108 protein-coding genes and 2 tRNA genes (2 of these 110 only partly in view) are annotated in these 111,017 nt (G+C 67.4%); 49 read left to right on the forward strand and 61 right to left on the reverse strand.

Translation table 11 applies throughout. The features are described 5' to 3' along the window. The 5 genes from gltB to ACJASC_RS02640 all read right to left on the reverse strand — a co-directional run. Nucleotides 1-1,127, reverse strand: the 5' portion of a protein-coding gene (gltB, locus tag ACJASC_RS02620) for a glutamate synthase large subunit (protein ID WP_415143310.1). The gene continues 3,421 nt to the left of window position 1, outside the view; 1,127 of the gene's 4,548 nt are visible here — the first part of the coding sequence; the start codon lies at nt 1,125-1,127; the stop codon falls past the left edge of the window. After that, nucleotides 1,114-1,833 (reverse strand): hypothetical protein, encoded by a 720-nt coding sequence (locus tag ACJASC_RS02625; RefSeq protein ID WP_415143312.1) that lies wholly within the window; start codon nt 1,831-1,833, stop codon nt 1,114-1,116. Before ACJASC_RS02625 ends, gltB begins: the two co-directional genes overlap by 14 nt. A gap of 140 nt (nt 1,834-1,973) precedes the next feature. Beyond that, nucleotides 1,974-3,413, reverse strand: a complete 1,440-nt coding sequence (locus ACJASC_RS02630) for an NAD(P)-dependent oxidoreductase (RefSeq protein ID WP_415143314.1) — start codon at nt 3,411-3,413, stop codon at nt 1,974-1,976. Nucleotides 3,414-3,570: 157 nt separating this feature from the next. Then, a complete protein-coding gene (locus tag ACJASC_RS02635) occupies nt 3,571-4,377 on the reverse strand; it encodes an undecaprenyl-diphosphate phosphatase (RefSeq protein ID WP_021692875.1) in 807 nt (268 codons plus the stop codon). 18 nt (nt 4,378-4,395) lie between these two features. After that, entirely contained in the window at nt 4,396-5,379 is a 984-nt protein-coding gene (locus ACJASC_RS02640; RefSeq protein ID WP_415143316.1) for a complex I NDUFA9 subunit family protein, read from the reverse strand. 215 nt (nt 5,380-5,594) lie between these two features. On the opposite strand from ACJASC_RS02640, the gene ACJASC_RS02645 reads away from it, so the two are divergent. From ACJASC_RS02645 to ACJASC_RS02680, 8 genes are all read left to right on the forward strand, one after another. Beyond that, a tRNA-Leu gene (locus tag ACJASC_RS02645) sits at nt 5,595-5,681 on the forward strand. A gap of 31 nt (nt 5,682-5,712) precedes the next feature. Next, nucleotides 5,713-6,324 carry a ribonuclease D gene (locus ACJASC_RS02650; RefSeq protein ID WP_415143318.1) on the forward strand — a complete coding sequence of 204 codons (612 nt, stop codon included), beginning with the start codon at nt 5,713-5,715 and terminating at the stop codon, nt 6,322-6,324. Further along, the gene (locus tag ACJASC_RS02655; RefSeq protein ID WP_415143320.1) at nt 6,302-7,306 is read left to right on the forward strand and encodes a KpsF/GutQ family sugar-phosphate isomerase; all 1,005 of its coding nucleotides are present in this window, start codon (nt 6,302-6,304) and stop codon (nt 7,304-7,306) included. The genes ACJASC_RS02650 and ACJASC_RS02655 overlap by 23 nt, the downstream gene beginning before the upstream one ends. Further along, nucleotides 7,306-7,911 (forward strand): LPS export ABC transporter periplasmic protein LptC, encoded by a 606-nt coding sequence (gene lptC, locus ACJASC_RS02660; protein WP_415143322.1) that lies wholly within the window; start codon nt 7,306-7,308, stop codon nt 7,909-7,911. Before ACJASC_RS02655 ends, lptC begins: the two co-directional genes overlap by 1 nt. After that, the gene (locus ACJASC_RS02665) at nt 7,908-8,393 is read left to right on the forward strand and encodes an LptA/OstA family protein (RefSeq protein ID WP_415143324.1); all 486 of its coding nucleotides are present in this window, start codon (nt 7,908-7,910) and stop codon (nt 8,391-8,393) included. The genes lptC and ACJASC_RS02665 overlap by 4 nt, the downstream gene beginning before the upstream one ends. Then, complete coding sequence (gene lptB / locus ACJASC_RS02670; protein WP_021692869.1) at nt 8,390-9,151, forward strand: LPS export ABC transporter ATP-binding protein; 762 nt, start codon at nt 8,390-8,392, stop codon at nt 9,149-9,151. The genes ACJASC_RS02665 and lptB overlap by 4 nt, the downstream gene beginning before the upstream one ends. A 224-nt stretch (nt 9,152-9,375) precedes the next feature. After that, nucleotides 9,376-9,951, forward strand: coding sequence for a ribosome hibernation-promoting factor, HPF/YfiA family (gene hpf / locus ACJASC_RS02675; RefSeq protein WP_021692868.1), 576 nt, complete (start codon nt 9,376-9,378; stop codon nt 9,949-9,951). Nucleotides 9,952-10,004: 53 nt separating this feature from the next. Continuing rightward, complete coding sequence (locus tag ACJASC_RS02680; RefSeq protein ID WP_021692867.1) at nt 10,005-10,469, forward strand: PTS sugar transporter subunit IIA; 465 nt, start codon at nt 10,005-10,007, stop codon at nt 10,467-10,469. Between the two features lie 34 nt (nt 10,470-10,503). Here ACJASC_RS02680 and ACJASC_RS02685 read toward each other — a convergent pair whose 3' ends face one another. From ACJASC_RS02685 to cysQ, 8 genes are all read right to left on the reverse strand, one after another. Further along, the gene (locus ACJASC_RS02685; RefSeq protein WP_415143327.1) at nt 10,504-11,925 is read right to left on the reverse strand and encodes a nodulation protein NodH; all 1,422 of its coding nucleotides are present in this window, start codon (nt 11,923-11,925) and stop codon (nt 10,504-10,506) included. Beyond that, on the reverse strand, nt 11,918-13,624 hold the full coding sequence (locus tag ACJASC_RS02690; RefSeq protein WP_415143329.1) for a DUF5927 domain-containing protein: 1,707 nt from the start codon (nt 13,622-13,624) through the stop codon (nt 11,918-11,920). The genes ACJASC_RS02685 and ACJASC_RS02690 overlap by 8 nt, the downstream gene beginning before the upstream one ends. Next, nucleotides 13,621-14,631, reverse strand: a complete 1,011-nt coding sequence (locus tag ACJASC_RS02695) for a glycosyltransferase family 2 protein (RefSeq protein ID WP_415143331.1) — start codon at nt 14,629-14,631, stop codon at nt 13,621-13,623. The genes ACJASC_RS02690 and ACJASC_RS02695 overlap by 4 nt, the downstream gene beginning before the upstream one ends. A gap of 28 nt (nt 14,632-14,659) precedes the next feature. Beyond that, on the reverse strand, nt 14,660-15,847 hold the full coding sequence (locus ACJASC_RS02700) for a glycosyltransferase (protein WP_415143333.1): 1,188 nt from the start codon (nt 15,845-15,847) through the stop codon (nt 14,660-14,662). 7 nt (nt 15,848-15,854) lie between these two features. Further along, nucleotides 15,855-16,748: a UTP--glucose-1-phosphate uridylyltransferase GalU gene (gene galU, locus ACJASC_RS02705; protein ID WP_415143335.1), complete on the reverse strand. Its 894-nt coding sequence runs from the start codon at nt 16,746-16,748 to the stop codon at nt 15,855-15,857. Nucleotides 16,749-16,851: 103 nt separating this feature from the next. Further along, nucleotides 16,852-18,111, reverse strand: coding sequence for a glycosyltransferase family 2 protein (locus ACJASC_RS02710; RefSeq protein ID WP_415143337.1), 1,260 nt, complete (start codon nt 18,109-18,111; stop codon nt 16,852-16,854). After that, nucleotides 18,108-18,911, reverse strand: coding sequence for a 3-deoxy-manno-octulosonate cytidylyltransferase (locus ACJASC_RS02715; RefSeq protein WP_021692860.1), 804 nt, complete (start codon nt 18,909-18,911; stop codon nt 18,108-18,110). The genes ACJASC_RS02710 and ACJASC_RS02715 overlap by 4 nt, the downstream gene beginning before the upstream one ends. Then, a complete protein-coding gene (gene cysQ, locus ACJASC_RS02720) occupies nt 18,911-19,705 on the reverse strand; it encodes a 3'(2'),5'-bisphosphate nucleotidase CysQ (RefSeq protein WP_415143340.1) in 795 nt (264 codons plus the stop codon). Before cysQ ends, ACJASC_RS02715 begins: the two co-directional genes overlap by 1 nt. A 162-nt stretch (nt 19,706-19,867) precedes the next feature. Here cysQ and ACJASC_RS02725 point away from each other — a divergent pair, with 162 nt between their 5' ends. Next, on the forward strand, nt 19,868-20,689 hold the full coding sequence (locus tag ACJASC_RS02725) for an ABC transporter permease (protein ID WP_021692858.1): 822 nt from the start codon (nt 19,868-19,870) through the stop codon (nt 20,687-20,689). Here the strand turns inward: ACJASC_RS02725 and ACJASC_RS02730 are convergent. Continuing rightward, on the reverse strand, nt 20,686-21,294 hold the full coding sequence (locus ACJASC_RS02730) for an alpha-ketoglutarate-dependent dioxygenase AlkB family protein (RefSeq protein WP_415143343.1): 609 nt from the start codon (nt 21,292-21,294) through the stop codon (nt 20,686-20,688). The two genes, ACJASC_RS02725 and ACJASC_RS02730, sit on opposite strands and share 4 nt — an antisense overlap. A 199-nt stretch (nt 21,295-21,493) precedes the next feature. Here ACJASC_RS02730 and dnaK point away from each other — a divergent pair, with 199 nt between their 5' ends. The 3 genes from dnaK to radC all read left to right on the forward strand — a co-directional run bounded on the left by dnaK (nt 21,494) and on the right by radC (nt 25,463). Beyond that, nucleotides 21,494-23,416 carry a molecular chaperone DnaK gene (gene dnaK / locus ACJASC_RS02735; RefSeq protein ID WP_415143346.1) on the forward strand — a complete coding sequence of 641 codons (1,923 nt, stop codon included), beginning with the start codon at nt 21,494-21,496 and terminating at the stop codon, nt 23,414-23,416. An 82-nt stretch (nt 23,417-23,498) separates the two neighbouring features. Then, complete coding sequence (gene dnaJ / locus ACJASC_RS02740; RefSeq protein WP_415143348.1) at nt 23,499-24,656, forward strand: molecular chaperone DnaJ; 1,158 nt, start codon at nt 23,499-23,501, stop codon at nt 24,654-24,656. A 45-nt stretch (nt 24,657-24,701) separates the two neighbouring features. After that, nucleotides 24,702-25,463: a RadC family protein gene (gene radC / locus ACJASC_RS02745; RefSeq protein ID WP_415143350.1), complete on the forward strand. Its 762-nt coding sequence runs from the start codon at nt 24,702-24,704 to the stop codon at nt 25,461-25,463. A 21-nt stretch (nt 25,464-25,484) separates the two neighbouring features. Here the strand turns inward: radC and ACJASC_RS02750 are convergent, their stop codons facing one another. The 3 genes from ACJASC_RS02750 to secA form a co-directional block, all read right to left on the reverse strand. Then, entirely contained in the window at nt 25,485-27,104 is a 1,620-nt protein-coding gene (locus ACJASC_RS02750) for a phosphate ABC transporter substrate-binding/OmpA family protein (RefSeq protein ID WP_415143352.1), read from the reverse strand. Continuing rightward, nucleotides 27,101-28,012: a hypothetical protein gene (locus ACJASC_RS02755; RefSeq protein WP_415143354.1), complete on the reverse strand. Its 912-nt coding sequence runs from the start codon at nt 28,010-28,012 to the stop codon at nt 27,101-27,103. The genes ACJASC_RS02750 and ACJASC_RS02755 overlap by 4 nt, the downstream gene beginning before the upstream one ends. A gap of 128 nt (nt 28,013-28,140) precedes the next feature. Beyond that, on the reverse strand, nt 28,141-30,954 hold the full coding sequence (gene secA, locus ACJASC_RS02760; RefSeq protein WP_415143356.1) for a preprotein translocase subunit SecA: 2,814 nt from the start codon (nt 30,952-30,954) through the stop codon (nt 28,141-28,143). Nucleotides 30,955-31,139: 185 nt separating this feature from the next. On the opposite strand from secA, the gene ACJASC_RS02765 reads away from it, so the two are divergent. The 4 genes from ACJASC_RS02765 (at nt 31,140) to ACJASC_RS02780 (ending at nt 33,883) form a co-directional block, all read left to right on the forward strand. Then, nucleotides 31,140-31,982, forward strand: a complete 843-nt coding sequence (locus tag ACJASC_RS02765; protein WP_415143358.1) for a peptidylprolyl isomerase — start codon at nt 31,140-31,142, stop codon at nt 31,980-31,982. Nucleotides 31,983-31,984: 2 nt separating this feature from the next. Next, a complete protein-coding gene (argJ, locus tag ACJASC_RS02770) occupies nt 31,985-33,202 on the forward strand; it encodes a bifunctional glutamate N-acetyltransferase/amino-acid acetyltransferase ArgJ (protein WP_415143360.1) in 1,218 nt (405 codons plus the stop codon). Beyond that, entirely contained in the window at nt 33,199-33,597 is a 399-nt protein-coding gene (gene mutT, locus ACJASC_RS02775; protein ID WP_415143362.1) for an 8-oxo-dGTP diphosphatase MutT, read from the forward strand. The genes argJ and mutT overlap by 4 nt, the downstream gene beginning before the upstream one ends. Before the next feature lie 142 nt (nt 33,598-33,739). Further along, the gene (locus ACJASC_RS02780) at nt 33,740-33,883 is read left to right on the forward strand and encodes a hypothetical protein (RefSeq protein WP_021692846.1); all 144 of its coding nucleotides are present in this window, start codon (nt 33,740-33,742) and stop codon (nt 33,881-33,883) included. Between the two features lie 83 nt (nt 33,884-33,966). Here the strand turns inward: ACJASC_RS02780 and ACJASC_RS02785 are convergent, their stop codons facing one another. The 7 genes from ACJASC_RS02785 to dps all read right to left on the reverse strand — a co-directional run bounded on the left by ACJASC_RS02785 (nt 33,967) and on the right by dps (nt 41,331). Continuing rightward, the gene (locus ACJASC_RS02785; RefSeq protein WP_415143364.1) at nt 33,967-34,512 is read right to left on the reverse strand and encodes a P-loop NTPase family protein; all 546 of its coding nucleotides are present in this window, start codon (nt 34,510-34,512) and stop codon (nt 33,967-33,969) included. Nucleotides 34,513-34,615: 103 nt separating this feature from the next. Continuing rightward, nucleotides 34,616-37,126, reverse strand: a complete 2,511-nt coding sequence (infB, locus tag ACJASC_RS02790) for a translation initiation factor IF-2 (RefSeq protein WP_021692844.1) — start codon at nt 37,124-37,126, stop codon at nt 34,616-34,618. Nucleotides 37,127-37,131: 5 nt separating this feature from the next. Continuing rightward, a complete protein-coding gene (locus ACJASC_RS02795) occupies nt 37,132-37,755 on the reverse strand; it encodes an RNA-binding protein (RefSeq protein ID WP_415143366.1) in 624 nt (207 codons plus the stop codon). A gap of 8 nt (nt 37,756-37,763) precedes the next feature. After that, entirely contained in the window at nt 37,764-39,377 is a 1,614-nt protein-coding gene (nusA, locus tag ACJASC_RS02800) for a transcription termination factor NusA (RefSeq protein ID WP_021692842.1), read from the reverse strand. Beyond that, nucleotides 39,377-39,967 (reverse strand): ribosome maturation factor RimP, encoded by a 591-nt coding sequence (gene rimP / locus ACJASC_RS02805; protein ID WP_021692841.1) that lies wholly within the window; start codon nt 39,965-39,967, stop codon nt 39,377-39,379. Before rimP ends, nusA begins: the two co-directional genes overlap by 1 nt. 156 nt (nt 39,968-40,123) lie before the next feature. Beyond that, nucleotides 40,124-40,618 (reverse strand): DUF2165 family protein, encoded by a 495-nt coding sequence (locus ACJASC_RS02810; protein ID WP_415143369.1) that lies wholly within the window; start codon nt 40,616-40,618, stop codon nt 40,124-40,126. Nucleotides 40,619-40,857: 239 nt separating this feature from the next. Further along, nucleotides 40,858-41,331 (reverse strand): DNA starvation/stationary phase protection protein Dps, encoded by a 474-nt coding sequence (gene dps, locus ACJASC_RS02815; RefSeq protein ID WP_415143371.1) that lies wholly within the window; start codon nt 41,329-41,331, stop codon nt 40,858-40,860. Nucleotides 41,332-41,740: 409 nt separating this feature from the next. On the opposite strand from dps, the gene ACJASC_RS02820 reads away from it, so the two are divergent. Continuing rightward, nucleotides 41,741-41,989 carry a hypothetical protein gene (locus ACJASC_RS02820; protein WP_415143373.1) on the forward strand — a complete coding sequence of 83 codons (249 nt, stop codon included), beginning with the start codon at nt 41,741-41,743 and terminating at the stop codon, nt 41,987-41,989. A gap of 182 nt (nt 41,990-42,171) precedes the next feature. On the opposite strand, the gene ACJASC_RS02825 is transcribed toward ACJASC_RS02820, so the two are convergent. The 5 genes from ACJASC_RS02825 to pip all read right to left on the reverse strand — a co-directional run bounded on the left by ACJASC_RS02825 (nt 42,172) and on the right by pip (nt 48,684). Beyond that, nucleotides 42,172-43,716 carry an ABC transporter substrate-binding protein gene (locus tag ACJASC_RS02825; protein WP_415143375.1) on the reverse strand — a complete coding sequence of 515 codons (1,545 nt, stop codon included), beginning with the start codon at nt 43,714-43,716 and terminating at the stop codon, nt 42,172-42,174. 46 nt (nt 43,717-43,762) lie between these two features. Next, nucleotides 43,763-45,406 (reverse strand): ABC transporter ATP-binding protein, encoded by a 1,644-nt coding sequence (locus tag ACJASC_RS02830; protein ID WP_415143377.1) that lies wholly within the window; start codon nt 45,404-45,406, stop codon nt 43,763-43,765. Continuing rightward, a complete protein-coding gene (locus ACJASC_RS02835; protein ID WP_415143379.1) occupies nt 45,403-46,575 on the reverse strand; it encodes an ABC transporter permease in 1,173 nt (390 codons plus the stop codon). Before ACJASC_RS02835 ends, ACJASC_RS02830 begins: the two co-directional genes overlap by 4 nt. Beyond that, on the reverse strand, nt 46,572-47,564 hold the full coding sequence (locus tag ACJASC_RS02840; protein WP_415143381.1) for an ABC transporter permease: 993 nt from the start codon (nt 47,562-47,564) through the stop codon (nt 46,572-46,574). The genes ACJASC_RS02835 and ACJASC_RS02840 overlap by 4 nt, the downstream gene beginning before the upstream one ends. Nucleotides 47,565-47,691: 127 nt before the next feature. Continuing rightward, a complete protein-coding gene (gene pip, locus ACJASC_RS02845; protein ID WP_415143383.1) occupies nt 47,692-48,684 on the reverse strand; it encodes a prolyl aminopeptidase in 993 nt (330 codons plus the stop codon). 64 nt (nt 48,685-48,748) lie between these two features. Between pip and ubiG the strand changes: the two genes are divergently transcribed. After that, nucleotides 48,749-49,516, forward strand: a complete 768-nt coding sequence (gene ubiG / locus ACJASC_RS02850; protein ID WP_415143387.1) for a bifunctional 2-polyprenyl-6-hydroxyphenol methylase/3-demethylubiquinol 3-O-methyltransferase UbiG — start codon at nt 48,749-48,751, stop codon at nt 49,514-49,516. A 22-nt stretch (nt 49,517-49,538) separates the two neighbouring features. On the opposite strand, the gene ACJASC_RS02855 is transcribed toward ubiG, so the two are convergent. The 4 genes from ACJASC_RS02855 to ACJASC_RS02870 are packed head-to-tail and all read right to left on the reverse strand — an operon-like array spanning nt 49,539 to nt 51,835. Continuing rightward, a complete protein-coding gene (locus ACJASC_RS02855; RefSeq protein ID WP_415143389.1) occupies nt 49,539-49,982 on the reverse strand; it encodes a MarR family winged helix-turn-helix transcriptional regulator in 444 nt (147 codons plus the stop codon). Then, the gene (locus ACJASC_RS02860) at nt 49,979-50,812 is read right to left on the reverse strand and encodes a carbon-nitrogen hydrolase family protein (protein WP_415143508.1); all 834 of its coding nucleotides are present in this window, start codon (nt 50,810-50,812) and stop codon (nt 49,979-49,981) included. Before ACJASC_RS02860 ends, ACJASC_RS02855 begins: the two co-directional genes overlap by 4 nt. After that, nucleotides 50,812-51,081 (reverse strand): glutaredoxin 3, encoded by a 270-nt coding sequence (gene grxC / locus ACJASC_RS02865; protein WP_415143391.1) that lies wholly within the window; start codon nt 51,079-51,081, stop codon nt 50,812-50,814. The genes ACJASC_RS02860 and grxC overlap by 1 nt, the downstream gene beginning before the upstream one ends. A gap of 34 nt (nt 51,082-51,115) precedes the next feature. Beyond that, a complete protein-coding gene (locus ACJASC_RS02870) occupies nt 51,116-51,835 on the reverse strand; it encodes a ComF family protein (RefSeq protein WP_415143393.1) in 720 nt (239 codons plus the stop codon). Nucleotides 51,836-51,857: 22 nt separating this feature from the next. On the opposite strand from ACJASC_RS02870, the gene ACJASC_RS02875 reads away from it, so the two are divergent. Continuing rightward, nucleotides 51,858-52,697: a class I SAM-dependent methyltransferase gene (locus ACJASC_RS02875; protein WP_415143395.1), complete on the forward strand. Its 840-nt coding sequence runs from the start codon at nt 51,858-51,860 to the stop codon at nt 52,695-52,697. A 115-nt stretch (nt 52,698-52,812) separates the two neighbouring features. Further along, nucleotides 52,813-53,862, forward strand: a complete 1,050-nt coding sequence (hemH, locus tag ACJASC_RS02880) for a ferrochelatase (protein WP_415143397.1) — start codon at nt 52,813-52,815, stop codon at nt 53,860-53,862. Nucleotides 53,863-53,917: 55 nt separating this feature from the next. Here hemH and ACJASC_RS02885 read toward each other — a convergent pair whose 3' ends face one another. After that, nucleotides 53,918-54,517, reverse strand: a complete 600-nt coding sequence (locus ACJASC_RS02885; protein ID WP_021692825.1) for a L,D-transpeptidase — start codon at nt 54,515-54,517, stop codon at nt 53,918-53,920. Between the two features lie 163 nt (nt 54,518-54,680). Between ACJASC_RS02885 and dalA the strand changes: the two genes are divergently transcribed. Next, nucleotides 54,681-55,190: a divisome-associated lipoprotein DalA gene (gene dalA / locus ACJASC_RS02890; protein WP_021692824.1), complete on the forward strand. Its 510-nt coding sequence runs from the start codon at nt 54,681-54,683 to the stop codon at nt 55,188-55,190. Nucleotides 55,191-55,296: 106 nt separating this feature from the next. Here the strand turns inward: dalA and ACJASC_RS02895 are convergent, their stop codons facing one another. The 7 genes from ACJASC_RS02895 to hslO form a co-directional block, all read right to left on the reverse strand. After that, entirely contained in the window at nt 55,297-55,791 is a 495-nt protein-coding gene (locus ACJASC_RS02895; protein WP_021692823.1) for a L,D-transpeptidase family protein, read from the reverse strand. Between the two features lie 85 nt (nt 55,792-55,876). Further along, nucleotides 55,877-57,127 carry a class I SAM-dependent RNA methyltransferase gene (locus ACJASC_RS02900; RefSeq protein ID WP_415143400.1) on the reverse strand — a complete coding sequence of 417 codons (1,251 nt, stop codon included), beginning with the start codon at nt 57,125-57,127 and terminating at the stop codon, nt 55,877-55,879. Between the two features lie 11 nt (nt 57,128-57,138). Then, nucleotides 57,139-58,971, reverse strand: a complete 1,833-nt coding sequence (locus ACJASC_RS02905) for an ABC transporter ATP-binding protein (RefSeq protein WP_021692821.1) — start codon at nt 58,969-58,971, stop codon at nt 57,139-57,141. Further along, nucleotides 58,968-60,818: an ABC transporter ATP-binding protein gene (locus ACJASC_RS02910; protein ID WP_415143402.1), complete on the reverse strand. Its 1,851-nt coding sequence runs from the start codon at nt 60,816-60,818 to the stop codon at nt 58,968-58,970. The genes ACJASC_RS02905 and ACJASC_RS02910 overlap by 4 nt, the downstream gene beginning before the upstream one ends. A gap of 81 nt (nt 60,819-60,899) precedes the next feature. Next, on the reverse strand, nt 60,900-62,057 hold the full coding sequence (locus ACJASC_RS02915; protein WP_415143404.1) for a CCA tRNA nucleotidyltransferase: 1,158 nt from the start codon (nt 62,055-62,057) through the stop codon (nt 60,900-60,902). Continuing rightward, a complete protein-coding gene (locus ACJASC_RS02920) occupies nt 62,054-62,677 on the reverse strand; it encodes a CoA pyrophosphatase (RefSeq protein ID WP_415143406.1) in 624 nt (207 codons plus the stop codon). The genes ACJASC_RS02915 and ACJASC_RS02920 overlap by 4 nt, the downstream gene beginning before the upstream one ends. After that, the gene (gene hslO / locus ACJASC_RS02925; protein WP_415143408.1) at nt 62,652-63,707 is read right to left on the reverse strand and encodes an Hsp33 family molecular chaperone HslO; all 1,056 of its coding nucleotides are present in this window, start codon (nt 63,705-63,707) and stop codon (nt 62,652-62,654) included. Before hslO ends, ACJASC_RS02920 begins: the two co-directional genes overlap by 26 nt. Before the next feature lie 70 nt (nt 63,708-63,777). On the opposite strand from hslO, the gene ACJASC_RS02930 reads away from it, so the two are divergent. From ACJASC_RS02930 to msrA, 3 genes are all read left to right on the forward strand, one after another. Beyond that, nucleotides 63,778-64,266 (forward strand): NUDIX domain-containing protein, encoded by a 489-nt coding sequence (locus ACJASC_RS02930; RefSeq protein WP_021692816.1) that lies wholly within the window; start codon nt 63,778-63,780, stop codon nt 64,264-64,266. 34 nt (nt 64,267-64,300) lie between these two features. Further along, nucleotides 64,301-65,527, forward strand: a complete 1,227-nt coding sequence (locus tag ACJASC_RS02935; protein ID WP_415143410.1) for an argininosuccinate synthase — start codon at nt 64,301-64,303, stop codon at nt 65,525-65,527. Between the two features lie 163 nt (nt 65,528-65,690). Continuing rightward, on the forward strand, nt 65,691-66,329 hold the full coding sequence (msrA, locus tag ACJASC_RS02940; protein WP_415143412.1) for a peptide-methionine (S)-S-oxide reductase MsrA: 639 nt from the start codon (nt 65,691-65,693) through the stop codon (nt 66,327-66,329). A 2-nt stretch (nt 66,330-66,331) separates the two neighbouring features. On the opposite strand, the gene ACJASC_RS02945 is transcribed toward msrA, so the two are convergent. Then, entirely contained in the window at nt 66,332-66,925 is a 594-nt protein-coding gene (locus ACJASC_RS02945) for a hypothetical protein (protein WP_415143414.1), read from the reverse strand. Next, complete coding sequence (locus ACJASC_RS02950; RefSeq protein WP_415143416.1) at nt 66,922-67,872, reverse strand: glycosyltransferase family 8 protein; 951 nt, start codon at nt 67,870-67,872, stop codon at nt 66,922-66,924. The genes ACJASC_RS02945 and ACJASC_RS02950 overlap by 4 nt, the downstream gene beginning before the upstream one ends. Before the next feature lie 144 nt (nt 67,873-68,016). On the opposite strand from ACJASC_RS02950, the gene ahcY reads away from it, so the two are divergent. Beyond that, nucleotides 68,017-69,408: an adenosylhomocysteinase gene (gene ahcY / locus ACJASC_RS02955; protein ID WP_415143418.1), complete on the forward strand. Its 1,392-nt coding sequence runs from the start codon at nt 68,017-68,019 to the stop codon at nt 69,406-69,408. 215 nt (nt 69,409-69,623) lie between these two features. Here the strand turns inward: ahcY and ACJASC_RS02960 are convergent, their stop codons facing one another. From ACJASC_RS02960 to tsaD, 5 genes are read right to left on the reverse strand one after another with little or no spacing between them, the layout of a single operon-like run. Beyond that, nucleotides 69,624-70,019, reverse strand: coding sequence for a DUF1761 domain-containing protein (locus ACJASC_RS02960; RefSeq protein WP_021692810.1), 396 nt, complete (start codon nt 70,017-70,019; stop codon nt 69,624-69,626). Between the two features lie 51 nt (nt 70,020-70,070). Continuing rightward, nucleotides 70,071-70,496, reverse strand: a complete 426-nt coding sequence (locus tag ACJASC_RS02965; RefSeq protein WP_021692809.1) for an EVE domain-containing protein — start codon at nt 70,494-70,496, stop codon at nt 70,071-70,073. Next, nucleotides 70,496-70,768 (reverse strand): YciI family protein, encoded by a 273-nt coding sequence (locus tag ACJASC_RS02970; RefSeq protein ID WP_021692808.1) that lies wholly within the window; start codon nt 70,766-70,768, stop codon nt 70,496-70,498. Before ACJASC_RS02970 ends, ACJASC_RS02965 begins: the two co-directional genes overlap by 1 nt. Then, nucleotides 70,765-71,733, reverse strand: a complete 969-nt coding sequence (locus tag ACJASC_RS02975) for an NAD(P)H-dependent glycerol-3-phosphate dehydrogenase (protein WP_415143421.1) — start codon at nt 71,731-71,733, stop codon at nt 70,765-70,767. Before ACJASC_RS02975 ends, ACJASC_RS02970 begins: the two co-directional genes overlap by 4 nt. After that, nucleotides 71,730-72,821 carry a tRNA (adenosine(37)-N6)-threonylcarbamoyltransferase complex transferase subunit TsaD gene (gene tsaD / locus ACJASC_RS02980; RefSeq protein WP_415143423.1) on the reverse strand — a complete coding sequence of 364 codons (1,092 nt, stop codon included), beginning with the start codon at nt 72,819-72,821 and terminating at the stop codon, nt 71,730-71,732. The genes ACJASC_RS02975 and tsaD overlap by 4 nt, the downstream gene beginning before the upstream one ends. Before the next feature lie 165 nt (nt 72,822-72,986). Between tsaD and ACJASC_RS02985 the strand changes: the two genes are divergently transcribed. The 4 genes from ACJASC_RS02985 to ACJASC_RS03000 all read left to right on the forward strand — a co-directional run bounded on the left by ACJASC_RS02985 (nt 72,987) and on the right by ACJASC_RS03000 (nt 77,070). Continuing rightward, the gene (locus ACJASC_RS02985; protein WP_415143425.1) at nt 72,987-73,718 is read left to right on the forward strand and encodes a uroporphyrinogen-III synthase; all 732 of its coding nucleotides are present in this window, start codon (nt 72,987-72,989) and stop codon (nt 73,716-73,718) included. Between the two features lie 86 nt (nt 73,719-73,804). Continuing rightward, entirely contained in the window at nt 73,805-75,373 is a 1,569-nt protein-coding gene (locus ACJASC_RS02990) for a COG4223 family protein (RefSeq protein ID WP_415143427.1), read from the forward strand. A gap of 10 nt (nt 75,374-75,383) precedes the next feature. After that, on the forward strand, nt 75,384-76,952 hold the full coding sequence (locus tag ACJASC_RS02995; protein WP_415143429.1) for a heme biosynthesis protein HemY: 1,569 nt from the start codon (nt 75,384-75,386) through the stop codon (nt 76,950-76,952). Nucleotides 76,953-76,994: 42 nt separating this feature from the next. Further along, nucleotides 76,995-77,070, forward strand: a tRNA-Thr gene (locus ACJASC_RS03000). A 68-nt stretch (nt 77,071-77,138) separates the two neighbouring features. Here ACJASC_RS03000 and ACJASC_RS03005 read toward each other — a convergent pair. Both ACJASC_RS03005 and ACJASC_RS03010 read right to left on the reverse strand, forming a co-directional pair. Next, nucleotides 77,139-77,690, reverse strand: coding sequence for an ActR/PrrA/RegA family redox response regulator transcription factor (locus tag ACJASC_RS03005; RefSeq protein WP_021695191.1), 552 nt, complete (start codon nt 77,688-77,690; stop codon nt 77,139-77,141). Between the two features lie 52 nt (nt 77,691-77,742). Next, complete coding sequence (locus ACJASC_RS03010; protein WP_021695190.1) at nt 77,743-78,369, reverse strand: SCO family protein; 627 nt, start codon at nt 78,367-78,369, stop codon at nt 77,743-77,745. A gap of 142 nt (nt 78,370-78,511) precedes the next feature. Between ACJASC_RS03010 and regB the strand changes: the two genes are divergently transcribed. The 10 genes from regB (at nt 78,512) to hslU (ending at nt 92,513) form a co-directional block, all read left to right on the forward strand. Next, nucleotides 78,512-79,858, forward strand: a complete 1,347-nt coding sequence (gene regB / locus ACJASC_RS03015; protein WP_415143509.1) for a sensor histidine kinase RegB — start codon at nt 78,512-78,514, stop codon at nt 79,856-79,858. Nucleotides 79,859-79,956: 98 nt separating this feature from the next. After that, nucleotides 79,957-81,555, forward strand: a complete 1,599-nt coding sequence (locus ACJASC_RS03020; protein WP_415143431.1) for a PAS-domain containing protein — start codon at nt 79,957-79,959, stop codon at nt 81,553-81,555. Between the two features lie 48 nt (nt 81,556-81,603). Beyond that, nucleotides 81,604-82,071, forward strand: a complete 468-nt coding sequence (tsaE, locus tag ACJASC_RS03025) for a tRNA (adenosine(37)-N6)-threonylcarbamoyltransferase complex ATPase subunit type 1 TsaE (RefSeq protein WP_415143433.1) — start codon at nt 81,604-81,606, stop codon at nt 82,069-82,071. Beyond that, the gene (locus ACJASC_RS03030) at nt 82,064-83,011 is read left to right on the forward strand and encodes an aminoglycoside phosphotransferase family protein (protein ID WP_415143435.1); all 948 of its coding nucleotides are present in this window, start codon (nt 82,064-82,066) and stop codon (nt 83,009-83,011) included. Before tsaE ends, ACJASC_RS03030 begins: the two co-directional genes overlap by 8 nt. Beyond that, on the forward strand, nt 83,008-83,709 hold the full coding sequence (locus ACJASC_RS03035) for a nucleotidyltransferase family protein (RefSeq protein ID WP_415143437.1): 702 nt from the start codon (nt 83,008-83,010) through the stop codon (nt 83,707-83,709). Before ACJASC_RS03030 ends, ACJASC_RS03035 begins: the two co-directional genes overlap by 4 nt. After that, a complete protein-coding gene (gene addB, locus ACJASC_RS03040; RefSeq protein WP_415143511.1) occupies nt 83,699-86,686 on the forward strand; it encodes a double-strand break repair protein AddB in 2,988 nt (995 codons plus the stop codon). Before ACJASC_RS03035 ends, addB begins: the two co-directional genes overlap by 11 nt. Further along, a complete protein-coding gene (gene addA, locus ACJASC_RS03045) occupies nt 86,683-90,057 on the forward strand; it encodes a double-strand break repair helicase AddA (RefSeq protein WP_415143439.1) in 3,375 nt (1,124 codons plus the stop codon). The genes addB and addA overlap by 4 nt, the downstream gene beginning before the upstream one ends. A gap of 57 nt (nt 90,058-90,114) precedes the next feature. After that, nucleotides 90,115-90,435, forward strand: coding sequence for a thioredoxin (gene trxA / locus ACJASC_RS03050; protein WP_415143441.1), 321 nt, complete (start codon nt 90,115-90,117; stop codon nt 90,433-90,435). Nucleotides 90,436-90,627: 192 nt separating this feature from the next. Continuing rightward, entirely contained in the window at nt 90,628-91,182 is a 555-nt protein-coding gene (hslV, locus tag ACJASC_RS03055; RefSeq protein ID WP_021695181.1) for an ATP-dependent protease subunit HslV, read from the forward strand. Nucleotides 91,183-91,214: 32 nt separating this feature from the next. Then, entirely contained in the window at nt 91,215-92,513 is a 1,299-nt protein-coding gene (gene hslU / locus ACJASC_RS03060; RefSeq protein ID WP_415143443.1) for an ATP-dependent protease ATPase subunit HslU, read from the forward strand. Here the strand turns inward: hslU and ACJASC_RS03065 are convergent. Together ACJASC_RS03065 and ACJASC_RS03070 are read right to left on the reverse strand one after the other, a co-directional pair. After that, complete coding sequence (locus tag ACJASC_RS03065) at nt 92,510-93,298, reverse strand: metallophosphoesterase family protein (RefSeq protein WP_415143445.1); 789 nt, start codon at nt 93,296-93,298, stop codon at nt 92,510-92,512. The genes hslU and ACJASC_RS03065 overlap by 4 nt on opposite strands. Continuing rightward, nucleotides 93,295-94,233, reverse strand: a complete 939-nt coding sequence (locus ACJASC_RS03070; protein WP_415143447.1) for a diacylglycerol/lipid kinase family protein — start codon at nt 94,231-94,233, stop codon at nt 93,295-93,297. The genes ACJASC_RS03065 and ACJASC_RS03070 overlap by 4 nt, the downstream gene beginning before the upstream one ends. A gap of 121 nt (nt 94,234-94,354) precedes the next feature. Here ACJASC_RS03070 and ACJASC_RS03075 point away from each other — a divergent pair, with 121 nt between their 5' ends. After that, nucleotides 94,355-95,602, forward strand: coding sequence for an MFS transporter (locus ACJASC_RS03075; protein ID WP_415143449.1), 1,248 nt, complete (start codon nt 94,355-94,357; stop codon nt 95,600-95,602). On the opposite strand, the gene ACJASC_RS03080 is transcribed toward ACJASC_RS03075, so the two are convergent. Genes ACJASC_RS03080 through ACJASC_RS03090 form a run of 3 tightly spaced genes read right to left on the reverse strand, consistent with a single transcriptional unit; the run spans nt 95,599 to nt 97,888 of the window. Then, a complete protein-coding gene (locus ACJASC_RS03080) occupies nt 95,599-96,201 on the reverse strand; it encodes a Smr/MutS family protein (RefSeq protein ID WP_045320052.1) in 603 nt (200 codons plus the stop codon). The genes ACJASC_RS03075 and ACJASC_RS03080 overlap by 4 nt on opposite strands. Beyond that, nucleotides 96,201-97,232, reverse strand: a complete 1,032-nt coding sequence (mltA, locus tag ACJASC_RS03085) for a murein transglycosylase A (RefSeq protein WP_415143451.1) — start codon at nt 97,230-97,232, stop codon at nt 96,201-96,203. Before mltA ends, ACJASC_RS03080 begins: the two co-directional genes overlap by 1 nt. Beyond that, nucleotides 97,229-97,888 carry a Tim44/TimA family putative adaptor protein gene (locus ACJASC_RS03090; RefSeq protein ID WP_021694340.1) on the reverse strand — a complete coding sequence of 220 codons (660 nt, stop codon included), beginning with the start codon at nt 97,886-97,888 and terminating at the stop codon, nt 97,229-97,231. Before ACJASC_RS03090 ends, mltA begins: the two co-directional genes overlap by 4 nt. A gap of 136 nt (nt 97,889-98,024) precedes the next feature. Here ACJASC_RS03090 and ACJASC_RS03095 point away from each other — a divergent pair, with 136 nt between their 5' ends. After that, a complete protein-coding gene (locus tag ACJASC_RS03095) occupies nt 98,025-98,504 on the forward strand; it encodes an FxsA family protein (protein WP_021694341.1) in 480 nt (159 codons plus the stop codon). A gap of 53 nt (nt 98,505-98,557) precedes the next feature. Beyond that, complete coding sequence (secB, locus tag ACJASC_RS03100; protein ID WP_021694342.1) at nt 98,558-99,103, forward strand: protein-export chaperone SecB; 546 nt, start codon at nt 98,558-98,560, stop codon at nt 99,101-99,103. Between the two features lie 3 nt (nt 99,104-99,106). Here the strand turns inward: secB and dnaQ are convergent, their stop codons facing one another. From dnaQ to ACJASC_RS03120, 4 genes are read right to left on the reverse strand one after another with little or no spacing between them, the layout of a single operon-like run. Continuing rightward, nucleotides 99,107-99,793 carry a DNA polymerase III subunit epsilon gene (dnaQ, locus tag ACJASC_RS03105; RefSeq protein ID WP_415143454.1) on the reverse strand — a complete coding sequence of 229 codons (687 nt, stop codon included), beginning with the start codon at nt 99,791-99,793 and terminating at the stop codon, nt 99,107-99,109. Then, nucleotides 99,786-100,379, reverse strand: coding sequence for a dephospho-CoA kinase (coaE, locus tag ACJASC_RS03110; protein ID WP_415143456.1), 594 nt, complete (start codon nt 100,377-100,379; stop codon nt 99,786-99,788). The genes dnaQ and coaE overlap by 8 nt, the downstream gene beginning before the upstream one ends. Next, complete coding sequence (locus ACJASC_RS03115; protein WP_415143458.1) at nt 100,376-101,206, reverse strand: shikimate dehydrogenase; 831 nt, start codon at nt 101,204-101,206, stop codon at nt 100,376-100,378. Before ACJASC_RS03115 ends, coaE begins: the two co-directional genes overlap by 4 nt. After that, entirely contained in the window at nt 101,203-101,802 is a 600-nt protein-coding gene (locus tag ACJASC_RS03120) for a Maf family protein (protein ID WP_415143460.1), read from the reverse strand. The genes ACJASC_RS03115 and ACJASC_RS03120 overlap by 4 nt, the downstream gene beginning before the upstream one ends. 418 nt (nt 101,803-102,220) lie before the next feature. Between ACJASC_RS03120 and hemJ the strand changes: the two genes are divergently transcribed. The 7 genes from hemJ (at nt 102,221) to ACJASC_RS03155 (ending at nt 109,546) form a co-directional block, all read left to right on the forward strand. Continuing rightward, nucleotides 102,221-102,670 (forward strand): protoporphyrinogen oxidase HemJ, encoded by a 450-nt coding sequence (hemJ, locus tag ACJASC_RS03125; RefSeq protein WP_021694347.1) that lies wholly within the window; start codon nt 102,221-102,223, stop codon nt 102,668-102,670. A gap of 135 nt (nt 102,671-102,805) precedes the next feature. Next, complete coding sequence (gene rho, locus ACJASC_RS03130; RefSeq protein ID WP_021694348.1) at nt 102,806-104,080, forward strand: transcription termination factor Rho; 1,275 nt, start codon at nt 102,806-102,808, stop codon at nt 104,078-104,080. A gap of 22 nt (nt 104,081-104,102) precedes the next feature. Further along, entirely contained in the window at nt 104,103-105,386 is a 1,284-nt protein-coding gene (mnmE, locus tag ACJASC_RS03135; RefSeq protein WP_415143513.1) for a tRNA uridine-5-carboxymethylaminomethyl(34) synthesis GTPase MnmE, read from the forward strand. 3 nt (nt 105,387-105,389) lie between these two features. Then, nucleotides 105,390-107,255, forward strand: coding sequence for a tRNA uridine-5-carboxymethylaminomethyl(34) synthesis enzyme MnmG (gene mnmG, locus ACJASC_RS03140; RefSeq protein ID WP_415143463.1), 1,866 nt, complete (start codon nt 105,390-105,392; stop codon nt 107,253-107,255). Then, on the forward strand, nt 107,255-107,881 hold the full coding sequence (rsmG, locus tag ACJASC_RS03145; RefSeq protein WP_415143465.1) for a 16S rRNA (guanine(527)-N(7))-methyltransferase RsmG: 627 nt from the start codon (nt 107,255-107,257) through the stop codon (nt 107,879-107,881). Before mnmG ends, rsmG begins: the two co-directional genes overlap by 1 nt. After that, a complete protein-coding gene (locus tag ACJASC_RS03150) occupies nt 107,874-108,656 on the forward strand; it encodes a ParA family protein (RefSeq protein ID WP_415143467.1) in 783 nt (260 codons plus the stop codon). Before rsmG ends, ACJASC_RS03150 begins: the two co-directional genes overlap by 8 nt. An 8-nt stretch (nt 108,657-108,664) precedes the next feature. Beyond that, complete coding sequence (locus ACJASC_RS03155; RefSeq protein WP_045320062.1) at nt 108,665-109,546, forward strand: ParB/RepB/Spo0J family partition protein; 882 nt, start codon at nt 108,665-108,667, stop codon at nt 109,544-109,546. A gap of 9 nt (nt 109,547-109,555) precedes the next feature. On the opposite strand, the gene hemW is transcribed toward ACJASC_RS03155, so the two are convergent. Together hemW and rdgB are read right to left on the reverse strand one after the other, a co-directional pair. Beyond that, the gene (gene hemW, locus ACJASC_RS03160) at nt 109,556-110,719 is read right to left on the reverse strand and encodes a radical SAM family heme chaperone HemW (protein ID WP_415143469.1); all 1,164 of its coding nucleotides are present in this window, start codon (nt 110,717-110,719) and stop codon (nt 109,556-109,558) included. Next, a protein-coding gene (gene rdgB, locus ACJASC_RS03165; protein ID WP_415143515.1) for an RdgB/HAM1 family non-canonical purine NTP pyrophosphatase crosses the window boundary here: on the reverse strand, nt 110,712-111,017 show its 3' portion. The gene runs 300 nt beyond the window's last position; only the last 306 of its 606 coding nucleotides appear in the window; its start codon lies off the right edge, out of view; its stop codon occupies nt 110,712-110,714. The genes hemW and rdgB overlap by 8 nt, the downstream gene beginning before the upstream one ends.

Consider the following 111,017-nt stretch of genomic DNA (forward strand, 5'->3'; position numbering starts at 1 on the left):
ACCCAGCGGCCATCGGTCATCGCCAGAGCGGCGGGGCCGTCCCACGGCTCCATCACGGCGTTGCAGTAGGAATACATGTCCTGCCACGCCTGCGGCATCTCGACCCGGCTCTTGGACCAGGCCTCGGGCACCAGCATGGTCTTGGCCATCGGCGCGTTGCGCCCGGCGCGCACCAGCACCTCGAACACCGAATCGAGCGCGGCCGAGTCCGAACTGCCCTGCGGCACGATCGGCTTGATGTCCTCGGCCATCTCTCCGAAGGTCGAGGAGGCCATGCGGATCTCGTGGCTCTTCATCCAGTTGGTGTTGCCCTTGAGCGTGTTGATCTCGCCGTTATGGGCGAGCATGCGGAAGGGTTGGGCCAGCCACCATTGCGGGAAGGTGTTGGTCGAATAGCGCTGGTGATAGAGCGCGAAGGCGCTTTCGAAGCGCGGGTCCATCAGGTCGGGGTAGAACACGGCGACCTGCTCGGCCAGCATCATGCCCTTGTAGATTACCGAGCGGCAGGACAGCGAGGCGAGGTAAAGCTCGCGCACGCCCGCGGCGACCGAGGCGCGCTCGATCCGGCGGCGGATGATGTAGAGTTCGCGTTCGAACTGCTCCTCGTCGATGTCCTTCTCGCAACGGATCAGGATCTGCTCGATCTCGGGGCGCGTAGCGTTGGCCTTCTCACCGAGGCAGGTGATGTCGACCGGCACGTGGCGCCAGCCATAGATGTAGTGCCCCATGCGCAGCACTTCGGTCTCGACGATGGTCCGGCAGGTCTCCTGCGCGCCGAAGTCGTTGCGCGGCAGGAACACCTGCCCGACCGCGATACGGCGCTCGGCCATCGGCTCGTGCCCGGTGCGGCGGATCTGGTCCTCGAAGAAGGCGCGCGGGATCTGCACGTGGATGCCCGCGCCGTCGCCGGTCTTGCCGTCGGCGTCGACGGCGCCGCGGTGCCAGACCGCCTTGAGCGCGGCGATGCCCTTTTCGACCACCGCGCGCGATGGGGTGCCGTCGATCGCGACGACGAGACCGACGCCGCAGGAGGCGTGCTCGTCATCCTCGCGGTAGAGGCCGTGCTCGGCCATGTGCTTGCGCTTGGCCTCTTCCGAGGCGACCCAGGCGTCATCATAGGTGGTCATGGAAGATCTCCTTGGCGATGGGGGCGGGTGCCGACGACATGGTCGCGCCGCAGCCGTGTTTGGGGTTGGACGAGAGGAAACCCGGCTCGCCCGGAAGGATGAATTCGATCGGCGTGTCGTTCGAGGTGAAGCTGCCCTCCGGCCCGGTCACTTCGCTCGTGCCCGACAGGAAGATGCGTCGGGCGCGGTCGATGAACTCGGTGCCGCGGCTGACCCAGAGGACCTCGCCATCCTCGCCGGTGGCGCGTACCTCGTAATCGGTCTGCTCAAGCTCGACGCCGTCGATGGTGACGGTCTCGCCGGTCAGGCTGTCGAAGCCGACATAGCGGGTTTCGCCGACCTGATCCGAGAGTGTCGTGAAATCGAAGCTGTCGGCCCCGGTTTCCGACAGTTCGGTGAAGGAGGCCGGATCAGCGGGATCGGGAGCGAGCGCCTCGCGCCGGTCGGCGCGCGGATAGACGCTCTCGACCCATTGGGTCTCGGCGTCGATGGCACCGAAGTAGCTCACCCCGTCGAGGTCGAGATCGACCCTGCGGCGCCAGCCCTCGGGGTCGCCCTCGCAGGTGAAATGATGCGACACGGTGCAATTCGCGGTCTGCACGGTCAGCGCGGCGGCGCAGCCCTCGGGCAGCGCCACCTCGCGTGGGGCCTGCGCACTGGCCATAGCGGGCCACGCGCAAAGCAGGAGGGCGATCGGCGTCTTCATGGCGGTCTCCGAAACGGGGTCGGCGGGACATGGGTCGTCGGGAACTGACGGGATCGGGCGACCCCGGCCCGAAGGCCGGGGCATCAGCCCCCGATAACCGGCCCCCCGGGGCGGCACGGGCCCAAAGCCCGCGCATGGGCTCACTCGGCGGCGACGCCGGCGCTGGCGGACTGGTCGAGATAATTCACGATCGCGGTGGCGCTGTCACGCCCGTCGCGGATCGCCCAGACAACGAGCGAAGCGCCGCGCACGATGTCGCCCACGGCATAGACGCCGTCGAGCGAGGTGGCGCCGGTGCCGAATTCGGCCCGCACGGTGCCCCAGCGGGTCACTTCCAGCCCTTCGACGCCCCAGAGCGTCGGCAGGTCCTCGGGCTCGAAGCCCAGCGCCTTGACCACCAGATCGGCCTCTTCGAGGTAATCGGCGCCCTCGATCTTCTCGGGCATGCGGCGGCCGGTGGCGTCGGGGGTGCCGAGGCGCATCTTGTGGACATGCACGCCCTTCACGCCCTCGGGGCCGCACTCGAAGCCCTTGGGGGCCGAAAGCCAGACCAGATCGACGCCCTCCTCCTCGGCATTGGCGACCTCGCGCTGGCTTCCGGGCATGTTGGCCCGGTCGCGGCGATAGAGGCACTTCACGCTTTCGGCGCCCTGACGGATCGCCGTGCGCACGCAGTCCATGGCGGTATCGCCGCCGCCGATCACCACGACCTTCTTGCCTTCGGCGTTCAGCTCGCCGCTGTCGTATTCGGGCACGTCGTCGCCGAAATTCTTGCGGTTCGAGGCGGTGAGGTAGTCGATGGCACGCACAACGCCGCCATGCTCGCTGTCGGGCAGGTCGCGCGATTTGTAGACCCCCGTGGCGATCAGCACGGCATCGTGCTTGCCGCGGATGGCGTCGAAGGAGATGTCCTCGCCGACCTTGCAGTTCAGCACGAACTCGACGCCTGATTCCTCGAACTGCTTCGTGCGGCGGTCCACGATCTCCTTCTCGAGCTTGAAGCCCGGAATGCCATAGGTCATCAGCCCACCGACGCGGTCGTAGCGGTCATAGACCGTGACCTGCACACCTGCGCGGCGCAGGTAGTCGGCCGCCGCCAAGCCGCCGGGACCGGCACCGATGATGCCGACGCTCTCGGTGCGCTCGCGGGCGGGATGGATCGGCTGGACCCAGCCTTCGTCCCACGCAGTGTCGGTGATGAACTTCTCGACCGAGCCGATGGTGACGGTGCCGTGGCCCGACTGCTCGATCACGCAGTTGCCTTCGCAAAGCCGGTCCTGCGGGCAGATGCGGCCGCAGATCTCGGGGAAGGTGTTGGTGGCCTGAGAGACCTCGTAGGCCTCCTGCAGGCGGCCTTCGGCGGTCAGGCGCAGCCAGTCGGGGATGTTGTTGTGAAGCGGGCAATGCGTCTGGCAATAGGGCACGCCGCACTGGCTGCAGCGGCTCGACTGCTCGGCCGCCTTGTCACGGGCGAACTCGGCGTAGATTTCCTGGAAATCCTCGCGCCGCGCTGTGGCCAGACGCTTTTCCGGCATGTCCCGCGGCACGGACACGAATTTCAGCATCTTGTTCTCGGCCATGGCTGGTCTCCCTCTGGCTGGGCTCGGGAGTGAGATACAGAAAGGCCGTGCCGATGAAAAGTCAGCAATACTGACCCATTTATCGCTTTAGCGCGCCTGTCGAGAAATTATTCGGTGCCGTGAGGGATTTTTAGGTCAGTATGAAATACCTATGCGCTCATCCAACCAGAAACAGACCGATGAGGGCCGCGACCCCGACGATGATTCGCCACCAACCGAACAGCGCGTAGCCATGACGCGAGACATAGCCGAGCAGCCATTTGACCACGATCGCCCCCGACACGAAGGCCATGGCAAAACCGATGGCGATCTCGTTGAGCGCGCTCCAGTCGAGCACGTCACGGTTCTTGAACAGATCGTAGGCCACCGCCCCGGCCATGGTCGGCATCGACAGAAAGAACGAGAACTCCGCCGCCGCGCGCTTGTTCACACCCATGAGCAGCCCGCCGACGATGGTCGCCCCCGACCGCGAGACGCCCGGCACCATGGCCAGCACCTGAAAGAAGCCGATGGCCAGCGCCGTGCGCACCGGCAACTTCATCGCGTCGTCATGGCGCGGGTTGAGCGCCATGCGGTCGACGAAGAGCAGCACGATGCCGCCCAGCACCAGCATCACCGCGATCAGCGCAGGCGTCTCGAACAGCACCGTCTTGATGATGTCATGCGCCAGCACCCCGATCACCGCCGCCGGCAGGAACGCGATCAGCACCGCGGCGATGAAGCGCCGCGCCTGGGGGTCGTGCGGCGCGTCGCGCAGCACCCGCCAAAGCTGCCCGAAATAGAGCGTGAGCAGCGCCAGCACCGCGCCGAGCTGGATCACCACCTCAAAGGTCTTGCCGTTGCTCTCGAAGCCGAGAAAATGCCCCGCGAGCAGCAGATGGCCGGTCGAGGACACCGGAATGAACTCCGTCAGCCCCTCCAGAAGCCCGAGGAGGAGCGGCAGGAGAATCGTCTCTCCGGTCATGATACTATTGTCCGTTCGTTAGTGCGGGCGCAGGTTACGCGCCGATTCCTTGATGGCCAGATACTGCCCCGAGGGACGGAAGCGCCACAGGTAGTCAGGCAGCACAGCCTCCATCGCGATCGGCTCGATGCCTAGATCGCTGAAACCCTTGGCGCCTGTGCCCACGACGTTGTCATGGCGCAGATTGGCGACCTGGTCTGCGGTGATCGGCGCGCGCACCAGCCCGAGGGACAGCATCTGCACCACACCACCAGCGGTGGCCATCAGACGGCCCACGCCGAAGGGCAGCGCCAGCACGAGGCGACGGCGGCGGATGATCCGCAGCATCTGCACAATCAGCTCGCGGAAGCTATGCACGTCGGGCCCGCCCAGCTCGTAGACACCGGGGGCGGCATGGCCGGTCACCGCGAGGGCGGCGGCATTGGCCACGTCGTCCGCATGAACCGGCTGGAACTTCGTGTTGGCCCCGACCACCGGGATCACCGGCGATATCTGCGCCATCGAAGCAAAGCGGTTGAAAAACTCGTCCTCGGAGCCGAACAGGATCGAGGGGCGCAGGACCACCGCCTGCGGCATGTGGCGCAGCACGCCCGCCTCGCCCGCGGCCTTGCTGCGGGCGTATTCGCTCTCGCTCTCGGCGTCGGCGCCGATCGCCGAGACATGCACCATCCGCGCCACCCCCAGCTCGGCGGCGAGGCGGGCGATCCGCTCGGGGCCCTCCTCCTGCACCGCCTTGAAGGTATTGCGGCCTTTTTCGGCCAGAACGCCCACGCAGTTCACCACCGCGTCGGCGCCGGTCATCACGCTGCGCACGCTGTCGTCGTCGCGGATGTTGCAAAACACCGGCTCGACCTGACCTACGACGCCGTAGGTGCGCACGAACAGCGCCTCTTCGGGGCGGCGGCAGGCGACGCGGACGCGCCAGCCCTGCTGCGCCAGACGACGCGTGATATAGCGTCCCAGGAAGCCCGATCCGCCGTAGATGGTCACAAGTCCGGTCATCTGCCCCGCCCTGATAAGGTGAATTGACGCCTCGCGGTTTACCCCCCGGGAGCCACGCGGACAAGCGCCGATCCGGCACCGCTCGCCACGGGCCCTCCGCGCCGCGCCGCCCTCGGTCCCGTCCATCGTCGCCTTCCGCAGGGACAGCAAAATTTCCCGCGGATTGCCCGTTGACACCCCCCGCGCCATTCCGTAGATCGCCCCTCACACGACCTGCCCAGGTGGTGGAATTGGTAGACGCGCTGGCTTCAGGTGCCAGTGTCCGAAAGGACGTGGAGGTTCGAGTCCTCTCCTGGGCACCATCCCTCCTCGTAGATCAACAGCGAGGACATCGTGGCGAACCACCTTTACCAGCAGGATATTCCCGACGATCTCGATCTCGGTCCCGTCGTGGCCATCGATTGCGAGACCATGGGCCTCAACCCGATCCGCGACAGGCTCTGCCTTGTGCAGATGTCGGGCGGCGACGGGCATTGCCACATGATCCAGATCCGGCCCGGCCAGAACGAAGCACCCAACCTCGTGCGGCTGCTCAAGGATCCGCAGGTGCTCAAGCTGTTCCATTTCGGCCGATTCGACATCGCCGCGATGCGGCACGCCTTCGGCGCCACCGCCGCACCGGTCTACTGCACCAAGATCGCCTCCAAGCTGGTGCGCACCTTCACCGAGCGGCACGGGCTGAAATACCTGCTGCAGGAGTTGGTCGGCGTCGATATTTCCAAGCAGCAGCAGCAATCGGACTGGGGCGCCGAAGAGCTGACCAATGCGCAGCTCGACTACGCCGCCTCGGACGTGCTTCACCTGCACCGCCTCAAGGCCGCGCTCGACGCCAAGCTCGAACGCGAGGGGCGCCGCGAACTGGCGCAGAGCTGCTTCGACTTCCTGCCCACCCGCGCCGCCCTCGACCTCGCGGGCTGGCCCGATGCCGACATCTTCGCGCACTGAGATGGGCGACGCGGATCAGCCCGCGAGGGATCTGGAGATCGCGCGGCAGGTGATCGCCGAGGAGGCCGCCGGTCTCGCGGCGCTCGCGCGCGGGCTCGATGGCGGCTTCACGGCCGCCGTCGCGGCGATCCGCGCCGCCACCGGGCGGGTGGTCGTCTCGGGCATGGGCAAATCGGGCCATGTCGCGCGCAAGATCGCCGCCACCCTCGCCTCGACCGGCACCCCCGCGTCCTTCGTGCACCCCGCCGAGGCGAGCCATGGCGATCTGGGCATGATCTCCAAGGGCGACGTGGTGCTGGTGCTGTCGAACTCGGGCGAGACGCCCGAACTGGCGGATCTCGTGGCTCATACGCGGCGATTCGGCATTCTGCTGATCGGCGTGGCGGCGCGGCCCCAGAGCACACTGATGACACAGGCCGACATCGCGATCGCGCTCCCCGCCCTGCCGGAGGCCTGCGGCATCGGCGTTGTACCCACCACCTCGACCACGATGACGCTGGCGCTGGGCGACGCGATCGCAATCGCCCTGATGCGCGGCCGCGGCTTCACGGCGGCCGATTTCCACGCCTTTCATCCCGGCGGCAAGCTCGGCGCACGGCTGGCGCGGGTGCGCGATCTGATGCATGGCGCATCCGAACTGCCGCTGGTGACGCTCGACGCGCCGATGTCCGACACGCTCTTGACGATCACCGGCGCGGGCTTCGGCGTCGTGGGGGTCGTCGATGAGGATGGCGGGCTCGCGGGAATCGTCACCGATGGCGACCTGCGGCGGCACATGTCGGGGCTTCTCGACCATCGCGCCGGCGAGGTCATGACGCCGCGCCCGCGCACCATCCGGCCCGACGCGCTCGCCGCCGAGGCGCTGGCACATATGAACGCGGGCAAGATCACCTGCCTGTTCGTGGTTGACGAAGAGGATGCCGCGCGCCGCCCTCTCGGCATCCTGCACATCCATGACTGCCTGCGGGCCGGCGTGGCCTGATGCACGCGCGCGACAATGCCTATTCGCGGTTCATCGGCCGCGCCAAGGTGCTGCTGCCGGTGCTTGGGCTGGTGCTGCTCTCGACGCTGTTTTTGATCGCGCGCGCCCCACAGGGACCCAGCGAGATCCCCTTTGCCGAAATCGAGGCCATAGCCAAAGAGCAAAGGGTCAGCGCGCCGCGATTTGCGGGCACCGCCGAAAACGGCGCGTCGATCTCGGTCGAGGCGGCGACGGTGCGGCCGCAGGCCGAAGGGATCTATGCGATCGACACCCCGCGCGGCGTGGTCGAGACCCCGGACGGGGCCCGGATCGAAATGCGCGCCGCGACCGGCGGGATCGACGCCGAGGCACGGCGGCTGCGGTTCGACGGGCCGGTCTCGATCGCAACCTCGATGGGCTACGATGTCGAAACGCCGATGCTCGAAGCCGATCTGGGCACCGGCCGCGTCGTCTCCACCGGCGCGATCACGGTCGACGGCCCCTTCGGCCGCCTCACCGCCGGGGCGATGCGCACCGAGATGCCGCAGGGGACCGCGCCGCGCATGGTGTTCTCCGATGGCGTGCGGCTGCTATATGATCCCGCAAGCCGAGGAGAGAGCCGATGATCCGCACCACCGCCCTTGCCGCCCTGTTCACGGGGCTGCTGTTGCCCGGCCTCGCCATGGCCCAGACGCAGATGGCCTTGGGCGGCCTCGCGGCCGACCCCTCGGCCCCGGTCGAGGTCACCGCCGAAAGCCTGAGTGTCGATCAGGCCACGGGGCGCGCCACCTTCGAGGGCGACGTGCTGATCGGTCAGGGCGAGATGAAGATCTCGGCCGCCACGGTCGAGGTGGTCTATGACGAGGCCACCGGCGAGATCGCCCGGCTCGAGGCGGAGGGCGGCGTCACCTTCGTCACCGCGACCGAGGCCGCCGAAGCCGAGAGCGCGGTCTACGACATCTCCGGCGGTACGCTGACCCTCATCGGCGACGTGTTGCTCACCCAAGGGCGCACGGCGTTGTCGTCGCAGCGCATGGAGATCGACCTCGCGGCAGGCACCGCGCAGCTCACGGGCGGCGTGCGCAGCGTCATCGAGCCCGCGCAATGAGCGACCGCCCCGCCCTCGACCTGACGCCCGGATCGGGGGGGCTGCGGGTCACCGGCCTGCGCAAGAGCTACCGCAAGCGCCCGGTGATCCGCGACGTGTCGCTGCATCTCGACCGCGGCGAGGTGGTGGCGCTTCTAGGGCCCAACGGCTCGGGCAAGACCACCTGTTTCTACTCCATTGCCGGTCTGGTGAGCCCCGAGGGCGGGCAGGTGACGATCGACGGGCGCGACGCGACGCTTCTGCCGATGTATCGCCGAGCGCGCCTGGGCATCGGCTACCTGCCGCAGGAGATGTCGGTGTTTCGCGGCCTCAACGTCGAGGACAATATCCTCGCCGTGCTCGAGATCGCCGAGCCCGACCGCACCTCGCGGCGCGAACGGCTCGAGGAACTGCTGTCGGACTTCTCGATCGGACACCTGCGCCGCGCGCCGGCGCTGGCGCTGTCTGGGGGCGAACGCCGCCGGGTCGAGATCGCGCGCTGCCTCGCCGCGAATCCGCGCTACGTGCTGCTCGACGAGCCCTTCGCCGGCGTCGATCCGATCGCGGTGGGCGACATTCGCGATCTCGTGGCCGCACTCAAGACCCGCGGATTGGGCGTGCTGATCACCGATCACAACGTGCGCGAGACTCTCGGAATCGTTGATCGCGCCTATATCCTGCATGACGGCCGCGTGCTGATGTCGGGCACCACCGACGAGGTGGTCCGCGACGAGAACGTGCGCCGCGTCTATCTTGGTCAGGGCTTCCGGATCAGTTGAATGCGGCGCAACGGCGGCGTTGACAAGCGGGGCCGCGATCGGGCGAGATGGGACTCGATGACGCAGACCGACCACTCTTGTCCACAGGTACGGACGGCTCCGACGCGACGGGCCGGACGACACTTGGAGGGCGGGGCCGCTGCCCATCCCCACCCCCTGCCGGCCCGGACCCCTTGCCCGCCTCGCGCGCGCAGGGCCGAGCCGCGCCCCTGAAGGAGATGTCCATGCGCTACCAGATCACCGGCAAACAGATCGAGATCGGCGAGGCGCTGCAGACCCATGTGCAGACCGAGCTTGGCGTGACGCTGGGCAAATACGCCGGTCGTCCGACCGACGCCAATGTCGTGTTCTCGCGTTCGGGCCATGAACATGTCTGCGAAGCCGTGGTGCATCTGTCGACCGGCCTCACCGCGCAGGCCTCGGGCCGCGCCAACGAGATCTATGCCGCCTTCGACGCCTGCTGCGAGAAGATGGACAAACAGCTGCGCCGCTACAAGCGTCGGCTGAAGGACCACCACAAGGCCCGCGCAAACCCGGTTGAACAATCCCTCGCGGGCTCCTATATCCTCGCCGCGTCAGGAGACAGTGACGAAACCGAGCAGGACAGCCTCGCCCCGATGATCGTCGCCGAGATGGAATCGAAGATTCCCGAACTCTCGGTCGGTGAAGCCGTGATGCAACTCGAACTGACGGATTCCCCTGTGCTGGTGTTCCGCAACGAGAAGCACAGCGGGATCAACGTCGTCTACAAGCGCGACGATGGCAATTTCGGGTGGATCGACCCGCGTAACATCGGCTAGGAGGGCGCCAGATCCTGGCTCTCCGAGCCCGCCTCGCAGACAGGGGACTCCATATGCAGATTTCCGAGATCCTTCCGGTGGACGGCGTCAAGATGCTGGCTTCGACCAGCTCCAAGAAACGGCTGTTTCAGGACCTCGGGGATCTCGCGGAGACCTGCTATGATCTGACGCCCGCGCGCGTGGTCGAGGCGCTGCTCGAACGCGAGGGTCTCGGCCCCACCGGCGTCGGCCATGGCGTGGCGCTGCCGCATGCGCGACTCGGCGGTCTCGACCGGGTGCAAGGCCTGTTCATCCGCCTCGACAAGCCGCTCGAATTCGATTCGATCGACCGTCAGCCCGTGGATCTCGTGTTCTGCCTGCTCGCCCCCGATGGCAGCGGCGTCGAGCATCTCAAGGCCTTGGCACTGGTGTCGCGCACGCTGCGCGACACCGCCACCTGCCAGAAGCTGCGCTCCAACGCCGAGGCTGGCACGCTGCATGCGATCCTGACCGAAGGCCCCGCGATTCAGGCCGCTTGACGCCTCGGACGCCACTCCTGCCCGATAGCCCGGCTCAGCTGCGCAGCGGCCGCCAATCCGCAAATCCGAACCGCGCGTAATCGCGCGCATGGACCGCCCGCACCGCCGCTTCGATATCCGCGTCATAGATCGCGACGAGGGCGTCTTCGTGCGGGTCGCTCGCATTCGTCCATGGCGGCGCCTCACGCCCCGCATGCGCGGCCAGCCTTGGTAGCGCCTGCCCAAGCTCGTCTTCGCGCAAGATCGCGTCGGGACATTCGAACTCGGCGATCCCCTGCAACAGCATCCTCTGGCTGGCCCAGGCTGCATCGACCCGGACCGCGGTCTGCCCGGCCAGATTGGCCTTCACGAAACCGATGAAGGCGGCGAAGGCGGCGCGGTGATGCGCGGGATCGGGGTCGGGGCCCGCCGCCTCGGACGCAATCGGCAGGTCGTAGCGGCGGCGCAGCGTCTCGCGGATCTCGTGGAAACCGCCCGCCCCCCGGTCGAGGATCCGGTCGCAAAAGGCGGCGTGCAGCCGCGCCACCGGGTGGCGCAGCACCGCGAAGCTGCGGTGACCGGGATGCGCGCCCTGCCACGTGCGCAGCGTCTTTTGCGTGAAGTCCCGGCGCAGCGGCGCGCCATCGAGCGCCTCGAGCCAGCCGCGCAGCGCCGCCTCCGGCCCGGATTTGAGCGGCAGGCACAACAGGCCGCTCTGCGCGGGCGCGATGTAGCTGGGCACCATCGGGCCGCGCCGCGGCTCGAAATTGGGGGTGCGACCCAGATCGAACCGGTCGATCCGCGCCAGCGCCGCCCGCATCTCGTCGAAATTCTCCACCTTCTCGGCGAGGCTTTGGGGGTTTTGCTTCTTGAGGCTGCGATCGAGCCCCTCCAGCCGCGCCGGCACGCCGAGCCAAGCGGCCAGACCGTTGAGCACGGCCAGATCCTGAAGGTCGTCGTAATCGATATAGAAGGCGCTCTGCCCACCGCGCTGCAACGCGCCCATGATACGTAGCTGCGCCTGCCGCAGGCGCTCCAGATGCCGCTCGAAGCCGGTGGCGTCGAAGGCCACGCGTTCGGCCCGCGCATGGCGCGCATCGGTGAGCTTCCACTGCCCCGTCGCCGCCGCGATGCGGTGCGAAACGTAGGATTCGGCCGGGTTGCGGGTCAGCACGATCTTGGCGATGCGCGGCGCCTCCATCAGCGGTGCGAAGAGGCGCGGGTCGTGATCGCTGAAGTAGCGAAACCCGTGCAGCCCCGGCGCCGCGCGCAGCCGGGCCAGCAGGTCGAGCGGCGCCGCGTCGCGCACGGCCCGGTCCACCCCGAGGATCGGCGCGTCTTTGGGCGATCCGATGAAATGCGGGTTGAAGGCCTCGCCGTGGCAGGTCACGCCGTCGAGCGCGTTGAGATTGCTTTCGAGGAAGTTCGAACCGGTGCGCATCTCGGCGAGCACCACGAAGCTGTCGAAGTCAGGCATTGGGGCGGCTCACCAGATAGGGCTTGGGGGCGGAACGACGGGGACGGGGCGCGGGCCCGGCAGGGATGTCGCCGGTCAGGTAGGGATGCATGCCCAAGTTGCGCATCTCCTGCAGGAACCCGCCGAACCCGTCGAGCGGCAGCATCGGCGGCGGGTCGGGCAGCGCGCCGATGTGGTGCGGCGCGATATCGGCGAGCATCTGCGCCAGCGCCTCGGCGGGGGCCTCCAGAAGCTCGGCCAGCGTCCAGATCCTGATCCGCGCCTTGGCATAGGGTGAGCGCAGCGCGCCCAGATGATCGGCCTCGGTCTTTTGCAGTCGCGCCGCCGTATCGCGCAGTTCGGCCAGGGGCCGCCCCGAGCGAAACAGCGGCACCGCCCAGGCCCCGGAGATGACGCCGATCCGCGCATTGGGGTCCTTGGCGATGTCCCAGCTTACATGCTGGCTGTCGCGCGGGCCGAACTGGAACACCTGACGCGCGCCGCGCCCGTTCCAGATCAGGTTGGTGAGAAACCGCCGTGCGTCGTGATCGCGCAGCGCCGCGCTGTCGGACAGCACCCCGCGCCACGGCGCGCCGCCGCCTTCGAAGGCCACGACCTCGGGGGCAAAGAGATGACCATGCACGGTGGCGCCGCTCGCGCGGGCGAACCAGCCCTCGAAGCCCTCGAACAGCTCGGCAAAGCCCTGCAGCACGCCGTAGGGCGCAGCGGTAAAGCCATTCTCCCACCCCTCGTTGGGCAAGCGGCTTTGCATGTAGAGACCGGCACGGCCATGCACCCGCCGCTCCGTCGCTTGGGCAAAGACCCGGTCGATCCGCGCAGGCGCGGGTTCGGCCATGCCCGCCGGATGCCCGCCCGCCGCCATCTCGTCATAGATCGCCTGCGCCCGGGGCCAGATCTTGCGCGCGACGAAGCACTCCGAACGGCGCAGCAGCGGCAGGTGATCGTCGTAGAACAGGTGCGGCTTGCCCTGAAAATCGAACTTGGCCATGGTCAGCGACCGGCTTTCGATCCGCGTGGACCAGCGGCGCGCGAGGCTTTGGAAATAGCTTTCGTCGGGGATCCAGACCCGGGCGAAGTAGAGGTCGAGCGCCGGGCGCTGCGGGTCCGACAGGATCGCCTCCAGCGTCGCGCGCGTCAGGCACCACCATTGCGATCCCATATGCGGCACCAGCCCCTCCGGCAGGCGCCGCCGCACCGCCAGACGCCGCTGCAGCGCCACGTAGCGGTCGAAGGCCCAGCGCTGCCGCTTCCACGAAAACGGAAAGCGCAGGGTGAACCGCTCCTCCGAGAGGCCGCCCACGGTCCATGGCACGTCGGCGACACAGGCGCTCTCGATGAAGTCGGTGTCGCGGCGCGCGGCGAGATAGGCGGTAAGCTCGGCCACCGGGCGCAGTGGCACGCAGGAGCCGGAAGCGAGATAGACATGCTCGACCGAGGCGAAGCTGTCGAGCATCAGCCGCGCGCCCGACTGCGTCGCCGCCACCATGCCCCAGCCGCCCCATTCGCAGCGGTGCCGGTCGCAAAACAGCACCCGGTCGGAGATGTCGTCGAAACCCGCCCGCAACCGCTCGAACCGCGACCGGCGCATGGCGCTGTCGACATGCACCACCACCGGGCAGCCTGACAGTGCCCAGTGCCGGATCACCTCCTCCGCGCGGCCCAGCGCGTTGTGCACGAGGATCACGACGCCGAGGCTCACGCCCAGTTGCCTCGCGACATCAGGCCCAGCACCTCGAGTTGCCGCCAGTTGATGTATCTTTCGCTCCATCGGCACCACAGTTCGGGGTCCGCCTCCAGACCGGCGGCATAGGCCTTGTACTCGGCGCTTGCGGCGTAATGTTGACCCCGTTGCAGCTCCTCGCGGGCCTTGTCGCCAAAGCCGTCGAGGAACTTGGTATGGAGCAGCATGCCGCAGGTCTTCTCGCCGCCCCACTCGTCATAGACGAGGTTGAGCCCGCGCGGCAGCAGCATGTGGGTCGAGCTGACATAGGCGTAGCGGCGGTCCCATTTCACCAGCGGGATCTTGTTGAGCGCGGGCGCACGCTCGGGCATGTCGGCAAAGAACATCCGTGCGCGCGGCCCGCCCTGAATCCATAAATTGCCGTAGAGCGCATTGCGCGAGATGCTGTAATTGCCCGGATCGAACCAGCAGGCGGTCTCGAGCGGGTCGTCGCCCGCCGCAAAGGGCTGTGCGCCGATCGGCCCCTTGGGGTAGAGATCGAGCAGCATCGCCCCGAAGCTGCGGATCGAGGAAGCGTCGAGCCAGTCGGTCAGCGCCGCGAGCGGCCGCGTGTCGCAGAAGGGATAGATCAGCAGCTCATCGGGATCGACGGTCAGACACCAGTGGCCGTGGCCGTGGCAGCGCATCAGCCAGTTGAGCCAATCGACCCCGAATCGGGCGCGCTTGTAGCTCGCGTCGCTGCGCCACAGAGACACGTCGGGCTGTTCGGCCAGAAACGCCACGCCGCCATCATCGCTGCCGTTGTCGACCATGAAGAAATGCGAAACGCCCATGCCCCGGTAATGGTCGAGGAAATGCGGCAGCCGGGCGGCCTCGTTGCGCAGCGTGGTGAAGACGAGGATGTCCGAGGGGCGGATCTGCGTGCTTCGATCGACGACACAGGACAACTCGCGCCGCTTGCGCAGCGCCCGAAGGCGCCATCTCTTGCGCTGCAATCTCAGCCGGTAGGTCTGCCAGGCCTTCAAGCGTCCGTCTCCCCGGCCCGGTGGCCGATCAAAGCCCCCCGAGCGCGCGCTCCACATGTGCCGCCCAGCTTGGCGACAGGACGCGCGGTGGCGGCAGGCGGGGCGGCGCGGCATGCGCCCGGATCACCTGTTCCCACTGGTAGCGGTCTGCCGGGTCGCAGTAAACGGCGGCGTCGCCCAGCAATTCGCGGCAGATGGCAAGATCGCCACAGATCACGCGGCATCCCAAGGCCTGCGCTTCGAGCGGCGGCAGGCCGTAGCCCTCGGCCAGCGAGGGAAACAACAGCGCCCGCGCGCCGCCCAGCAACGCCGCGACCGCCCCGTCCGAGAGGCCCGGCATCTCGGACACCCCCGGCACGCCCCGGTCGAGCCGCGCAAAGACCTCCGTATTGTTCCAGCCGCGCGCACCGCAGATGAAGAGGCGCGGCGCGTCATCGCCCAGCCGCTCCCAGACATCGAGCAGCAGCGCGTGATTCTTGCGCGGCTCGATGGTGCCCAGCACCACCATGTAGGGGCGGACGAGGTCGATATCGGGCGGCAGCGCGGCAGGATCGGGTCGGGCCGGAGCGACCCCGAGCGGCGCCACCACCATCGGCGGCACCCGCCCCCGTTCGGCCAGCCGCGCCTCGATCCGCGAGGCGGTCACCCGCGCGGTGGCCACGACCCGGTCGGCGTGGCGCGCCACCACATCGAGCCGCCGCCCAAAGCGCGCGACGCTGCCCGGTCCCGCCGCCTGCGGCAGATCGAGCGGGATCGTGTCATGGACCAGCACGACGACGCGCGCCCCCGCGCCGTGCAAGGCGCGCATCACCCGGTTGTCGAGATTGGCGTGGCCGGTGTTGAGATAGACGGCCCCCGGCGGCAGCCATCGGCGCAGCATCCCCGTCAGACCGCGCCGCGAAACGCGTGCCACGGCGAGCGCGCGCACCCGCCCCTGCGCCGCGCGTCGGGCCGGGTCGAGCCGCCGGAACAGCATCGCCACCGGCCCTGCACGGCCCCAATCATGATGATCGAACGCCCGCGCGAACCTCTGCATGCCGGCCCGGTCGAGCAGCGCGAAACCCACAGGCGTTCGCAGCAGGCCGAGAACAGGCCGGGGATCCGCGAGGCAGGCGCTGAGCCAAGCCCTCTCGACCCGGTCGACGCCGGTGGCCATGCGCCCGGCGCGGCTGGCCAGCCGCGTCAGGTCGAGGATCAGCGAGGTCGGTGGGGTCAAGCGCCGGTCATTGCGCGGCGTTGCGGATCGCCATCATCTCGTGGAGATACTGGCCGAACTCGTCGCGCAGCTCATCGCGCGCGAGGCCGAAGGCCACGGTCGCCTGCAAGAAGCCCGCCTTGGAGCCGCAATCGTAGCGCTCGCCCGAGAAGCGATGCCCAAAAACGCCGCGCTCGGTGCCGATCTCCTTGGCGATCGCGTCGGTGAGCTGGATCTCACCACCCGCGCCACGCTCGTTCGCGTTCAAATGCTGCATCACCTGCGGCGACAGGATGTAGCGCCCGATCACCGCGAGGTTCGAGGGCGCGTCGGCGGGCTTGGGCTTCTCGACCATGCCGCGCACCTTCATCGTGTCGCCCTGCCCGGCCTCGACATCGAGCACGCCGTAGGAAGAGGTGCGCTCATTGGGCACCTCCATCGCCGCGACCATGCAGCCACCGGTCTCGCGATGTGCTTCGACCATCTGCTGCAGGCAAGGCTTCTCGGCGGCGATCACGTCATCGGGCAGGATCACCGCAAAGGGCTCGTCGCCGATCAGGTTGCGCGCGCACCAGACCGCGTGGCCGAGGCCCATCGCCTGATGCTGCCGGATATAGGCGATGGCACCCGACGGCATGTAGGTCGACTTGAGCACGTCGAGCAGTTGGTCCTTGCCGTCCTCGGCCAAGCGCGTTTCCAGTTCGGGCGCATGGTCGAAGTAATCCTCAAGCGCCGACTTGCCGCGCGCGGTCACGAAGATGAACTCCTCGATACCGGCGGCGCGCGCCTCGTCGATCGCGTATTGGATCAACGGCTTGTCGACGAGCGTCATGATTTCCTTGGGAACGGATTTGGTGGCCGGTAGGAACCGCGTCCCAAGTCCTGCCACGGGAAATACGGCCTTGGTCACACGTGTCGTCATCTACCTGAATCCTTTGTTCGCGGCGCATCGGGGAGAAGGCGCCCGCTTGAAAACCTTTGCGATCTGCTTCGCAACAACCGTGAACAACCGCAAGACGTTCCTATCATGATGGCGTCATCTCATCAATTCTCGCCCCCTCAGGGTCGCGATGCGTACGTTGCCGCGCCTCCTCGAAGGCGGCGCGCTCGGCAAAACGCCAGCGCCGGAACGCCGGATCGCCGGGCAGCGACGGGCCGAACAGCCCGCCCGACTGCACCCAGACGCCGCGCGGGTCGAACCGGATACGGTGGCGGCGCGCATCGGGCCACAGCACCAGCAGCGTCACGACATGGCCGCGCCCGGCGATCTGCACCGCCTCGGCCATCTGCGCGCGCGCGGTGAAGGGCCGCGCCGAGAGCCAGACCGAGGGCAGCGCGGAGCCGATGTCGCGCAACGGCGAGAAGGCGGGCGGCGGCTCGTCGAGCGGCACCAGCCGCTCCAGCGGTCTGAGCCGTCCCTCGGATACGCCTGCCTCGAAGCTTGCCATGAGGCGTCCCACATCCCCCGGCGCGATCCGGCCCCATTGCATATGGTGCAAAAGCCGCTGCTTCTGGGCCATGCGCTCGGCTTCGATCCGGGCATTGCCGTCGAGCCGCGCGCCGTGGCGCCGCAGGAACACCGCGAGGCTTGCTCCGATGTCGGACAGGTCGCGTGGCACCCGGTCGTCGCGGCGGCGGGGCGAGGCGAGATAGCCGTGATGCACCTGCGCTTGCGGCACGATCGCGGTGCGCGCGCCCATGGCCGCGAGCCGCAGGTTCAGGTCGGTCTCGTCGAGATAGAAGCGATAGGCCGGATCGAAGCCGCCCATCGCGGTCAGCACGCCGCGCCGCACCGCCATGTTGGTGCCCTCGGTCTTGATGCCACGCCCGAGCCTGCCGCGCAGCACGATCGGCGCATCGCTCTCGAGCACCAGATCGCGACAGCTGCCGTCGGCGAAGGCCGCGCGCGCCCGCCATTGCCAGCCGAAGTGGCCGGGGCCGCGCACGAAACCGCCCGCCGCGGCCACCGTTTCGTCCTCGAACGGAGCAGTCAGCGCCGCGAGCCAGCCCGGCTCGGGCAGCGCGTCGTCGTCAAGAAAGGCCACCACCTCGCCCGCCGCCGCCTCAATGCCGATGTTGCGCGCGCGGCCGATATTGGCCTCGTCGCAGCGGCGCACCCGAATCCGGTCGCCCCAGGACGCCAGCGCCGCCTGCCCCTCGGCATCGGTGACGACGACGACCTCGAAGGCGGGGTGGCGGCTTTGCGACAGCGCCGTCAGGCACAGCCGCAGCGCATCGGGGCGCCCGCGGCTGGCGATGACGACGCTGACGCGGATCGGCGTCACGCCACCTGCATCTCGGCGAGCATCGCCTCGATGCGCGGCACGTCGGAGGGGTTGTTCAGCTCCCAGAACTGCCGCCCGCGCGCCTCGACCTCGACGCAGAGCATCGGCACCCGGCGTTCGAGAAAGCGCAGCTGCTCCAGCCCTTCGAGCGTCTCCAGCGGCCCCTGCTGCCAGCGGCCATAGGCGGCCAGCGCCGAGGGGCGGTAGGCATAGACCCCGACATGGTGGAACACCGGCGTCGCCTCCTCGTCGGCATAATCGTCGCGCCCGGTGTAGGGGATCACCTCCTTGGAGAAGTAGAGCGCGGTATTGTCGGTGCCGAACACCGCCGTGGTGCCCCCGACCCGGCCCGCGCGGCGATCCTCGCGAAAGCCCTTGAGCGCCGCGGCATCGGCGCGCAGAACCGGCGTCGCCACTTCGGCCACCGGGTGATCGCGCAGATCCTCGATCAGACGCTCCACGAACCATGGCGGGGTCAGCGGCGCGTCGCCTTGCAGATTCACCACGATCTCGAAGCCGCCGCCCAGCGCGTCATAGGCCTCGGCGCAGCGTTCGGTGCCGTTGCGACAGGCCTCGGAGGTCATCACCACCTCCGCGCCGAAGGCCTCGGCGGCGGTGCGGATCCGGTCGTCGTCGGTGGCGACGACGACGCGCGGGTTGCCGGAAACCTGCATCGCCGCCTCCCAGGAGCGGCGGATCAGGCTGCGCGCCTCCCCCGTCGCCCCGGTCAGCTCGACCAGCGGCTTGCCCGGATAGCGGGATGAGGCGTAGCGCGCGGGGATGACGATCAGCACCGACATCAGGGCTTGGCCAGATCCACGCCGGGGGCGTAAGCGATGAAGAACGGGTTCTCGAAGCCCGGCTTGCCATAGCCCAGCACCGTGTGATCGTCGAAGCGCACGACCTTGCCGCCAGCGCCGCCGAGCACCGCGTGACCGGCCGCCGTGTCCCACTCCATGGTGCGCCCGAGGCGCGGATAGATGTCGGCCTCGCCCGTCGCCACGAGACAGAACTTGAGCGAGGAGCCCGCGCTCTTCATGTCGGCGACCTCGTATTTGCCGATGTAGTCGTCGGTGGCGGCGTCGCGGTGGCTCTTGGAGGCGACGACGCGGAGCGCCGCGTCGGGGGTCGAGACATTGATCGGCGCGGTGGCGCCGGGCGTGTCCGCGTCGAACGGGCCCTGCTCCTCGACCGAAACCCCCGAGGCGTCGGTGTAGAACAGGCGCCCCTTGGCGGGGGCATAGACCACGCCGCGCGTCGGCTGGCCGTCCTCGACGAGGGCGATGTTGACGGTGAAGTCGCCGCGGCGCTGCACGAACTCCTTGGTGCCATCGAGCGGATCGACGATCAGGAAGGTCGAAACGCTCTGGCCGTGGCTGTCGGACTGCTCCTCGGTGACGAGCGGCATCTCGGGGAAGGCGGCGCGCAGCCCGTCCGAGATCAGCGCGTCGGCGGCCTCGTCGGCAGCGGTGACGGGGCTGTCGTCGCTCTTGGCACGCACGTCGAAATCGGGACCGTCATAGATCTCCATGATCTTTTCGCCCGCCTCGATCGCGAGTTTGCGCATCACCTGCGTCAGCCTGTCGAAATCCATATCACCAACCGTCCTTTGACCTTGTACCGCCCCGAAATCGCCATCCGCTTCATGCGATGTTGATAGGTCGGAGCGATCTCCTTATGGTATCCCGTCCGGAGATCGGCAAGAAATTCGTCACCCGTCCGCCGGTCGCGGAACCCGGTCGCAGAGCGAGGTCAGATGTTCCAAGGCGAGCGCCCCCGCGGCACGGGCCGACGCGCGGCCGGATTGGCCGAACTGATCTATCACTCCACCGTGCGCGAGATCCGCAAGGATCACCGCAATGCGCTTGCGGGGCTGTTGATGAACATCGTCCAGACGGTGATCTTCGTGCTCGCCTTCTATCTGATGTTCACGCTGATCGGCGCGCGCGGCGCCGGGCTTCGGGGCGACTTCCTGCTTTATCTGATGTCGGGCATCTTCCTGTTTCTGATCCACACCAAGGCCGTGGGCGCGGTGGTCAAGGCCGACGGCCCCGCCTCCTCGATGATGAAGCATGCGCCGCTCAACACCGCCGTGACCATTTCGGCGGCGGCGCTGGGCTCGCTCTACATCCAGCTGTTGTCGCTTCTGGTGATCCTGTTCTTCTACCACGTGCTGGTGACGCCGGTGGTGATCGAGGACCCGGTGGGCGCGATGGGGATGCTGCTGGTGGCGTGGTTCTCGGGTGTCGGCGTCGGCATGATCTTCATGGCGATCAAGCCATGGCTGCCCGAGTTCACCACCATCGGCGTCTCGGTCTATTCGCGCGTCAACATGATCGCGAGCGGCAAGATGTTCGTGGCCAACACGCTTCCGGGCTACATGCTTTCGGTGTTCGACTGGAACCCGCTGTTTCACGCGATCGATCAGGCGCGGGGCGACATATTCCTCAACTACACGCCGCATTTCACCTCGGCTCTCTATCCGCTCTGGATCGGGCTGATTCTGGTGGCTGTCGGCATGATGGCCGAGTTCTTCACTCGCAAGCGCGCCTCCGCGAGTTGGAGCGCCGGGCGTTAACGCACCACCCGGAGCGTGACGTTGATCCGCCCGCCCCCCGTGATCAGCGTCGAGGATCCTTCGCGCAGCCGGTCGATGCCGTGATGCACCAGCCGCGCCGCGCCGCCCATCACCGCGACATCGCCCGAGCGCAGCCAGATCGAGGCGGTCCTGCCGCCCTTTTCGACCGACCCCACCCGGAACAGCGCCTCGTCGCCAAGCGAGATCGACACCACCGGGTAGGAGAAATCCCCCTCGTCGCGGTCCTGATGCAGGCCCATCTTCGCCCCCTCGCGGTAGAGGTTCACGAGACAGCTGTCGGGATCGACATCCGTGCCCGACACCGCGCGCCAGACCGCCAGGACGCTTTGCGGAATCGACGGCCAGGGGCGGCCGGTTTCGGGGTGCAGTTCTTCGTAACGGTAGCCGCGCCGATCCGCGACCCAGCCCAGCCGGCCGGCGGAGGTCATCCGCACGCTCATCGGGCCGCGCCGGGTGACCGGGCGCATTACCGGGGCGGCGCGCGCCACCTCGCGCAGATCGGCGACCATCGCCGCCTGCGCGTCGGGCCCCAGAAAGCCCGGCAGCACCCGCACCCCCCGCAGGTCGATCTCCTCCGCTTCCATGCGCCGTCTCCCCGTTCGGTTCCACCGAGGTGGCAAAATGGCGCGTCTCGGCCATCGCTGCCAGTTGCAGCCCGAAAACGCCCTCCCTATATAGCCCAGTGATCCGCGGCGGGCTCGTCTCGCCGCAAAATTCCTGTCCGGGGCGGATGCCTCAACGGGTCCGCACCGGAAAACCGCCTAGAGCTAGAGGGTTTTGAACATGGCTAAAGTAATCGGCATCGACCTCGGGACCACCAACTCCTGCGTCGCGATCATGGATGGCTCGCAGCCCCGCGTGATCGAGAACTCGGAAGGCGCCCGCACCACCCCGTCGATCGTCGCCTTCACCGACGATGAGCGTCTGGTCGGCCAGCCCGCCAAGCGGCAGGCCGTCACCAACCCGTCCAACACCATCCACGCGGTCAAGCGCCTCGTCGGCCGCCGCATGTCGGACGCCGCGGTCGAGAAGGACCGCAAGCTCGTCCCCTACAACATCGTGGACGGCGGCAATGGCGACGCCTGGGTCGAGGTGAAGGGCGAGAAGTATTCCCCGTCGCAGATCTCCGCCTTCACGCTCCAGAAGATGAAGGAGACCGCCGAGTCCTATCTTGGCGAGGAAGTGACGCAGGCCGTCATCACCGTTCCTGCCTACTTCAACGACGCCCAGCGTCAGGCGACCAAGGACGCGGGCAAGATCGCCGGCCTCGAAGTGCTGCGCATCATCAACGAGCCGACCGCCGCCGCGCTGGCCTATGGCCTCGACAAGAAAGACGCCAAGACCATCGCCGTCTATGACCTCGGCGGCGGCACCTTCGACGTGACCATCCTCGAGATCGACGACGGCCTGTTCGAGGTGAAGTCGACCAATGGCGACACCTTCCTCGGTGGCGAAGACTTCGACATGCGCATCGTGAACTACCTCGCGCAGGAGTTCAAAAAGGAGCATGGCGCCGATCTCACCACCGACAAGATGGCGCTGCAGCGCCTGAAGGAAGCGGCCGAGAAGGCGAAGATCGAGCTGTCGAGCTCGACCCAGACCGAGATCAACCAGCCGTTCATCTCGATGAACGCCTCGACCGGCACGCCGCTGCACCTCGTCATGAAGCTGACCCGCGCCAAGCTCGAAAGCCTCGTGGGTGACCTGATCAAGGCCTCGATGAAGCCCTGCCAGGCTGCGCTCAAGGATGCCGGCATCTCGACCTCGGAGATCGACGAGGTCGTGCTTGTCGGCGGCATGACCCGCATGCCCAAGGTCGTGGAAGAGGTGACCAAGTTCTTCGGCAAGGAGCCGCACAAGGGCGTGAACCCCGACGAGGTGGTGGCGCTGGGTGCTGCGATCCAGGCCGGCGTGCTGCAGGGCGACGTCAAGGACGTGGTGCTGCTCGACGTGACGCCGCTGTCCTTGGGCATCGAGACGCTGGGTGGCGTGTTCACCCGCCTGATCGACCGCAACACCACGATCCCGACCAAAAAGAGCCAGATCTTCTCGACCGCCGAGGACAACCAGAACGCGGTGACGATCCGGGTCTTCCAGGGTGAGCGCGAGATGGCCCAGGACAACAAGATGCTGGGCCAGTTCAACCTCGAGAACATCCCGCCCGCACCGCGCGGCATGCCGCAGATCGAGGTGACCTTCGACATCGATGCCAACGGCATCGTGTCGGTGAGCGCCAAGGACAAGGGCACCGGCAAGGAGCAGAAGATCACCATCCAGGCGTCCGGCGGTCTCACCGACGAGGACATCGAGAAGATGGTCCGCGAGGCCGAGGAGAACGCCGAGGGCGACAAGAAGCGGCGTGATCTGGTCGAGGCCAAGAACCAAGCGGAGAGCCTGATCCATTCGACCGAGAAGTCGATGGAAGAGCATGCCGACAAGGTCGACCCGACCACGATCGAGGCGATCGAACTGGCGCTGGCCGCGCTCAAGGACGAGGTCGAGGGCGACAACCCTGACAAGATCCGCTCGGGCATCCAGAACGTCTCCGAGGCGGCGATGAAGCTGGGCGAGGCCATCTACAAGGCCGGTCAGGCCGAGGCCGGTGAAGACGAGCCCGCAGAGAGCGACAAGCCGCGTGACAACGACGATGACGGCATCGTGGACGCCGACTTCGAGGATCTGGACGACGACAAGCGGGGCCGCTGAGGCGCCGCGCAAGCTCTGGTCCAAGGAGCCGGCCCGCTGACCGGGCCGGCTCCTTTCCGTTTCCGAAAGGCAGGACGATCCTATGGCAAAACGCGACTATTACGAAACGCTCGGAGTCTCCAAGGGCGCGTCCGCCGACGAGATCAAGAAGGCCTATCGCCAGAAGGCGAAGGAGCTTCACCCCGACCGCAACTCCGACAACCCCAATGCCGAAGAGCAGTTCAAGGCCGCCAACGAGGCCTATGACGTGCTCAAGGACGCCGACAAGAAGGCCGCCTATGACCGCTATGGCCACGCCGCCTTCGAAGGTGGCATGGGTGCGCGTCCGGGCGGCGGTGCGGGCGGCTTCCGCGGTCAGGGCGACTTCGCCTCGGCCTTCTCGGACGTGTTCGACGATCTCTTCGGCGATTTCATGGGCCAGCGCGGCGGCGGCGGCGGCGGCCGCAGCCGGGCCGCGCGCGGCAACGATCTGCGCTACAACCTGCGCATCAATCTCGAAGACGCGTTCGCGGGCATGCAAAAGACCGTGACGGTGCCCACCTCCGTCACCTGCGGCAAATGCTCGGGCTCGGGCGCCTCCGACGGCTCCGAACCCGCCACCTGCCCGACCTGTTCGGGCATGGGCAAGGTGCGCGCGCAGCAGGGCTTCTTCACGGTCGAGCGCACCTGCCCGACCTGCAACGGCATCGGTCAGATCATCAAGGACCCCTGCCGGGCCTGTCAGGGCGCGGGCCGCGTCGAGAAGGAGAAATCCCTCTCGGTCAACATCCCCGCGGGCGTCGAGACCGGGACCCGCATCCGGCTTGCCGGTGAGGGCGAGGCGGGGCTGCGTGGCGGCCCGTCGGGCGATCTCTACATCTTCATCGATGTGGCCGAACACCAGCTCTTCAAGCGTGACGGCCACGATCTCTACTGCCGCGTGCCCGTCTCCATGGCGGCGGCGGCGTTGGGCGGCGACATCGAGGTGCCGACCATCGATGGCGGCAAGTCCCGCGTGAAGATCCCCGAAGGCAGCCAGTCGGGTCGGCAGATGCGCCTGCGCGGCAAGGGTATGCCCGCCCTGCGCGGTGGCCAGCGCGGCGACATGTTCATCGAGCTCGCCGTCGAGACGCCGGTCAACCTCACCGCGCGGCAACGCGATCTTCTCAAGGAGTTCGACGAACTCGGCGAGAAGAACAATCCGCAAAGCTCGAACTTCTTCTCCGCCGTGAAGGGGTTCTGGGATTCGATGAAGGGCTGAAACTCTTAAGCCCGTTTTAACCATGCCCGCGAAACACTCGCGGGCATGGTTTCCGATCCTTCCTTCGCTGAACGTCCTCTGCCCTTCGCCCGCGACGAGGTGGCCGATGTCGCGCCGTTGCCCAAGGGGCGCGTTCCCTCCTACATGGCCGATCACCGCCGCCGCCTGCGTGAGAGGTTCCTCTCGGGCGGGGCCGACGCCATGCCGGATTACGAGCTGCTGGAGCTGCTTTTGTTCCGCGCCATCCCGCGGCAGGACGTCAAACCGCTGGCCCGCCGCCTGATCGACGCCTTCGGCGATCTCAACCGGGTGCTTGCTGCCCCGCCCCCTCGGCTGAGCGAGATCGACGGCGTCGGTCCCTCCGTGCTCACCGAGATCAAGGTGGTCGAGGCCGTCGCGCACCGCATGGCACGCGCGAAGGTCATCGCGCAGCCCGTGTTGTCGGGTTGGGAGCCGCTGCTCGACTACTGTCGCACGGTGATGGCGCATCGCGACACCGAGCAGTTCCGGGTGCTGTTTCTCGACCGGCGCAACGTGCTCGTCGCCGACGAGGCGCAGGCGCGCGGCACTGTCGATCATGTGCCGGTCTATCCCCGTGAGGTGGTCAAGAGGGCGCTGGAGCTGAACGCCTCGGCGCTGATCCTCGTGCACAACCACCCCTCGGGCGACCCGACGCCGTCGGAGGCCGATATCGTCATGACCGGGCAGATCGAGGCGGCGGCGCGGGCGCTCGGCATCACGCTGCACGACCATCTCGTGATCGGCAAATCGCGCGAAACGAGCTTTCGCACGGAGGGGCTGCTTTGAAGGGTCGCCGACAGAAGCCGTTTAGCGCAAGGGCGCGACCCAAAGCTCGACCCTGCGGTTGATGCCGCGCCCGGTCTCGGTGTCGTCGCAGCCCATGGGCATCGCTTCGCCAAAGGCCGCGACCTCGAGCGAGGCACCGGACGGCATTTCGCCGCCTAAGAGAGACAGCACCGCTGCCCGCACCGCCTCGGCACGCTCGAGCGACAGGTCATGATTGGCCACCGGGCCGCCGCGCCCATCTGAAAAGCCCGCCAGCAGCAGCGATTCGCCGCTGTGGCGCCCGTCGCGGATCGCTTGGGCAAGCTGCACCACGCGCGAGCGCGACACCGCGTCGAGGGCGGTCTCTCCGGCTTCGAAACGGAAGGTCGTCGACAGCCTCTGGCGCGACCCCAGCACCCGCAGCATCCGATGCAGATCCTCCAACGCCACGTCGCCGCCCGCCGAGAGTACCGCCCCGGCGATGCGTCCGCCCTGGCTCTCGATCGGGATCGGGATCGGTGCGAGACCGGTGACCCCGGCACGGCGCAGCACGAGCTGCGCCTCGCTCGTGGCGATCCAGGCGAGGAACGCTTCCGCCGCTTCCGGCAGGCGGCGCATGGGGCGATAGAGCACCAAGGGCAGGGTAAGCGGGAAATCCCCCGTGGTGACGCTCTCGGGCCGAGCCGTGCCGCGCAACCCGCAAGGCCCGGTCAGGGCCAGTGGCTGCGCCGCACCCAGCCGTCCAAAGGGCAGCATGCCGATCGCGCCGGGATCGGCGACCACGGCGGCGGCGAGCGCGTCGGCATCCGTGTGGCGGACCACCTCGGCCGACAGGCTGCGCTCCATGCGCTCCAGCACCAGTGTCTCAAAGCCCTGCGCCTGCCCGCTCGTTTCGGCCTCAAGATGCAGCCGCACCGGCCCCGCCACCTCCCCCAGACGCGACCAATCGGTGATCTCGCCCGCGAAAAGCCGTGATAGCTGCGACAGCGACAGCGCCTGCAACCGCCGTCCCGGCGCGACCACCGGCACCAGCGCGTCGAGCCCCACGAGTTGCAGCCGCCCCGGCGCGTCGAGCCGACCCAATCCCGCGTCGCGGGCGAGCGACAGTTCCTCGGTGTCGAGCAACCTCTCGGCCATCGCCATATCGGCCTCGTTGGCCAGAAGATCGGCGAAACCGTCCTCGGTCGAGGTCAGGCGAAACGAGACCCGCAGCTTCTCCTCGGCCTCCCCCGCCTCCCGCGGCAGGGCGAGGCTGTAGAGCGCGTGGCCCTCATGCGACTCGACGCGCTCGGGCTCCCAGCCTTGGGCGCGGGCATAACCCTCGACCAGAGCGGGCAGCACCAGCTCGCCCAGCCGCGCCGCGCCCGAAAGCCGCAACTCGGGCACCCAAGCATCCGGGTCGGGGCAGCTCGCGCCCTCGCAGGTCACACCGGCGAGCGGCAGCGTCAGCTCGCCATGTTCGGTGGCGATCCGCAGGTAGCGTCCGTCATAGCCCAGAAGGCTTCCGGTGAGGTTCAGCGTGCCCGAGCGCGAGGTAAGCCGCACCTCCCGATCCGGCTCCTGCGCCACGAGAGCTTGCGGCGCGCATCCGAGGACCGCGCCCAAGGCGGCGCGGCGTAACGTCTTGAAGATCGGGGGAAAGGCGGGTTTTCTGAGCGTCATCTCGACGCGAGTGTCAGCCCCGGCTCAAGGTTTTGCAAGACGAGAAGCTCGCCCAGCGCATCGCAGCCCGGAAGCGTGACCTCAAGGTCGAGGCTGGCCAGACCGCCCTTGCCGTCGCTGCGCATCATTTCGGCCTGCATTGGCGTGCCGCAATTCTCCGCCGTCACCTCGATCTCGACCCGCAGGCCGCGCGTTTCGCCGACCGGCGCGCTGTAGATCTGCGCCAGATGCGCCTCGGGCGCGGCGGCATGGCCCAAGGCTACCATGACGGCGCCCGTGCCCGAGTCCGTAGTAGAGTCCGCAGGGGCATCGAGGCTCAGATCGCCCGCGCCGCCGGGCCTGCCGCCCGGCGCCAGCGCATGCAGCGAGATCCCGTCGCTGTCGCGCCATTGCAGCGCCACGCGCTGCCACTCCTGCATGTCGGGCAGATCGACGGAGGCGATGGCGGTCTTGCCACCGGCCTCGGCCATGAACACGGCCTGCGCCGAAAGGGCGGGAAACAGCGCCTCGGCCCGGCCATCCCCGTCGGTCAGCAGGGTCACGGTCAGCCCTTGGTGGCGCAGCATCACGCGGGCCATGGGCGCGCAGGGGGCCTTGAGTTGCAGAGCGGCCATCGCGCCGGGGCGCGGCTCGGCCGACAGTGACAGGCCGCAACCCTCCCCGCGCGGCACCGACAAGCGCGCCAGCGGCACCGGGGCGCGCATCGGCACCGGCCGGTCGAAGGCCGCGGCAGCGAGAGGCGGGCTGTCGGGCAAGGAGCCGATCAGGATGGGCGGTTCGGGAAAGGTCTGCGGAAGCTCGACCGGCGTCGCCGAGGCGCGCGACACACCACTTTCCATGAACTGGCCGATCGCCAGCGCGGCGGTGGCGCAGGCACCCGCGGTCGCAAGAAAACGCAAAACAGCCATGAGACGATCCCTACCCATCTGGTCGGTCCAGACTAGGCGGGGCAAAAGGCCGGCGCGCGACGGCAAGCCGGCCTGTTGAGGGAGTCATCCGGGCAAAATCAGGGCGCGCCCGACAGGCGCGCCTCTTTTCAGAGCTTGCCGTGGCAGTGCTTGAACTTCTCTCCCGACCCGCAGGGACACGGCTCGTTGCGCGACGGGCTGCCCCAGGTCTTGGGGTCGCTCTCGTCGAAGTTCGCCCGTGCCGGGGCGGTCGAGCTGGCCAAAGCGGCAGGCGCCGCGCCAGCGGTGGCCATCTCCGGCGCGGCCTGCGGCCGGGGCGCCTGCGCGGTGGGCGCCGCATCGGCACCGGCCGCGTTCACCCCTGTGGCGCCAGCGGTGCCAGCGGCACCGGCAGCGGCCGCCGGGTTGCGGGCCGCTTGCGCCTGCATCGCGCGCTGCAGCATCGCCTGCTGCTCCTCCTTGGAGATCGGCCGCACCTGCCCGAGCTTTTCGGTCACCTCGGCGCGCAGCCCGTCGAGCAGCCCCTCGAAGAGCTGGAAGCTCTCGGTCTTGTACTCGTTGAGCGGATCGCGCTGCGCATAGCCGCGGAATCCCACCACCGAGCGCAGGTGTTCGAGCATCAGCAGATGCTCGCGCCACTTGGCGTCGATGGTCTGCAAGAGCACCTGCTTCTCGATGCTCTTCATGGTCTCGGGACCGAAGGCTTCGGTCTTGCGGGCCATCAATTCGTCGGATGCCTTCTCGAGCCGTTCGCGGATGATCTCGTCGTCGACGCCCTCCTCCTCGGCCCATTTCATCACCGGCACATCGATGCCGAGCTTCTGGAGCGACTGGGCATAGAGCCCTTCGGTATCCCATTGGTCGGCATAGGCCTTGGGAGGGATGTGGGTCGCGACGAGGTCCTCGATCACCTGATGGCGCATGTCGGCGACGATCTCGGAGAGGTCCTTGGCCTCCATGATCTCGCGGCGCTGGGAGAAGATCACCTTGCGCTGCTCGTTCATCACGTCGTCGTATTTCAGGAGCTGCTTGCGGATGTCGAAGTTGCGCCCCTCGACCTTGGCCTGCGCGCGCTCGAGAGACTTGTTCACCCAAGGATGCACGATCGCCTCGCCTTCCTTCATGCCGAGACCCGACAGCACCTTCTCGAGGCGCTCCGAGCCGAAGATCCGCATCAGGTCGTCTTCGAGCGACAGGAAGAACGAGGAGCGGCCCGGATCGCCCTGACGGCCCGAGCGGCCGCGCAGCTGGTTGTCGATGCGGCGGCTTTCGTGGCGCTCGGTGGCGAGCACGAAGAGCCCCCCCGCTTCGAGCACGGCCTTCTTCTCGTCGGCGTGCTCGGCCTCGATCCGCGCGCGGATCTCGTCGGGGTTGGCCTCCGGGTCGGCGGCCAACGCTTCAAGCACCTTGAGCTCGACATTGCCGCCAAGCTGGATGTCGGTGCCCCGGCCGGCCATGTTGGTGGCGATGGTCACCGCGCCGAGCTTGCCGGCATCGGCGATGATCTGTGCTTCCTGCTCGTGCTGGCGGGCGTTGAGCACATTATGCGGGATGCCCTCCTTCTCGAGCATCTGGCTCAGGAACTCGGACTTTTCGATCGAGGTGGTGCCGACGAGGATCGGCTGGCGCTTTTCATGCGACTCCTTGATCGCCTTCACCACGCCCTCGAACTTCTCGCGGGCGGTGCGATAGACCTGATCGTGCTCGTCGATCCGCTGAATGGGTCGGTTGGTCGGCACCTCGACCACGCCGAGGCGGTAGATCTCGTGGAATTCGTCGGCCTCGGTCAGCGCGGTGCCGGTCATGCCGGCGAGCTTGTCGTAGAGCCGAAAGTAGTTCTGGAAAGTGACGCTCGCCAGTGTCACGTTCTCGGGCTGGATCTCCAGCTCCTCCTTGGCCTCGATCGCCTGATGCAGACCGTCCGACAGGCGGCGGCCTTGCATCATGCGGCCCGTGAACTCGTCGATCAGCACGGCCTGCCCGTCGCGGACGATATAATCCTTGTCGCGGGTGAAGAGCTTGTGCGCCCTGAGTCCCTGATTGACGTGGTGCACGATGGTCGTGCTCTCGGGATCATAGAGCGTCTGCCCCTCGGGCAGGATGCCGAGCGCGAGCAGCCGCGCCTCGAGGAACTCGTTGCCCTCGTCGGTATAGGTCACCGAGCGGGTCTTTTCGTCGAGCGTGTAATGCGCCTCGGTCAGGTCGGGGATCACACGGTCGATGCTGCGATAGAGATCCGAGCGGTCCTCGCTCGGCCCCGAAATGATCAGCGGCGTGCGCGCCTCGTCGATCAGGATGCTGTCGGTCTCGTCGACGATCGCGAAGTTGTGGCCGCGCTGGTTCATCTGCGCCAGCTCGGACTTCATGTTGTCGCGCAGGTAGTCGAAGCCCAACTCGTTGTTGGTCGCATAGGTGATATCGGCGGCGTAGGCGCCCTTCTTCTCGGATTCGGGCTGCTGGGGATAGATCACCCCGGTAGTCAGACCCAGCGCACCATAGACCTTGCTCATCCATTCGGCGTCGCGCTTGGCGAGATAGTCGTTCACCGTGACGACATGCACGCCTTTGCCCGACAGGCCGTTGAGATAGGCCGGGAAGGTCGCCACGAGGGTCTTGCCCTCGCCGGTCTTCATCTCGGCGATGTTGCCCTGATGCAGGAAGATGCCGCCCATGAGCTGCGTGTCGAAGGCCCTGAGCCCCAGCGCGCGGCGCGCCGCCTCGCGGCAGTTGGCAAAGGCCTCGGGGAGAAGGTGGTCGAGGCTCTCGCCCTTCTCGACCCGTGCCTTGAACTCGGCGGTCTTGGCCCTGAGGCCCTCATCGTCCAGCGCCTGGAACTCGGGTTCGAGCGCGTTGATCTGATCGATCAGCGGTCGCGTGGACTTGATCTTGCGGTCGTTCGGCGTGCCGAAGACCTTCTTGGCCAGCGATCCGATACCCAGCATTGGCGATTGTCTCCTGCCGTCGTGACTTGATCTGCAAGGAGGTCGCTTGTCGCCCCCGCATGTGGGGCATAGATAGGGCGCAAGTGCCGCCCTTTGCCAGCCCATCCGGCGATGTAAGGGGCGGGAGACCGAGTGTCAACGTCGCGCCCGGGACGCGGTCCCCGCGCGGCCAGGAAGGAAACCACATGATCCGCACGTTGCCCGTCGCCGCCCTGATGGCCGGCCTCGCCTCGATGGCCTCCGCGCAGCAGGCCTCGGATGTCGTCGCCACCGTGAACGGCACCGAGATCACGCTGGGCGAGATGATCATCACCCGCAGCCAGCTGCCGCAGCAGTACCAGCAGCTGCCGCCAGAGACCCTGTTTCAGGGCATTCTCGACCAGCTGGTGCAGCAGCAGGTGCTCGCCGACACGCTCGAAGACACTCCGGTCCGGGTCGAGCTGGCCCTGCAGAACCAGCGCCGCTCGCTGCTCGCAGGCGAAGCGATCAACTCCATGATGGGCGAGGAGGTCTCCGAAGAGGAGATTCAGGCCGCCTATGACGAGGCCTTCGCCGATGCCGAGGCGACGCAGGAGTTCAACGCCAGCCACATCCTCGTGGAGACCGAGGAAGAGGCGCAAGCGGTGATGGAGCGGCTCGAGGCGGGCGAGGATTTTGCCGAAATCGCCAAGGAAGTCTCGACCGATCCCGGCTCGGGCGCGCAAGGCGGCAGCCTTGGCTGGTTCGCCGAAGGCATGATGGTCGAGCCGTTCCAGGACGCCGTGGCCGAGCTTGAGAAGGGCGAGACCACCGAAACGCCGGTCGAGACGCAGTTCGGCTTTCACATCATCCGCCTCGATGACACCCGCAGTCAGGAGCCGCCCGCCCTCGAAGAGGTGCGCGACGATCTCGCCAGCCAGATCCAGCAAAGCAAGATCGAGGAGCGTCTGGTCGAGCTCGAGAGCGAAGCCGAGGTGACCCGCCCCGAAGAGGGCGCCTTCGACCCGGCCCTGCTGACCGACCTCGGTCTGCTCGAAGAGGGCAACTGATCATGGCCGGTCCGGTCTCGCCGCTGGCGCCCGCCGCCTTTCCCGCCCTGCCCGAGATCGCGGGCGTGCGTTTCGCGTCGGTCGCGGCCGGGGTGCGATACGCGAACCGGACCGACGTGATGCTCGCCGAACTGGAGCCGGGCTCGGCGGTGGCGGGGGTGTTCACGCGCTCCTCCACCCGCTCTGCCCCGGTCCGCGACTGCGAGGCCAAGATCGGCGCGGACACCTCCCGCGCCGCCTTTCTCGTCAATTCCGGTAATTCCAACGCCTTTACCGGTCAGGCGGGCGAACGCTCGGTGACCGAAATCTGCGCCGCCGTGACGCAGGCCACCGGCATCGACGCCGCGCGCGTCTTCACCTCCTCGACCGGCGTGATCGGTGAGCCGCTGCCGCATGAGCGCATCGTTGCCAAGCTGGGAGAGCTGAACGCCGCGCTGGAGCCTGCGGGCATCGAGGGTGCCGCGCGCGCCATCATGACCACCGACACCTTCCCCAAGGGGTCGACCGAAACCGTCTCCATCGACGGCAAGCCGGTGAAGATCGCCGGCATCGCCAAGGGCTCGGGCATGATCGCGCCCGACATGGCAACGATGCTGGTCTATATCTTCACCGATGCATTGATCGACCAGCCCAAGCTGCAGGACCTCTTGCGCGAGATCACAGACCGAACCTTCAACTGCATCACCGTCGACAGCGACACCTCGACCTCGGACACGCTGCTGATGGCCGCGACCGGGGCCTCGGGCGTCGATGTCACCGGCAGCGCCGATTTCGCGGCCGGGCTGGAGCGGGTGATGCTCGATCTCGCGCATCAGGTGGTGCGCGACGGCGAGGGCGCGACCAAGTTCGTGGAGATCCGCGTCACCGGCGCGGCTTCGGACGACGACGCCCGCAAGGTTGCCATGGCCACCGCCAATTCGCCGCTGGTGAAAACCGCGATCGCGGGCGAGGACCCCAATTGGGGCCGCGTCGTCATGGCCGTGGGCAAATCCGGTGCCGAGGCCGACCGCGACCGGCTCTCGATCCGCTTCGGCGAGATCCTGGTGGCCCAGAACGGCTGGGTCAGCCCCGCCTATGACGAAGAGAAGGCCGCCGCCTACATGAAGGGTCAGGAGATCGTCATCGACGTCGATCTCGGGCTCGGCTCCGGCGAGGCCGTGGCCTGGACCTGCGATCTCACGCATCGCTACATCGACATCAACGCCGACTACCGCTCGTGAAGATCGTCCTCGTCTCGGCGGTGGCGTTGATCGACGCCGATGGAAGGGTGCTGCTCGCGCAGCGCCCCGTCGGCAAGTCGATGGCCGGGCTGTGGGAGTTTCCGGGTGGCAAGGTCGAGCCGGGCGAGAGCCCCGAGGCCGCGCTGATCCGAGAGTTGCACGAGGAGCTGGGCATCGACACACAGGAGAGCTGCCTCGCGCCGCTCACCTTTGCCAGCCATGCCTATGAGAGCTTCCATTTGCTGATGCCGCTCTTTGCCTGCCGCCGCTGGCAGGGCCAGCCACATGGGCGCGAGAATCAGGCGCTGGAATGGGTGCGGCCGAACCGCCTGCGCGATTATCCGATGCCGCCAGCCGATCTGCCGTTGATTCCCGTGCTGCGCGACTGGCTGTGAGGTTCCCGAACCGGGCACGTGCAAACGCTGCGTCAGAACAAGGCAATTGGTTCCATATGTCGTCAAATATTTGTCAGCTACAGTAGGTTGTTCATAAATCACCGCCTATAGTGGACTCACCATTGATTGTATGGAGTCCATCATGCTGCAAACCATCCTGATCGGTAGCTGCATCTCGGTGCAGGGCCTTCTTGTCAAACAGCTCGCGAACGGCCGGATGCTGGTTCGTGTCGGTGAACGTCTCTATGAGGGGCGTCCCGCCAACAGTGGTCCCCAAGCCGCCTGAGGCCCTTTCGCGTACAGAGTTTCACGAGTATCCGAACGCGAAAGGGACGGCCCAAGGCCGTCCCTTTTCAATTTTCCCAGCTCTCAGCGATGCGGCAGACCGAGATTCCCGCTTGCCACCGCTTCGGAGAGCCCGCCCAGATAGTCCGCGACCTCGCGCCGACTTCGCAAATGGTGGCGATCCTTGTCCTCGGGAACCTGCCCGTAAAACCAACACAGCTTCGACCGCTGCGACCGGCGCGCGCGCCAGATGTATCGCACGAACTCGCCATTGAAGCGTTCCGGGCATCCCGGCGGCAGCTCCGGACGGCTGCGTCCCCAGTTGCTCAGGCTGCGCCACAGCACCCGCCGCAGACACAGACCCAGCGGCAGATCGAGCCAGATCACCGTATCGGCACGATCCAGCCGTGCTTCCCATGTCGATGAATGTCCGCCTTCGAAGATCCATTCGGGCCGCGCATGAACTCCGGCGCACAGCCGGTCCTTTTCTGCGCGCGGTCGCTCGACCCAGCCGGGCGCCCAATGGATGGCATCGATATGCACGACCGGCAGATGCGTGATCTCGCCCATCCGCCGCGCCAGCCATGATTTGCCCGAACCGGGCTGCCCGATGATCATCACCCGTTTCATCGGGTCTGAATTACGATCCCGGCCGTTCCCGTCAACTCTGCAAACGCGAAGGGGCGGCCCGAAGGCTGCCCCTTTTTCGTGTTCAGTGGATCGGATGATCGGATCAGAGCGACCGCTCGACCGATTCCCGCTCGAAGATCTCGATGACATCGCCGGGGCGGATGTCCTCGTGGTTCTCGAAGGCCATGCCACATTCCTGACCCGACTGCACTTCGGACACTTCGTCCTTGAAGCGCTTGAGGGTCTTGAGCGTGCCCTCGTGGATCACGACGTTGTCGCGCAGCAGGCGGACACCGGCGGAGCGGCGTGCCACGCCTTCGGTAACGAGACAACCCGCGACCTTGCCGACATTGGAGACCTTGAAGACCTCCTTGATGCTGGCGTAGCCGATGAACTTTTCGCGGATCTCGTTCGACAGAAGGCCCGAGGCCGCCTGCTTCACGTCGTCCACGAGGTCGTAGATCACGCTGTAGTAGCGGATCTCGACGCCCTTCTGGTTCGCGGCCTGACGCGCGGGCGCGTTGGCCCGGACGTTGAAGCCGAAGACCGGAGCGCCCGACGCCTCGGCGAGGCCGATGTCGCTCTCGGTGATCGCGCCCACGCCCGAATGCAGCACCCGGACCCGGACCTCGTCGTTGCCGATCTTTTCCATCGCCTGAACGATGGCCTCGGCCGAACCCTGCACGTCGGACTTCACCACCACCGGCAGCTCGGAGACGTTCTTGTCTTCCTTGGCCTTGGCCATGAGCTGCTCAAGGGTGGTCGCGGCACCGGCGGCGGCGCGCTTCTCCTTGGCGGCGTTGGCGCGGTATTCCGCGATCTCGCGGGCCTGCGCCTCGGTCGCGACGACGTTGAGAACGTCGCCCGCCTCAGGCGTGCCGTTGAGACCCAGCACCTCGACGGGGACCGAGGGACCGGCCTCCTCGACGCGCTCGCCCTTGTCGTCGACCAGCGCGCGGACCTTGCCCCACTGCTCGCCCACGACGAAGATGTCGCCGCGCTTGAGCGTGCCGTTCTGCACGAGGACGGTCGCGACCGGGCCGCGGCCCACGTCGAGCTGCGCCTCGATCACGGCACCCTGCGCCGGACGGTTCGGGTTGGCCTTGAGCTCGAGGATCTCGGACTGCAGCGCGATCGCCTCGAGCAGTTGGTCCAGACCCTTGCCGGTGATCGCCGACACCTCGACGTCCTGCACGTCGCCGGACATCTTTTCGACGATGACCTCGTGCTGGAGCAGGTCCGTGCGGACCTTGTCGGGGTTGGCGTCGTATTTGTCGACCTTGTTGATCGCCACGATCATCGGCACCTTGGCGGCCTTGGCGTGGTTCAGCGCCTCGATGGTCTGCGGCATCACCGCGTCATCGGCCGCGACCACCAGCACCACGATGTCCGTCACCTGCGCGCCACGGGCACGCATCGAGGTGAAGGCCGCGTGGCCGGGCGTATCGAGGAAGGTCAGGCGCGTGCCGTTGGCGGCTTCGACCTGATAGGCACCGATATGCTGGGTGATGCCACCGGCCTCGCCCGAGACGACCTTGGTCTTGCGGATCGCGTCGAGCAGCGAGGTCTTGCCGTGGTCGACATGGCCCATCACGGTGATGATCGGCGCACGGTCGAGCAGGTCCTCTGGCTTGTCCTTGACCTGTTCGATCACCTGTTCGACGTCGGCATCCGAGACGCGGACGACGCGGTGGCCGAAATCCTCGATGATCAGCTCGGCGGTGTCGGCGTCGATCGACTGGTTCTGCGTCGCCATGATGCCGTTGTTCATCAGCGACTTGACCACGTCGGCCACGCGCTCGGCCATGCGGTTGGCAAGCTCGCCCACGGTGATGACCTCGGGCAGCTGCACGTCGCGCACGACCTTCTCGCGCTCGACATGGCCGCCCATCGCCTTCTGGCGCGCGCGCTCCTGCTTGCGCTTCATCTGGGCCATGGACCGCTGACGGCCGCCTTCGCCCGACAGCGCCTGGTTCAGCGTCAGCTTGCCCGAGCGACGGTTGTCGACCCCACCCTTGGCGGCGGGCTTGGCCTTCTTGTCGGCGCGGGCGTCGCGATCGCGATCGCCGGCCTTGCGGGGCGCGGAGTTCGGACGCTGACCGCCTGCGGGCATCTCGCCGGGCGCGGCGGCAGGCTGGGCCGCGGGCTGCTGCGGCGCGGGCTGGGAGGCACGGCGCGCGGCTTCCTCGGCCTCACGCTTCTTGCGCTCCTCTTCCTCGGCCTTGGCCTTGAGCGCCTCTTCGCGCTCGCGGTCCTCGCGTTCCTTGGCCTCGATCTCGGCGCGGCGGCGCTCACGCTCTTCGGCACGGGCAGCCTCCTCGGCGGCGCGCTTCTCGGCCTCTTCGGCCTCGCGCGACCGGGCGAGGGCGAGAGCGCGCATCCGGCGCTCGAGTTCGGCCTCGCTGATCCCCGCCGGGCGCTTGGAGGGATCGCCCCTCACCACGCCAGTCGCGGCCGTGCCTTGGGCCGCGCCACCGGGCTTCGGCACCACGACGCGCTTGCGTTTGGTCTCGACCACGACGTTCTTGGTCCGGCCATGACTAAAACTCTGCTTGACGTTCCCCGGACGGGACCCGTGCAGACCAAGAGGTTTCTTGCCGTCGGTATCGCTCATCAGATTTACATATCCTTCCCGGAGGCCGTATCGCCGCCGTTGCTCTCTCGCAGACCGCGCAGTTTCGCGGCCTCCTCTACAACACGGTCGCTGAGTCCGCCAGCAGCGAGCGCGCCGTGTATCACACTTTGCCGACCGAAAGCCAAACCCAATTCGTCCGAGGTCAGGCAGCCGTAATATCTTGCCCCCGTAGGGGTCCACAATTTGCTCTTGCCGCGTTCGGAGCCATCCGAGGCCTGCAACAGCACGCGGACGTGATCGCCCGCGAGCGCGGATTTCACCTTTTCGAAGCCCGCGATCGCGAGCCCCGCCTTGCGCGCCAGAGCGATCAGGTCGACGACGCGGCGCGCCTGCTGGCGCTCCACCTCGGCCGCGAGACCCTCCGGCACCGTCACCGGCGCCTTGGCGGCGCGGGCGAACTGCCCGCGCTTGGCCGTCTCGATCACCGCCTTCTCGGCGGTGACGTAGATCCCCCGCCCCGGCAGCTTGCCGAGGATGTCGGGCACCACCTGGCCGTCGGGGCCGATCACGAAGCGGATCAGCCCGGATTTCGGCTGCACGTCACCCGTGACGATGCATTTCCGCTCCGGCCCGTCGGCCCGCTCCGCTTTCATTCCACCACGACCCATCTCTTGCCTCAGGCCTCTTCTTCGTCGTTCGCGGCGGCGGCAGCCTCATCGGCGGCAAGCTCGTCGGGATCGACCCAGCCGAGCGCCACGCGCGCGGTCATCACCAGTTCCTGCGCCTCTTCGAGGCTGACCTCGAAGGGCTCGAGCACGCCGTCATCCTTCACGCGCTCGCCGCCTTCGGTGGTCCAGCCGCCGGCCAGTTCCCAATCGGCGCAGGTCGCGAAGTCCTCGAGCGTCTTGACGCCGTCCTTGGCCAGCGCCTCGACCATCTGCGGGCTCAGACCCGGGAAGCCGATCAGGCTGTCCTCGGCGCCAAGCTCGCGGGCGCGCTCCAGCGCGGCCTTGTTCTGGGCGTCGATGTAGTCGCGGGCCCGCGCCTGAAGCTCGGCGGCGGTGTCGGCGTCGACCCCGTCGATCACCAGCAGCTCGTCCTGATCGACATATGCGACCTCATCGAGATTTGTGAACCCCTCGGAGACGAGAAGTTGCGCAAAGAACTCGTCGAGGTCGAGCGTGTCCATGAACAGCTTGGTGCGGGTCTCGAACTCGGCCTGACGGCGCTTGCTCTCCTGCTCTTCAGTCATGATGTCGATGTCGAGACCGGTGAGCTGCGAGGCCAGACGCACGTTCTGACCGCGACGGCCGATGGCGAGCGACAGCTGCTCCTCGGGCACCACGACCTCAATGCGCTCGGCCTCCTCGTCGAACACGACCTTGGAGACCTCGGCGGGCTGAAGCGCGTTGACGAGGAAGGTCGGCATGTCCTCGTTCCACGGGATGATGTCGATCTTCTCACCCTGAAGCTCACCGACGACGGCTTGCACGCGAGAGCCGCGCATGCCGACGCAGGCGCCGACCGGGTCGATCGAGTTGTCATAGGAGATCACGGCGATCTTGGCGCGGCTGCCCGGGTCGCGGGCCACGGCCTTGATCTCGATGATGCCCTCGTAGATCTCGGGCACTTCCATCTTGAACAGCTCGGCCATGAACTCGGGCGCGGTGCGGCTGAGGAAGATCTGCGGGCCACGCACCTCGCGGCGCACGTCCTTGACGTAGCAGCGGATCCGGTCGCCGGGGCGGTAGGCCTCGCGGCCGATCTTCTCGTTGCGGCGCAGCACGGCTTCGCCGGCGCCGGGAAGCTCGACGACGATATTGCCGTATTCCTCGCGCTTGACGGTGGCGTTGATGATGGTGCCGGCGCGATCCTTGAACTCTTCGTACTGGCGATCGCGCTCGGCCTCGCGGACCTTCTGCAGGATCACCTGCTTGGCCGACTGCGCGGCGATGCGCCCGAGCTCGACCGGGGGCACCTCCTCGACGAAGGTGTCACCGATCTTGGGATCGTCGAGATAGAGCTTGGCCTGCTCGACGGTCATCTCGGCCTGGTAGTTCTCGAGATCCTCGTCGGCGACGACGGTGCGTACGCGGGTAAAGCGGGCGCGGCCGGTCTTGCGATCGATGTTGACCCGGATGTCCATCTCGGCGCCGTAGCGCGACTTGGCGGCACGGGCGAGGCTCTCCTCCATCGCCTCGACCACGAGGATCGGGTCGATCATCTTCTCGCGCGCGACCGCCTCGGCGGTCTGCAACAGCTCGAGCTGGTTTGCGGATGTGATGGCCATCAGTCGTTCTCCTCATCACCATCAATGATGGTTTCAACATCGTCGAATTGGGTCTCGTCGATCTGGCCCGCATCCTTGCGCGAGCGCAGCACGTCGCGGATCAGCTCGTCGGTCAGCACCAGCTTGGCGTCCGAGAGCCACTCGAACTTCAGACCGATGGTGACCGTCTCGCCGGCCTCCTCGATCTCGATCAGCACCTCGCCGTCCTCGACGCCCGCCAGCTCGCCCTTGAAGCGGCGGCGGCCGTCGATCAGCTCCTCGGTCTCGATCTTGGCCTCGAAGCCCTTCCACTGCTCGAAATCCTTGAGCCGGGTCAGCGGCCGGTCGATGCCGGGCGAGGAGACCTCGAGCGTGTAGGCGTCGATGATCGGGTCCTCGACGTCGAGCACGGCCGAGACGGCGGTGGAGATCTGGCCGCACTCGTCGACCTCGATCGTGCCGTCGGGCTTCTGCGCCATGATCTGCAGGGTCGAGCTCTTGCCCGACATCAGGCGCACGCGCACCAGCTCGAAACCCATGTCAGCGATGACGGGCTCGATGATCTCCTGGACGCGGCGGTCGATCGCCGCCTTGGCGATGAGGTCGGACATGAGGTCCTCCAAGCACAAAAAAACGGGCCAGCGGCCCGTCGATCTTTCCCGGTGGGCGCCGGTTGTGGAGGCCGGCGCGCCGCTGTTCTGAGGGGGATATAGGGGGGTCAGGACGAGTCTGCAAGTGTCGCGTGACACGGACCCCCCGGAGCCCTGTCAGATCGCATCCTCGTCGGGCTGCATCACGAAGATGATCACCGCCAGAATGGTGATGTAGAAACGGAAAGCCGGCTGCTGGCCATTCCAGATATCGGACTGCCACATCAGGAACCATTCCGCCCCGATCGCCATGAAGCCGACAAACCAGACCAGAAAACCGGTGGTCGCGCCCAGCACGGCCCAGCTCTTGGCCGCGTGGAAATCCCGCACCGGCGCGCGCAGCGCCATGAGCAGCCGGATCGCGCCGATGCCGAGGAGCAGCGCGGTCAGCCCCTCGCCCGCGATGATCAGCCAATAGCCCGCATGCCACATCCATTCGGTGGTGATTGCGCGGCCCATCAACGCGTTGCCCTCGAAGGTGGTGTCCATCGACAGCACATGCTGCACGAAGGCGAAGTTCGAGCCGTAATCGACGATGTTGTTGAGCGTGACGAGGAAGGCGAAGAGGGCGAGGCCGAGCAGCATCGCGATCTTGGAGAGACGCAGGGGCATGAAGGTCCTTTCGGGCAGGTCGGGTGACGCCGCCGGCACCCGCCTGAGGTGAAAGGCACCGGAAACGCCGCCGACTAGAAGTGGCATCGCGCCGAACTGTCCAGCGTGCAAAACCCCATGCCCCGCAGGCCGTTGCCCGATTGCTCCGCCGGGATCGGCCGGCCGCTTTGCCCCGCACGGAAACGGCCCGCTCTCCTATTGAGGAGAGCGGGCCGTCCGGTCGTTCCGAAAGGTGGCGATCAGGCGTTGGCGCCGATGAACCACGCGTCCTTGTCGAGCGTGCGGCTCACTTCGGTGAACAGGTCGGCGGTGTCCTCGTCACCGGCGTCGCCCGCCTCTTCCATCGCCTTGCGAACCTCGCCGCCGACGAACATGTAGCGCGATTTCAGCTCCTCGACGTGCTGCTTGATGTCAGTCACTTCCACCGGATAGGCGTCCATCTCGGCCTTGTCGGCGGCGACCTCGACGGTGCCGCGGGCGAAACCACCCAGAATCACCGCGCGCTCGGCCATCAGATCGGCGCCCTCGCGCAGCCGGTCGGCCGCCTCGTCGAGCAGCTCATGCACGCCGATGAAGCCCGGACCCTTGAGGTTCCAATGCGCCTGCTTCACCGCCAGCGTCAGGGCAAGCATGTTGACGAGGTTCTTGTTGAGCAGGTCGACCATCTGGGTGCGGACGTCCTGGTTCAGCTCTCCTGCGAAATTCTCGGGCATGGGTATCCTCTCTCAAAGCGAGATTGCGTGCGTTGTCTTGCCAACGCTCGTGCAAGGGCCCGGTTCCTGCCTGCGTCCCGCGCGCATGAGGAGAGCCGCGAAGCCGCGCCGTTTGCCGCAACGGACCCGAAGCGAAGCAGGACCGGTTCACCGGTCCGGCCGCCTTCCCAGCCCCAGTGCCGGGGCCCATGGGCAGGAGCGCCGATGCGAGGGCGCATGCCATGCACCCGACGCATGCCCGACCCCGATCGAGCGAAAGCTCGTCGACAGTTTCATTTGGTGTGCTACCTGAGCCGCCCCGGCGAAAAACGCTCCGACCCCGTCACGGCTGCCAATACTGGCGCGCCTGACGCTGCGGCGCGCATGCCGGTGCCGCACAACCCCGAACAGCCCGCAAAGGAGCGCTCCCATGGAAGCCAGACTGCTCGCTGCCCTCATCCTGCTGCCGGTGACGGTGATCATCATCCTTGCCGGCATTCATGAATACCGGCGCTACAAGTCAGAGGGCCGTGCGAATTACGGCCTCGCCTACGACGAAAAGACCGGAACGACCTATGTGACCGGAATCTCGGAGGATGAGGAAGCCTTCGATCCCGATGATTTCGATCCCAGCAACTATGACGAGCTGAAGAAGAAGGCCGATGATGACAAGGCATAGGGCCTGCGCGCTTCACGCCGGATAGAGGCGCCCCGTTTTCCGGCTCTCGGCCCGACAGGGTCGCCCGCCCCCGGCCGCTCGCATGACGGCCCAGCCTACCGTATTTACGATCCGAACGAAAAACGCGCCACCCCCGGGGGAGCGGCGCATTTCGTCGTGCGAGATGGCGGCCTAAGGGCCGATCAGGCCATCCACCACCGTTCGCAGATGCGGTTGCTGTCGAGGTCGAAGACGTTGCCGACCACCTCGGGGTGGCCGAGCTTGGTGTTGTAGCCGTCGACGAAGTTGGCATACATCGGGATCGCCGTGGCGCCCTCGCTCGAGCACAGGGCCTGCATCTCGTGATACATTTCGCGGCGCTTGTCGCTGTCGAGTTCGGCGCGCGCCTCCCTGAGCAGGGTCTGGAAGCGCTGGTCCTCCCAGTGGGTGTCGTTCCACGCGGCCCCGGCCTCGTAGCCCAGCGTGAACATCCAGTCCTCGGTCACGCGGCCCGACCAGTAGGAGGCGCACCACGGCTTCTTGATCCAGACGTTGGACCAGTAGCCATCCGCCGGCTCCTGCACGACATTGATGTCGATGCCGCAGTCGCGGGCGCTCGCCTGATACAGAAGGCCTGCGTCGATCGCCCCCGAAAAGGCCGCCTCGGAAACCGAGAGGTCGATGCTCAGGCCATCGAGGCCGGCCTCCTTCAAGAGCGCCTTCGACCTGTCGGGGTCATAGGCGTTCTGCTCCAGCTCGGCATGGTAATACTGGTTCGCCGGGCCGATCGGATGGTCATTGGCGACCGCGCCATGGCCCATCAGGATCTTCTCGACCAGTTCCTCGCGCCGCACCGCATGCTTGAGGGCCTTGCGCACGGTGACGTTGTCCATCGGCGAGAGATCAGTGAGCATCGGGAAGGTGTAGTGCTGGTTGCCCGTCACCTCATTGAGCGCGAGCTGCGGGTTGGCTTTCAGGAGCGGCTCGACCTGGAACTCCACGTTGTTCACCGCGTCGACCTGGCTGGTCATCAACGCCGTCATCCGGGCCGAGCCGTCATTGATCGCGATCACCTCGATCTGGTCGAACCAGCCTGCCTTGCCGTCCTTGTAGTGGCCGTCAACACGGCTCAGCAGCGTGCGCACGCCGGGATCGAAGCTCTCGACCTTGTAAAGCCCGGTGCCGATGCCCTGCGCGATCGCCTCCTCGACGTTCTGGTGCGGATAGATCAGCAGGTGATAGTCCGACATCAGGAACGGAAAGTCGGCGTTGCCTGCCTCCAACACGAACTGCACCTGATGCTCACCGAGCTTCTTCATCTCGGTGATCGGGGCGACGATCGGCCTCGCAGCCGATTTCGCATCCTCATCGAGATGCAGCTTGAGCGAGGCGATCACGTCGTCGGCGGTGAAGGCCGCGCCATTGTGGAAGGTCACGTCCTGCCGCAGATCGAAGGTCCATGTCTTGGCGTCGGGGGTCGATTCCCACGAGGTCGCAAGCTCGCCCACCAGCTCGCCATTGGCGGCGATCTCGGTGAGGCAGTCGAACACCGCGCCATGGGCGGTGAGGATCATGTAGGTGTCGGAATGGGTGCGCCCGTCCCAGCTGTCGGAGGTGTTGGCGCCCGCAAGGCCGAGCTTGAGCGTGCCCCCGCGCGACTGCGCGCGCAGCGGCAGGCCGGTGACGGACAACAGGCCTGCGGCGGCCCCGCTTCTGAGCAATCCCCGGCGGCTGATCTGTGGCAGCATGTCGTTCTCCCTCTTGGTTTCTTTTGGCCTCACGGGGCCGATTCGCTCACATCTTACCCGTTGCCGCCTCGCCCAGCGCCTCAACTCCCCGTTCGGCCAGAAGCTTGTCGAGCCAATCGGGGTCCATCTCGGGCACCGAAGACAGGAGCAGGTCGGTGTAGGGGTGGTGCGGCGGCGTGAACATCGCGGTCTTGGGGCCCTGCTCGATCACCCGGCCCTCCTTCATCACCACCACCTCGTCGGCGATCGCCTTCACCGTGGCGAGGTCGTGGGTGATGAACATGTAGGACAGGCCCAGCTCGTCCTGCAGCCGCGCCAGAAGCTTGAGGATGCCTTCGGCCACCAATTGATCAAGTGCGCTCGTCACCTCGTCGCAGATGATGAGACGCGGCTCGGCGGCCAACGCGCGGGCGATGCCGATGCGCTGCTTCTGCCCGCCCGACAACTCGCCCGGCAACCGGTCGCGGAAAATGGCCGGGTCCATCTCGATCTGGTCGAGCAGCTCGTCGACGCGGGTCCGCAAGCGGCGTCCCCTGAGCCCGGAATAGAAGCGCACCGGCCGGCCGATGATCTGCGCCACGGTCTGGCGCGGGTTCAGCGCGGTGTCGGCCATCTGGTAGATCATCTGGACCTGCCTGAGCTGGTCCTTGGACCGCTGGCGGTAGCCGGGCGGCAGCGCCTTGCCCTCGAAGCGCACGGCCCCACCCTTGGGCGGCAGCAGCCCGGTGATCACCCGCGCGGTGGTCGACTTGCCCGAGCCGCTTTCGCCCACCACCGCGACGGTGCGGCCGGGATGGATGTCGAAGGACACCTTCTCCAGCACCACTTGTTCGCCATAGGCCGCCGTCACCCCCTCGACCGAAAGGATCGGCACGCTGTCAGGGCCGGGCGCGGGCTTTTCGGGCCGGTGATAGCCGCGCACCGCCCAAAGCGACTTGGTATAGTCCTCGCGCGGGTGCTCCAGCATCTGCCGCGTCGGCGCGGTCTCGACCTCGTCGCCTCTGAGCAGCACCTTGATGCGATCCGCCATCTGCGCCACGACGGCGAGGTCGTGGGTGATGTAGATCGCCGAGGTGCCGAACTGGTCGACGATGTCGCGGATCGCCGCCAGCACCTCGATCTGCGTGGTCACGTCGAGCGCGGTGGTCGGCTCATCGAAGATGATGAGATCGGGGCGGCAGGACATTGCCATCGCCGTCATAGCGCGCTGCAATTGCCCGCCCGAGACCTGATGCGGATAGCGAAAGCCGATTTCCTCGGGGTTCGGCAGGCGCAGCTTGCGATAAAGCTCGATCGCATCCTCGACGCTTTCGCCGCGCCCGGACACGCCGTGGCGCACCGGCGCCTCGACATGCTGGTCGATCAGCTTGTGCGCGGGGTTGAAGCTCGCCGCCGCCGATTGCGCGACATAGGCGATGCGGCGGCCCAAGAGCGAGCGCTTCTCCTCGGTCGAGGCGGTCATCAGGTCGATGCCGTCGAACACCACCGCGCCGCCCGAGATCCGCACCCCGTCGCGCACATAGCCCATCGCGGCGAGGCCCAGCGTCGATTTGCCCGCCCCCGATTCGCCGATCAGCCCGAGCACCTCGCCACGCCCCAGCGTCAGGTCGATGCCATTGATGATCGGGTGCCATTCCTCGTCCGAGCGGCCCTCGATCCGCAGATCGCGTATTTCCAGAAGCGGCGTCACGATTTCAGCCCCGAGGCGCGGTGCAGCATCCAGTCCACGACGAAGTTCACCCCCACGGTCAGGATCGCAATGGCCAGCGCCGGCAGGAGCGGCGCCAGCGCCACCATCGGCGCGAAGGCGGCGAAGTTGATGAACTGCGCGAGGTCGCGGACCATGGTGCCCCAATCCGCCAGCGGCGGCTGGATGCCGACGCCAAGGAACGAGAGCGAGGCGATGGTCAGGAACACGAAGCAGAACCGCAGCCCGAACTCGGCCAGAAGCGGCGCCATGGCATTGGGCAGGATTTCGCGGAACACCAGATGCCCCATGCCCTCGCCGCGCAGCTTGGCGGCCTCGACGTAATCCATCACCACGATCCCGATGCCGACCGAGCGGGAGAGGCGGAACACCCGCGTGCTGTCGATCACCGCGATGATCAGCACCATATAGAGCGTCATCAGCCCGCGCGCGCCGTCGGCCCAGACGCTCGCGATGGTGAGCAGCAAAAGCGCGAATATGAGCGAGGGGATCGCCATCAGCACATCGACGCCGCGGCTCAGCACCTGATCGAGCCAGCCGTCCACGACGGCGGCCAGAAGCCCCAGCGAGCCGCCGAGAAGGAACGCCAGCAGCGTCGTCGCGAAGGCCAGCCCCACGGTGTTCTGCGCGCCGTAGATGAGCCGCGAGAGGATGTCGCGCCCGATCCGGTCGGTGCCCAGCGGAAAGGCCGGATCGCCGCCCATCGCCGGGTCGCCGCCCGGCACCACGTTGGCAGCACCCAGCACCGCCTCCTGTCCGTAGGGGGCGATCCAGGCGGCAAAGATCGCGACGATGGCATAGATGAGGATCACGAGGATGCCGAAGGCCGCCGTCAGCGGCATCTTGCGAAACTGCCGCTTCAACCGCTCGGGCCCCAGATGCCGCCCCGCAAGGCGAAAGACGAAGGCTGCGACGGCGCAGAGGAAAAAGCCCATCACCGCCCAGCGGAAATAGACGGCACCCGGCTTCATCCAGAGCCAGACCCCGCCCGCGATGGCAGCGAACGCCAGCGCGTAGCCGAAGGCCACGCCATAGGACATGTCGCGGTAGCGCGGCGCATTGCCGCTCAGCCTGCGCGCCACCCAGAGGCCGATCCATGCCAACGCCGCGATGGCGGCGAGCGCGCCGATGGCCCAGATCCAGAGACTCATTTGGGGTGCCTCAGACGCGGGTTCGAGATGATCGACAGGATGTCGGCGGTGAGGTTCAGCAAGATATAGGCCGCCGCAAAGATCAGGCAGCAGGCCTGCACCACAGGGATGTCGCGCAGCTTCACGCTGTCGACGAAGAGCTGGCCGATGCCGGGATAAACGAAGACCACCTCAACCACGACGACGCCGGTGACAAGATAGGCGAGGTTGAGCGCCACCACGTTGACGATGGGGGCCAGCGCGTTCGGGAGCGCGTGTCGCCAGATCACCCGCAGGGGCCGCATCCCCTTGAGCCGCGCCATCTCGATATAGGGCTGCGCCATCAGGTTAAGGATCGCGGCGCGGGTCATGCGCATCATGTGCGCGGTGACCACCAGCGTCAGCGTCAGGGCCGGAAGCAGGGTCTTTTCCAGCCTTTCGCCAAAGCTCATGCCGGGAAAGATGTTCGACAGCGAGGGCAGCACCGGGTTCACCACCGCAAACAGCAGGATCAGGATATAGGCCAGAAAGAATTCGGGGCTTGAGATCGAGGACAGGGTCGCGATGTTGGCGCCCTTGTCGAAGGCGGTGTCGCGCCACAGCGCGGCGAGGATGCCCAGACCCACCGCCATCGGCACGGCGATGGCCGCCGTCACGCCCGCGAGGAACATGGTGTTGGCAAAACGCGGGGCGATCTGCGCCAGCACGGTGGCCGAGGGGTCCACGCGCCCGGTGAAGCTCGCGAAGTTGGCCTGCGCGAAGCTGACGCCGAGATCACCGCGCGCCGCATCCCAGAGCCATTGCACGTAGCGGACCGGCAGTGGCTGATCGAGGCCGAGCTGGGTGCGGATCGCCGTGACCGCCTCGGGCGTCGCGGACTGGCCCAGCACGGCCTGCGCAAAATCGCCGGGAAGCAGGTTCACCGCGCCGAAGATCACCGCCGAGACGATGAGCAGCGTCAGAAGGCCAAGCGCCAGACGCTGCAGGACGATGCGTATCACGCTCCCCAAGCTGTCGAAGTCTCCCCTGTGGCCCGGGACATGGGCCGCTCTGGTGCGGTTCCGCACCTTCTTGATTGACTTCAGGTTAGCGAAGCTTGGGGAGCTGTAAAGCCTTGTGAAGATTACCTTGCGTCGCTCAGCCGAAGATCGGCCCCTCGTTGCCGCGGCCCAGCGCGTCGGTCGCGCGCACCAGTTCGGCCGAGATGCCCGGCTCGGACAGCGCATGACCCGCACGGGGAATCATCTTGAGCCGCGCGGCGGGCCAGAGCGAGGCCAGCCGGTGCGCCCCGGAGGGCGGACAGATCATGTCATAGCGCCCCTGCACGATCAGCCCCGGGATCTGCGCGATCCGGTCCATCCGTTCGAGGATGCCCTGCCCCGGTGCGAGAAAGCCGCGATTGTGGAAGTAATGGTTCTCGAGCCGCGAGAAGGCGCGGGCATATTCAGCCGGACCGTCGCCCAGCGGCCCGTCATTGTCGATCGAGGCCAGGGCGTTCTCCCACGAGGCCCAGCTTCGGGCGTGGCGCAGCTCGCAGCCCGCATCGCCTGAAAACAGCCGCCGGTGATAGGCGGCGATCAGGTCGTCATGCTCGGCCTGAGGGATCGGCGCGGTGAACCGCTCCCACAACTCGGGCCAGAACTGTCCCGCGCCGCCGCCATAGAACCATTGCAGCTCGGCCTCGGTCATCAGGAACACGCCGCGCAGGATCAGTGCCGCGGCCCGCTCGGGGTGGGTCTGCGCATAGATCAGCGCCAATGTCGCGCCCCATGAGCCCCCGAACAGCACCCATTGCTCGATCCCGAGCATCTCGCGGATATGCTCCATGTCCGAGACGAGGTGCCATGTCGTGTTGGCCTCGACGCTGGCATGGGGCCGCGAGCGTCCGCAGCCGCGCTGGTCGAACAGGATGATGCGCCAGGCCGAGGCGTCGAAATAGCGCCGCATCGCCGGGCTGCATCCGCCGCCCGGACCGCCATGCAGCACCACCACCGGCTTGCCGTCCGGGTTGCCGCATTGCTCGACATAGATCCGGTGCCCATCGCCCACCTCGACCATGCGCTGGTCGAAGGGCTCGACGGGGGGATGAAGATGCGCGATGGCGCGGCGGTGACCTGAGACCTTGTCCATGCCCGACCTATATAGGCACAAGCACCACGCCGTCACCCGCCCGCGACGAAGAAGGATCGAAACCATGCCGCAGACCGACCCCGCCCGCTCCACCGTCGATGCGCAGGAGGTCGCCAAGTTCGAGGCGATGGCCGCCGAATGGTGGGACGAGACCGGCAAGTTCAAGCCGTTGCACATGCTCAACCCCTGTCGGCTGGGCTACATCACCGACCAGATCGCGGCGCAGTTCGATCGCGATCTGTCCCGGAACAGGCCCTTTGAGGGGCTGCGCCTGCTCGATATCGGCTGCGGCGGCGGGCTATTGTGCGAACCGATGGCCCGGCTCGGCGCAGAGGTGATCGGCGCGGACGCGGCGGCGCGCAACATTCCCGTGGCGCGGCTCCATGCCGAGCAGTCGGACCTCGAGATCGACTACCGCCACACCACTGCCGAGGACATGGCGGCGGCGGGAGAGCGGTTCGACGTGGTCCTCAACATGGAGGTGGTCGAGCACGTTGCCTCGCCGATCGACTATCTCACCGCCTGTCACGACCTGCTGCGCCCCGGCGGGCTGCACATCTGCTCGACCCTCAACCGCAACGCCAAGAGCTTCGGCATGGCGATCCTCGGGGCGGAATGGGTGATGCGCTGGCTGCCCAAGGGCACGCATGACTGGAAGAAGTTCATCACCCCCGACGAGCTTTACGACCTGCTCAAACGCGCCGGGCTGATGCCGGTGGACCGCAAGGGCATGGTATTCAACCCGATCTCCTGGAGCTGGTCGCTGTCGGAGCGCGACCTGTCGGTGAACTACGTCACTTCGAGCCTGCGGCCCGAGCGGATCACGCTCTGATCATGGCCTAGCCGGTGACGCTCTAGTCCACGTCCGAGAGCCGAAGCCTGAGCTCGCGCAACACCGGAAGCGCCGCGCGGGCGCGCTCGGCCCCGACCCGCTCGACCACCTCGGCGACGATCGGCGTGATCGCGGCCACGGCGGCATTGCGCGCCTCAAACCCGGCGGGGCTGATCGCCACCATCTTGCGGCGCGCGTCGTCCCAGTCGGGGCGGATATGCACCCAGCCCGCCCATTCGAGCTTGCCCAGCGTGTTGGTCATCGCCCCGCGCGTCAGGTGGAACGTCTTGGCGAGTTGCGCCGGACTGCGTTCGGTCCCCGAAAAGGCGAGGTGGTTCAGCACCGAGAAATGCGACAGCTCCATGCCCTTGGGCAGCACCTTGGACATGGTGTTGCGCGCCAGCTGGTCGACGGCCAGAATCTCGCTGAACAGTGTGATGGCGAGGTTGTCGACAGGCTGGCTCATGCGGGTCCATCATAAGGGCGATCATGCGCGAGCGAGGGCACCCGCCGTCTCGCTTGTGCCACTTCGGCGAGGTCCAGATCAACGATGGTGATGCCGGTTGCCGTACCGGCATCGGCGATCACCGCGCCCCACGGGTCCACCGCGAGGCTATGGCCCCATGTCTCGCGCGCCCGCCCCTCGGTCGCGGCGTGCCGCCCGGTCTGCGCGGCGGCGAGCACGAAGGACCCCGTCTCGATCGCCCGGGCGCGCAGCAGCGTTTCCCAATGCGCGGCGCCGGTAACCGGAGAAAAGGCGCTGGGCACTAACAGGATCTCGGCCCCGGCCTGTGCAAGCGCCCGGTAGAGTTGCGGAAACCGGAGGTCGTAGCAGATGCTCAGACCGATTGCGGCCAGCGGCGTCCGGGCCAGCACCGCGCGGTCGCCGGGCCGGTAGCCGGCGGATTCACGGTAGGTCTCGGTTGCGCTCACCTCAACGTCGAACATGTGGATCTTGTCGTAGCGCGAATGGACCGCCCCGTTCGGGCCGATCAGCAGCGACCGGTTGGCAAAGCGCCCGTCGGGGTCGTCGATCCTGACCGCGATCGAGCCCAGCGCCAGCCAGACCCCGGCCTTTGCCGCCTCCTCGCGCATGGCCGCCAGCATCGGATCCTCTGCCTCATGGCACAGAACCTCAAGCTGCCTCGCCCGGCTGGCCGAGACGCAGTTGCTGACCTCGGGCGTGCAGATCAGCTTTGCGCCCTGCGCCACCGCGTCGCGGACCATCCCGCGCAAGATCGAGAGGTTGCGCGCGGGATCGTCCGAGGCGGTAAGTTGCAGGAGCGCGGCGCGGATCACTTGCCCAGCAAGAGGTCGAGACCGCCACGCCGGTCGAGAAGCGCCATGTCGTCATAACCGCCGACATGGGTGTCGCCGATGAAGATCTGCGGCACAGTGCGCCCGCCATTGGCGCGCTGCGTCATCTCGGCGCGGCGCTGCGGCGCGGCCACGACGTCGATCTCGGTATAAGAGACGCCCTTTTGCGCCAGCAGCCGCTTGGCGGCGTGGCAATAGCCGCAGGTGGGCGAGGTGTAGATTTCGATCTGTGGGGTCGCGTCGGGCATCGAGGCCTCCGGAACATGAGTGGTTTCCCCTGATCTAGGGGTCCGGGGCCGCGCGGGCCAGTGCCGCGACGTATATCTGTGCCGCACCCGCCGCGCGGGCGGCCTGCGCGCAGGCGGTGAGCGTGGCGCCAGAGGTCAGCACGTCATCGACGATGAGCACCGCCCGCCCCCGCATCCCGGCCCCGCGCCGCGGATGCGCCCGGATCGCGCCATCAAGCGTCGCGCGGCGGGCCTCGGCGTCCTGACCGCCGAGCGAGGCGGTAGCGCGGTGCCGCCAGAGCGCGTCGGGCCCATGCGCGCAGCCCAGCGCGCGGGCGACCCCCGCCGCCAGCAGCGCCGACTGGTTGTAGCGCCGCCGCCAGAGCCGCGACCGGTGCAGCGGCACCGGCACCACCAGCATGTCGGGCCGCGCCAGATCCGCCACTGCCCGCGCCATCCAGAGCGCCATCGGCGCGGCGAGATCGGTGCGGTCGCCATGCTTGAGCCCCAGCACCAGCCGCCGCGCGCCGTCGCGGTAGCGCAGCACCGCCCGGCCCTGCGACCATGGCGGCGGAGCCGACAGGCAGGCGTCGCAAACCAGCCCCGGCTCGGCCTCTCCCGGCAGGGGCCGGGCGCAGAACCCGCACATCGCCCCGCCCAGAAACGGCGTGTCGCGCCAGCAGGCGCCGCAAAGCGCAAAATCCTCCTCGGTCATTTCGCCGCAGCCCATGCAGGCGGCGGGGTAGATCGCCCTCAGGACGCTTTGCATTCCCATGCCGGACCCCTATCTCGGGCGCATGTCACAGACCCAGACCACGGCCCAGCGCCCCGCCCTGTTCGACCGCCGCGCCCTTGCCCGGCACCGCGCCCGCGCCGCGCGCGATCCGGCCCTGTTCCTGCAGGAGGCCGTGGCCGACGACATCGAGGATAGGATCGCCGAGGTTAACCGATCCTTTAACGACGTGTCCGTGGTCACGCCCTGGCCCGATTTGTGGGCCGCGCGCCTGCCGCGGGCCCGGATCGTGGCCGACACCGAGACGCTCGATCTCGTTCCCGCCTCGCAGGATCTCGTGATCCACGCGCTAGCGCTTCACTGGGCCGAGGACCCCATCGGCCAGTTGATTCAATGCGCCCGGGCGCTGCGTCCCGACGGGCTTTTGATCGCGACGCTGTTCGGCGGCGAGACGCTGGCCGATCTGCGCGCCGCCCTCACCGCCGCCGAAACCGCCGTCACGGGGGGGCTTTCGCCCCGAGTGGCCCCGATGGGCGAGATCCGCGATCTCGGCGCGCTCCTACAGCGCGCGGGGCTGGCGCTCCCCGTGGCGGACGGCACGCCCTATGATGTCAGCTACGAGACGCCGTTCCACCTGATGCGCGATCTGCGGGCCATGGGCGAGAGCAACGCGATGGCGCACCGCCTGCGCCGCCCGACGCGCCGCGCCGTTCTGGCCGAGGCGGCGCGGCTCCATGCCGAGACCAGCGCACGCCCCGATGGCCGCGTGGGCGCCCGCTTCGAGGTGATCACCCTTACCGGCTGGGCCCCTTCCGCCGATCAACCCCAGCCCTTGCGACCGGGCTCCGCGACCCGAAGCCTCGAAGAGGCTCTGCGCCGCGCCCGCGACGATAGCGCCGATTGACCCCAAACCGCGGGACCGCGAGGCTGCACCGGCGCGCGAACCGGTTGCCGGCCCCGCGTTGCCGCTACCTTACTCTCGACATACCCAAAGACTGCTGCAGCCCCGAGGACAGACGATGCTCGACGCGACCCGACCGACCCATGCCCCCGCCGATCACCCGGCGCTGCCGAAATCCCGCGTCGGCATTCTCGTGGCCAATCTCGGCACGCCCGACGGCACCGATTACCGCTCGATGCGGCGCTACCTGTCGGAATTCCTCTCCGATCGCCGCGTCGTCGACACCAACCCGCTGATCTGGCAGCCGATCCTGCAGGGCATCATCCTGTCGAAGCGGCCGCAGAAATCCGGCGCCGCCTACCGTTCGATCTGGAACGAGGAGTTGAACGAGAGCCCGCTCAGGACCATCACCCGCGCCCAGACCGAGGCGTTGCGCGCTCGCTTCGAGGCAGAGCATGGCGACGCAGTGCAGGTCGAGTTCTGCATGCGCTACGGCAATCCCTCGACCAAGTCGGTGGTGCGCCGCATGGTCGAGAACGGCTGCCGCAAGATCCTGTTCTTCCCGCTCTACCCACAATATGCCGGCGCCACCTCCGCCACCGCCAACGACGCCTTCTTCAAGGCGCTTTCCAAGGAGAAGTGGCAGCCCACCGCGCGGGTGGTGGACCCCTATTTCGACCGGCCCGACTATATCGAGGCGCTGGCCAATTCGGTGCGGCGCGCGCATCCGACGCCCGAAAGCCGCCCCGAGGTGCTGGTCTGCTCCTATCACGGGCTGCCCAAGCGCTACCTGCTGGAGGGCGACCCCTATCATTGCCAGTGCCAGAAGACGACGCGGCTGCTGCGCGACGCGCTGGGCTGGGAGGAGACGCGGGTGGTGAACACCTTCCAGTCGGTCTTCGGGCGCGAGGAATGGCTCAAGCCCTACACCGTCGAGGAGGTGGCGCGGCTCGCCAAGGAAGAGGGTGTGCGCAGGATCTCGGTCTGCGCCCCGGCCTTCTCGGCCGATTGCATCGAGACGCTCGAAGAGATCAACGAGGAGATCCGCGAGAGTTTCGAACATGCGGGCGGCGAGAGCTTCACTTACATTCCCTGCCTGAACGAGCATCCCGAGCATATCGACATGCTGGAACGGGTGATCCGCGAGAACCTCTCGGGCTGGATCTGAGACACGAAAAAGGGGGCCCGAGCGGCCCCCTTCCTGCATCCGTCTCTATTCGATCTCAGATCAGCATGACCTGCGTGCCGATGGTCGAGAGCGAAAACAGCTCGGCGATGTGCTCGTTGTAGAGGCCAATGCAGCCATTCGAGGAACGCCGCCCGATCTTGCGTGTGTCATGGGTGCCGTGGATCCGGTAGTATTGCCAGGTCAGCCACATCGCATGGCTGCCCAGCGGGCTGTCGGGACCGGCGGGGATGTATTCGGGCCATTCGGGGTTGCGCTGGCGCATCTCGGGCGTCGGGCGCCAGTCGGGGCCCTCGACCTTCTTGATGATCTCGGTGCGGCCCAGACGGGTCAGGTCGGGCGTCAGCGGCACCGAGCTGGGGTAGAGCCGGTAGATGCTCTCGTCGGCGCTCCAGAAATGCACGGCCCGGCTCTGGGTGTCGGCGAGGATCGCACCATTGCGCAGATCGGCGAAATAGGGCCGCCAGTCGAGCGCGCGGAAGCTCGAGACGTTGCGGCTCACGGAGGACGAGATGTCGCCTTCGATCTCGGTGGAGCCGGACAGGGCCAGCGCCGGGCTGGCCAGCACGGTCGCGCCGAAGGCGGCGGTGGCGGCAATGAAGCCGCGACGGTTCAACGCTTTGGGGTCGTGACCCATGCGAATCTCCAGACAGGGGGTGACGTCACCGGAATCTCGTAGATCGCGTTTGCGTGAGGCGCAATTCACCGAAACGTCAACTTGGCGAGGCCCCGCCGATCCCGTTTGATCTGTCGCGCCGCTGCCGCTATCAGGCGAGAGTTCTGGACCTCACAGGTGACGCATGCAGCGACGCGAGCTGATTCTCGGCCTTCTTCTCACCGGCCTTTCGGCCTGCGCGGCGCCCACGGGCCGGATCGGCCCCGACGGCTTGCCGCTGCCGCAGGTGTACCGAATCAGGCCGGAGGACGAGGCGCAGATCCCCTACCGGATGCTCGACGGCGTCAACACGCTGCGCCAGGCGCGCGGGCTGTCCATGCTCACCCTCGACGCGCAACTCAACGCCGCCGCCGCCACCCATTCGCGCGACATGAGCGTGCAGAACCGGCCGTGGCATTTCGGCTCCGACGGCTCGTCCCCGGTGGACCGTCTCCGGCGCGTCGGGTTCTCGGGGCGTCTGGTGGGCGAGACGATCTCGGAAACCTACGAGACCGAGCTCGAAACGCTCGCCTCGTGGATGGAGGAGTCGGCGACGCGTGACGTGATCCTCGACCCGTCGGCGACCCGCATGGGCCTTGCGTGGTTTCAGGAACCGGCAGGCAAGATCTGGTGGACGATGGTGCTCGCGGCCTGAGGGCTGCCGCCATGTCAGGGACCGGATCGTCCTGGAACCTGTATCGGACATGAAAAAAGGGGCGCTGCGGCGTCCCTTTCTCGTGTTGGCCGATGCCGAACCCCGCTCAGGCCTTGACGAAGACCGGGGTGTAATCACCAACCATCGAATAGATTTCCTCGACCTCGTGATTCATCACGGCGATGCAGCCCGCGGTCCAGTCCTTCTTGCCCTCGACCACGCTGGGCGTGCCGTGGATGAAGATCTCGCCGCCCGGGCTCTTGCCATAGGCTTCGGCAAAGGCGCGATCGTTGGCATTGGGATAGGAGATACCGACCGAGAGGTGATAGGCGCTGTTGGGATTGCGCCGGTCGATGATGTAGGCGCCTTCGGGCGTCTTGCCGTCGCCTTCGAACTGCTTGTGACCGACGGGGGCGAAGCCAAGCTGGAAGGGATAGGTCTTGATCGCCTTGTTGCCGCTGAGCAGGTAGAGTTTGCGCTGCTGCTTGAAGGCCATGATCGAGGTGATCTGAGGCCCATCATAGCTCAGCACCCGGCGGCCCGAACAAGCTGCGAGAAGCGCCGGCGCGGCGAGGAGAAACTTGCGTCTGTCGATGGTCATGCTGCCCACTGTCCCGGTCTGAAGCCGTTTCGGCGAATTTAGCGGATCCGTGAAATCCCGCCTAGGGGAGCCTCGCGCATCATGGTTAGAACCGGGTGAATCGTGTCGCCAATTCCACATGCGGCGACCAGCGAAATTGGTCCACCACGGTCACAGGGCCCATCTCGAACCCCTTGTTCACAAGGGCTTTGGCGTCGCGCGCAAAGCTCGACGGGCTGCAGGACACCATTGCGATCACATTGATTTGAGATGCGGCGAGGGCGGCCACCTGCGCCTGAGCGCCCGCGCGCGGCGGGTCGATCACAGCGGCATCGAATCGCGACAGCTCGTCCGGCAGGAGCGGGCGGCGGAACAGATCGCGCGTCTCGGTGCTCACGCGCTTGAGCCCCGGCACCCCGCGCCAGCCCCGATCGAGCGCCGCCAGCATCGCGGCCTCCCCCTCGACGGCGTGAATCTCGGCCCTTTCGGCCAGCGGCAGCGAGAAGGTGCCGCATCCCGCAAAGAGATCGACGATGCGCGCGGCCCCGCCCACGGAGGCACGCACGCAGTCCAGCAGCGCCGCCTCGCCATGCGCGGTGGCCTGAAGAAAGGCGCCGGGCGGCGGCACGACCCGCGCGCGGCCCATCATCTGGACGGGCGGCTCGAGTTCGGCCACGATCTCGTCGGCCCAGACCAGCCGCGCAATCCCCGCCTCGCGCGCGATGTCCGGAAGCGCGATGCGCAGCGCCTCGGTCAGCTCCTTGTCGGTGTCGATATGCAGATCGGGGCCCGCTTCACTGGCGGTCACGGTCAGGCCCGCCTCGCCCTTGCGCGATGCGGCAAGTGCCGCGATCCGCTCCAGCGCCCGGATCAGCGCCGTGAGTTCGGGCAGCAGCAGGCGGCAGCCCGGCACCTCGATCACCGTGTCGGAGGCACGGGCGTGAAAGCCCACGAGCGCGCCCTTCTTGGTGCGCCGCCCAGCGAGACGGGCACGGCGGCGGCTGTCGGCGGGCGAGGTGAGAACGCGGGCGATCTCGCCCGTCAGCCCCTGGGCGCGCAGCGCGGTGCGCACGATCTCGGCCTTCCAGCCTTCGACGAAGCCGTCGGAGGCGTGCTGCATGGCGCAGCCGCCGCAGGCCTTGAAATGGCGGCAGGGCGGTGCGATCCGCTCGGGCGAGGGGGTGACGATCTTCGCAGCCTCGGCCGTGAGCATCACCACTTCGCCGGGCAGGGCGCGCGGCACGAGAGTGCCGTTCTGCGCGCGCCCCATGCCGTGATGCGTCACCCTCTCGATCGTCACCTCGCCGCGGGGCGCGGGATCGGGTTGCGGGGTCTTCGGCGGCAGGGTCTCGGTCATGGCGTCCTCTCTTACTCGGCGGCCTCCTGCCCGAGGAACCCGCCCGATTGGCGGCTCCAGTAGCGGGCATAGACCTCGCCCAGATCGAGCAGCGCATCATGCGTGCCCGCCTCGACGATGCGGCCGCCTTCCATGACCACGATCCGGTCCATGCGCGCAATGGTCGAAAGCCGGTGCGCGATGGCGATCACGGTCTTGCCTTGCATCGCCTGTTCGAGCGCGGCCTGAATCTGCGCCTCCACTTCGCTGTCGAGCGCCGAGGTCGCCTCGTCGAGCACGAGGATCGGCGCGTCCTTGAGCATGGCCCGCGCGATAGCGATGCGCTGGCGCTGCCCGCCCGAAAGCTTCACGCCGCGTTCGCCCAGATGCGCGTCGTAGCCGCGCCGCCCCTTGAGGTCCGCGAGATCGGCGATGAAGCCATGCGCCTCGGCGCGCGAGGCCGCCGTCTCGACCGCCTGCTGCGACGCGTCCGGATGACCGTAGCGGATGTTGTCGCGGGCGGAGCGGTTGAACATCGCCGTGTCCTGCGTGACCATGCCAATCTGTCGGCGCAGGCTTTCCTGCGTCACACCCGAGATGTCCTGCCCATCGATGGTGATGCGACCCTGTTCCACGTCATAGAGCCGCAAAAGCGCCGCCACGAGCGTCGATTTGCCCGCGCCGGAGGCCCCGACGACGCCGATCTTTTCGCCCGGCGCGATGTCGAGATCGATGCCGCGCAGCCCCCCGACCCCGCCGCCATAGGTAAAGCGCACGCCTTCGAAACGCACCGCGCCCTGCCGCACCGCTAGATCGCGCGCACCGTCGCGGTCGGTCAGCCCATGCGCGGGCGACAAGGTGTGGATCGCGTCCTCGATCTCGCCGAGATTCGAGTAGATCGTCATCAGCGTGAAGCTGACCCAGCCGGTCATCTGCGCGAGGCGCAGCGAGATCGCGCCGGCGGCGGCGATGTCGCCGGGCGAGGCGGCGCCACGGCTCCAGAACACCAGCGTCGCGCCGGTGACGATCACCGGCAGCGTGCCCGCCAGCGCCATGAGCCAGAACCGGAACCCCGCCGACACCTTGCCAAAGCCCAGCGACCGCTCGCGGAACTGGTGCATCGCGTCGATCGCGGCGCGGTCCTCGTGATCGGAATGGCCAAAGAGCTTCACCGTCTTGATGTTGGTGATCGTGTCGACGACCTGCCCCGTCACCATCGCGCGTGCCGCCGCCCGGGCGGTCGAGGTGGCGCGGATCTTCGGCATGTAGGCGCGGATCAGCAGGACATAACCCACGAGCCAGAGCGTCAGCAGCCCGGCGGTCAGCGTGTCGATCGTCAGAAGCAGGAAGGCCGAGCCGATGAGCGAGGCCAGCGCGAAGAAGACGGTCTGGATCGTGTCGACCGTGAGATCGGTCGTCGCCCGCGCCGCCTGCATCTGTTTTTGCGCGATGCGGCCCGCGAAATCGTTGTCGAAGAAGCTCACCGCCTGACCCAGCGTGTGCCGGTGCAGGCGCGACAGCACGAGGGTGTAGATCGACGGCGACAGCACCACGCTCTGCATCAGCCCCGAGAGCCCCATGACGATGGGGCGCAGGATCACGAAGAAGGCCGCGACGCCCAGAAGCAGCCCCATGTTGCCTGCGAAGAACCCGCCCGGCTCGGCCGCAAGCGCGGTGTCGATCACCCGGCCCAGGATCAGTGCCGAGAGCACCTCGAGCACGCCTGCGGCGACCGAGACCAGCGCGCTTGCCCCGGTGACGGCGAAGCTGCCCGAAAGCGCCCAGCGCAGGAACGGCACGAGCGCGCCCGGTGGCGGCCCCTTGGCGGGGCGGAACGGGGCGATGAGCTTGGAGATGTCCTTCATTCGGCGGCCTTCGTGGCGTCCATCCCGAGAAATCCGCCGGACTGTCGCTCCCAGAACCGGGCATAGATGCCGCCCCGCTCCAAGAGCGCGTCATGCGTGCCGTCCTCGACGATGCGCCCCTCCTCCATCACCAGCACCCGATCCATCCGGGCGATGGTCGAGAGCCGGTGCGCGATGGCGATGACGGTCTTGCCCTCCATCATCTCGTAGAGCGTGCCGAGGATCGCCGCCTCGACCTCCGAATCCAACGCCGAGGTCGCCTCGTCGAGCACGAGAATCGGCGCGTCCTTGAGGATCACGCGCGCCAAAGCGATGCGCTGCCGCTGCCCGCCCGAAAGCTTCACGCCGCGCTCGCCCACCTGCGCGTCGTAGCCCGTGCGCCCCTCGCCATCGACGAGATCGAGGATGAAGTCCTGCGCCTCGGCCTGACGCGCGGCGGCGATCATCTCGGTCTCGGTAGCGTCGGGGCGGCCATAGAGGATGTTCTCGCGCACCGAGCGGTGCAGCAGCGCGCTGTCTTGCTGCACCATGCCGATGGCCTGCCGCAGGCTGTCCTGCGTCACGCCCGAGATGTCCTGCCCGTCGATCTCGATCCGGCCCCTTTCGGGGTCGTAGAACCGCAAAAGCAGCTTCACGAGGGTCGATTTTCCCGCACCCGACGCGCCGACGAGACCGATCTTTTGCCCTGCCGGGATCGTCAGGTCGAGCGGCCCGACGCCGCCCGCATTCTGGCCGTAACGATGGCCGAGGTCGCGCGCCGCGATCTCGCCGCGCATTACTGTGAGCGGGTGCGCCGTGGCGTCGTCGGTGAGGGTGATCGGCTGGGCGATGGTCTTCATGCCTTCGGCGATGACGCCGAGATTCTGGAAGAAGTTGGTCACCGCCCACATGATCCAGCCGGTCATCGCGTTGAGCCGCAGGCACAGGGCCGTGGCGGCGGCCACGACGCCGACGCTGGCGGAGCCGGAGATCCATAAATAGAGCCCCCATCCGACCACCCCGACGATCAGGAGCCCGTTGAGCACCGACAGCGACACGTCCATGATCGTGAAGAGCCGCATCTCGCGTTGGAAGGTGGCGCGAGCCTGCTCGATCACCGATTTCGCGCCTTCGAGTTCGCGGTCGTGATGCGCGAACATCTTGACCGAATGGATGTTGGTATAGGTGTCGACGACGCGGCCCGTCACGGCGCTGCGTGCGTCGGAGGAGGCCTCTGAGGCCGGGCCGATCCGCTTCACGGTCCAGCGCATCAAGGCCGCATAGAGCCCGAACCAGATCACCAGCGGCAAGAGCAGCATCGGGTCCGCCTCGCCCAAGAGGACGGCGGCGCCGACGACATAGGCCAGCGCGAAGGTGATCGCGTCGAAGACCTGGAACACCACCTCGCCGGCGGCGGGCGGCGTCTGCATGATCCGGTTGGCGATCCGGCCGGCAAAGTCGTTCTCGAACCAGCCGACCGACTGTCGCAGCACGTGGCGATGCGCGCGCCAGCGCAGGGTGGTGCCGAAATTGGGCAGGATCGCATTGTTGAGCAGCAGCACGTGCAGGGCCTGAAACGCCGGGCGCAGGATCAGGATGAAGGCCGCCACGAGCAGGAGTTCGGCCCCGTGGCGGGCCAGAACCGTCTCGGGTGTGGCCTGGCCCAGAAGGTCCACGAGGCGGCCCATATAGGCGATGAGCCAGATTTCGACCACGGCCACCACGACCGATAGAACGCCGGTGACCCAGAAGATCCGCGCGAAGGGCCGCGCGTATTCCTTCAGGAACGGCCAGAGCCGGGAGGGCGGACGGTCGGTCTGCTCGTACTCCCCATACGGGTCGACGAGGGTTTCAAAGAAACGGAACATGGATTGTCTCGAATGCGTGCCAGCAGCATATAAGCCGGTTTGCCCCGAAGGAAAACGCGCATACGCGGCAAGCCGCGCAACCTAAGAGAGAAGCGCGTCGCGACCCAAGGCAAAGCCCGAGGCGATCCAGCGCGCCTCGATCTCGCGCAGCGCCTCGCCCAGTGCCGGGCCGGTGATCCGTGGCATCAGGTCCGCCGCCTTGACCGGCAACGATGCCCGTGCGCCCACCTCCATGGTTTCCCGTGAAACAGGGTCAATCTCGCGCCCCGACAGCGCCGCGTTCAGGGCCAGCACGTCGAGACCCCGCCCGGCGCCGAGCCTGTAGCCAAGCTCTCCCGACCCCCAGCCCGACCCCATCGCGTCGCGCAGCGCCTGAAGCCCGGCCTCCTGCGCCCGGCTCAGCCGCAGGCACGCGGCCACCTCCTCGCCCCCCACGAGCGCCAGCCGACGGATCGGATCGGGGGCGAGGCCCGCCTCCTCCTCGACATGGACCAGCACCGAGAGCGGGTCCGACGCGCCGCCCGGAAGCACCCGCATCAGCACGCCCGACATCGCCATCGAGGCGACTGCGGGCGCCGGGTCGGGCGCGGCCATGAGCTTGAGCATCTCGGCACCGACACGCTCGCGCGAGAGCGCCTCGATCCCCTCGGCCAGACCGGCGCAGGCGGCAAGGCCGTCGGCGTCGATGCCACCCTCGGGGGCGCCGTACCAGGCGTGGAAACGAAAGAACCGCAGGATGCGCAGGTAATCCTCGCGGATGCGTGCCTCGGCCTCGCCGATGAAGCGCAGACGATGCGCGGCGAGATCGGCAAGACCGCTGCCGAGCGGATCGACCACCTCGCCGCGCGCATCGGCATAAAGCGCGTTCATCGTGAAATCGCGCCGCGCCGCGTCCTCGGCGATGTCGTCGGAATAGGCGACCGTGGCGCGCCGCCCGTCGGTCTCGACATCACGCCGAAAGGTCGTGACCTCGATCGGGGTGCCGCGGGCCACGACGGTGACGGTGCCATGATCAATGCCGGTGGGCACGGGTTTCAGGCCCGCCGCGCGCGCCAGCTCCATCACCCGCTCGGGCCGGGCGTCGGTGGTCAGATCGAGATCCGAAACCGGCGCGCCCAAGAGGGCGTTGCGCACGCAGCCGCCCACGAACCAGGCCTGATGGCCCGCCTCCTCCAACATCCGCGTGACGGCGCGCGCGGGCGCACCCGCAAGCCAGTCCGCCTCGATCCGCTCGCTCATTCCCGGGTCATCCTCTCGGCCAAGCTGCGCAACATGCGCGCCGTGGCGCCCCAAATGTAATACGGACCCCACGGCACCACATAATAGTGCCGCCGACGCCCCTGCCAACGCCGCCCCTCTATACGAAAGTGGTAGGGATTGGCGAGATGTGCCAGAGGAACCGAAAATACCTCGGCCACTTCGCCCGCCTCCGGCACCGGATCGAAGGCCCCGCGCAAGATCCCGACCACCGGCGTCACCGAGAACCCCGTCACCGTCTCGTGCGCCGGAAGCGTGCCCAGCACCTCGACCCGCTCCGGCAGCAGGCCGATCTCCTCATGCGCCTCGCGCAGTGCGGCGCCCACGGGGCCGTCATCCACCGGCTCGACCTTGCCGCCCGGAAAGGCGATCTGGCCGGGGTGATGGCGCAGCCGGGCCGAACGCTTGGTCAGCAGAAGACGCGGCGCGCCGCCATCGAGATGCACCGCCACGAGCACCCCCGCCTGCCGCAGCACCCGACCTTCGGGGACCGGCAGACGGGGGTCGATGTCGTAATCCGACGACAGATCGCCCGGATGGCTCAGCGCCCGAAGGAGCCGCGCCTTGATGTCGGGTTCAGCCCCGTCCACCGGCCTGCTCACCGGCCTGTCCATCGGCCTCGGCCTCATTGGCCTTGGCATCCGGCCCTTCGGTCGCCTCGAACCCGAGCGTGTTGGGCGCGAACTCGTAATGCGCCCCGCAGAACTGGCAATCGGCGGTGACGATGCCTTCTTCGGTGGTCATGTGTCCGATGTCCTTGGCCGAGTAGATCGACAGGCTCTGGCGCACCTTCTCTTCCGAGCAGGTGCAGCCGAACTGCACCGGCTGCGCCTCGAAGACCCGCGGCCCTTCCTCGTGGAACAGCCGGATCAGCAAGTCCGTCGGTGTCACGCTCGGCCCGATCAGCTCGAGCTGATCCACCGTATCGAGCAGCACGTTGGCGCGGGTCCAGTTCTCGCCCTCGTCCTCGTCGAGGATGTCGGCGGCCTCAAGAAGCCCCTCCTCGCCCGAGCCGCCCTCGGCGGTCGCGGCGAAGGGCGAAGCCTTGGGCATCTTCTGCAGCATCACGCCGCCAGCGCGCCAGCTTTCGCCGCGGCCTGGCTCGGTGGATTTGCCGAAGGTCAGCGAGAACCGCGTCGGCAGCTGCTCGGACTGCGCGAAATAGGTCTCGGCGCAGGAGGCCAGCGTGTCGCCGGTGATCGGCGTGATGCCCTGATAGGGCGCCATGCCCTGCCCCTGATCGATCAGGATCGCGAAATAGCCCTTGCCGATCAGCGAAGAGGGCTCGGCCCCTTCGTCGAGACGGTTCTCGTCGAAGCTGGCCCAGGCGCGGATACGGGCCGGGGCGCCCTCCTCGGTGGGGGCGTAGTAATCGGTGGCGATCAGCCGCGCCGGCCCGTCGCCGCGCACCTGAAGCGACAGCTTCCAGCGCAACTTCACGGTCTGGCCGATCAACGCGGTGAGAAGGGTCATCTCGGCCACCAGCGCCTCGATCTGCGCGGGGTAGTCGTGCTGCTCCAGCACCCGGTCGAGCACGCCGTCGAGACGCGCGACCCGGCCCCGGATGTCGGACTGGTCGAGCTGGAAGGGCAGGACGGTGTCGTCCCAGGCAATGCGGGCGCCGAGGCTCATGGGGTTTCCTTGCGTGTCGGGGATGGGCATACCGCGACCATATAGGAAGCTTGTCGGGAGACAAAAAGGGATGATCCGGCGCTATGGCGAACAGGTGCGGCGCGGCCAGAGATACCGGCTGCGGGTCGGGGTCTACGCGATTCTCGAACGCGGCGGCGATCTGCTGCTGACCTGCAAGGAGGACGACCCCTCCGACATTCAGCTTCCCGGCGGCGGCGTCGATCCGGGCGAAAGCACCCTGCAGGCGCTGCATCGCGAGGTGTTCGAGGAGACCGGCTGGCGCATCGCCGCGGCGCGCCGCATGGGCGCGTTCCGGCGTTTCGTATTCATGCCCGACTACGACATGTGGGGCGAGAAGCTGTGTCACATCTATGCGGCGCGCCCGGTGCGCCCGCATGGCGCCCCCACCGAGGCGGGGCACCGCGCGCTGTGGATGCCGATGCGCGACGCGGCCCCCCGCCTCGGCAATGCGGGCGACCGCGCCTTCGCGCGGGCCTTTGCCCAAGGCCGCGCGCGCGTGCCGCGCCCCGCGCTTGCCCCAACGGCCGAAAGCCTTTAACGCACGCCCCTGAACGCCCATACGGAGAATGCCCATGGCCGCCCAGCCCGCCCCGAAGAAGGTCGTCCTCGCCTATTCCGGCGGCCTCGACACCTCGATCATCCTGAAATGGCTGCAGACCGAATATGGCTGCGAGGTGGTGACCTTCACCGCCGATCTCGGTCAGGGCGAGGAGCTGGAGCCCGCGCGCAAGAAGGCCGAGATGATGGGCGCCACGAGCATCCACATCGAGGATCTGCGCGAGGAGTTCGTGCGCGACTTCGTCTTCCCGATGTTCCGCGCCAACGCGCTCTACGAGGGGCTCTACCTGCTCGGCACCTCGATCGCCCGACCGCTGATCTCCAAGCGTCTGGTCGAGATCGCCGAGGCCGAGGGCGCCGACGCCGTGGCCCATGGCGCCACCGGCAAGGGCAACGATCAGGTCCGCTTCGAACTGGCGGCTTATGCGCTCAACCCCGAGATCAAGGTGATCGCGCCGTGGCGCGAATGGGACCTGACCTCGCGCACCAAGCTTCTGGAATTCGCCGAACAGAACCAGATCCCGATCGCCAAGGACAAGCGCGGCGAAGCACCTTTCTCGGTCGATGCCAACCTTCTGCACACCTCCTCCGAGGGCAAGGTGCTCGAAGATCCGGCCGACGAGGCGCCCGAATACGTCTACCAGCGCACCGTCGCCCCCGAGGAGGCCCCGAACGAGCCCGAGATCATCGAGATCGGCTTTGAGAAGGGCGATGCGGTGTCGATCAACGGCGAGGCGATGAGCCCGGCCACGATCCTCACCCGTCTCAACGAGCTGGGCGGCAAGCATGGTGTGGGCCGCCTCGATCTGGTCGAGAACCGCTTCGTGGGCATGAAGTCTCGCGGCATCTACGAGACGCCCGGCGGCACGGTGCTGCTTGAGGCGCATCGCGGCATCGAGCAGATCACGCTCGATAGCGGCGCGGGTCATCTCAAGGATTCGATCATGCCACGCTATGCCGAGCTGATCTACAACGGCTTCTGGTTCAGCCCCGAGCGCGAGATGCTGCAGGCGCTGATCGACAAGAGCCAGGAGCACGTCACCGGCACCGTGCGGGTAAAGCTCTACAAGGGCTCGGCCCGCACCATCGCCCGCTGGTCCAATCACAGCCTCTATTCCGAGGCGCATGTCACCTTCGAGGAGGACGCCGGCGCCTATGATCAGGTCGACGCCAAGGGCTTCATCCAGCTCAACGCACTGCGCCTCAAGCTCCTTGCGGCGCGCAATCGCCGGGTGAAGTGAAGCGGCGGCGCCGGGCCTTCGGGCGCGGCGCCCGTCCCCTGCTCGGGATTTGAGTATTTCGAGTGTAAAGTGGACCCGACCGGTCCGCCCCGGTCACGCAGCCTTGTCTGGGCCGTGATCGACGGATGCGTCACCATTCCGGCCTGTTCGCGATGGAGACGACATGATCCGCACATTCCCCGTTCTCGCCGCCGCGCTGGCGCTCATGGCCCCGATGGCGCAGGCGCAGTCCACCCAGACCATCACCGTGGCGGGCGGCTGTTTCTGGTGCGTCGAAGCCGATTTCGAGAAGGTCGACGGGGTGATCGAGGCGGTTTCGGGCTTTGCCGGCGGCGACACGTCGAACCCGACCTACGAAGAGGTCACGGGCGGCGGCACCGGGCATTACGAGGCGGTCGAGATCACCTATGATCCGAGCAGGATCGACGCGCGCCGGCTCTATGACTTGTTCTTCCGCTCGATCGATCCGACCGATGCGGGCGGACAGTTCTGCGACCGCGGCCCCTCCTACCGTACCGCGATCTTCGCGGACGCGCAGGACAAGCTCGCCGCCGAGGCCGCCAAGCAGGCCGCGCGCGACGCGTTGGGCCGCGAGATCGTCACGCCGATCCTCGGCGATGCCTCCTTCTACCCCGCCGACGCCTATCATCAGGACTACTACAAGAGCGCCGAGCGCCTCGCCGTCTCCTCGGTCGGGCTCTTCGTGCCGAAATCCGAGGCCTACAAGCGCTACCGCGAGGGCTGCGGCCGCGACGCGACGGTGAAGGCGCTCTGGGGGTCCGAGGCGCCCTTCGCGAAGTAATCCTAAAGGCCCGAGATCAGGCTCTCGTGGCGCGTGACGAACGCCTCTCGCGTTTCGCGCGGCGGCCTGAGCCGGATTTCGAAGCGCGCGGCGAGATCGCGGTCGAGCCGTCCGAACAGGCGGTCGGCCTCGGCCTCGGAGAACCCCGCGATGCGCACGGCCTCGAGCCAGGCCGAAACCTTGTCGGCGCGCTTGATCCGGCGCTTCAGCTCGGCGGGCAGCACCGCAGGCAGGCCGAAGCGCAGGTGGATCGCCGCCGTCAGCCGTGCGTCGAGCGCGGCATATCCCGGCCCCACCGCCGCCTTCACCGGCGAGATCATGTCGCCGATCACGTATTCGGGCGCGTCGTGCAACAGCGCCGCCAACCGCTCGCCCGCAGGCGCGCCGGGGTGGCAATATGCGAAGATCTCCTCGACCAGAAGCGAATGTTCGGCCACCGAATAGGCGAAATCGCCCCGCGTCTGCCCGTTCCAGCGCGCCACGAAGGCCAGCCCATGCGCGATGTCCGAGATTTCCACATCCATCGGCGTCGGGTCCAGCAGGTCGAGCCTGCGCCCCGAGAGCATCCGCTGCCACGCCCGCGGCGCGCGGCTCATGTCAGCACCGTAAGGTCGTTCGCAAAGCGCGCGAAATAGCGCTCGGTGCGCCCCGCGCCGCGAAAATGCGCCCAGGCGAGGGCGCGCGCCGCGCCCGGCACCGCCATCGGCCCGGCCCCCGGTACGGGAGCCGTCCGGTTGGGAAAATGTCGCTCCATGAACTCCGCCAGCGCGGCGGCGAACCGCGGCGGCAGCCGGTGCTGCGGATCGGCCCAAGGCTTCGCGGGACCTATGAAATGCACCACATGCGTCTCGAGCATCGCCTCGAACAGCCGTGAGGCGCGCGTGTACTGCCAGTTCCACACCGGGGACATTTCGGCCCAGCTCCCCTGCAGCACGGCGTTGAGCAGGGTCTGATCCTTGTGCTGCATCCGCCCGGCATGCCGCGCGCCAAAGCTCAAGGCGCGGTCCAGCATCCCGCTTTCGCGCCAGGCCTTCACGTCGATCAGCATCACGCCCGCGTTGAAATAGGCCCCGTTCGACAGGCCCAGCGCCCTGAGATCGGCCGGATGGCGGCCGGGGCTGCGCCATTGCTGGTTGTCACGCACCGCCGCCGCCGGGCGGCCGTGAAGGTTCACGCGCAAGAGCGCGCCGAAATCGCCGCCACGCAGGAAGATGTCACTGTCGAGATAGAGGATGCGGTCATAATCGGGCGCCAGCGCCTCGGGTACCGCGAGCCGCAGATAGGTCGAAACGGTGCGCCGCGCGTCGAGGCCGAAGCCGTCGAACATGCCGCCCGCATCGATTGCGCAACGCCGCAGATCGAGCGTCGCGGGCAGATCGAGTGGGGTGTCGGCGCAGATGACGATGTCGAAATCCCGCTCTGGGGCGAGCGCCGCGAGCTGTGCGGCCGCGAAGGCGGCATAGGGCAGGTAGTTGTCGTCACAGCAGAACACCACCGCGTGGCGGTGCCGGGCCGGCCTGTCGCTTTCGACGCTCACACGCATCCGCACGCTCCTTGGGATGGCTCGATGATCGGGATGCGCTACCACGCGGCGCGTCCTTGCTTCAATCTCGCCGCGATTGCCAGATCGGGCTCGTGGGTGTTACGCCTGAGGCACGCTCTCTTTTCTTCGCGCAAGGAGGCCCCCATGGCTCCGGACCATGTCGTCAAGGACATCTCGCTGGCCGATTGGGGCCGCAAGGAGATCGCGATCGCCGAGACCGAGATGCCGGGGCTGATGGCGCTGCGCACGGAATACGGGCCGAGCCAACCGCTCAGGGGCGCGCGGATCGCGGGCTCGCTGCACATGACGATCCAGACCGCGGTGCTGATCGAAACGCTGCGCGCGCTGGGAGCCGAGCTGCGCTGGGCCTCGTGCAACATCTTTTCGACGCAGGACCACGCGGCGGCGGCCATCGCGGCGGGCGGCACGCCGGTCTTCGCCGTGAAGGGCGAGAGCCTCGCCGAGTACTGGGCCTATACCGACCGCATCTTCGATTTCGACGAGGGCGCGAACCTGATCCTCGACGATGGCGGCGACGCCACGATGTACATCCTCTTGGGCGCGCGGGTCGAGGCGGGCGAGACCGGGCTTCTCGACCTGCCGCGCTCCGACGAGGAGGTCTGCCTGTTCGGCCAGATCCGCGAGCGGCTGACCCGAAGCCCCGGCTGGTTCACCCGTCAGCGCGACGCGATCCGTGGCGTCTCCGAGGAGACGACGACCGGCGTGCACAGGCTCTACGAGCTGCACGGAAAGGGTCTCTTGCCGTTCGTGGCGATCAACGTGAACGATTCGGTGACCAAGTCCAAATTCGACAACAAGTATGGCTGCCGCGAGAGCCTCGTCGACGGCATCCGCCGCGCCACCGACACGATGATGGCCGGCAAGGTCGCGGTGGTCTGCGGCTATGGCGATGTAGGCAAGGGCTCGGCGGCGAGCTTGCGCGGCGCGGGCGCGCGGGTGAAGGTCACGGAGGTCGATCCGATCTGCGCGCTGCAGGCGGCGATGGATGGCTATGAGGTGACGCTTCTGGAGGAGGAGGTGGCGACCGCCGACATCTTCGTCACCACCACCGGCAACCGCGACGTGATCCGCATCGAGCATATGCGCGAGATGAAGAACATGGCCATCGTCGGCAATATCGGCCATTTCGACAACGAGATCGAGGTGGCGAGCCTGCGCAACCACAAATGGACCAACATCAAGGACCAGGTGGACCTGATCGAGATGCCTTCGGGCAATTCGATCATCCTGCTCTCCGAGGGCCGACTTCTGAACCTCGGCAACGCCACGGGGCACCCCTCCTTCGTAATGTCGGCCTCCTTCACCAATCAGGTGCTGGCGCAGATCGAGCTCTGGACTCGGGGGGACGCGTATCGTCCGGGCGTGTTCGTCCTGCCCAAGGCGCTCGACGAGAAGGTGGCACGGCTGCATCTGGAGCGGGTGGGCGCAAGGCTCACCGAACTACGCCGCGAACAGGCCGAATATATCGGCGTCCCGGTGGAAGGGCCGTTCAAGCCCGAGCACTACCGCTACTGAGCGCCGAAGACGCGAAAGCGGCAAGATCTTAACGGATTGCGAGCGATCTGAGACGAGTTCTCCACAAGCATGTGTTGCCTCGAATCGATGAACGGCCTACCGCTCCTTTCGTCGGCCAGGATGGCCAGACCCCAGAGTTTCGAGGTTCCGCCGGGTGGGAGTCCGCGGGGGAAACCGGGGGGTGCTGGCATGGATGGTCGCCCCCCCGAAACCCCTCAGAACAGCCCGAGCACCAGCCCCATCGCGGCGCAGCCCAGCGTCGCGTAGCCGCCGTCGATCACCGCGAGAGACCAGGGCCGGTTCGCATAGCCGGTGTTGAGCGTGATCCACGGCGCGATGAACAGAGCGCCGATCGCCACACCGCCGAAGAAGCCCCCCGCCGCGCTGTCGATCCCCGCGAGGCCGAAGCCGTAGCGCATCGTCGCCGCGACGATCAGCATCGCCACGAAGGACACGAGGTAGGGCAGCGGCGCGTCCGAATTCCGAGGCTTGCCATCCGCGCCCATGGCCACGCCCGAGGCCGCCATCCATGGCTGGGCCAGCATCATGTACCACGCCGCACCCAGCGCGAAGGACGCGAGCGCCGCGAGCAGGATCGAGAGTATCGCCATCCGTGGACCCTCCGGTGTTTCGACCAGCATGGCCCGGATGGCGCTTTCGCGCTACGCCTCGGCCAGAGTTCCCGCCAGTTCGTGGATCACGCGCCACTCATCCTCCGAAACCGGCTGCACCGACAGGCGCGAATTGTTGACCAGCACCATCTGCGACAGCCGCGGCTCGGACTTGATCTCGTCGAGGCTCACCTCGCGCCCGAGCTTGTAGAGCGCGCGGATGTCGACGCATTCCCAGCGCGGATCACCCGCCTTGCTGTCGGGATGGATCGTGGCGCAGACCTCGACCACGCCCACCGCCGCCTTGCCGATGTTCGAATGATAGAAGAAGCCGCGATCGCCGATCTCCATCTCGCGCATGAAGTTGCGGGCCTGGTAGTTGCGGATCCCGTCCCACTCCTCTCCCGCCTCGCCCCTGGCCACCTGCATGTCCCACGACCAGACGTTCGGCTCGGACTTGAACAGCCAGTAGCGCATTAACCGATCACCTTCTTCCAGGCGCGGATCTCGACGCTGTCGAACAGGCCGGCGCGGGCATAGGGGTCGTTCTCGGCCCAGTCGCGCGCCGCCGCCATGTCGGCCACGTCGAGGATCACGAGCGAGCCGTCCATCTCGCCGCCCTCGCTCAGAAACGGCCCCGCCATCAGCACCACGCCGGTGGCTTCGATGTATTCCAGATGCGCCTCGCGGGTCTCCTTGCGGATCTGCAGCGCGTCGGGCTTGTCGCGGGTGATCAGGGCAAAGCTCATTCTCGTTCCTCCTTGAGGGGTCTGTTGATCAGCGCGTCGAGCGCCTGAAGCGGTGTGAGGTCGCCTGCGACCATGCGCGCGGTGACCGCCGAGATCGGCAAGTCGAGCCCGCGCCCGGCGGCAAGATCGGTGACGGCGCGCGCCGTGGCCGCGCCCTCGACCGTGGTGTGGCTGTCGAAGCTCTCGCCCCGGCCCAGCGCGAGACCATAGCGGTAGTTGCGCGACAGCTCGGACGAGCAGGTCAGCACCAGATCGCCGAAGCCCGACAGGCCCATCAGGGTGTCGGGCCGCGCGCCCAAGCTCGCGGCGAGGCGCTGCATCTCGGCAAAGCCGCGGGTCATCAGGGCGGCGCGGGCGCTGTCGCCCAAACCCGCGCCGATGCAGGCGCCGCAGGCGATGGCGATGACGTTCTTGAGCGCGCCGCCCAACTCCGCGCCGATCACGTCCGCCGTGCGATAGAGCCTGAGCGTCGGGGTCGAGAGCGCGGCCTGCAGCGCGGCACCACAGGCCTCGTCGGCACAGGCCAGCGTCAGCGCCGTCGGCAGGGCCCGCGCGATGTCGGCGGCAAAGCTCGGACCCGTCAGCAGGGCGGGCGTGGCCGATGGCACGGCATGGGCGATGATCGCCGTCTGGCCGGTGAGGCTGGTGAGATCGATGCCCTTGGCGCAGGCGACGAGCACCTTGCCCGAAAGCGCGTCGCGATGGGCGGTCACGAAACCGCGCGTGGCCTGCGCGGGCAGTGCCAGCAGGATCGTGTCGCAATCGAACAAGGCGGCGAGATCCGACACCGGGTCGATCCGCGCCGGAAGGTCGATCTCAGGCAGCCGCTCGGCCCGCCGGGCGGCGCGCATCCGCTCCACCGCGCCCGTATCTCGCGCCCAGAGGGTCACGTCGCGCCCCGCCTGCGCCAGCGTCACGGCGAGGGCCGCGCCAAAGGCCCCCGCACCTGCAACTCCGATCCTCATGCCTTGGCCCCCTTGCGTCCCGAACCGATCATCGGCGCCGCCTCTCCGTCGAGAGGCCAGCGCGGCCGCGCCGACAGGTCCAGCCCGTCCGCCTCGCCCGCCGCCAGCCGCGCCAGACCCGCATGGGCGATCATCGCCGCGTTGTCGGTGCACAAGGCCAGCGGCGGCGCCGCGAACTCGACCCCCGCCTCGGCGCAAAGCGCCGTGAGCGCGGCGCGGATCGGCCCGTTCGCCGCCACCCCCCCCGCCACGGCAAAGGCCGGGCGGTCGGGCGACATCTCGAGATAGAGCGCCAGCGCCCGCCGGGTCTTTTCACGCAGGATCTCGACCACCGCCTTCTGGAACGCCGCAGCGAGATCGGCGCGCGCGGCCCGCGTCAGACCACCCGCCGCGGCCATTTCGACGTCGCGCGCCCTGAGCAGGGCCGTCTTCAGACCCGAGAACGACATGTCGCAGCCGGGCCGGTCGAGAAGCGGGCGCGGCAGCGCGATGCGGCCCGCGTCGCCCTGCCGCGCCTCGATCTCGACCGCCGGGCCGCCGGGTTGTGGCAGGCCCAAGAGCCGCGCGGTCTTGTCGAAGGCCTCGCCCGGCGCGTCGTCGATGGTGCCGCCCAAACGCCGGAACCGGTCCTCTCCCTCGACCACGAGAAACTGGCAATGCCCGCCGGAGACCAGCAGCATCAGGTAGGGAAAGCAGAAGCCATCGGTCAGCCTCGGCGTCAGCGCGTGGCCCGCAAGGTGGTTCACCCCGATCAAGGGCAGGCCCGTGGCCGCCGACAGCCCCTTGGCCAGCATGACGCCCGACAGCACGCCGCCGATCAGGCCCGGCCCGGCGGTCACCGCGATTCCGTCGAGATCGGACAGTGCCAGCCCCGCCTCGCCCAGCGCCGCCTCGACGCAGTGATCGAGCACCTCGGCATGCGCGCGCGCCGCGATCTCCGGCACGACGCCGCCGAACTGCGCATGCAGCGCCGTCTGGCCGCGCACCACCGAGGACAGGACCGTGGCCCGCCCTTCCGTCCGACGCACCACCGCCGCCGCGCTGTCGTCGCAGCTCGATTCGATGCCGAGAATGGTAAGTGTGGCCATGTCCGCCCCGCTTGCGCCCGCGCCCACCGCAGCTACCATCCCGGTTCGATCTGAACAATGCCGCGCGGGGCCATCCGCTGAGCCGCACGCGGCCACGAGAACGGGCACGGTAACGGGTCGAGCCGGGCGCGTGCCGGCGCCGGACCGGGCCGAAAGGGGAGCAAGATGACCGATCCGATCCTGCTGCTGACCCGGCCCGAGACGGCGGCGCGGCGCTTTCTGGCCGAATTGGAGGTCGCGGCGGGGCGGCATCTGCGGGCCGTGATCTCGCCCCTGCTACGGATCGACGAGATGACGCCGCCCCGTCCCGCGACGCCCCCCGCCGTCCTCATCCTGACCTCCGAGCGCGGCGCGCTGGGGGCCGCGCGGATGGGCTATGCCGGCCTGCCCGCGTGGTGCGTCGGGCCGCGCACCGCGCAGGCCGCGCGGGCGGTCGGGCTGGAGCCACGCGCCGGGGGCGGCACCGCCGAGACGATCCTCGCCGCGATCCTCGCCGCCCCCGAGGAGGGGCCGCTTTTGCATCTGCGCGGCGATCACCAGCGCGGCGACCTCCCGGCGCGGCTGCGCGCGGCGGGGCGCGACTGCGGTGATGCGGTGGTCTATGCCCAGACCGCCTGCCCGCTCTCCGCCGAGGCGCGCGCGCTGCTCGACGGCGCGGTGCCGGTGGTGGCGCCTGTGTTCTCGCCGCGCAGCGCCGCCCTTCTCGCCGAATGCGCCCCTGTGGCCGCGCCACTGGCCCTCGTGGCGATCAGCGCCGCCGCCGCGCGTCCGCTTGCGCCGCTCGGAGGGGTGGTCACGCGGGCCACGCATCCCGAGGCGATCGCGATGATCGACGCAACCCTTGCGGCCCATGCGACGTTCGGTTCCATGACACAATCCGGTGGCAGCGGCGCTTGAGGCGACGCACGGGGCGGGCTAGGGTCTGCAAATGCTGCGACGGCATGGAAAATTCCGGCGCATTCGGGGACGGAAGGGACAGGGTTTTGGCACGAAAGACGACAGGCACCCCGGGCAGGCCGGCTGGCGCGAGGACGGATACGCCAGGGCGCTCTGGCAGCGCCGGGGCGAATGACAGCACCGGCAAGACCACCGGCAAGCCGACTTCCGAGACCGACAAGCGGTCCTCGGCGACCGGCCAGCAGCCATCGCCCAGTGCCGATACCGGCCCCGCCGCCACGAAGGCCACGGGCCCCGACGCGCCCTCCAAGACCGCCACATCACCCGGCGCCGCAAGCGCTGCGGTTGATCTCGGCACCACCGGAACCCCGGGCAAGACGATTGCTCCGGCCACTCCGGCCACTCCGGCCACTCCGGCCACTCCGGCCACTCCGGCCACTCCGGCCACGAGCGCCGCCGGGGCGATGCCTGCGGTCAAGCGCAGCCCGCGCCTTGGCGAGGAAACCGATGGCGCCGCGACGGCTCCAACCGAACCGGCCTCCTCCACGTCCGGCCCCAAGGATGCTGCCAAGCCGGATGCCGTCGAAGGCCGCTCGGGTGACGACACGTCTTCGACCCGCTCCACGCCCCCACGCAGCAGTGCCCGGTTTCAGGACCCGCACAACGCCCCGAGCAAGGCCTCCGGCTTCGGCGCAGGCCTGCTCGGCGGTCTGATCGCCGCGGCGCTGGGCCTCGGCGCGGGTTGGCTCTGGCTCGACCGCAGTTCGCGCGCGGATGATTTCGATACGAGGCTCGGCAGCTTTGAGCGGGAGGTCGCATCGCTCGCCGACGGTCTCGATGGGCTGCGCGGCGAAACCGAGGCGAGCCTGAGCGCGCTCGACGCGCGCCTTGGCAGCACCGAAACCGGGCTGGCCGACATGGCGGGCCGGATCGACGCGCTCGACGCCCGCCTCGTCGAGGCCGAGAACAGCGCCGGGCCCGACGGCACGCTGGCGCGCGAGGCCGTCGCTCGCTGGCAGGCCGAGGTCGACGCGCTGCGCGCCGATCTCGAGACACAGGCGCAGGAGATCGCCGGCATGGCCGAGCAGGCCGCGCAGGAGGTCTCTGCCGCCGAGCGCACCGCCGAGCAGATCGAGGCCGAGGCCGCCGCCGTCGCCGCCCGCGCCCGCGCCCGCGCCACGCTGGCCGAGATCGAGGCGGCGCTGGAGACGGGCGAGCCCTATGCCGCCCTGCTCGAAGAGCTGCAGGCCACCTCTCCCGCCGGGATCCCCGATCCTCTCGTGGCCCCCGCCGCCGAGGGCGTGGCGAGCCGCGCCGAGTTGATCGAGAGCTTTCCCGAGCCCGCGAGGCTGGCGCTCGCCACTGCGCGGCGCGAGGGGCTGTCGGGCGAGGAAGGCGGCCGCGTCGCGGGGTTCTTCCGCGACACGCTGCAGCTGCGCTCCACCGCCCCCGGCGATGGCGCGACCACGGACGCCGTGCTGTCGCGCGCCGAGGCCGCGCTGCGCGATGGCCGCCTGACCGAAGCCCTGGCCGAGATCGAGGCCCTGCCCGAGCCGGTGCGCGAGCCCTTGGCCGACTGGCTCGTCCCGGCCCGGACCCGCGCCGAGGCGCTCGCCGCCGCCGATACCCTGTCGCAATCCCTGACCGAGAACTGAGGCGCCGCACATGCTCCTGTCCCTGATCAAGATCCTGGTCTTCGTCGCCGTCGTTGCCGGCCTCACCTGGGGTGCCGCGCGGCTCACCGACGTGACCGGCGGGGCCGAGATCGCCATGGCGGGCTACGAGGTCACCCTCGGGCCGCTCCAGCTGGTGCTGGCCATCGCGCTCCTCGCCCTTCTCGGCTGGCTCCTGTTCAAGGCGCTCGGCTTCCTGCTGGCGCTGGTGCACTTCATCAACGGCGACGACACCGCCGTCAGCCGCTGGTTCTCGCGCTCGCGCGAGCGCAAGGGCTACAAGGCGCTGGCCGACGGCATGATCGCGCTGGCCTCCGGCGAAGGCGAGACGGCGATGGCCAAGGGCCGCCGCGCCCAGCGCTACCTGCGCCGCCCCGAGATCACCTCGATCCTCGTGGCACAGGGCGCCGAACTGACGGGCGACCGCAAGACCGCCGAAGGCGCCTACCGCGAGCTGGTGCAGATCGACCGCACCCGTTTTGTCGGCATCCGCGGCCTGATGCGCCAGCGTCTGGCCGATGGCGACACCGACACCGCGATGAAGCTCGCGCGGAAGGCTTTCGAGCTGAAGCCGCGCCATGTGGAGACGCAGGACACCCTGCTTCGCCTGCAGGCCGAGGCACATGACTGGTCCGGCGCGCGCGCCACGCTCGATGCCAAGCGCCGCTCAGGCAGCCTGCCGCGCAACGTCGCCAAGCGGCGCGACGCGGTGCTCGCACTCTCCGAGGCGCGCGACGTGATCGACGAGACCGCAAGCATCGAAATGCGCGAGAAGGCGATCGAGGCCAACCGGCTCTCGCCCGACCTGATCCCCGCCGCCGTCATGGCCGCGCGCAGCTACCTCGCCGTCGGCAATACCCGCTATGCCACCCGCGTGGTTCGCAAGGCGTGGGAGGCCGAGCCGCATCCCGACCTCGCGCAGGTCTTTGCCGAGATCGCGCCCGAAGAGGACGCGCAGGCCCGGCTCAAGCGGTTTTCGGTGCTGGTCAAGGCGCGCCCCGACCACCCCGAGACCCGGATGCTCGAGGCCGAGCTTCTGATCGCGGCCGAGCAGTTCAACGAGGCGCGCCGCGCCTTGGGCGATCTGGTGGAGACCGACCCGACCGCGCGCGTGCTTACCCTGATGGCCGCGATCGAGCGGGGTCGCGGCGCCGACGACGCGGTGGTGCGTGGCTGGCTGGCGCGGGCGCTGACCGCGCCGCGCGGCCCGCAATGGGTCTGCGAGAACTGTCATAACGTGCATTCACATTGGGAGCCGGTCTGCTCCAACTGCCACGCCTTCGACACGCTGGCCTGGACCCGTCCGGCCGAGAGTGGCACGCCCCTGCCGCGCGGCACCGAGATGCTGCCGCTGATCGTCGGGGGCAGCGCCGGCCGGACCGATGCCCCCGTGCCGGCAGTACGCGAAGGCGCGGCCACCGCCTCGCCCCTCCCCGCCCGCGAGAGCGCCTCGCCCGCAGCTGCGACCTCGTCGGTTGACGAGGCCGAGATCGTCGGTGCCGAAACGGTGACGGCTTCGGACAGGACCGAGGCCGAGGCGGTGACGGCGGCACGAAAATAGCCCTTTTCCCGCCGCCGCCCGGGTGCTAAGAGGCGCCCGGGCGCCGCTGTAGCTCAGCTGGTAGAGCACGTCATTCGTAATGATGGGGTCGGGGGTTCGAGTCCCTTCAGCGGCACCACCGCACAAGCGGTCACATGAAAAAGGCGCGCCCCCGGGCGCGCCTTTTCTTTTTCCGGCAGGTATCTTTCAGCGCGGGCTGCGCTTGGCGAGAATGCGCTGCAAGGTGCGGCGGTGCATGCCCAAACGGCGCGCCGTCTCGCTGACATTGCGGTCGCACAGCTCATAGACCCGCTGTATATGCTCCCAGCGTACCCGGTCCGCGCTCATCGGGTTTTCGGGCGGCGGCGGCAGCGCGTCGCCGCGGGCCAGAAGCGCGTTGGTCACCTCGGTCGCGTCGGCGGGCTTGGACAGGTAATCGGTAGCACCGATCTTGACCGCCGCGACGGCGGTGGCGATGGCGCCATAGCCCGTGAGCACCACGATGCGCGCCTCGGGGCGGCTCTCGCGCAGCGCCTCGACCACGTCGAGCCCGTTGCCGTCCTCGAGCCGCAGATCGACCACCGCATAGGCGGGCGGAGACTGCGTCGCGATGCGCCGCCCTTCCTCGACCGTGCCGGCCATGGTCACCGCGAAGCCGCGCTTTTCCATCGCCTTGCCGAGACGCTTGAGGAAGGTCTCGTCGTCATCAACGAGCAGCAGGCTCGGGTCCGGGCCCAGATCGATGGTCTCCGCGTTCATGGACAGCTCTCCTTCCGGGCGTTCTCGAAACCTAGCTTCGCATGGCGCCGGGTCAATCCGCCGCCTCGACGAGGCAGGCGGTGCGCTGCGCCACCTCCTCGGGGCCGTCGTCGCGGCCGAAGAACTCGACCGTGCCCCGGCCCGGCAGCGCCAGATAGGTCATCGTCTGGTGGTTCATCAGGTAATAATCGGGGTCTTCGTCGGCGCGGGCGTAATAGGTCGAATAGGCCTTGGCCGCCGCGGCGATCTGCGCCTCGCTGCCTGACAGACCGACCATTTCGGGGTGCATGTTGGCCGCATAATCGCCCATCACCTCGGGCGTGTCGCGCGCCGGATCGACGGTGATGAACACCGGCTGCGCGTCGATGCCGTGATCCTCGGCAAGGATGTCGACGGCGGCAGCGTTGCGGGCGTTGTCGATCGGGCAGACATCCGGGCAGGAGGTATAGCCGAAATAGATCAGGCTCGGCTCAGTGATGACATCGGCGTCGGTGACCTCGCGGCCCGCCCCGTCGATCAGGGTGAAGGGCCCACCGAGACGGTTGAATCCCCCCGCGACATTGCCGGTGCGGCAGGCGGCGAGCCGGTCCGAGGGGGCAAGGATCGTCGTGGCGATGAGCGCGCCGCCCATCAGGGTGGCGACGATGCCGGCGGCGGCGATGGCGACGGGGCGCTGCATGAAAACTCCTGTGAGACGGACCATACGCTGGGGCATGGGGCGGGCCGCCGCATTGATGGCGGCGCGGGCCCTGCCTATCAATGGTCCTCATTGACGCACAAGCCGGAGCCGCGCCTTGCCCCTACCCGACACCGAACTGGCGATGCTGCGCGATCAAGGCCGGCGCAACCGCGTGCGGCTCAAGACCCAGATCCTGCTGCGCTGGATCGCCGTGGCGGGGCAGACCGGCGCGGCGCTGGTGGCGGCGCTGGTCTACGGGCTGATCTTTCCCACCGGCCTTGTGGCGATCACCATCGGGGCGGCGGGCATCGCCAATCTGCTCGCGGCGTTCCTGCTACCGGCGACGCGGCGGCTGAGCGAGGGCGAATCCACCGCGATGCTGGTCTTCGACATCGTCCAGCTTTCGGTGCTCCTGTGGCTCACCGGTGGGCTCGACAACCCCTTCGCGCTGCTGATGCTGGCCCCGGTGACGATCTCGGCCACGATGCTGCGGCTGCCCGGCGTGCTCCTGATCGGTGGGCTGGCGCTGGTGTCGGTGACGGTGCTGTGGCTGTGGAGCCTGCCGATCCTGTCGCCGCAGATGACCGCGCTTTCCTCGCCCGAGCTGCTGCGCTTCGGCTTCTGGCTGGCGCTGGCGACCGGCATCACCTTCATCGGTCTCTACGTGCGGCGGGTGACACTCGAGCGGCAGGCGATGGGCGACGCGCTGGCGGCCACGCAGCTGGCGCTGGCGCGCGAGCAGAAGCTCACCGATCTGGGCGGCGTCGTCGCCGCCGCCGCGCACGAGCTGGGCACGCCGCTGGCCACGATCACCCTCACCGCCGCCGAGCTGGCCGACGATCTCTCGGACCAGCCCGAGCGGGCCGAGGACGCGGCGCTGATCCGGGCCGAGGCGATGCGATGCCGCGACATCCTGCGCTCCATGGGACGGGCCGGCAAGGAGGACACGCATCTGCGGCAGGCCCCGCTCGAGGCGGTGGTGCGCGAGGCCGCCGAGCCGCATCTGGCCCGCGGCCGCGAGGTCGTCTTCGCGGTGGGGGCCGAGCCGGAGGCGACCGGGAGCGCCGAGGCGCAGCCGGTGATCCATCGCCGCCCCGAGATCGTGCACGGGCTGCGCAACCTGATCCAGAACGCTGTCGATTTCGCCGGGGAGCGGGTCGAGATCGACCTGTCATGGACCCGCGACAGCGTGATGGTGACGATCGAGGATGACGGGCCGGGCTTTCCGCCCGGCCTGATCGACCGCATCGGCGATCCGTTCATGCGCTCGCGGCGCAGGCCGGGCTACGAGGGCATGGGGCTGGGGCTGTTCATCGCCAAGACGCTGCTGGAGCGCTCGGGCGCGCGGCTCAGCTTCGCCAATGGCGGCGAGCGGCTGCGCGCCAGCGGCGCGGCCGCGGGCGGCGCCATCGTCATGGTCGCATGGCCCCGCGACACGATCGAGGCGCAGCCTGCAATCGGCGCGCCGAATCCGTATTTCCTGCCCTGACCGAGACCGGTTCTGCCGATGAGCGGCGATTAACGCCTGATTAATGTTTCCTGCGCAGTCTGGCCGAACACCCGTCACAGTTGCGTGTGGAGATGCCTTTGAGCCCCGTTGCCCCCTTGCTGGTCGTCGTCATCGTATCGACCGTTTCGGCGACGGCGATCGTGATCCTGCTGTCTTGGGTGACGCACATGGATTGGGGGCGGCGGGCCTCGCCCCGCGCGGCGCGCAGCGTGTTCCTGTTCGACGGCGAGTGTCTCGTCGATGCCAGCCTCCCGGCGCGGCGCCTGCTCGACCGTCTCGAAGGATCGGGTACCGAGCGCGCCTTGTTGTGCGACCTGCTAGAACACCGATTTCCGGGGCTGGTCGCCCGGCTGGAGACGGTCCAGGGCGATGGCAGCTTCCGGCTCAGGGCGAATGGCGGTTTCGGCCAGATTGAGGTCGAGCACTGGAACGGTCTGCTGCGCCTGACCCTCGATTCCGAAGGGACAGGGGACGCGCCGGTCGATCCCATAGCCTTCGCGGCCCTGCAGGACGAGCTTGAGACGCTGCGCTGCATCGGTGAGGACGCGCCGCAGCTGATCTGGAAGCTCGACGAGGGCGGGCGGCTGAGCTGGGCCAACCGGGCCTATATGCGCCTTGCGGAACGGATGTCCGGCCCGGCCGAAGCCGCCACCGACTGGCCCCCGGACGAGCTGTTCGAGACCTCCGATTACGCTCCGCTCGGCACGGGGGCCGAATGCTGCCGGGTCAGCCTGCTGCTGCCGGGCGAGGAGCGGCACTGCTGGTACGAGATCACCCGTCTGCGGCGCGGCACCGAACGCGTGCATTTCGCGCTCGACGTGACCGGAATCGTCGAAGCTGAGCAGACCCGTCGCAAGTTCATCCAGACCCTGACCAAGACCTTCGCGCAGCTCGCCATCGGCCTTGCCATCTTCGACCGTGATCGCAAGCTCGTGATGTTCAATCCCGCATTCCACGACCTGACCGGCCTGCCCACGGCCTTTCTCAGTTCGCGCCCGCAGGTGCAGACCGTGCTCGACCGTCTGCGCGACCGCAGCATGCTGCCCGAGCCCAAGGATTACGCCAGCTGGCGCGAACAGGTCGCCGCACTCGAGGCGCAGGCCACGCGCGGCACCTATTGCGAGACGTGGTCGCTCCCCGGCGGGCAGACCTACCGCGTCACCGGGCGGCCGCATCCCGACGGCGCGGTCGCCTTCCTGTTCGAGGATATCAGCGCCGAGATCTCGCTTACCCGGCACTTCCGCGCCAAGATCGAAACTGCCCGCGCCGTGCTCGACACCCTGCCCGAGGCAATCGCCGTCTTCTCGGCCAGCGGCACCCGGTTGTTGCACAACGGCGCCTACGAGGATCTGTGGGGCGCGCCCGACCCGGGCCTGTCCGAAACCGGTCTGCTCGACGAGATCGTCCGCTGGCAGAACATGATCGCCCCGACCCCGGTGCTGGGAGAGCTGCGCGATTTCGTCACCGCCTTCGGCGAACGCGCCGAGTGGTCCGACCGGCTTCGCCTTTCCGACGGGCGCGGCCTTTGTTGCCGCTTCACCCCCCTGCCCGGCGGCACGACCATGACCAGCTTCTCGCCCGAGACGCCGGACCGGTCCCGCCTCTCGGCGCAGACCCTGACCACCGGCGAAGAGCCGCGCGACGGCAAGGAGCCGATCCGCCTGCAAAGGGGCTGACCCGGCGTTTCGGCTTGCAGCACACGGCCCAGCGCCTAGGTTGCGGCCATGAGCCTCCTTGCCGGTCCGATCCTCCTTCCCGACGAATCGCACAGCCTCGCGCTGGCGCGTGCCCTGGCGCCGCATCTGCGGGCAGGCGACACGCTGTTGCTCTCGGGGCAGATCGGCGCGGGCAAGAGCTTTTTCGCGCGGGCCCTGATCCGCGCGCGCACCGGCAACCCCGAGGAAGAGGTCCCCTCGCCCACCTTCACCCTCGTGCAGAGCTATGACGCGCCGGGCGCCGAGATCTGGCATTGCGATCTCTACCGCCTGTCGGACCCGTTCGAGCTTGTCGAACTGGGCCTCGAAGAGGCGATGGGCCGCGCCATCTGCCTGATCGAATGGCCCGACCGCATGGGCGACATGGCCCCGCCCGAGGCGCTGTCGCTGGCCTTCGAGGCGCGGCCCGACGGGCATCTGCTGAGCATGTCCGGCCCCGAGGCCTGGCACGCGCGTCTGGAGCCGGTCCTTGCCTGAGATCGACGCCTTCCTCGCCCGGCACGGGTTCGGGTCCCATGCCCGGGCGCCGCTGGCGGGCGATGCCTCGACGCGGCGCTACGAACGGCTGACGGCCCCGTCGGGCGAGAGCCTGATTCTGATGATCTGCCCCACCGACACGCTCGCGGCGCTCGACGCCTTCGTTGCCGTGGCGCGTCATCTTTGCGGCCTCGGTCTCTGCGCCCCGGCGATCCACGCGCTCGACCGTGACGCGGGCCTCGCAGTGATCGAGGATCTGGGCCCCGTGCAGGTCGCGCAATGGGCCGAAGCGCATTCGGGTGATACCGCCCCCTACGAAACCGCGATCGACGTTCTGGCCCGGCTGCAATCGGCGGCGGCGCCCGCCGGTCTCTCGGCGCTCACCCCGGGGGTCGGCGCCGAGATGATCGCGCCGCTGGGCGAGTGGTACGCGCCCGGCCTCGACCTCGACCCGCTGCAATCGGCTCTGCGCGACGCGCTGGAGCGGCACGCGCCCGAGGCGTCGGTGCTGGCGCTCCGAGACTATCATGCCGAGAACCTGATCTGGCGGCCCGAGCGCGCGAGCACCGACCGGATCGGCCTGCTCGATTTTCAGGACGCGCTGCGCGCGCCGCCGGAATACGATCTCGTCTCCTTGCTGCGCGACGCGCGCCGCGACGTGTCGGAGGATCTGCGCGCCGCGATGATCGCCCGTTTCGCCAGCGCCACGGGCCGCGATGCGAAGCAGGTCGCCGCCGCCTGCGCCGTGCTGGGGTTGCAGCGCAACCTGCGCATCCTCGGCATCTTTGCCCGCCTTGCCCGACGCGACGGAAAAACCCGCTATCTGGCACTGATGCCCCGCGTCTGGAACCAGATCCGCGCCGATCTGGGCCACCCGGCGCTGTCCGGCGTCGTCGCCTGCGCCGCTGCCATCCCCGCCCCCGAGGAGACCGCCGCATGACCCCCCAAGGGACGCCCAGCGCCATCATGATCTTTGCCGCCGGCCTCGGTCGCCGCATGGGGCCGCTCACTGCCCAGCGCCCAAAGCCCATGGTCGAGGTCGGCGGACGGCCCCTGATCGACCACGCGCTCGATCTCACCGCGCCGCTGATGCCGCTGCGCCGCGTCGTCAACCTGCACCACCGGGGCGAGGTGCTGCGCGATCACCTCGCGGGCCGCGACGTGATCCTGTCGGACGAGACCGACAAGCTGCTGGAGACCGGCGGCGGCCTGCGCAAGGCGCGCCCTCTGCTCGGGCCCGGTCCGGTCTATACGCTGAATTCGGACGCGATCTGGTCCGGGCCGAACCCGCTCACTGCGCTGAAGCGCGCTTGGGACCCGTCTCGCATGGAGGCGCTGCTGCTGCTGCTCCCGCGCGAGAACGCGATGGGTCATACCGGTCCGGGCGATTTCCTCGTCGATGCCGAAGGGCGGCTCTCCCGCGGGCCGGGACATGTCTATTCGGGGGCGCAGATCATCCTGCCCGACGGGCTCGACGCGATCCCCGAGGAGGCGTTCTCGCTGAACCTGCTATGGAACGAGATCGCGGCGCGCGGGCGGCTCTATGGCGTCGTCCATGACGGGCATTGGTGCGATGTCGGCCGCCCCGACTGCATCCCGATCGCCGAATCCATGCTGCAGGGCGATGATGTCTACTGAGAGCTTTCCCGCCGCCACACTTTTCTCGGATACTGGCCCCTTCTCGGATGTAGGCCCCGCCCATCTCTACGCCCTGCCCTGCGGCGTCGATTTCGCCGAAGGGCTGGTGGCGGGGCTGCGCGCGCGCTTTGGCGACGAGGGCCCCGAGGCGATGGCCCGCGTCACCGTCTATCTCGGCACCAACCGGATGCGCCGCCGGGTGCGCGACATTTTCGATCAAGGCCCGGCGACGCTGCTGCCGCGGCTGCGGCTGATCACCGATCTGGCCCTCGATCCGCTGGGGCCGGAACTGCCGCTGCCCGTCGCCCCCCTGCGTCGCAGGCTGGAGCTGACGCAGCTCGTCTCCCGGCTGATCGAAGCGCAGCCCGACCTTGCGCCGCGCGCGGCGCTCTACGACCTCTCCGACAGCCTCGCCGGGCTGATGGACGAGATGCAGGGCGAGGGGGTGTCGCCCGACAACATTGCCGGTCTCGACGTGACCGACCTCTCAGGGCATTGGGCCCGCTCGCTGCAATTCCTCAACATCGTCAACATCTGGTTCGGCCCTGACGCCGCCCCCGACCGGGAGGCGCGGCAGCGCATGGCGGTGGAGCGGCTGATCGCGACATGGGCCAAGGCGCCGCCCGCCGATCCGGTGATCGTCGCGGGCTCCACCGGCTCGCGCGGGGCGACGGCGCTGCTCTTGCAGGCCGTGGCGCGACAGGAGAAGGGCGCGGTGGTGCTGCCCGGCGTCGACATGGACCAGCCCCAGGACGTGTGGGAGCGCCTCGACGAGGCGCTCGCCGCTGAGGACCACCCGCAGTTCCGGTTTCGCCGCATTCTGCGGATGCTCGACATGGAGGCGGCCGACCTGCGGCTGTGGCACGACATGCCCGCCCCCTCGCCCGCGCGCAACAGGCTGGTGTCGCTGTCACTGCGCCCGGCACCCGTCACCGACCAGTGGCGCGACGAAGGGCCGGAGCTTGGCGATCTCGGCCCCGCGACCGAGGGGCTGACGCTCTTGGAGGCGCCCTCGCCCCGGATGGAGGCCGAGACCATCGCGCTGCGCATGCGCGCCGCCGTGGACGAGGGCAAGACCGTGGCGCTGGTCACGCCCGACCGGATGCTGACGCGGCAGGTTGCGGCGGCGCTCGACCGCTGGGATCTCGTCGCCGATGACAGCGCGGGCGTGCCGCTGCCTCTGACCCCGCCGGGGCGGTTCCTGCGGCTGGTGTCCGAGATCATGGGCGAACGGCCCGGCCCGGCGGCGATCTTGTCGCTCCTGAAGCATCCCTTGTGCCATTCGGGGCGCGACCGGGGCCCGAATCTTAGACGTGCCAGAGAGCTTGAACTTGAGCTACGCAAAAAAGGGGCAGCCTACCCTGAGGCCGATCTACTTAAAGAATGGGCCATAAGAACCGCTGGTAAGACACCAGGTCGAATTGAATGGGCCGACTGGCTCTGCGAGGCGCTGAGCCTCGTGCCCGAGGCGGGCGACAAGCCGCTGTCCGAGCATCTCTCCTGCCACCTGAAGCTTGCCGAATGCCTCGCCTCCGGTCCCGGGGCCGAGGGCAGCGGCGGGCTGTGGGACGAGGTGGCGGGACGTGCGGCGCGGCAGGCCTGCGAGGGGCTGGCCGAACATGCCGAGGCGGCGGGCGAGATGGGCATCCGCGACTACCGCTTGCTGTTTCTCGGCGTGCTGCGCCGGGTCGAGGTGCGCAACCCCGATATCGGCCACCCGCAGGTGCTCATCCGTGGCACGCTCGAGGCGCGGGTGCAGGGCGCGGATCTGACCATCCTCGCCTCGATGAACGAAGGCTCCTGGCCCGAAGCGCCGCCGGCCGATCCGTGGCTCAACCGCAAGATGCGGGCGCAGGCGGGGCTGTTGCTGCCCGAGCGGCGCATCGGGCTTTCGGCGCATGACTACCAGCAGGCGGTGGCGGTGCGCGAGGTCTGGATCACCCGCTCGACCCGCTCGTCTGACAGCGAAACGGTGCCCTCGCGCTGGATCAACCGGCTGACCAACTTGCTTGAGGGTCTGCCCGATCAGGGCGGGCGCGCGGCATTGGCCGAGATGCGCGCGCGGGGCGCCGACTGGCTGGCGCGCGCGACGGCGCTCTCGGCGCCGCAGTCCCGCGTGCCCCCCGCGCCGCGCCCGAGCCCGCGCCCGCCGGTCGCGGCCCGGCCCGACCGGCTCTCGGTCACGGCGATCCGCACGCTGATCCGCGACCCTTACGCGATCTATGCGGGCCGCGTGCTGCGGCTGCGCGGTCTCGACCCGCTGACGCCCAACCCCGGCGCCGCGCTGCGCGGCACGGTGCTGCACGAGGTGTTCGAGCGGTTCCTGAAGGATGGCATCGCCCCCACCGATCCGGCCGCGCGCGCAAGGCTGATGGAGGTCACCGAACAGGTGCTCGAGGCGCAATGCCCCTGGCCCACCGTGCGCCGCCTCTGGATCGCCCGGATCGCCCGGATCAGCGACTGGTTCCTGACCACCGAGGCCGCGCGGCAGGCGCTGGCCACGCCGCGCCATTTCGAGACGGACGGTGCGGCCGTGATGGAGGATCTGGGTTTCACCCTGACCGCGCAGGCCGACCGGATCGACGAAGGCCCCGAGGGCCTGCGCATCTACGACTACAAGACCGGCAAGCCGCCCACCGTGCCGCAGCAGAAGAGCTTTGAGAAACAGCTTCTCTTGGAGGCCGCGATGGCCGAGCGCGGCGGTTTCAAGGATGCGGGCAAGGCCCGTGTCGCGGGCGCCGCCTATATCGGCCTCGGCGGTCAGGGCACCACCGTGCCCGCGCCTTTGGACGAGATCCCGCCCGATCAGGTCTGGGCGCAGCTGCGCGACCTGATCGGGCGCTGGCAGGAGCCGGATCGCGGCTATTCGGCCCGCATGGCGATGATGAGCGACAAGGACCGCAGCGATTACGACCACCTGTCGCGCTTTGGTGAATGGGACTTCTCGCAGGATGCCCGAGGGGAGGATGTCGGATGATCCGCGATGACGCGACCGAGCGGCAGGTCCGCGCCGCCGATCCGACCAATTCGACATGGCTTTCGGCCAATGCGGGCTCGGGCAAGACCCGCGTGCTCACCGACCGGGTGGCGCGGCTGCTGCTCGACGGCACCGATCCGCAGAACATCCTGTGCCTGACCTACACCAAGGCCGCGGCCAGCGAGATGCAGAACCGCCTGTTCCGGCGGCTTGGCGAATGGGCGATGATGGAGGATGCCAGCCTGCGCGACGCGCTGGAGCAGCTCGGCACGCCGCAGGCGATCACGCTGCGCTCGGCCCGCACGCTGTTCGCCCGCGCGATCGAGACGCCGGGGGGCCTGCGCATCCAGACGATCCACTCGTTCTGCGCGGGGCTCTTGCGGCGCTTTCCGCTCGAGGCCGGGGTCAGCCCGCAATTCACCGAGATGGAGGACCGCACCGCGCAGCTTCTGCGCGCCGAGGTGGTCGACGCGATGGCCTCGGGGCCGGAGCGGTCGCTCGTGGATGCGCTGGCGTTTCAGGCCCCCGAGGGCGATTTCGACGATCTACTGCGAGAGATCACCGGGCGGCGCGAGGCGTTTCTGGGCGCGCCCGACGACGAGGGGCTGGCGAGGTATTTCGACCTGCCCGCCGGGCTGACGCTGGCGCGGTTCTACGATGTCTGTCTCGATCCGGATGATCTCGACACGCTGGACGCGCTCAGGGTGCTGCTGCGCAAGGGATCGGTGACGGATCAGAAGGCCGCCGACAGGCTCGATGCCCTCGATCTGAAGGCCACCCCCGATGCGGGTCTGCTCGATCTTCTCGAAAACCTGCTGCTGTTCGGCGCCAGCGCCGCCGCGCCCTTCGGCGCCAAGATCGGCAAGTTCCCCACCAAGAAACTGCGCGAGAGCGACCCTTCGCTGATCGAGCGGCTCGACGATCTCATGACCCGGATCGAGGAGGGGCGCGCGACGCGGCTGACCCTGATCGCCCTCGAAAAGACCCGCGTTCTCGACGCTTTCGCCCGCGCCTTCGTGCCCGCCTACGAGCGGCGCAAGCTTTTGGGCGGCATGCTCGACTTCGACGACCTGATCGGCAAGGCGCGCAAGCTGCTGACCGACCCGGCGGTGGCGCAATGGGTGCTGTTCCGGCTCGATGGCGGCATCGACCATATCCTCGTGGACGAGGCGCAGGACACGAGCCCGGCGCAATGGGCGGTGATCGAACGGCTGGCGCAGGAGTTCGCGGCAGGCGAAGGCGCGCAGCCCGACCGCCGCCGCACGATATTCGTCGTCGGCGACAAGAAGCAGTCGATCTATTCGTTCCAAGGCGCCGATCCCGAGGGTTTCGACCGGATGCAGCAGCACTTTGCGCAGCGGCTCGAAGCGGCGGGCGCGGGGCTGAACCGGCTCGACCTCGAGCATTCCTTCCGGTCCTCGGAGGCGATCTTGCGCGCCGTGGACGCGACCTTCGTGGGACCGCATCGCGAGGGGCTGGGCAGCGAGGTGCCGCACCGGGCCTTCAAATCGGCGATGCCGGGCCGCGTCGATCTATGGCCGCCGGTCGAAAAGCCCGACACCGAGACCGAGGAGGAGGATTGGACCAACCCGGTCGACCGCCCCGGCGAGACCGACCCCTCGGTGGTGCTGGCGCGGCGCATCGCCGACGAGATCGCCCGCATGAAGGCCGAAGAGACGATCCCGGTCGAACGCGGCCATTCGGGCATCTATGACCGTCGCCCGGTGAGCGAGGGCGACGTGCTGATCCTCGTGCAGCGGCGCTCGGCGCTCTTTTCCGAGATCATCCGCGCCTGCAAAGCCAAGGGGCTCAACGTCGCGGGTGCCGACCGGCTGCGCATCGGCGGCGAGCTGGCGGTCAAGGACATCGCGGCGGTGCTGCGGTTCCTCGCCCTGCCCGAAGACGACCTGTCGCTGGCCTGCGCGCTGCGCTCGCCGCTCTTGGGCTGGAGCGAGAACGACCTCTATCACCTTGCGCAGGGTCGCCCCGGCCATCTCTGGCCGCAACTTCGCGACGCCCGGACGCGCTACCCCGAGACCCTGTCCGTGCTCGACGACATGCGCCGCCAATCCGACTTCCTGCGTCCCTACGACCTGATCAACCGGCTGCTCTTGCGCCATGACGGCCGCCGCCGCCTGCTGGCGCGTCTCGGCCCCGAGGCCGAGGACGGGATCGACGCGCTGCTGTCTCAGGCGCTCTCCTACGAGCAGGCGCAGGTGCCGGGGCTCACCGGTTTTCTCGAATGGCTCGAGACCGACGACCTGGAGATCAAGCGGCAGGCCGAATCCGCGGGCGACCGCCTTCGAGTGATGTCGGTGCACGGGGCCAAGGGGCTCGAGGCGCCGATCGTGATCCTGCCGGACAGCGCCAAGCGGCAGGTGAAGCTGAACGACAGGATCTATGCGGCGGGTGAGGCGCAACTCTGGGCCGCCGGGCCGTCGGCGGCGATGCCCGAACCGATGCGCGAGCTGCGCGAGGGGCTGATCGACGCGCAGGAGCGCGAACGCCGCCGCCTCCTTTACGTGGCGATGACGCGGGCCGAAAGCTGGCTCATCCTCTGCGCGCCCGGCGATGTGGGCGAGGCGGGCGAAAGCTGGCACGCGACGGTGGCCGAAGGGCTGGAGCGGATCGGGGCCGAGGCCATGCCGATGCCGGGCGGCGAGGGGCTGCGCTATGCCCATCTCGACTGGGCCTGCGGGGAGAGGCTGGCACCGCGCGCCGAGGCCACCGCCCTGCCCGCGCCGCCGCGCTATCCCGCCGTGGTCCTGCCCGACGCCGCCCAAGCGACGCTGTCGCCCTCGGATCTCGGCGGTGCCAAGGTGATGCTAGGCGACAGCGACCCCGACGAGGGCGAGGCGGCGCGGGCGCGCGGCACGCTCATGCACCTGCTGCTCGAACACCTTCCCGCCCTGCCCGAGGCCAGCCGCGAGGCGCAGGGCCGCAGGCTTCTGGCCAATGCCGAGGAGGCCGCAGAGGTCGAGGAGACCGACAGCCTGCTCGCCGATGCGCTGGGCCTCGTCGGCGCGCCGGGGCTGGAGCGGGTCTTCGCCCCCGGCACGCTGGCCGAGGCGGGGATCACCGCCGCCCTGCCCGAGCTTGGCGACAGGCGGTTGCACGGCGCGATCGACCGGCTGGTGATCGCGCCCGACCGGGTGCTGGCCATCGACTTCAAGACCAACCGCATGGTGCCGGGGCGCGCGGAGGACACGCCCGAGGGCATCTTGCGGCAGATGGGGGCCTATGCGGCGATGCTGGAGCGGCTCTGGCCCGACCGGCGGGTCGAGGTGGCGGTGCTGTGGACCGCCCAGGCGCGGCTGATGCCCCTGCCCCGCGATCTCGTCATGACGGCGTTGCGCCGGGCCGCCCATTGACGCGCCTGATGCGCATCCTTACCTCTCTCATCCAAACCGAGACCCAAGGAGAGCCCGATGGCCACCGTTGCAGTCAACGACGCGAATTTCGACGCTGAAGTGCGTCAGTCCGATGTCCCCGTGGTGGTGGACTTCTGGGCCGAGTGGTGCGGCCCCTGCAAGATGATCGGCCCCGCCCTCGAAGAGCTTTCGAACGAGTATGGCGACCGCGTGAAGATCGTGAAGGTCAACGTGGACGAGAATCCGAACTCCCCCGCGCAGCTCGGCGTGCGCGGCATCCCGGCCCTGTTCCTGTTCAAGGATGGCGAGATCGTCTCGAACCGCGCCGGCGCCGCCCCCAAGGCCGCGCTCAAGGACTGGATCGACGAGTCGATCTGATCCGCCTCGCGGAGTGTCGATCAAGGCGCCTTCGGGCGCCTTTTTCGTGTCTGCACAAGGCTCTGAGGCGGGCCAAACTTGCCCTTTCCGACCTCGACCCCCATATCGGCCCGGATGGTGGCGGGGCGTCCCTTCACCTTTATCGAAATACGCATGGCGCGCGGGTCACTGCCCGCCGCGACAGGAGGCAAGATGAGCGACGACTTCCCCGGCTGGCACGGCACGACCATCATCGGTGTGCGCAAGGGCGGCAAGGTGGTGATCGCGGGCGACGGCCAGGTGAGCCTCGGCCAGACCGTGATCAAAGGCACCGCGCGAAAGGTGCGCCGCCTCTCTCCGGGCGGTTACGAGGTCATCGCGGGCTTTGCCGGATCGACCGCCGACGCCTTCACCCTGCTGGAGCGGCTGGAAAAGAAGCTCGAGGCGACGCCGGGGCAGCTGGCGCGGGCCAGCGTCGAGCTGGCCAAGGATTGGCGCACCGACAAGTATCTGCAGAAGCTCGAAGCGATGCTGATCGTTTCGGACGGCAAGGATCTTCTGGTCATCACCGGCGCGGGCGACGTGCTCGAGCCCGAGCATGACGTCACCGCGATCGGATCGGGCGGCAACTTCGCGCTGGCCGCCGGGCGCGCGCTCATGGAGACCGAGATGGACGCCGAGGCCATCGCGCGCCGCGCCATGGCGATCGCCTCCGACATCTGTGTCTACACCAACGGCAAACTGACCGTGGAGACGCTCGAGGCCTGAGGCCTCGCGTCATCCCCAGACGAGGACATCCCATGACCGACCTGACCCCCCGCGAGATCGTCTCCGAACTCGACCGCTTCATCATCGGCCAGAAGGAGGCCAAGCGCGCCGTCGCCGTGGCCCTGCGGTCGCGCTGGCGGCGCAAGCAGCTCGGCGCGGACCTGCGCGACGAGGTGTATCCCAAGAACATCCTGATGATCGGCCCCACCGGCGTCGGCAAGACCGAGATTTCGCGCCGTCTGGCCAAGCTGGCGCGCGCGCCCTTCCTCAAGGTCGAGGCGACCAAGTTCACCGAAGTCGGCTATGTCGGCCGCGACGTGGAACAGATCATCCGCGATCTGGTCGATGCCGCGATCTTCCAGACCCGCGAGCAGATGCGCGAGGACGTGAAGGCCAAGGCGCACGAGGCCGCGGAGGCGCGGGTGATCTCGGCCATCGCCGGCACCGATGCGCGCGACCAGACCCGCGAGATGTTCCGCCGCAAGCTGAAGGGCGGCGAGCTCGACAGCACGATGATCGAGATAGAGGTGACCGACACCTCGAACCCGATGCAGGGTCTCGACATCCCCGGCCAGCCCGGCGGCATGATGAATCTGGGCGATATCTTCGGCAAGGCGATGGGCGGCCGCAAGGTGAAGAAGCGGGTGACGGTAGCCGAGAGCTACGAGCTGCTGATCGCCGACGAGGCGGACAAGCTGCTCGATGACGAGACGGTGACAAAGGCCGCGGTCGAGAACGTGGAGCAGAACGGAATCGTGTTCCTCGACGAGATCGACAAAGTCTGCGCCAAGGCGGATGCGCGCGGCGCCGATGTCAGCCGCGAGGGCGTGCAGCGCGACCTGCTGCCGCTGATCGAGGGCACCACCGTCTCGACCAAGCACGGCCCGATCCGCACCGACCACATCCTGTTCATCGCGAGCGGCGCATTCCACGTGGCCAAGCCTTCGGACCTCTTGCCCGAGCTTCAGGGCCGGTTGCCGATCCGGGTCGAGCTGCGCGCGCTCACCGAAGAGGATTTCGTGCGCATCCTGACCGAGACCGACAACGCGCTGACCCGGCAATACGCGGCCCTGATGGGCACCGAACAGGTGACGGTCGAGTTCACCGAAGGCGGCATCGCCGCGCTGGCGCGGATCGCGGCCGAGGTGAACCGTTCGGTCGAGAACATCGGCGCACGCAGACTCTATACCGTGCTGGAACGGGTGTTCGAGGAGCTGAGCTTCACCGCGCCCGACCGCGCGGGCGAGAGCATCAAGGTCGACGAGGCCTTCGTCGAGGAGCATCTGGGCGAGCTGTCGCGCTCGACCGACCTGTCGCGCTACGTGCTCTAGACCTCGCGCCAGACCCCCTTGGCCTTGGCGAAACGGGCGGTCTGGATGATTTTGAAACGGGGCTGATTCTCGGCCCCGTATCGCTCTACCTTGATGGCGCCGGGCTCGATATGGAGTAGGTTGAAGTTGTTGGTCTCCTCGCGGAGCCGCGACGACAGCCCGGTGCCCGCCTGCACCAAAAGCACGCCCGGTGCCGCGGTGAGGGGCGCCACGGCGGCGTTGTGCAGATGCCCCGACAGCACCACGTCGGCCCCGCAGCGGCCCAGACAGGCCACCGCCGCGCGCGCCCCGCGCATCAGTCGCTTTTCCGTGCCCGGATCATGTTCGAGCGGATGGTGCATCATCGCCAGATGCGTGCGTCCGTCGATCTGACCTTCGAAGGCGTCGCAGACCCGGCGGATGGTGCGGCGGCTGATCTTGCCCGACTGCCACGCAAAGCGGTTCACCGTGTTGACCCCGACAAGGGCCAGCTCGTCATCGAGAAATTCGGGCTCCAGATCCTCGTCGATCAAGCGGCGATAGCGGGCAAAAGGCTTCACGAAGCGCAGCCACGGATTGTCGATCGGCGTGTCGTGATTGCCTGGCACAGCGAGCACCGGCATCTCCAGATGCGCGATGAAGGCGGCGGCCTGCTCGAACTGGCTTTCGCGGGCGCGCTGCGTCAGATCGCCCGAGAAAGCCACGACATCGGGCGCGAGCCGGTTGATCGTCTCGATCAGCGGCTCGAGCAGATCCTCGCGGGTGCGGCCGAAATGCAAGTCGGATATATGCAGGACCCGTCTCATGCCGCCGCCTCGTCGCCGGGGGGCGGCGTGAAGATGCGGAACGCGTCGCGCACCATGGTGAATTCGAGTGGCCCGTCCATCAGGAACTTCTCGCCGTCGCAGGCGACGAGCTGGCTCTTGCGCTTGGTATGGATCACCAGCCGGTCGGCGCAAATCAGTTCGAAATCCTCGCCAAGCCGCATCTGCTTGACCGCGAGGCGCAGCGCATCCGACAGGAGGCCCAGGCGGCCGACATCCGGCGTCACGAAGACCGAGAAACCACCATCGCGGATGCAATCCGCACCCTGCAGGCCGAAATGTTCGAGCTGGAACGCCGAGCGGGCGGCGAAGACCAGCGGCGTGCGGAAACGGCGGCGCTGCCCTTCGACCTCGATCTCGACCTTGAGGGGTCGGCGAAAGCGCCAGAAGGTCTTGAGCACCGACCAATGCGCGGCGATGCGGCGTCGGCCCCAGCGGCGATAGACGGTCTCGCGTTCTTTCAAGATCGCGGGATAGACCCCGATGCTGGCGTTGTTGAGGAACAACCGGCCGTTCACCGCGCCCAGATCGATGGTCTGCGCATGGCCCGCGGCGATGACCCGGGCCGCGCCTTCGGGGTCCTCGGGGATGCCATAGCCGCGCGCGAAGAAGTTGAAGGTGCCCAAGGGCAGCACGCCCAGCGTGCAATCCGAGCCGTTGAGCGCCGAGGCCACGGCCATGATCGTGCCGTCGCCGCCCGCCGCCACCACGGTGGCATAGCCGTCGCGCACCGCGGCGCGCGCGGTTTCGGTGATGTCGCTTCCCTTGACGTGGCACAGCTCCGCCTGCGGGCCGAGCACCTTCATGGCCAGATCGATGGCCTCGGCCTCGCGGCTGTTGCGACCCGAGTGATCGTTGCAGATCACGCGGATACCGGCCCGGTCCTGGGCGGGTCGGGCTGCGATGGGGTCGGACATGTCCGGTGGACTCCTTCGAGGGTTCGCCCGACAAACGCTTGGAGTCGGGGAAGGTTTCGAAGCGTACGGACTTCCCCTCGGCCATCTTCGTTGCCACCAACGCGCTGAAAGGCGGTCCTCCATGAGCTTCTTGCGTTTCGTGCGCGACAACGCGTCCTTCCTTGCCGCAGGGGCATTGCTGAGCTTCGGCTCCTCCTTCGGCCAGACCTTCTTCATCTCGATCTTCGCGGGCGAGATCCGCGCGGAGTTCGGGCTGAGCCACGGCGCTTGGGGCGGGATCTACACGCTCGGCACGACGGCGTCGGCGCTGGTGATGATTTGGGCCGGCGGGCTGACAGATCGGTTCCGGGCGCGGCGTCTGGGGCCCGCGGCGATGGCGCTGCTGGCCATCGGCTGCCTTGGCATGGCGGCGCTGCCGGGGGGATGGGCCTGGGCGCTGGTGCCGGTGATCTTCGTGCTGCGCTTTGCCGGGCAGGGGATGATGATCCACATCTCGGTCGTCGCCATGGCGCGCTGGTTCGCCGCCGGGCGGGGCAAGGCGCTGTCGGTCGCCTCGATGGGCGTGGCGCTGGGGCAGGCGGTGCTGCCCGCGCTGTTCGTGGCGGGGCTGGCATGGGCCGACTGGCGGCTGCTGTGGCTCGGGGCTGCCGGGATGTCGCTGCTGGCGATGCCGCTGGCGCTGAGGCTACTGCGGCAGGAGCGGACACCGCAGAGCATCGCCCATGCGAGCCAGTCCTTTGGCATGGCAGGCCGCCACTGGACCCGCAACGGCGCGGTCGCGCATTGGCTGTTCTGGCTGATGGTGCCGGCGCTGCTCGGCCCGCCCGCATGGGGCACGGCGCTGTTCTTCCAGCAGGTGCATCTGGCTGAGTTGAAGCCATGGACCCTCGGGCAATGGGTGGCCCTGATGCCGCTCTTCACCGCCGTCACCATCGCCGCCAACTTCATCGCCGGGGCCGCGCTCGACCGGCTCGGGACGGCGCGGCTGATGCCGTTTCTCATGCTGCCATGGATGCTGGCCTTTCTGGTGCTGAGCCAGGCCGACGGTCTCGCCATGGCGGGGCTCGGCCTCGCGGTGCTGGGCTTTGGCACAGGCGCGCAGGCGGTGCTTCCGGGTGCCTTCTGGGCCGAATTCTACGGCACGCGCCATATCGGCGCGATCAAGTCGGCGGCGGCAGCGGTGATGGTGTTCGGCTCGGCGGTGGGGCCGGGGATCAGCGGCCTGCTGATCGACCGGGGCGTCGATTTCCCGGACCAGATGCTGGGGATCGCGGCCTATCTGGGCCTCGCTGGGCTGCTCGCGGCCCTTGGCGTGCGCCGGGCCGCGCGGCTCTTGCCCGCGCCAGATGCATTGGCGCGCGCAGCCTAGCGGGCGCGACGCAGATAGACGTAATAAGCGCCTTCGCCACCATGGCGGAGATGCGCCGGGGTGATCTGCAGCACCGCCTGCCTGAGCGGCGACAGCCCGAGCCATTGCGGCACCTGATGGCGCAGCACGCCGTGACGCACCGGCATCGGCGCCTCGTAGTCCTTTTCACGGCCCTTGCCGGTGATCACCAGAACGAGACGGCGGCCCATGGCCTGCGACGACAGGATGAAGGCCACCAGCTCGGGATGTGCCTCGGACATGGTCATGCCGTGCAGGTCGAGCCGGGCCTCGGGCTTGAGCTTGCCGCGCGTCATGCGGCCATGCGCCTTGGCGTCCATCGCCACGGGCGCGGCGCGCAGCCGGTCGCGCAGGCCCGGCAGCAGGTCGTCGGACCGCGCCGCGTCGGCCTTCTGCCCGACCCGGAACCGGGGCAGGGGATCGAAGCGCTCGGACGGGGCGACCTCCGGCGGTTTGGGCGCGGCCTTGGCCTCCGGGGCGGGAGCGGCGGCACGGCGCTTGTGCATCGGCGCGGCCTGACGCGCGACGCTGTCCCACAGCGCCCGCTCCTCGGGCGACAAGTGCCGTGGCCTGCGCGCCATCAGGCCGGATCGGCCAGCGTCTGCGGCAGCATGTCCCAAGCGCGTTGGATCGGCAGCAGCATGACCAGCCGCCCCGTGTCGCGGGTTCGGCCCGCACGCTTGCCCGCGAGGCGCCCGGTGCCGAAGAAGATGTCGGCGCGCTGGGCGCCCTTGATCGCCGAGCCGGTGTCCTGCGCCACCATCAGGCGGCGAAACCTGTCCTCGCCCTCGGTCTCAATCCAGACCGGCGCGCCGAGCGGCACATAAGCCGGATCGATGGCCACCGTGCGCAGCGGCGTGATTGATCGGTTCATCGCCCCCAGAGGGCCACGCTCGGGCGGCACCTCGTTCACCTCGCGAAAGAACACGTAGGAGCGGTTGGTCCACAGGAGCTTGCGCCCGTCATCGGGGTTGCGGCGCACCCATGAGCGGATCACCTCGGCCGAAACCTGATGCGGCTCGTAGACGCCGCGCGCCACCAACTCCTGACCGATCGAGGAATAGGGCTGGCGGTTGGCCGCGCCATAGCCGAGACGGATCACCTTGCCGCCCGGCAGCCGCACCCGGCCCGAGCCTTGAATCTGCAGGAAAAACAACTCGACCGGATCGACATAGGCGATCTCGAGCCCGCGCCCGGACAGCGCGCCACCCTCGTCGATTTCCTGCCGGGTGAGCCATGGCCCCTCTGCGGGCAGATCGTCGGGCACGCGGTAGACCGGGGCGACGTAGCGCCCGTCAGGCACCTCGGAGCCGCGCAGCTCGGGCTCGTAATAGCCGGTGAACAGCGCGTCCCGCCCGTCCTCTACCAGCACCGGAAGGAAGAACAGTTCGAAGAAACCCCGCGCGTCGTCGGTTTCGCGGGCCAGCGCGCAGAGCGCCTTCCAATCGCGGTCGCGCAGGTCGCGGCAGGTTTCGAGAAAGGTTTCGAGCGCGGCGGCGTGATCGTCCTCGGCCCAACCGCGGAGCTGCTCGAAACCGAGCAGCTTGGGACTCGCCGTCGCGGCGAGCGGCAGCCCGAGGGCCAAGGCCAGTGCCGCCGCGCGCCGGATCATTCCCCGGTCGCCACCAGTTTCCAGTTGGGATCTTCGTTGCCCATGATGCGGCCGAAGGTCCAGACATCACGCTGGCGCTTGATCTCGGAGGTGGAGCCTTCGACGATTTCGCCCGCAGTGTTGCGCACCACGTAGGTCAACTCACCGGTGAATCGCACCGCGATCTCGCCCTCGCGGCTGGCGGCGTCGAAGCTGGCTTCGCGCACCGCGATCTCGCCCAGACCCACGAAGGTCGCCTCGACCTTGAGGCCTTCGCGCTCGCGCGCGGCGATCACCTCGGCGAACGCCTCATGGACATCCTCCGACAGAAACGGCTTCACGCTTTCGAGATCGCCGTTCTCGAAGGCCATGAGGATCATCTCATAGGCCCCACGAGCCCCTTGCAGGAACTCGCTCAGGTTGAAGTCCGGGTCTGCCGCCTTCATCGCGTAGAGTGCCTTGGCAGTGTCGCTGCCCTCGGGCACGTGATCGGTGATATCGCGATCGGGGCCGCCCTCGATCACCTCGAATTCGGGGCGGGGACGACGCTTTTCGGTCTGTGCGGGAAGGCTCGGCTTCTCGAAACCCTCGCGCGTGCCCAGCACACCGCGCAGCCGCAGAATCAGGAATATCGCGATGCCTGCGAGCACCAGAAGCTGGATGATGGGAGAGTTCATTCTGGGCCTCTTGTCAGCACGGGCCTCGCACCGGACCCATGTGGCACCTATGTAAGCCACGCGAACCTTCAAGTCCACCAACGCCCCGGCGCAGATCGTCGCGGCGGGACGATCACAGACCATCGGGAGACCGCCCATGTGGCTCTTCATCGCTTTTCTCGCCGTGCCGCTGATCGAGATCGGCCTGTTCATCCAGATCGGCGGGCTGATCGGGCTCTGGCCGACGCTGCTGATCGTGGTGCTGACCGCGATCGCGGGCACCGCGCTGGTGCGTGGGCAGGGGCTCTTGGCGCTCGATCGGCTCAAGCGTTCCATGTCCGAACTGTCGGATCCCTCGCGGCCTTTGGCCGACGGGGCGATGATCCTGTTCGCGGGCGCGCTGTTGCTGACGCCGGGGTTCTTCACCGATGCCTGTGGCTTTGCGCTCCTGATCCCGGCGGTGCGGGCGCGGGTGTTCCGGCTTCTCAAGGACAAGGTGAAGGTGGCCAGCTTCGAGATGGGGTCACGGCCCGAGCCCGGCCCGCGTGCGCCGCGCGATACGGTGATCGACGGCGAATTCCAGGAGTTGGGCGAGGGCCGCGCGCCGACGCATCCTTCGGGCTGGACCCGCCATTGAGGGGCGACCACGGGGCTGCTAGACATTCGTGCAACTGACACCGGAGGATCTTCATGACCGACACGCCCGACGCCCCCGCGACCCCTCAGGCCAACGATCAGGCCGCACAGCAGCCCAAGGTGACGCAGCGCATCGTCGCGCAGTACATCCGCGACATGTCCTTCGAGAACGCGCTGGCGCAGAAGGGCCTTACCGGCGACCTGCAGCCCGAGGTCTCGGTGCAGGTCAATCTCGATGCCCGCAAGCGCGGGGCCGAGGGCCAGTACGAGGTCATCACCAAGCTCAACATCACCTCGAAGGCCAAGGAATCGGGCGAGCCGCTGTTCCTGTTCGAGATCGAATATGCGGGCGTGTTCCAGATCTCCGGCGTGCCGGACGATCAGCTGCACCCCTACCTGCTGATCGAATGCCCGCGCATGACCTTCCCCTATCTGCGCCGGATCGTCTCGGACGTGACCCGCGACGGTGGTTTCCCGCCGCTGAACCTCGAGCAGATCGACTTCCTGCAGCTCTATCGCAACGAGCTTCAGCGCCGCGCACAGCAGCAGCAGGCCCAGAAGGCAGCCGAGGCCGAGCAGGGCCCGTCGGGCACCGCGTGAGGCCTAGCTGAACTTTTTCCAGAGCGCAGCGTCGCCCAAGCCCCCCACGAAGGCGGCATGGGCGGCGGCCTCATCCCCGGTGATCCGCTGTGGCAGCGGCACCGGGCGCGGGCGCGGGCGCCAATCGGCTTCCGCGTCGCCACCACGCCCCTGCGCCACCTTGAGCGCGAAATCGGGCTGCCGACCGCCGATCAGCTCCAGATAGACCTCGGCGAGGATCTCGCTGTCGAGAAGCGCGCCGTGCAGCGTGCGCGCGCCGTTGTCGATGCCGAAACGGCGGCACAGCGCGTCGAGCGAGGCGGGCGAGCCGGGAAACCGCTTGCGCGCGATGGCCAGCGTGTCGAGGGCGCGGTCCATTGGGATCTTGGGCTTGTTCACCCAGCCCAGCTCGGCGTTGAGAAATTTCATATCGAAGGCGGCGTTGTGAATCACCAGCCGCGCATCGCCGATGAAGTCGAGAAAGTCCTGCGCGATGGTGGCGAATTTCGGCTTGTCGCGCAGGAAATCGTCACCGAGCCCATGCACCTCGAACGCGCCCTTGGGCATGGAGCGTTCGGGATTGATATATTGGTGATAAGTGCGGCCCGTGGGCATGTGGCCTTGCAGTTCGACCGCGCCGATCTCGACGATGCGGTCGCCCTCCGCAGGCTCGAATCCGGTGGTCTCGGTGTCGAGTACGATCTCACGCATGACGCAGCTGTCTCCTGATCCGCTCGATGACATCTCGCACGCCGGCGCGGGCCGCGTCGAGGCTCACGGTCTCGATCAGGTAATCGGCACGGGCGCGTTTCTCAAGATCGGGCATCTGCCGCGCGAGGATCGCGTCGAGCTGAGAGCGGGTCATGCCGGGGCGGGCGAGCACGCGCGCGGCCTGAACCTCCGGCGGCGCGGTGACCACCACGACGGCGTCCATCTCCGTCTCGCCGCTGGTCTCGAACAGCAGCGGCACGTCCAGCACCACGATCTCGGCCGTTTGCCCGGCGACAAAACCCTCGCGGTCAGCCTGCACCAGCGGATGCACGATCCCCTCGATGCGGGGCAGGGCCGTGGCGTCGGCGGCGATGATCACCTTGAGCCGGTCACGCGACACCGCGCCGCTCTCGATCGCGCCGGGAAAGGCCGCGCCCACCGGTGCAACCGCCGCACCGCCGGGACCATAAAGCCGGTGCACGGCGGCATCGGCGTCCCAGACCGGCAGCCCCTCATCCGCGAACATCGCCGCCGTGGTCGATTTTCCCATGCCGATGGAGCCGGTGAGGCCGAGACGGAAAATCATCCGAGTACCGCCGCGCGCGTGGCCTCCGTGATCTCCGGCGTGGCGCCGAACCAGCGTTCGAACCCCGGTACGGCCTGATGCAACAGCATCCCCAGCCCGTCGACCGTGCGGCAGCCTTGCGCCCGCGCCGCGATCAGCATCGGTGTGTCGAGCGGCGTATAGACAAGATCGGTCACCAGCACGTCGCCGGGCAGGGCGGAAAGGTCGAGATCGAAAGGATCGGCGCCCTCCATGCCCAGCGAGGTGGTGTTGACCACCGTCACCGATCCATCGAGAGCCTCGGGAACCTCGACCCAGTCGATCACCCGGATCCTCGGGCCGAACGCCTCGGCCAGCGCCTGCGCCCGGGCGCGGGTGCGGTTGGCAAGGCGGATCTCGGGGGCGCCGGCCTCGACCAGCCCGTCGAGCACGGCGCGCGCGGCACCGCCCGCGCCCAACACCACCGCCGGGCCGTCCGCCGCGGACCAGCCGGGCGCCGACTGCCGCAGATTTTCAAGGAAGCCATGACCGTCGGTGTTGTCGGCGTGGATGCCGTCCTCGCGGAAGGTCAGAGTGTTGGCCGCACCGATGCGGCGAGCGCGGTCGCTGAGGTGATCGGCGATCTGCAGCGCCGCGAGCTTGTGCGGCAGCGTCACATTGGCGCCGCGAAACCCCATCAGGGGCAGAGCGCGCACGCCCTGCTCGAAGTTGGCGGGCTCGATATGCAAGGGCACATAATGCCCGGCGATCCCCATGGCGCCGAACCAATGCGCGAAAAGCCGGGGTGAGCGGGAATGGGCGATCGGGGCGCCGATGACCCCGGCCAACGGAATGCGATGCGCGCTCATCTTTGCAGATCTCCCCTCAGAACCAGCCAGTTGATCAGCTCGACCAAGGGCAGGCCCAGCACCGTGAAATAATCGCCCACCACTCGCACGAACAGGCGCACGCCCTCTTCCTCGAGCTTGTAGCCGCCGACCGAATGGCGGATCGAGTCCCAGTTGCGGTCGACATAATCGCGCAGATAGCTCTCCGAACATTTGGCCATGTCGAGCCGGACCACCCCGACATGGCGCCAGATCGGTTCCCCGTCGAGGCAGACCACGGCGGCCGAGAGAAGCTGATGCGTGCGGCCCGAGAGGCGGGTGAGTTGGTCTAGCGCGTCCTCGGGGCTTTCGGGTTTGGAGAACACCTCTCCGCCGAGGGCGAGAACCTGGTCGCAGCCGAGCACCAGCGCCCCGGGGTGGCGGGCCGAGACCTTGAGCGCCTTCATCTCCGCGAGCTTGTCGGCGAGATCGCGCGGCGGTGCGTCCTCGGCGAGAAGCGCAGCCTTCAGCGCGGCTTCGTCGATGCGGGCTTTCTCGATCTCGAAGGGGATCGCGGCCTGCCGCAGGAGGCTGGCGCGGATCTCTGATCCGGAGGCGAGGACGAGGGCTTGGGTCATGGCGGGCCTGTGGACGACTCTAGGGAGGAATCGGGATCGAATCATAAGGACGACTCGGTGGAGAGTTGTGACCCCTGTCGCGACTCGGGACAAGCGGGGTGAGTCGGCTTTGCGACTCAGCGAGTTATCCACGGGGGACGAGGACAAGAGCCTCGCTGGGGGCAATTGTGGGCAAATGCCCGAGTCAAGATCACGACTCGGTTGGGACATGCGGCAAGTGATAAATATTTTTCATTTTATATCATAGGCTTGACCGGTGTAGCCGAGTCGTTCCTCGGCATCGTCGAGTCCGCGTAGCCTGTGGACGACTCTGGGGACATGCTGTCAACTGCCGCTTATCCACCGCCCTACTACCATCATCATCTTTTCTTTTATCCTTATTCATTTGAGAAGGAGCCGGTCCGAGAAAGGGATCGAAATGACCGACCTGCTTGCCGCCGCCTATCCGTGGATAAAGACCGGACACATCCTGTCCTTCGTGGCGTGGATGGCCGGGATGTTCTATCTGCCGCGGCTCTTCGTCTACCACGCGGAGCGGGCCGAGAAGGGGACAGAGCTGGACCGCACGTTCCAGATTATGGAACGCAAGCTCCTGAAGCTGATCATGACGCCGGCGATGATCTCGACCTGGATCTTCGGCGGGTTGCTGATATCCACTGGGGTGGTCGACTGGTCGCAGGGCTGGCCTTGGGTCAAGGCGGCGGCGGTGCTGGCGATGACGGGAATGCATGGCTGGCTCTCCAAGCGCCTCAAGGAGTTCGCCGCGGGCACCAATACCCGCGCGGGCCGCAGCTACCGCATCGCCAACGAGGTGCCGACGCTCCTGCTTTTGCTCATCGTGGTCGCGGTGGTGGTCCGCCCGTTCTGAGGCCATGGGCGCGCTGCGACGTTGACGCGCGACTTATCCCCGCCTAAGACTTCTCCCGCTTGCCCGTCCGGGCGAAGCGATTCCATTTTCACGACCGACAAGAGCGGCCCGCGGGCTGCCACAGGACCGTTTCCCATGTCCCAGGACCGCCTGAACCTCGCCGATCTCAAGGCGCAGAGCCCGAAGGATCTTCTCTCGCTGGCCGAAGAGCTGGAGATCGAGAACGCCTCGACGATGCGCAAGGGCGACATGATGTTCGCCATCCTCAAGGAACGGGCTGAGGAAGACTGGGTCATCGGCGGCGATGGCGTGCTCGAGGTGCTTCAGGACGGCTTCGGCTTCCTTCGTAGCCCCGAGGCCAACTATCTGCCCGGTCCCGATGACATCTATGTCTCGCCCGACATGATCCGCCAGTTTTCGTTGAGCACCGGTGACACGGTCGAGGGCGTGATCGCCGAACCCAATGAAAACGAACGTTATTTCGCGCTGCGCAGCGTCGAGAAGATCAATTTCGAGGATCCCGACCGGGCGCGCCACAAGGTCGCCTTCGAGAACCTGACGCCGCTCTATCCCGACGAGCGGCTGAAGATGGAAGTCGAGGAAGAGGCGGCGACGAAGGACCGTTCGGCACGGATCATCGATCTCGTCTCCCCGATCGGCAAGGGCCAGCGCTCGCTCATCGTGGCGCCGCCGCGCACCGGCAAGACGGTGCTGCTGCAGAACATTGCGCACTCGATCGAGAAGAACCATCCTGAGTGCTATCTCATCGTGCTGCTCATCGACGAGCGGCCCGAGGAGGTCACCGACATGCAGCGCAGCGTGAAGGGCGAGGTCGTCTCCTCGACCTTCGACGAGCCCGCGACACGCCACGTTGCCGTGTCAGAAATGGTGATCGAGAAGGCCAAGCGCCTTGTCGAGCACAAGCGCGACGTGGTGATCTTGCTCGATTCGATCACGCGGCTGGGCCGAGCCTTCAACACCACCGTACCGTCCTCAGGCAAGGTGCTGACTGGGGGCGTCGACGCCAACGCGCTACAGCGGCCCAAGCGGTTCTTCGGTGCGGCGCGCAACATCGAAGAAGGTGGCTCGCTCACCATCATCGCAACGGCGCTGATCGACACCGGCAGCCGCATGGACGAGGTGATCTTCGAAGAGTTCAAGGGCACCGGCAACTCCGAGATCGTGCTCGATCGCAAGGTGGCCGACAAGCGCGTCTTCCCGGCGATGGACATCCTCAAATCGGGCACCCGCAAGGAGGAGCTGCTGGTCGAGAAGATCGATCTGCAGAAAACCTATGTGCTGCGCCGTATCCTTAACCCGATGGGCACCACGGATGCGATCGAGTTCCTGATCTCGAAGCTGAAGCAGACCAAGACGAACTCCGATTTCTTCGACTCCATGAACACCTGACGCGAGATCGCAAGGCATGGCCATGGATACGATCTATGCCCTGGCGACCGCGCGCGGGCGCGCGGGCGTCGCGGTGATCCGGATCTCGGGTCCCGCCGCGCGTATGGTGGCCGAAAGATTGACCGGATCGCTCCCCGAGCATGGCCGAGGACTGAGAGTGGTTCGGAACATGGCGGGTGAGGTCCTGGACGAGGCATTGGTGCTGACCTTTGCCAAAGGGCGCAGCTTTACCGGGGCCGGGGTCGTGGAGCTTCATCTGCATGGCAGCCGCGCCGTCATAGATGTCGTGTTGAGGGAACTGTCCGAGCAGCCGGAGCTTCGGTTGGCCCAGGCGGGAGAATTCACGCGACAGGCCTTAGAGAACGGTCGCCTCGATTTATCGCAGGTCGAGGGGCTGGCCGATCTCGTCGATGCCGAAACCGAAGCGCAGCGGCGGCAGGCGATGCGGGTGATGTCCGGTGGGCTTGGCCGAAAGGCCGATCAGTGGAAGCGAGACCTGTTGCGGGCCATGGCTCTGCTCGAGGCCGTGATCGATTTCGCCGAAGAGGACGTGCCTGTCGATGTCACGCCTGAGGTTACCGCGACCCTCGAACGCTGTCGGCAGGCGATACAGGTCGAAATGGACGGTGTCGTCGCGGCGGAACGCATCAGGGACGGGTTTGAGGTCGCCATCATCGGTGCACCGAACATGGGCAAATCTACCTTGCTCAATCACTTGGCGGGACGCGAGGCGGCAATCATCTCCGACGTGCCAGGCACGACGCGGGACGTGATCGAGGTCCGGATGGATCTCCGTGGGCTTCCTGTGACGCTTCTCGATACAGCGGGCCTGCGGGAGTCGACGGATGCCGTCGAGGCGATAGGGATCGCGCGGGCACGCCAGCGCGCGCAGGAGGCTGATGTAAGAGTGCATTTGGTCACTCCGGAAGAAGTCGGTACCGTCACCGAGGGGCCGAAAGACATCGTTCGGATTGGTCGCTGTGACCGATATTCCCCTGGCCTTTCAGGAGTTTCCGGCCTGACTGGGGCGGGTGTCGACGAACTTCTGTCGGCCATCTCCGACCGTCTGTCATCACGCGCGCTCGGAGCCGGGGTCGCCATACGCGAACGCCATCGTGAAGCGCTCTCTGTGGGAGTGGAGCATTTGGAGCGTTGCCTTTCCATTGTCTCTGAACCTCACGGGGCTCTCGATCTTGCGGCGGAAGAGCTGCGCCTTGGGGTCAGAACACTTGACACTTTGGTCGGCCGGGTCGATGTGGAAGACATCCTTGGCGAAATATTTTCGAGCTTCTGCATCGGCAAATAGGGGGTGTTTCACGTGAAACATGAAACCTACGACATCATCGTGGTTGGGGGTGGACATGCCGGCGTGGAAGCTGCGGCTATAGCCTGCCGCATGGGTGCCCGAACGGCGCTTATCACGATGAAGGCCGCCACGATTGGCGTTATGTCGTGTAATCCTGCGATCGGAGGTCTTGGGAAAGGACACTTGGTCCGCGAGATCGACGCACTCGACGGGTTGATGGGACGCGTCGCGGACGTTTCCGGGATCCAGTACCGCCTTCTTAATCGAAAAAAAGGCCCTGCGGTTCAAGGCCCACGGTTGCAAGCAGATCGTCAGCTGTATCGCGAGCGGATGCAGGTTGAACTGCGACAGATCACAGGCCTGGATGTCATCGAAGGCGAGGTGACCGATCTTGTAGAAACACACGGCCGCGTCTGTGGAGTCGAACTAGCAGGGAGCCAGCGGTTACATGCGCAAGCGGTCATTCTGACCACCGGTACATTCCTCAATGGCGTGCTTCATTTCGGCGGCGAGACCCGGGTGGGCGGCCGGTTCGGCGACAATGCTTCGAACCGGTTGGCCGATCGGATCATGAGTCTCGGCCTGCGCATGGGGCGCCTGAAGACCGGAACGCCCGCCCGTCTAAACGGACGGACAATAGACTGGTCACGTTTGGAATCGCAGCCGGGTGATAATGATCCGGTGATGTTGTCCTTTCTGAATGAGCATCCTCAAGCGCGTCAGATTGCCTGTGGTATTACCCATACCAATGTTGCCGCCCACGATATCATTCGTGCGAATTTGACCAAGTCCGCTATGCATAGTGGCAATATCACTGGATCCGGTCCCCGATACTGTCCCTCTATCGAAGACAAGGTTGTACGCTTCGCCGAAAAGGACAGCCATCAAGTCTTCCTAGAGCCCGAAGGGTTGGGCACGGATACGGTCTATCCTAACGGGATATCGACATCATTGCCGCTCGATGTGCAGGAGAGCTTCATCAGAAGCATGGCGGGCCTCGAACGTGTCGAAATCGAACAACCGGGATATGCCATCGAGTATGACTATGTCGACCCGCGCGCCCTGAACAGCAGCCTTGAACTCAAGGAGGTGCCTGGGCTTTATCTTGCTGGGCAGATTAACGGCACGACCGGTTACGAGGAAGCTGCTGCCCAAGGCTGCGCGGCTGGTGCGGCGGCTGCTGCGATGGCGCTTGGACGGGATGGGATCGTCTTCAGCCGAACCAGTTCTTATATCGGCGTGATGATCGACGATCTGATCACGCGGGGCGTGACTGAACCCTATCGCATGTTTACGTCACGAGCAGAGTTCCGCCTTTCTCTTCGTGCTGACAATGCTGATCAGCGATTGACAGAAGCTGGACGAACGGTTGGATGCATTGGTGATCAGCGTTGGAGCCATTTTCAGGACAAGATGGAAAGATTGCAGGCAGGTCGGGTTGTTCTTGGTTCCAAGACATTTCCAGCGGCTGAATTCGTCGCACGCGGAGCCAACCTGAATCCGGATCGGCCAGCCAAATCGGGACTGGAAGCACTGGCGCTGGCCGAGATCGATTTTGATATGCTGTTGTCGATCGATCCTACATTGAAGGATGTAGACCGGGCCACGGCGGTACAATTGAAGAATGAGGCAACATACGCTGCTTACCTGAAGCGCCAAGATCGCGATGCCGAATCTATTCGTCGCGATGAGGATCGTCATCTGCCGGCTGATCTAGATTATTCTCTTATCGCCGGTCTTTCTTCAGAGCTCCGCGGCAAGCTTGAGAATATCCGACCCCGGTCTATTGGCGAAGCCGGGCGCATTGAGGGCATGACTGCTGCCGGTCTCCTGTTGTTGATGGGTGCCAGTCGGCGGGCGGCTGCGTGATGGTAATTGAGGATGCTGTTCCGCTAGCCGTACCAAGTGTTTCACGTGAAACAAGCGAAGCACTAGCAGAATATATAGCACTACTGAGGAAGTGGTCGCCGGTTATCAATTTGGTATCTCGAAACGATCTTGAGCATCTCGAAAAACGGCATATCCAAGATAGCCTGCAACTGGCTGCATTTTTCCCGAATGATACCGTCAACTGGATAGATATTGGCTCCGGAGGCGGTCTTCCAGGTATCGTCCTTGCGATCGCGGCAAGATCCATTGCACCAAAATTGCAATTTCAACTGATCGAAAGCGATAATCGAAAAGCCACTTTTCTCCGTACAGCGGCCCGCACCTTTGATCTCAACGTAAAAGTCCATACAGGCCGCGTCGAAGACCTCGATCCTCTAAAAGCTGGTGTCATTAGTGCGCGTGCACTCGGATCTCTTGATATGCTGCTCAGCTACGCCAACCGACATCTCGTTCAAAATGGGCAATGCGTGTTCCTGAAAGGGCAGTCTCATGAGACTGAAATCTCGAAGGCCAAACGCAATTGGACTTTCAACGTTCGCAGATACGTCAGTTGCACTGACGACGCTGCCCGCGTCCTCCTGATTAGTGATCTGCAACATGCCTGACACCTGCCGCATTATCGCATTGGCGAACCAGAAAGGCGGCGTGGGCAAGACCACTACTGCGATCAATCTCGGCGCCGCCTTGGCAAAAGCTGGGCGGAAGGTCCTATTGATCGATATGGATCCACAGGGCAACGCCTCGACAGGGCTCGGGCTTGCTCGTAGCGATCGGCGCTCGACCACCTATGACCTGCTTCTTGGAAACGGCAAAGCGAGTGATGGTGTCCATGGGACTCAAGTTGTGGGTTTGGATATCATACCTGCCACGACCGATCTCAGTTCCGCCGATGTTGAACTCATGTCTTCGACCGACCGGAGCCGCATTCTGCGCAGACGTTTGAAGGAACTGCTGCAGGATAGAGAAGAGTATGACTATGTCTTGATAGACTGTCCCCCGGCGCTCAACCTTCTGACCATCAATGCCATGGTTGCGGCCGCTTCTGTCATTGTGCCGCTGCAGAGTGAATTCTTCGCTCTCGAGGGACTATCGCAGCTTATGCTTACACTGAGAGAAGTCCGCGGATCTGCGAATAAATCCCTCCGCATCGAAGGGATCGTTCTGACCATGTACGACAGGCGCAACAATCTGTCGCAACAGGTCGAAGCAGACGCCCGAGAAACTCTTGGGGACTTGGTGTTCAAGACGGTCATCCCACGCAATGTGCGGTTGAGCGAAGCGCCATCTCATGCGATGCCGGTGCTCGATTATGATCCCGCCTGCGCGGGGACCAAGGCCTATCTCGATCTGGCCGCAGAAGTGATCCAACGCGAAGGGTGATGTCGGACATGGTTGAGAAGCAAAAGGCGCGTGGGCTGGGTAGAGGGCTCTCGGCTCTCATGGCCGATGTTACGCAGGATCAAAGCACCGCAGAGCAGGCGAGACGTCCCGACATGATGGTTCCGATCGAAAATATCCGTCCGAACCCGGACCAGCCACGGCGGCATTTCGATGAAACCGCTCTCGACGAACTCGCTGCCTCCATTCGCGAAAAAGGCGTCATCCAACCGCTGATCGTACGGCGCGATTCATCCCGCGAGGGATATTTCGAGATCGTGGCAGGCGAACGCCGCTGGCGCGCCTCGCAGCTCGCCAAGCTGCATGAACTGCCCGTACTCATCCGAGAATACAGCGATACCGAGGTTCTCGAAGTCGCTATCATTGAGAACATCCAGCGCGCGGACCTCAACGCCATAGACGAGGCCGCGGGTTATCGGCAGCTGATGGACCGCTTTGGTCATACCCAGGAACAACTGGCAAGTGCGCTCGGCAAGAGCCGCAGCCATATTGCCAACCTTATGCGGCTTCTGTCGCTCCCGGATGACGTGCAAGAAATGTTGACCTCCGGCCAGTTGACTGCCGGCCATGCCCGGACGCTCGTCGGGAACGAGCAGGCGTCAAGCCTTGCTAGGCAAATGCTGCTCAAGGGGATGTCGGTGCGCGATGCCGAATCCCTTGTTCGCAAACCGGGGAAGGCACCGACCGTAAGATCCGCGCGCAAATCCTCAAAGGACGCTGACACCGTTCAGATCGAAAGTGATATCTCGGCCACCCTGCGGATGCCGGTAAGCATCGATCACGATCCTCAAGGCGAGGGTGGCAAAGTAACGCTGCGCTACCGAGATCTCGAACAACTCGACGATCTTCTTCGGCTCCTGTCCGGGGGGTGACCCCCGGGTTCACGCCAGAAGTTCGCGCAGTACAGCGTTCAGGATCGGCCGACCAGCTTCCGTCGCGATCAGCCGGTCCTCAACTCGGCGAAGGAAACCAAGGTCCTCCAGGCCTTTGACCCGGCTAGCGAAATCCTTGAAATTGACCGGGGCACGCTCGGGAATTGCCACACCTTCCTGAAGCCGGAGGCCCATCATGATGGTCTCCTCGAAAGCTTCGACGGGCTCCAGCGGTACACGCGGGAGCTCTCCAGCAACATCGGCCTCGACGTCCCGCAACCAGGCACCCGGAGCTTTCGGGGCTTCGGTTGCCAGTCGAGCACCAGCGATCCCAAGTCGACCATGGGCGCCGGGTCCGATACCGACCCAGTCGCCAGCGCGCCAATACACCATGTTATGCCGGCTTTCCGCCCCTGGAACAGCATGATTCGACACTTCATACGCTGGAAGACCCGCTGACGTCGTCAGGGCTTGGGTGATCTCGTACATCTCCGCCGCCCGATCCTCGTCAGGCAGTCCTCTTAACCCACCACGCGCCAGTCGATCACCAAAGGCTGTCCCGTCTTCCACCGTCAATTGATAGAGCGACAGGTGATCCGCACATAGCTGGAGAGCGCGTTCCAATTCGGCGGACCATTGCTCGGGCGTCTGATCTTGCCGGGCGTAGATCAGGTCGAAACTGATCCTATCAAAGGCATTTCGCGCAATATCGAAGGCCCGCAGCCCTTCGGCGACAGAGTGTAATCGGCCAAGCCGCCTGAGGTCATTGTCATTCAAGGCCTGCATTCCCATGGACACGCGGTTGACGCCGGCTTGGCGGTAGCCTGCGAACCTGTCCGCTTCGATCGACGTCGGGTTGGCCTCGAGCGTGACCTCGACATCGTTGCGAAGCCGCCAGCGGCGACCGATCCGATCCAGGATCGCACCGACGATGCGCGGCTCCATCAGGCTCGGTGTGCCACCACCGAAGAACACCGATCCCAAGATCCGATCTTCGGTCTCCTCGGCAAGCCGATCCAACTCGCTCAGATAGGCCGCTGCCCAGCGATCCTGATCGACCGTTTGGGCAACATGGCTGTTGAAGTCGCAATAGGGGCATTTGGCTTGGCAGAAGGGCCAATGCAGATAGAGGCCAAAACCGCCCCTCTGCCAGTTTTCGAGAGCCTCAGCCAAGACAGGCTCGCAGCTTCTCCACCGCGCGGGCGCGATGGCTCATGGCGTTCTTCGTATCGGCGTCCATCTCGGCAAAGGTGATCTCGTGGCCCTCGGGCACGAAGATCGGGTCGTATCCGTGACCGCGCGCCCCGCGCATCGGCCATGTGACCGTGCCGGCAGCATGACCCTCGAACACCTCTTCATGGCCATCGGGCCAAGCCAGCACAAGGGTACAGCAGAACCGGGCCCGGTGCGGAGCACGGCGACCCGAGGCTTCGAGCTCGCGATGCACCCGCTCCATCGCGATGTCGAAATC

This window comes from Limimaricola cinnabarinus (genome assembly GCF_047631075.1).
Classification (GTDB): domain Bacteria; phylum Pseudomonadota; class Alphaproteobacteria; order Rhodobacterales; family Rhodobacteraceae; genus Limimaricola; species Limimaricola cinnabarinus.

Excerpts from the sequence above, each read along its gene's own strand:
- radC (WP_415143350.1), top strand. The coding sequence starts at position 24,702 with ATGGTTTCCGATCCTTCCTTCGCTGAACGTCCTCTGCCCTTCGCCCGC.
- ACJASC_RS02885 (WP_021692825.1), bottom strand. The coding sequence starts at position 54,517 with ATGGGTCACGACCCCAAAGCGTTGAACCGTCGCGGCTTCATTGCCGCC.
- ACJASC_RS02935 (WP_415143410.1), top strand. The coding sequence starts at position 64,301 with ATGGCCGCCCAGCCCGCCCCGAAGAAGGTCGTCCTCGCCTATTCCGGC.
- ACJASC_RS02795 (WP_415143366.1), bottom strand. The coding sequence starts at position 37,755 with ATGGGTCGTGGTGGAATGAAAGCGGAGCGGGCCGACGGGCCGGAGCGG.
- ACJASC_RS02905 (WP_021692821.1), bottom strand. The coding sequence starts at position 58,971 with ATGAAGGACATCTCCAAGCTCATCGCCCCGTTCCGCCCCGCCAAGGGG.
- ACJASC_RS02825 (WP_415143375.1), bottom strand. The coding sequence starts at position 43,716 with ATGCTGCCACAGATCAGCCGCCGGGGATTGCTCAGAAGCGGGGCCGCC.
- ACJASC_RS02655 (WP_415143320.1), top strand. The coding sequence starts at position 6,302 with ATGCCGACATCTTCGCGCACTGAGATGGGCGACGCGGATCAGCCCGCG.
- ACJASC_RS02855 (WP_415143389.1), bottom strand. The coding sequence starts at position 49,982 with ATGAGCCAGCCTGTCGACAACCTCGCCATCACACTGTTCAGCGAGATT.
- cysQ (WP_415143340.1), bottom strand. The coding sequence starts at position 19,705 with ATGGATTTCGACAGGCTGACGCAGGTGATGCGCAAACTCGCGATCGAG.
- ACJASC_RS02750 (WP_415143352.1), bottom strand. The coding sequence starts at position 27,104 with ATGACGCTCAGAAAACCCGCCTTTCCCCCGATCTTCAAGACGTTACGC.
- rsmG (WP_415143465.1), top strand. The coding sequence starts at position 107,255 with ATGGTAATTGAGGATGCTGTTCCGCTAGCCGTACCAAGTGTTTCACGT.
- ACJASC_RS02625 (WP_415143312.1), bottom strand. The coding sequence starts at position 1,833 with ATGAAGACGCCGATCGCCCTCCTGCTTTGCGCGTGGCCCGCTATGGCC.
- rho (WP_021694348.1), top strand. The coding sequence starts at position 102,806 with ATGTCCCAGGACCGCCTGAACCTCGCCGATCTCAAGGCGCAGAGCCCG.
- ACJASC_RS02975 (WP_415143421.1), bottom strand. The coding sequence starts at position 71,733 with ATGAGGATCGGAGTTGCAGGTGCGGGGGCCTTTGGCGCGGCCCTCGCC.
- ACJASC_RS02730 (WP_415143343.1), bottom strand. The coding sequence starts at position 21,294 with ATGGAAGCGGAGGAGATCGACCTGCGGGGGGTGCGGGTGCTGCCGGGC.
- argJ (WP_415143360.1), top strand. The coding sequence starts at position 31,985 with ATGGCCGGTCCGGTCTCGCCGCTGGCGCCCGCCGCCTTTCCCGCCCTG.
- ACJASC_RS02665 (WP_415143324.1), top strand. The coding sequence starts at position 7,908 with ATGATCCGCACCACCGCCCTTGCCGCCCTGTTCACGGGGCTGCTGTTG.
- addA (WP_415143439.1), top strand. The coding sequence starts at position 86,683 with ATGATCCGCGATGACGCGACCGAGCGGCAGGTCCGCGCCGCCGATCCG.
- lptB (WP_021692869.1), top strand. The coding sequence starts at position 8,390 with ATGAGCGACCGCCCCGCCCTCGACCTGACGCCCGGATCGGGGGGGCTG.
- ACJASC_RS02945 (WP_415143414.1), bottom strand. The coding sequence starts at position 66,925 with ATGAGCCGCGCGCCGCGGGCGTGGCAGCGGATGCTCTCGGGGCGCAGG.
- ubiG (WP_415143387.1), top strand. The coding sequence starts at position 48,749 with ATGCCGCAGACCGACCCCGCCCGCTCCACCGTCGATGCGCAGGAGGTC.
- tsaE (WP_415143433.1), top strand. The coding sequence starts at position 81,604 with ATGAGCCTCCTTGCCGGTCCGATCCTCCTTCCCGACGAATCGCACAGC.
- ACJASC_RS02685 (WP_415143327.1), bottom strand. The coding sequence starts at position 11,925 with ATGCCTGACTTCGACAGCTTCGTGGTGCTCGCCGAGATGCGCACCGGT.
- ACJASC_RS03035 (WP_415143437.1), top strand. The coding sequence starts at position 83,008 with ATGACCCCCCAAGGGACGCCCAGCGCCATCATGATCTTTGCCGCCGGC.
- ACJASC_RS03075 (WP_415143449.1), top strand. The coding sequence starts at position 94,355 with ATGAGCTTCTTGCGTTTCGTGCGCGACAACGCGTCCTTCCTTGCCGCA.
- ACJASC_RS03120 (WP_415143460.1), bottom strand. The coding sequence starts at position 101,802 with ATGACCCAAGCCCTCGTCCTCGCCTCCGGATCAGAGATCCGCGCCAGC.
- dnaK (WP_415143346.1), top strand. The coding sequence starts at position 21,494 with ATGGCTAAAGTAATCGGCATCGACCTCGGGACCACCAACTCCTGCGTC.
- ACJASC_RS02915 (WP_415143404.1), bottom strand. The coding sequence starts at position 62,057 with ATGAGCGAGCGGATCGAGGCGGACTGGCTTGCGGGTGCGCCCGCGCGC.
- ACJASC_RS03070 (WP_415143447.1), bottom strand. The coding sequence starts at position 94,233 with ATGTCCGACCCCATCGCAGCCCGACCCGCCCAGGACCGGGCCGGTATC.
- trxA (WP_415143441.1), top strand. The coding sequence starts at position 90,115 with ATGGCCACCGTTGCAGTCAACGACGCGAATTTCGACGCTGAAGTGCGT.
- ACJASC_RS03090 (WP_021694340.1), bottom strand. The coding sequence starts at position 97,888 with ATGAACTCTCCCATCATCCAGCTTCTGGTGCTCGCAGGCATCGCGATA.
- ACJASC_RS02900 (WP_415143400.1), bottom strand. The coding sequence starts at position 57,127 with ATGACCGAGACCCTGCCGCCGAAGACCCCGCAACCCGATCCCGCGCCC.
- ACJASC_RS02680 (WP_021692867.1), top strand. The coding sequence starts at position 10,005 with ATGCAGATTTCCGAGATCCTTCCGGTGGACGGCGTCAAGATGCTGGCT.
- ahcY (WP_415143418.1), top strand. The coding sequence starts at position 68,017 with ATGGCTCCGGACCATGTCGTCAAGGACATCTCGCTGGCCGATTGGGGC.
- msrA (WP_415143412.1), top strand. The coding sequence starts at position 65,691 with ATGATCCGCACATTCCCCGTTCTCGCCGCCGCGCTGGCGCTCATGGCC.
- dalA (WP_021692824.1), top strand. The coding sequence starts at position 54,681 with ATGCAGCGACGCGAGCTGATTCTCGGCCTTCTTCTCACCGGCCTTTCG.
- ACJASC_RS02630 (WP_415143314.1), bottom strand. The coding sequence starts at position 3,413 with ATGGCCGAGAACAAGATGCTGAAATTCGTGTCCGTGCCGCGGGACATG.
- ACJASC_RS02950 (WP_415143416.1), bottom strand. The coding sequence starts at position 67,872 with ATGCGTGTGAGCGTCGAAAGCGACAGGCCGGCCCGGCACCGCCACGCG.
- ACJASC_RS02785 (WP_415143364.1), bottom strand. The coding sequence starts at position 34,512 with ATGAAACGGGTGATGATCATCGGGCAGCCCGGTTCGGGCAAATCATGG.
- ACJASC_RS02765 (WP_415143358.1), top strand. The coding sequence starts at position 31,140 with ATGATCCGCACGTTGCCCGTCGCCGCCCTGATGGCCGGCCTCGCCTCG.
- ACJASC_RS02985 (WP_415143425.1), top strand. The coding sequence starts at position 72,987 with ATGACCGATCCGATCCTGCTGCTGACCCGGCCCGAGACGGCGGCGCGG.
- ACJASC_RS03010 (WP_021695190.1), bottom strand. The coding sequence starts at position 78,369 with ATGCAGCGCCCCGTCGCCATCGCCGCCGCCGGCATCGTCGCCACCCTG.
- rimP (WP_021692841.1), bottom strand. The coding sequence starts at position 39,967 with ATGTCCGACCTCATCGCCAAGGCGGCGATCGACCGCCGCGTCCAGGAG.
- ACJASC_RS03065 (WP_415143445.1), bottom strand. The coding sequence starts at position 93,298 with ATGAGACGGGTCCTGCATATATCCGACTTGCATTTCGGCCGCACCCGC.
- ACJASC_RS02970 (WP_021692808.1), bottom strand. The coding sequence starts at position 70,768 with ATGAGCTTTGCCCTGATCACCCGCGACAAGCCCGACGCGCTGCAGATC.
- ACJASC_RS02870 (WP_415143393.1), bottom strand. The coding sequence starts at position 51,835 with ATGGGAATGCAAAGCGTCCTGAGGGCGATCTACCCCGCCGCCTGCATG.
- galU (WP_415143335.1), bottom strand. The coding sequence starts at position 16,748 with ATGACGACACGTGTGACCAAGGCCGTATTTCCCGTGGCAGGACTTGGG.
- hslV (WP_021695181.1), top strand. The coding sequence starts at position 90,628 with ATGAGCGACGACTTCCCCGGCTGGCACGGCACGACCATCATCGGTGTG.
- hemH (WP_415143397.1), top strand. The coding sequence starts at position 52,813 with ATGCTCGACGCGACCCGACCGACCCATGCCCCCGCCGATCACCCGGCG.
- lptC (WP_415143322.1), top strand. The coding sequence starts at position 7,306 with ATGCACGCGCGCGACAATGCCTATTCGCGGTTCATCGGCCGCGCCAAG.
- hslO (WP_415143408.1), bottom strand. The coding sequence starts at position 63,707 with ATGAGCCTCGGCGCCCGCATTGCCTGGGACGACACCGTCCTGCCCTTC.
- mltA (WP_415143451.1), bottom strand. The coding sequence starts at position 97,232 with ATGATCCGGCGCGCGGCGGCACTGGCCTTGGCCCTCGGGCTGCCGCTC.
- ACJASC_RS02635 (WP_021692875.1), bottom strand. The coding sequence starts at position 4,377 with ATGACCGGAGAGACGATTCTCCTGCCGCTCCTCCTCGGGCTTCTGGAG.
- ACJASC_RS03080 (WP_045320052.1), bottom strand. The coding sequence starts at position 96,201 with ATGGCGCGCAGGCCACGGCACTTGTCGCCCGAGGAGCGGGCGCTGTGG.
- dnaJ (WP_415143348.1), top strand. The coding sequence starts at position 23,499 with ATGGCAAAACGCGACTATTACGAAACGCTCGGAGTCTCCAAGGGCGCG.
- grxC (WP_415143391.1), bottom strand. The coding sequence starts at position 51,081 with ATGCCCGACGCGACCCCACAGATCGAAATCTACACCTCGCCCACCTGC.
- hemJ (WP_021694347.1), top strand. The coding sequence starts at position 102,221 with ATGACCGACCTGCTTGCCGCCGCCTATCCGTGGATAAAGACCGGACAC.
- mnmE (WP_415143513.1), top strand. The coding sequence starts at position 104,103 with ATGGATACGATCTATGCCCTGGCGACCGCGCGCGGGCGCGCGGGCGTC.
- ACJASC_RS02960 (WP_021692810.1), bottom strand. The coding sequence starts at position 70,019 with ATGGCGATACTCTCGATCCTGCTCGCGGCGCTCGCGTCCTTCGCGCTG.
- ACJASC_RS03150 (WP_415143467.1), top strand. The coding sequence starts at position 107,874 with ATGCCTGACACCTGCCGCATTATCGCATTGGCGAACCAGAAAGGCGGC.
- secB (WP_021694342.1), top strand. The coding sequence starts at position 98,558 with ATGACCGACACGCCCGACGCCCCCGCGACCCCTCAGGCCAACGATCAG.
- secA (WP_415143356.1), bottom strand. The coding sequence starts at position 30,954 with ATGCTGGGTATCGGATCGCTGGCCAAGAAGGTCTTCGGCACGCCGAAC.
- ACJASC_RS02820 (WP_415143373.1), top strand. The coding sequence starts at position 41,741 with ATGGAAGCCAGACTGCTCGCTGCCCTCATCCTGCTGCCGGTGACGGTG.
- tsaD (WP_415143423.1), bottom strand. The coding sequence starts at position 72,821 with ATGGCCACACTTACCATTCTCGGCATCGAATCGAGCTGCGACGACAGC.
- dps (WP_415143371.1), bottom strand. The coding sequence starts at position 41,331 with ATGCCCGAGAATTTCGCAGGAGAGCTGAACCAGGACGTCCGCACCCAG.
- ACJASC_RS02895 (WP_021692823.1), bottom strand. The coding sequence starts at position 55,791 with ATGACCATCGACAGACGCAAGTTTCTCCTCGCCGCGCCGGCGCTTCTC.
- hpf (WP_021692868.1), top strand. The coding sequence starts at position 9,376 with ATGCGCTACCAGATCACCGGCAAACAGATCGAGATCGGCGAGGCGCTG.
- ACJASC_RS02930 (WP_021692816.1), top strand. The coding sequence starts at position 63,778 with ATGATCCGGCGCTATGGCGAACAGGTGCGGCGCGGCCAGAGATACCGG.
- addB (WP_415143511.1), top strand. The coding sequence starts at position 83,699 with ATGTCTACTGAGAGCTTTCCCGCCGCCACACTTTTCTCGGATACTGGC.
- regB (WP_415143509.1), top strand. The coding sequence starts at position 78,512 with ATGCTGCGCGATCAAGGCCGGCGCAACCGCGTGCGGCTCAAGACCCAG.
- ACJASC_RS02995 (WP_415143429.1), top strand. The coding sequence starts at position 75,384 with ATGCTCCTGTCCCTGATCAAGATCCTGGTCTTCGTCGCCGTCGTTGCC.
- ACJASC_RS02725 (WP_021692858.1), top strand. The coding sequence starts at position 19,868 with ATGTTCCAAGGCGAGCGCCCCCGCGGCACGGGCCGACGCGCGGCCGGA.
- ACJASC_RS02640 (WP_415143316.1), bottom strand. The coding sequence starts at position 5,379 with ATGACCGGACTTGTGACCATCTACGGCGGATCGGGCTTCCTGGGACGC.
- nusA (WP_021692842.1), bottom strand. The coding sequence starts at position 39,377 with ATGGCCATCACATCCGCAAACCAGCTCGAGCTGTTGCAGACCGCCGAG.
- infB (WP_021692844.1), bottom strand. The coding sequence starts at position 37,126 with ATGAGCGATACCGACGGCAAGAAACCTCTTGGTCTGCACGGGTCCCGT.
- ACJASC_RS02810 (WP_415143369.1), bottom strand. The coding sequence starts at position 40,618 with ATGCCCCTGCGTCTCTCCAAGATCGCGATGCTGCTCGGCCTCGCCCTC.
- ACJASC_RS03005 (WP_021695191.1), bottom strand. The coding sequence starts at position 77,690 with ATGAACGCGGAGACCATCGATCTGGGCCCGGACCCGAGCCTGCTGCTC.
- hslU (WP_415143443.1), top strand. The coding sequence starts at position 91,215 with ATGACCGACCTGACCCCCCGCGAGATCGTCTCCGAACTCGACCGCTTC.
- ACJASC_RS03095 (WP_021694341.1), top strand. The coding sequence starts at position 98,025 with ATGTGGCTCTTCATCGCTTTTCTCGCCGTGCCGCTGATCGAGATCGGC.
- ACJASC_RS02910 (WP_415143402.1), bottom strand. The coding sequence starts at position 60,818 with ATGTTCCGTTTCTTTGAAACCCTCGTCGACCCGTATGGGGAGTACGAG.
- dnaQ (WP_415143454.1), bottom strand. The coding sequence starts at position 99,793 with ATGCGTGAGATCGTACTCGACACCGAGACCACCGGATTCGAGCCTGCG.
- coaE (WP_415143456.1), bottom strand. The coding sequence starts at position 100,379 with ATGATTTTCCGTCTCGGCCTCACCGGCTCCATCGGCATGGGAAAATCG.
- pip (WP_415143383.1), bottom strand. The coding sequence starts at position 48,684 with ATGGACAAGGTCTCAGGTCACCGCCGCGCCATCGCGCATCTTCATCCC.
- ACJASC_RS02755 (WP_415143354.1), bottom strand. The coding sequence starts at position 28,012 with ATGGCTGTTTTGCGTTTTCTTGCGACCGCGGGTGCCTGCGCCACCGCC.
- ACJASC_RS02715 (WP_021692860.1), bottom strand. The coding sequence starts at position 18,911 with ATGTCGGTGCTGATCGTCATCCCCGCGCGCTACGCCTCATCCCGCTAT.
- ACJASC_RS02875 (WP_415143395.1), top strand. The coding sequence starts at position 51,858 with ATGTCACAGACCCAGACCACGGCCCAGCGCCCCGCCCTGTTCGACCGC.
- ACJASC_RS03155 (WP_045320062.1), top strand. The coding sequence starts at position 108,665 with ATGGTTGAGAAGCAAAAGGCGCGTGGGCTGGGTAGAGGGCTCTCGGCT.
- ACJASC_RS03115 (WP_415143458.1), bottom strand. The coding sequence starts at position 101,206 with ATGAGCGCGCATCGCATTCCGTTGGCCGGGGTCATCGGCGCCCCGATC.
- ACJASC_RS02965 (WP_021692809.1), bottom strand. The coding sequence starts at position 70,496 with ATGCGCTACTGGCTGTTCAAGTCCGAGCCGAACGTCTGGTCGTGGGAC.
- ACJASC_RS02780 (WP_021692846.1), top strand. The coding sequence starts at position 33,740 with ATGCTGCAAACCATCCTGATCGGTAGCTGCATCTCGGTGCAGGGCCTT.
- ACJASC_RS02835 (WP_415143379.1), bottom strand. The coding sequence starts at position 46,575 with ATGAGTCTCTGGATCTGGGCCATCGGCGCGCTCGCCGCCATCGCGGCG.